Source organism: Vibrio sp. L85, assembly GCF_963871815.1.
In the GTDB taxonomy this organism is placed as follows: domain Bacteria; phylum Pseudomonadota; class Gammaproteobacteria; order Enterobacterales; family Vibrionaceae; genus Vibrio; species Vibrio harveyi.
This window is the reverse complement of record NZ_CAWMYL010000022.1, coordinates 1-115343: the sequence shown is the minus strand read 5'-3', so window position 1 is coordinate 115343 and position 115343 is coordinate 1. Positions and strand designations below refer to the sequence as shown.

Below are 115343 nucleotides of genomic sequence, written 5' to 3'. Positions count from 1 at the left end.
TACGATTTCTTTTACGCAGTATTTCAAACGCTGCTCTTCATTGTAGCGGTTAATGGTGTCCATCTGCTCTTGGGTTAATGCTTCAGACATAGTCGTCTCCTATTTCCCATAGAAAAATGCCCACCGAAGGGCGGGCATCTAAAGTATAAACTGGTAACAATGAAATTACGCAAGCTCAGTTTGAAGCCAAGGCCAACCTTGCTTCTTACGGCTTAGCGTGTTTTCCATCATTAGCATGCCATCTTTCTCATGCTTAACAAGCTTCTCAGCCCACTCACCTTTGTATAGAAGACGAGTTTGAGCAGTAGTGATGTCTGTTAGCATCACTGCCGCGAATGCTAGGTTGTCGTTTGCACAACGCGCCTCTAGATCAGCTTCTAGCGCATCGATCATGCCATCCACTTGCTCAAGAGTTGCAAGCTCAACCTGACCTACAACTACGTCACGACCGTTGAATGGGTAACCTTTCAGGTCTTTTTCAACAAGCTCAGCAGCAGATAGACCTTCGATGTTTGTCTTAGCAATTAGAAGATCTTTAGTGAATGCGTCAACATCTTGCACATCTGCGATTGCCGCTAGTTCAGCAACAGCGTCTTTGTCTTTTTGAGTACAAGTTGGAGAAGCAAAACCAACAGTGTCAGATAGAATAGCTGACATCATTAGCTTAGCGATTTGAGGTGTGATCTCGTGACCTTCAATTTTGAACATGTTGAATAGTACTGTGTTAGTACAACCAACAGGCCAGATCCATGCTTCCATTGGGTTTACTGTCATCACATCACCTAGACGGTGGTGGTCAACGATACCCGCGATTTCAGCTTCAGCGATGTCGTCTGGTGCTTGCGCTAGATCTGAGTAATCTACTAGCCAAACTGTTTCACCCGCAACTGAAGTACGTAGCTCAGGAACTTCTGCGCCAGCTACTTCTAAGATGTGCTGAGTTTCACGGTTAATTTCGCCCTGACGAATTGGCATTGCTTCAACACCACGCGCCTTTAGAAGTTCAGTTGCAACTAGTGCACTACAAATACTGTCACTGTCTGGGTTCTTATGACCTACAACTAGAATCATGTCTCTTCCTATTCAAGTCAATTTGATGGCTTCCTAACGGGGTGAATTACGTAACGAATTGCACCAAGGAAGCGAGTTTGCTCACAAAGGCGGTTACTTTACCTGAAATTTTGCTTTTGTCCTAATTTCAAAACGTAAAAAAGACTCAATAAATTCACCCAACAAGCACAACACAGGATTCATTCAATAGAGGTCGTTTATACCCAAGTGACTTCAGGATGCAGGATTCAGAGCGTTGTCATTGATTCGAGAGTAAGGAAAACAACGCAGTGTAATAGCCAGCTCTTTCCAAGTTGTTTGACGCAGCCATTTGTTTGACTAAAAAAGCGAGTCAAAGACACGCTCCCAAAGGGCGCTCTTTGCAAATATAAGGGCCTTGGCTTGTATACTTTGTTGCCGATTCTTGATTTAGACCCACAAAACCTTTAAATCGCCGCCGCGTCTACAAACCAAGTCAGTCTCGCTGAACCTAGCATCTCGAGGTTACTTGGGTATAGTAGTGACAACGAAAAAAGCCCAAGCAATTCAATACTTGGGCTTTGATGAAAAGTCTGGTTTAAAACTGTTCTATCGTGTCGCCAGATTTAAACTTCACTTTCCTATTTTTATAACTGGTGTAGCAGAAGACAATAATAAACTTCAGCGTCATGATGAGAATGATGGTAGGCGCTGGTGCACTGTCAATGAAAAAGCTCAAGTACACACCAAGAAAAGCACTCAGCAGTGACATACATAAGGCAAGCAACACCATGCTGTGGAAACGGCGCGTTAGTAAGAATGCAGTTGCCCCGGGAGCAATCAGCATCGCGATAACTAAGATCATCCCAACAGCCTTAAGTGCAGCGACAATGGCTAACGATAGTAACGAAAGCAAACCATAATGGAGAAACTTAACAGGCAGACCAATTGCTTGCGCGTGTTGGTAATCAAATACGAAAACTAACAAATCTTTTCCTTTGAACACCGCAAACAGCACAACAAGTAAAGCGACGATTGCGGCTTCAATGATGTCCGCCCAACTCACACCTAGTGCATCACCAAACAAGATATGATCTAGGTGGACGCCTACTTCGATTTTTGTCATCAATACGAGACCAAGCGCGAACATGGCAGAAAAAACTACGCCCATAATGGTGTCTTCTTTGATACGGCTATTTTCTTTTAAGTAGCCTGTTGAAAGCGCACAAAATATACCCGCAGCAAACGCGCCAACGGTGTAAGGGATAGCAAGGATATAGGCAATCACCACACCAGGAAGAATCGAGTGCGCGATGGCGTCCCCCATCAACGACCAACCTTTCAATACAAGGAAGCAAGACAATAAAGCCGTTGGAATTGAAACAAGCAAAACAATCAAGAATGCTTGCTGCATGAATGTGAAGGTAAAAGGCATAAGGAGTGTATCAAGCATTTTTGTGCTCCTTATTCATCATAGGCAACGAAGACGCTGATTCACGATTCTTTTTTGCGATTTGTTGTTTGCTTTTGCGTCTAATCGCAATTTGACCATGCTTAGGTGCGAAAACAAATGCCATCAAGAAACAAGCTGTTTGCAGTAAAACGATGATCCCGCCAGTCGCGCCATCAATGTAGTAACTGACATAGGCACCAACGAATGAACTTAGAGACCCAATTGCAACAGCGTAGACAATCACGCGTGAAAATCGGTCAGTCATTAAATACGCTGTAGCCCCTGGAATAACGACCATCGCAATAACCAAAAAAGCACCAACGGTTTGCAACGCTGCGACAGTACATGCACTTAGAAGCGTAAAAAACAACACTTTCAATCGGGTCGGGTTCAGTCCGACACTCTTGGCATGGTTCTCATCGAAAAAGACCACCATTAGGTCTTTCCATTTGACGAGCATAACGGCAAGCGAAATACCACCAATAATAACTAACTGGAATGTATCGGTCGGCGTGATGGCGAGCACATTACCTAATACAATAGTTTGAATATTCACCGCGGCAGGGAAAAGAGAAACTAAAAATAACCCCAGACCAAAAAAAGACGTAAATATCAAACCAATGATGGCATCTTCTTTTAATTTGCTTCTTTGGCTCAAGAACAACATTCCAGCGGCAGCAAGACCACCAGACAAAAACGCGCCAAAGGCAAAAGGTAAGCCGAGCATATATGCACCAGCAACCCCAGGAACGATCGAGTGAGAAAGTGCATCACCAATGAGTGACCAGCCTTTCAACATTAGGTAAGTCGACAAAAAGCCGCAGACACCGCCAATCAATGCACTCACCCACATGGCATTCACCATGTAGCCATAGTGAAAAGGTTCGAGTAAATAATCCATAAAAATGAACTCCTTACTTGTCTGGACGCGAAACCGGAACAGCTTGCTGCTCACCATACATAACAACTGGCCGTTCGTGGTCAGACAATACTGTCAACTTACGCTCATCATCATCTTCATGAAGATCTTTACCGCCAAGGATGAAGTGTCGAAGGACGCCACCAAACGCAAGTTCGAGGTTTTCAGGAGTGAAGATTTCGCTAGTCATCCCGGAAGCAAGCACAGTTCGATTGATCAATACGGTGCGGTCACAAAAATCTGGCACACTACCTAAATTGTGCGTGGATACCAGCATGACTTTGCCCTCATCACGTAAGTCACGCAGCAACGCCATGATTTGTTCTTCCGTTTGAACGTCGACACCAGTAAAAGGTTCATCCAACAAAATAACGTCACTCTCTTGCGCCAATGCGCGCGCAAGAAAAACACGTTTCTTTTGTCCGCCAGAAAGTTCACCTATTTGGCGTTTTCTAAACGCGGTCATGTTCACGCGATCAAGTGCAGCCGTCACCATGTCATGATCGGTTTGCTTTGGAATGCGGAGTAATCCCATATGACCATAGCGCCCCATCATGACAACATCTTCAACCAGAACAGGAAAGTTCCAATCGATTTCTTCGCTTTGCGGTACGTACGCGACAACATTCTGTTTTAGAGCTTTTTTTGCCGGCATACCAAGGATCTCAACCGATCCTTGGCTAACCGGTACAAACCCCATAATGGATTTGAATAACGTCGACTTACCGCTGCCATTCACACCAACAAGAGCCGTAATTGATCCTTTTGGAAGAGAAAAACTTGCATCATATAGCGCGGTATGACCGTTGCGATAAGTGACACTAATGTCTGATACTTTAATTCCTGCCATTACTGTTCTAGACCCTCTGCGATTGTGTTTGAAGTCACTTTCAGTAAGTCTAAGAAGGTTGGCACTGGACCGTTTTTACTGCTCAATGAATCCACGTACAAGACACCTGCATATTTAGCCCCTGTTTCACGCGCAACCTGCTGTGCTGGCTTTGCCGATACCGTGCTTTCACTGAATACCGCAGAGATCTGATTTGCACGAACTTCATCAATAACGCGTTTAACTTGTTGTGGCGTACCTTGCGAGTCTGCATTGATTGGCCATAGGTAGAGTTCTTTAAGACCGAAGTCTCGAGCCAAATAGCTGAATGCCCCTTCACTTGTTACCAACCAACGTTTGTCTTCTGGGATTTGAGCCACTTTTTCACGAATAGGCTGAACCATATCCATGATCTGCTTTTTGTATGCTTCAGCATTCTTTTGGTAAGTCTTTGCATTAACACTGTCGTATTTCACTAGTGCATCACGAATATTATCGACGTATATCAGAGCATCACTTGGAGACATCCAAGCATGGGGATTAGGTTTGCCACTGTAAGGACCTTGAGCGATGCTCATCGGCTGCACACCCTCGGTCACAATCACACTTGGCACATCATGAAGATTTTTGAAGAACTTTTTGAACCACAGTTCTAGGTTCAAACCATTGTACAGAATAAGATCCGCGCCTTGAGCGCGTCGAATATCACCAGGGGTCGCTTGATAGTTGTGAATCTCAGCGTCAGGCTTAGTAATCGACTCAACAACAGCCGCATCACCAGCTACGTTTTGAGCCATATCCGCAATAATGGTGAAAGTTGTCACTACTTTAAATTTCTCGGCTGCCATTGCTGCCGTGCTTAATCCAAGTGACATCATAGACAAAAGTACAACCGCAGGTTTGGCAAAAGAACCAATTTTTAATCTCATCCCTGTTTTCTCCAGAAGGCAAATAGTTACTTTGAAAAGATAGAAGGATTCTACCTTTCATTAGCATTACTGTAAATGATAATAGTTATCATTTACAGTAATTTTAGCCTTTATTTCTGAAAAGGACGAGATTGGCTCACTTTTCCAATTACATTGCTGTCACGACAGCCTTAGCATTTAACCCTTTATCTAAGCTGACTAGCAATAACTGACATGGCTCTTGATTGAGTTTCTCCCCGGTCCAGTAATCATACCAATCTGTTGGTTGGTCTGCGGTAAGCGTAAATTCTGTCGCATCATCGTTCGCGTAGTTGAACAAACAGTGCAGATCATTCTTAGATGTTAGTGGCAGAAAAGCATGGTTCAAACCTAATGCGGTAAACTTAGCCGATTCTTGATTACGGCGTTGACGCAGCATCAGTTTCGCTAGCGTCTTACTCGCAAATGGGGTGATTTCTGGTAGAGGGTCACCGGAAAGCAGTAGACCGCCACACGCTAGCAGCACGTTACGATGGAATTGATAATCTTCACGCGAGGCTGCTTGGTTAGGTAATGAAGTGAACGTTGCGCAATCTGGGTCGATTTGCCATAACTTGCGATGCTGCCAACTGCGGAAGAAGGTCTCTTTAGCAATTTGCTCAAAGCGATGGCTATGGCGCTCTACATCGTCAGACACACGCATGGCATCGACTAAGCCCAGAGAAGGCCACATTGGTGCGTTACAACCCAATAGCCATGCATCTCCTGCCCCTTTAGCGATCGCTTCCATACCCATACGGTAGGCTTCTACACCGGTTACGCCCGATTGACTGCGCTTACCTTTTAAAGTGCCCCAATAGTTTGCGTCTAATTTGAATAGCTCAACACCCCACTCTTCGCGCATGACAGATACGACGTGAGTTAAGTGATCTTGGACTTCAGGGTTTGAAGTATCGAGAATGTACCAAGGTGTACAACGCCAACCACCATAGGTGACATCTTCAGCTTTCAGAAGCTCTCCGTCTTCGTGACGCACAAACCAATCGGGATGCTTTTTGAAGATTTCTGATTCTGGCTGGGCAATGAATGGTGCCATCCAAATGGCTGGTTTTTTGCCTTTTGCACGAATGTTATGAATCAGCTCTTTTACACCACCAGAGAACTTATCTGAAGGCGTTAGCCAATCTCCCATAAATGCTTGGTAGCCATCATCTAGCAGTACCCATTCGAGCTCAGCTAGGTTGTCTTGCATACATTCCACGTTTTCCAAAACGTTGCCTTCGGTCACGTCCGCGTAGTAGGCATACCAAGAGCACCAACCAACCGGAGCGTCTTGCATTACTCCGTTACGTGCAGGGTGATGTTCTGCAATCATCTCACTGTATTCTTGATACAGCTCAGATAACGAACTCCCACGTAACACAACAACCGATTCAAGATGGTTATGTTCCCAGTCTGCAACTTGCGTCCTTTCACCATCGATTGCTGCTGAAAGTACCCAATGTTCACCATGTTGCTTCACCTCAAAGTAACCAGCAAAGCGACGGCAAGTAGTGAAACCAAATAAGGTGTAACCTGCAGAGTCTTCTACGACTAAATAGTTGTAGTAACGCTTTGGTGCGCTCTCAGGGTAAATACGGTAGGAATTGTTGTTATCGGGGCAGCGACCAATGTCGATAGGTTGAGAAATGGTACCGCTGGTCTGTGCCAACATTTGGAAGCCATCACCGATAACGGTTGCGCCTTGCTCATAGAGAAAAGGCATTTGAAACAAGACTTCACGGTCAGTAAAGGTTTTATTGTGTATCCCGGCAAAAGAAAAGTGAATTTGGTTGCCGACGATTTCGAATTGAAGATCGTTATCACTTACTGAGATCTCAGTGTGATTGGCCAATTGAATGGTCTGAGCCATAGAAAATCTACTCACTTGATTATTATTGTTTAGTTTGGCTCATTATCCTCCGCTTCTGCTGCTCAATTCGTTATCGACGTCACGAATCTGTTGCTCTTGAGCAAGCCCAAACTCGGTATTGAGAGAATGCTCACTGAAATTTGGTCAAAAAAATACCAGCCCGAAGGCTGGTATTTTATTTAAAGCTTAGCGCTCTGATTAAGCAACTTCGATTGGACCACCGAATGAAGTAACTGGTGGAACTTTACCAGTGAACTTCTCGAAGTTTACGATACATGTATTCGCAGAAGTCGCCTGTGCTAGCTCAGAAGAACCGATATCTTGAGTTAGAGTGTTAGGGTCACCGTAAGTACAGATTGCACCTACTTTCTCGTTTAGAGGACCGTACCACGCACCTTCTTCGATACGGATAACACCACGTGGGTAGCTGTCAGTAAGTACAGCACCAGCAAGAAGCTGACCACGATCGTTAAATACGCGTACCAAGTCACCGTCTTTGATGCCTTTCGCTTTTGCATCAGCCGGGTTGATGTATACAGGCTCACGACCTTGAACAGCGTAAGTTGCACGGAAGTCTTCAGATTCACACATCTGAGAGTGCAGGCGCTTGTCTGGGTGGCAAGACTGTAGCCAGTACGGGTGTTTGTCAGAGCCAGGACCACCGTGTGAACGTTCTGATTTCTCGAACCACATAGGGTGTTCTTGACAGTGTTCGTAACCGTAACGACCGATCTTACGAGAAGTGATCTCGATGAAACCAGAAGGTGTACCCAGTGGGTTGATTTCTGGATCTTGACGGAAGTCAGCGTGACGAACCCAAGGCTTACCTTGACCGAAGTCTAGTACGCTCTTCTCCCAGAACTCTTCAAATTCTGGCATTTCGAACTTACCGTCGTTCGCTTTCTTACAATCGTTGTACAGGCTGCGGATCCATTCCATCTCGCTCATGCCACGAGTGTACTCGTCGCGACGACCAAAGCGTTGAGTCAGTTCGCTCATGATTTGGAAGTCTGGCTTAGATTGGAACAATGGGTCCACTAGACGATGCATAGCAATCAGACCTTTGTTCGAGTAAGAACCGTACACGTCGATGTCGTTACGTTCCCACTGAGTACATGCTGGAAGCACGATATCAGAGAAACGACACGTTGCAGTCCAAGCGAACTCAACCGTTACTACTGTTTGTAGCTTCTGGAACGCTTGCTTCATGCGGTTACGATCTTGGTGGTGGTGCCATGGGTTACAACCCGAGATCACCATCATCTTGAAGTCTGGAAGTTTAACTTTACCACCGTTGTAGTTGATCTCTTTGCCTGGTTCTAGCAGACAGTCGATCCAACGAGCAACAGGGATAGTACGGCTGTAACCGTTAAAGTCGTTGTTGTCCCACTTCGGCTTCATACCAGTATCTAGGTTACGAGGGAAACCACCAGGACCCGCGAAACCAGTTGAAGGTACACCGATACTTGAGTAGTGGTGACCGTAAGAGATACCACCGCCAGGCAGACCAATTTGACCAACCATTGCTGCAACTACTGCTGCTGCCCAGTATGGTTGCTCACCGTGCTCTTGACGTTGGATACACCAACCCATAAGGATTTGTGTACGACCGTTCACTAGCATGCGTGCGAATTCACGAATCTTGTCCGCTTTCACGCCACAGATAGGAGCAGCCCACTCAGGTGTCTTAACAACTTTATCTTTCGTTTCACCTTGAACGTACTTGATGAAGTCTTCGAAACCTAGACAGTAAGTTTCAATAAACTTCTTGTCGTATAGGTCTTCGTTGTACAGTACGTGCGCAACAGCAAGCATGAATGCTACGTCTGTTAGCGGGTTAATGTATAGGTGATCGTTCTCTAGGTAACGTTGAGTCTTGTTCTTAACTGGGTCTACAGAAAGAACATTGATCTCGCCTTTCGCTACTTTTTCCTTCAACTGCGCTAGGTAGTTGAAAGATTCGTGCGTTTCACAGTTCCAACCTACTTGCAGGTTTTTCACTGGGTCATTTGCCCAAAGAATGATGTTGTCTGAGTTCTCTAGAATTTCAGACCAAGACGTACCTTGTGCATAAACTTCTGTTGAGCCAAGTACGTAAGGCATGATGGTTTGACCTGCACCAGTCGAGTAGTCACCTACTTTAGTGATGAAGTTACCGTGCATACCTACAGCACGTTGCATGTGTGCCGTACAGTTGTTGAACGCACCAGTTTGGTTCCAACCAGTTTGACCTGCGTGTAGAGCCCATGGACCGTATTCTTTCTGAACACGTTCTAGCTCACGGTAGAACAGATCTAGAGCTTCATCCCAAGTTACACGGATGAAACGGTTGTTACCGCGCGTCTCAGCGCTGTATTTGTGCTTCTTCAGCCAATCTAGACGAACCATTGGGTAACGAACACGTGATGGGCTGTAGATGATGCCCTTGATGCCGTTCAACATTTCTGTTGGGTTCTGGTCTAGTTCTAGCGGTTTGATCTCTTGAACTTTACCCGCGTAGATGTGGGCGCGGAACGCGCCCCAGTGTGAACCTGTTACTTTCCAAGTACCAGTAGTCTCAGCTGCGTTTGCAGATGCTGAAGCCAATAAGCTTGGACCGATAACTGACGCTGCACTTGTGGTTGCTACACCTTTAAGAAAACTTCTTCGTGTAATAGCCATTTAATTTACTCCAATCCGACGCTTATTAGTGGTGACCTTCAGCATAATCTGAAGAGTGCTTCTGTAGGTACTTCAAGATCAGTGCTTCACTGTCTGTATCTAGGTTAACGAACGCTAGCATACCGTCGAACATACCTGGCCATGTGTTCGCATCGAAGTGCGCTTCAGCAGGTTGTGTGTGACATACAGAACAGTTAGTTTTGTAAGCTTCTTTTGATTTTTCCCATACAGGGTTGATGTCGTTCAGCATAGATTCTTTCTTGATCCATACTTTCGCAGCTACTTTCTCCCAAGGAAGACCTGTTAGCTCATCAACTTTCTTCTCACCAGCAGTCACAACGTTAGCGTCTGTTGATGCTTCTTTTAGTAGTGATGCTACTGCGATGTTCTTACCGAAGTCTTCTTGAATTACACGACCGAAGCCTTTCGCTTTACGCCAGCCATCGATTTCAACTTCAACGTAGTCGCCTTTCTCTTCAAGAACTTTAACAGTCGATGCTGGGTTTAGAAGACCTGCTTCTTTAGCACCTTTATCGTCGAAGTAGATTGGTAGATGACGAACACTTACAAGTTGTTGACCTACACCGTAGTCAGTGTTTGAAGTCATACCTTCAAGGTCACCAACGATACCACCAATGCTGTCCATACCAGCTGGCAGGTTGTGTGCGATACCTTTGTGACAGTCAACACAGCTTTGGTCTTTCTCAGCTGCTTGTTTCATTTGGATACGAGCCGTTGGAGACATTTGCTCGAAGTCCATAGAATCGTAGTTGTGACAGTTTTTACACTCTAGAGATTTGTTTGCAGAGAAACGATCCCATTCGTGTTTAGCAAGTTCGATACGGCGCTCTTCGAAAACACCCGGTTCGTCGTAGTTGCCAAATACTTGTGCAAATACTTCTTTAGATGCTTGCATTTTACGAGCGATCTTATCTGTCCAGTTGTGTGGAACGTGACAGTCAGGACATGTAGCACGAACACCAGAGTGGTTTTTCCAGTGAACCGTGTCTTGCAGTTCAACGTATACGTTGTCACGCATAGTGTGACAGCTAATACAGAATTCTTCTGTGTTGGTTGCTTCTAGTGCGGTGTTAAAACCACCCCAGAAAATAACACCAGCGATGAAACCGCCCATAGTCAGCACGCCAAGGCTGATATGAACTGCCGGGCGCGTCATCGTACGCCACAGTTTAATGATTAATGATTTCATTATTTGCTCTCTTAAAATCTTTTCAAAAGTGTGGTTGTGAGCTCACTGGCTTACATGCCGTGTGCGCCTGGAGGACCAAAGAAGAACACTTGTAGTGCCCAAACGATAAATCCGTAGCCACCTACGAAAGCCACACTCAGAATTGGGAAGAGAACAACTGCAATGAAGAGGAAAGACTTCCACTCCAGGGAGCGTTTTTCACCACTCTCAATTTTGTTAACATCACTCATACATTTGCCTATTTTGTATCTAGTGTTATTGAAAAGCCTGCGTTACCAAGCTTAAGTTTTTTACAATCTCTATTGGAAAATGTTAGACCATACTAATAGTAAGGTTCAATCAAATCTGACGCTCCAGCCCTTGTTATCCAACACTTTTTTGAGCTCATCCAGAGATGTGTTTGATTGATATTCTTTGTGAAAGAATATTAATAGATGTGAAAAAATAAGTCTTTTGCAAACATGTTAAGAATACAACATGAGATTAACTTTGTTTACATTTTTATGGATTTTTTCGTGCTACTAAATCGCTATTTTTTCGACTAAAGACAATGCTTTGTGATCTTTATGTTAAGAAAACTTCACGAAGTCTTAGCGATCATTTTGTCGATGAGATTGCGAAAAAACAGAGCTTAGCAATTCATAAACCTATGCCACTTCGTTAGAATCAAAGCATTGATTTTGGGAGAAGGTTTATGAATCAAGTTGTCGATATAAATTGGTTTGAGCTTGCACTTTTTAGTTTGATTCTTATTGTTCCACTCACCATCAATGCTCGCTATAAATTAGGAATTGCGAAAGATACAGCGATGAGTGTTGTGCGCATGACAGTGCAACTCATTTTGGTTGGTGTGTATCTGGAATACCTTTTTAAGCTAAATAGCTTACTCGTAAATTTACTGTGGTTATCCATTATGGTTGTCGTCGGAGCAAGCTCAATTGTGGGCAAAGCTAATCTTCCGAAGAAACCACTCATGCTCCCACTGATTACTGGCTTGTCTTGCAGTCTAGTCCCTCTTCTTGCCGCTATCACTTTAGGTCTCGTAAAGCCAGAACCATTCTACAATGCCCAATACATGATTCCGTTAGCAGGCATGCTGTTAGGCAATAGCTTAAGCAGCAATATTGTCGCGTTGCAGAACTTATTCACCGCTTTCGAACAACGCAAGTCAGAGTACGAGGCAGCCATCTCATTGGGAGCCGCTCCTAGGTATGCCTCCTTCCCTTTTCTTCAAGAAGCCCTTCGCAAATCCCTTGCGCCAATTCTTGCTTCTATGGCGACAACAGGCTTGGTGACGCTCCCTGGTATGATGACAGGTCAGATCTTAGGTGGTGCTAGCCCGATGGTCGCCATCAAGTATCAATTGGTTATTATGCTGGCGATTTTTGTCATGCTCAGTGTGTCTGTAGCGATCACTTTAGAGATGACACTAAGTTGTGTACAAACCAAAGAAGGACGTATTAAAGTGAAGTTTATCAACAAGGAAAAAACATAAAACCGGTCACTTCGTCATCACATAAGCGTCTCATTTTATGAATTTTTCTCGATCAAAAAAGATACTCACGATCTTTGAGACAGGTTATCCACAGAAAATGTGGATAAACCCCGAAAACCCATAAGCAACCAGAAACATAAGCGCAACTTTGAGACCACTGTACACTGCGAAATTTAATGGTCACTGATTGGTCATTGAACCGTCATCTTACTCTTCTAAAGTGCAATTAAACGACATAGGGAGAGCACCATGGATAGGTTAGCCGTACGAGAAAACTTCGATGAGTTGCAGTCAGATTCGCCCGTTGATTGGCTGACTCAGGAACCGGTAGAAATGACGTCTCATTGGATTCCAAACGAATATGGCATCAACGAAGAACTGGTTTAAACATCGGTTGAGCGAAGTTTAGATAAAAGAAAGGCAAGCCATTTAGCTTGCCTTTTTTAAAAGTTATTTCAGATGCTTGTCTTCATCACGTAGATAAATCATCCAATACCACATGCCAACGAAGACACCACCACCGATGATATTACCGATTGTCACAGGGATTAGGTTGTTCACTAAGAATCCCATCATGTTTAGATCCGCGTAATCTGCAATGTTTGCACCTGTCATTTGCCAAAACGATTCAGGTGCGAAGTATTTAATACCGATCGCCATTGGTACTTGGAACATGTTAGCGATACAGTGCTCAAAGCCAGCAGAAACGAACATAGCTACCGGCAAGATCATTACGGCGATTTTATCAGTCAATGTGCGACCACTGAACGTCATCCAAACTGCGATACATACCAAAACGTTACACATGATGCCCAGCGCGACAGCTTGGAAAAAGCCATGATGCAGTTTGTGCTGCGAAATAGCCATCGCATTCAAGCCCACTTGACCACCGTCGAACATGTACTGTTTGGTGATCAGCATACACACAACAAGCAAAACCGCACCAACCATGTTACCGAAGTACACAACCAGCCAGTTTTTCATTAAGGCTTTCCATGAAATCTTGCCGCTTGCACGTGCCACCAGCGTAAGAACTGAGCTAGTAAAAAGCTCGCCGCCGGTTACTACCACTAAGATCAGACCAAGACTGAATGCCAAACCACCAATAAGACGTGTAATGCCCCATGGAAGATCACCAGCACCTGTGGTTACGGTTGTATAAAAAATAAAAGCGATACCAATGTGAAGACCTGCTGAAATTGCCAACAGGAAAGATTTCATTGGAGCTTTAGTTGCTTTGCCAACACCTACTTCGGCGGCACGTTCAGCAGCCTGAGGTGGTAATAATGAGTCAAACTGATTGAAGTTCATGGAAGTGTAACATTTAGAAACAATTAACGAGGCGCGGATAATCGCTCCATTTCCAGACTTTTTCAAGGGCTATTTTTCATGTTTACCAAATTTGTTGTTGTTGAGAGAGTAATCGATAAAATTCAACTATGAGTTATTGTCCTAACCATTATTAATATTTGGGTCAAATGTTTACCGTAGAATAAAATTTCCGCGTTATATCAGAGCTATAGCGCTACACTTAACATTTCTAAGGGTTTTCTATTGCTCAACCTTAGTTTTCAGACTAGCTTGGATAAAAAAGTACGAAGGAATTACCTATGAAATATTCAGCTGACCATATCGCCGAACTGAACCTACTTCTTCAATTCGATTTAAGCAGCGCAGCAACAGGCATCAAAGTCCACAAAGAAGCTTCTGAAGAAATGCAGGCAGCCGTTGCTCGTCTGTACGAAAAACAACTATGTACACAACCTGATGGCGGTTATCTAACTGACGAAGGTATCGAAGTTGCAGAACACGCAGATAAAATTCTCCGAGTCCTTTCTGCTGAATAACGATATTTAAATAAACCAGTATCGGAATTAAAAAAGCCACCGCAATGGTGGCTTTTTTGATAATTAAATTTATCTAGACTCACTATATTAAGCAATGAGCTTTCTCATTTTTCCAAATGGTTGAATTTTATCATACGCCCAGTTAAAGCCCGTTGCATAAAATAAGAAGAAAATTAAGAAGCCCGCTTCTAACGCTAATGCCTGTAGCAGAGTGATTTCCAAAAACCACGCGATCACCGGAATAGACAAGAAGATTAATCCACCTTCAAACCCCAAAGTGTGACCAATTCGCATCGCTAGACTGCGCTCTTCGCGGTTTGGACCAAACCACTTGTCAAAGTACAAGTTATAAATGTAGTTCCAAACTACGGTGTAAAGACTCAGACCAATACCCACCACAGCTAAGTCACTGGATCCCTTCCCTGTTATTAAAGAAGCAGCAGGAATAATGATCGCCAATGCAATCATTTCAAATAGTACAGCGTGAAAGATACGTTCGTTACGAGTCATGATGTTTTACCTAAATAGTTCTACTCAATGACTGGCATTTTATCTATCATTAAGATAAGTAAAAGTTAGGTACCATCGGTTAAAACGATATGTTTACTATTGAACAACTACAAGCTTTCGTCACTACATCAGAAGCTGGTTCTTTCTCCGCAGCAGCCCGTAAGCTTGGACGAGCACAATCGGTGATCAGTCAGCACATCATGAACATGGAACTTGATTGCGGCGTGGACCTTTTTGATCGAACTGGTCGTTATCCAAAACTGACGGAGAAAGGTCATGAGTTAATGCCTTACGCACTTGCAACGCTTAGCCAACTTGACCGACTGAATAATAAAGCGTCTCAGCTTTTTTCCAGCCCTGCAACCAAGCTTGTCCTTGCTGTTGACGAGGGGATTCCGCTCACCCGCCTCCCGATTGCATTGAAAAATTTAGAAAAAAAGTTCCCAAGTCTACAGGTGGAGTGCTTGACCGCATCCAGCCCTGACATTATTGAACTAATTAAATCAGAACGTGCGACAACGGGCATCATCTTAAGTGACTTACAAATGCCTAAGAATGTTGATTTATCTAACCTAGGGCATATTGGTTTTGATGTGTTTGTCTCATCACAACACCCTTTAGCAATACAGCCAATCCGAAACATCGACGAGCTGAAGCAACATCGTCAACTGGTAATCCGTTCAAAGAATGAAGACGTGAGCGGTCTTAATCAGGCGTTTAGCCCGGATATCTGGTACGCTGATGATTACTACATATTATTAGAACTGGCGAACAAGGGATTTGGCTGGTGCTTTCTTCCTGAACATTTGGTGTCTTACGCACCAAATACCTTAGTGAAACTTGGCGAAGAATTCACAAAACTGGCATGGCAAGTCAACATTGATTTGATACAACATCAGAAATGGCATTCCGATCCCCTGCATCAACAAGCCAGATTAGAGTTACAAACCCTGTTTGAGTAGTCATCAGGGCATACCGTAGGAACATACAGATGGCAAATATATTGATCGTGGGCGCAGGCTGGCTAGGAGCGCCACTTGCACAAACTTTAGCTGACCAAGGACACCATGTTACGGTTACCCGTCGTAGCCAATCTAGGCTAGATGAACTTCCAATCACTTCCGTACGAACGGCGCAACTTGACCTTAGCGAACCAAGAGCTCAACAAAAAATTGTCGAACTGATCAAACAAAAACAAATAGAACGCATTGTCGGATCGTTTCCTCCAGGTTTTCGCAAAGGAAACGGACAAGAATACGCACAGCAATGGCAACGTTTAGTTGAAGCCGCAAAAGTAAGTGGTGTGGAAAAGCTTTTGATGGTCAGTTCAACGACGGTCTATCCAAATTTGCCCGTCGATATGAGAGAGGAAGACGCCACATTCGCTTTAGCGCAAGACAATCCGCATTTCTCTGATAATGCACGTATTATGCTGCAAGCCGAGCAATACGTGATGGACTCCGGTATTGACTACGCTATCGTTCGCTGTAGTGGTTTGATTGGTGCCGACCGACACCCGTCTCGCTTTGCGTTGCGATTAAAACAGGTCAGTCGCAAAGCGCCAGCGAATATGGTGCATCAAAACGATGCTGTTGCGGCAACGGCTTTCGCGCTCAATCAAATTGAAAATGAGGTAGTTAATGCGACCACGCCAAATACCGTCAGCAAAGCTGAGTTTTATCAAGCTGCCATTACGCAAAGTGATTTAGACATTGCCCTTCCGCCAGTCACCGAAACCGCCGATAAGCGAATCCTTGCAGACAAACTTATCTCGCTTGGTTACCAGTTCCAATTCACCTCAACGCTGGACGCACTATGAAACTCTATCAACACATTGAAACCTTGTGGGAGTACATGCAACTCAAGCATAAGCTAAAGCCTGCTGACTGCCTATTTGTAATGTGCAGTAATGACTTACGCGTAGCCGAACACGCCGCTAAGCTTTACCATCAAAAATTTGCGCCACTCATTGTATTTTCTGGTGGCGAAGGGCGTTTTACGGATGGTTTATTTGAGAGAAGTGAAGCTGAGACTTTTGCAGATATCGCCAAGCTTGCAGGTGTACCGAGCGAAGCAATATTGCTCGAAACAAAGTCGAGTAACAGTGGCGAGAACGTTTGCTTCACTGAGCTGTTATTGAAAGAAAAAGGGATTAGCTGTGACTCTCTGATTTTGGTTCAAAAGCCATTTATGGAAAGACGCGCCATTGCAACCTTTGAAAAACAGTGGCAATCGCCTTATTCACAGCTTCAAGTCACGTCCACAGCGCACCCTTTCTTTGAATATATCAACGAAGAAATGCCACTAATGATGGTGCTTGAAGCGCTCATGGAAGATTTTTCTCGTGTGAAAACCTACCCAGAGAAAGGCTTTCAAACAAAACAAGAGATTCCTGCCCACGTTGAGTCTTCTTATCAAGCACTTCAAGAAAAGTTTGAGTTTGGTCTCGCGTAATCCTTCACTTACGGACCAACAGCTAGACAGTAAAAAGCCACCGAATTCGGTGGCTTTTTCTTATCTAACTCTTATCTAGACTGGCTTACTTACCAAGTGCTTCTTTATAATGCTGGCGACAAACGGATACGTAACGATCGTTACCACCGATTGCGACTTGATCACCTTCTTTGATTGCAACACCGTGCTCATCAGTACGGATAACCATGTTTGCCTTGCGACCACAGTGACAAATCGTTTTGAGTTCCACCAACTTGTCTGCCCAAGATAGCAGGTACTTGCTGCCTTCAAAAAGTTCGCCTAGAAAATCGGTACGAAGACCATAGCAGAGTACAGGAATATGCAGCTTATCAACCACTTCTGTTAGTTGGTAAACCTGTTCTTTCGACAAAAACTGACACTCATCAATTAGGATACAGTGACGTTTTTCAACTTCATGCAGTGCCGCGATCTCTTGGTAAAGGTTGGTATCTGGACGGAACAAATGCGCGTCTGATTGCAAACCAATACGAGAGCTCACTTTACCTACGCCGTAGCGATCATCTAACGCTGCTGTGAAAATCACAGGCGTCATGCCACGTTCTTGGTAGTTAAATGAAGATTGAAGAAGAGTTGTCGATTTACCCGCGTTCATTGCCGAGTAATAGAAATACATCTGAGCCACAGAGCACTACCTTCGTTAAAGTTTAGAATTTATAAAAGCTTGTAAAGAAAAGGGCTGAATCATCAGCCCTTTTAAAAGATTCAATTACTTACGTCGCCACGTTGTGCCTTCTGGACCATCTTCCAGAACAATGCCCATTTCCGTCAGCTTGTCACGAGCCATATCTGCGTTAGCCCAATCTTTTGCTGCACGAGAATCGTTACGTAGCTTAATTAGTGCTTCGATTTCAGCCACTTCATCGTCGTCGCCTGCATCACCTTTTAAGAATGCTTCTGGATCTTGGTGAAGAATACCGATCACGTCAGCCAGTTCACGCATTAGCGCACCTAGCTCGCTCGCTTTCTCTAGGTTTTCTGTCTTCAGACGGTTTACTTCACGCGCCATGTCAAACAGTACTGAGTAAGCTTCTGGTGTGTTGAAGTCATCGTTCATCGCTGCTGTAAAGCGAGTTACGTATTCTTCACCACCCGCTGGCGCAGCATTTAGATCCAGACCACGTAGAGATGTGTATAGACGCTCAAGAGACGCGCGTGCTTGGTTTAGGTTATCTTCGCTGTAGTTTAGCTGGCTACGGTAGTGACCAGACATTAGGAAGTAACGAACGGTCTCAGCATCGTAGTGACCTAGAACATCGCGGATAGTAAAGAAGTTACCTAGAGACTTTGACATCTTCTCACGGTCTACCATTACCATGCCGCTGTGCATCCATGTGTTCACGTACTGAGTGTCGTGTGCACAGCATGATTGCGCGATTTCGTTCTCGTGGTGTGGGAACTGAAGATCAGAACCGCCGCCATGAATGTCGAAGTGGTTGCCTAGGATTGACGAGTTCATAGCAGAACACTCAATGTGCCAACCTGGACGACCTGGACCCCATGGTGATTCCCATGTTGGCTCTCCCGGTTTAGACATCTTCCAAAGTACGAAGTCTAGCGGGCTACGTTTTGCTGTTTCGATATCGACACGAGCACCAGCTTGAAGCTGGTCAAGATCTTGCTTAGACAGTTTTCCGTATTCGTTGAACTTGCCCACTTCGAACATTACGTCGCCGTTGTCTGCAACGTAAGCAAAACCACGCTCGATTAGCTTTTCAACCAATTCGATGATTTCAGCAATGAACTGAGTCGCACGAGGCTCAACGTCAGGACGTTTCATGTTTAGTGCATCAAAGTCAGCGTGCATTTCACCGATCAAACGTTCAGTAAGTGAATCACAAGACTCGCCGTTTTCTGCCGCGCGTTTGATGATTTTGTCGTCTATATCAGTGATGTTGCGTACAAACGTTAGATCGTAACCAAGGTAACGTAGGTAACGAGAAACAACATCAAAAGAAACGAAAGTACGACCGTGACCAATATGACAGAGATCGTAGATGGTAACTCCACAGACATACATGCCAACTTTGCCGGCTGTAATTGGTTTGAATTCCTCTTTCTGTCTTGTGAGTGTGTTATATATCTTTAACATGATCTCTATCTATGATTGTGAATGAATAACAAGAACGCCGAGTATAACAACTCAGACCTTATTAGGTAATAGCAATTAACCGATAAAACGATAATCGGCTAAACTTCAAGCACAAAACTATGAATTTGTTCTTCCTGAGTTTTTAAAGCGTAATAACTTAGGCTAGAATCGCAGTTTCAATACAACACAGTAAAGGAAAGTAGCATGATCACCCTTCACACTAATTTTGGTGACATCAAGATTCAACTAAACGAAGAGAAAGCGCCAGAGACAAGCGCAAACTTCCTTCAGTACTGCCGCGACGGTTTCTACGACAACACTCTTTTCCACCGTGTTATTGACGGCTTCATGATCCAAGGTGGTGGTATGGAGTCTGGTCTAAGTGAAAAAGCTACACGTGCACCTATCAAAAACGAAGCAAACAACGGTCTTAGCAACAAAGTGGGTACACTTGCTATGGCTCGTACTATGGAGCCGCATTCAGCAAGCTCTCAGTTCTTCATCAACGTAAACAACAACACGTTCCTAGATTTTCGTAGCGAAAGCCTAGATGGTTGGGGTTACTGTGTATTCGGTGAAGTAATCGAAGGCATGGACATCGTAAACAAGATCAAAGGCGTTAGCACTGGTTCTTACGGCATGCACCAAGACGTACCTCTAGAAGATGTAATGATCACTGGTACTACAATCGAAGAGTAATTCTTTAGAATTGCCACTAAGAGATAAGTTTGTGGGGAGGCTTCGCCTCCCCTTATTTCTATGACGACATTATTTATATCTGATCTTCATCTTACCCCATCACGTCCGGACATCACGGAGTGCTTTGTCACGTTCATGCGTACAGAGGCGATCCATGCAGATACTTTGTATGTGCTCGGTGATTTGTTCGAGTTTTGGATTGGTGACGATGATGACACCCCTTTCGCAGACCAGATCCGCGCTGAATTTAAAGCGCTGACGGATTCTGGTGTCCCTGTTTTCTTCATCCAAGGCAACCGAGACTTCCTCCTAGGTAAACGCTTTTGCAAAGAAACCGGTATGACGTTGCTCGACGACGTTTGTACGATTGACCTCTATGGTCAAAAAGCCGTTATCTTACATGGCGATACACTTTGCATTGATGATGTGAAATACCAAGAGTTTCGTAAAACCGTTCATAAACCATGGCTTCAATGGTTGTTTAATCGAATTCCTTGGTTCGTTAAGAAAAGAATTGTCACCAAGGTTCAATCAGACATTCGAGATGATAAAAAAACCAAGTCTCTCGATATCATGGATGTAAACCAAGGCGAAGTTGAACGTGTTATGTCTCAAAACTGCGTCAACTTGATGATTCACGGTCATACACATCGTCCAAATACACATTTTTTTGAACTTAATGGTGCTAAAAACACCCGCATCGTTTTAGGTGATTGGTATACCCAAGGCTCAGTTTTACAAGTAAATTCTGACGGTTTTGACTTACAAACACGACCGTTTGACACAGAATTGAAGTAAAGCTTGTCGAGCGTGTAGAAGATTGACGCGTAAAGCATAGAAATTTTACAAAAAATCGCTATCATCGTAATACTAAGTTAAACAGAACAAAGTACCGCATTGAAGTATTCATACGTAGCTCGTCAACCGATACTAGACAGAGAAAAGCGTACCATTGGGTACGAGCTTCTCTTTCGTGACGGTCCGAAAAACACCTTTCCAGAAGTAGAACCAGAAATGGCGACTAGCCGACTTTTGTCTGATCACTTCTTGACGACTCACTACAGCACACTAGGTGATAAACTCGGCTTTGTTAATTTTCCATACCAAAGTTTAGTCAACCTAGTTCCTACTCTATTTCCTAATGAGTCGTTAGTTGTAGAGGTGCTGGAAGATTGCGAACCGACAGATGAGCTACTTCATGCGATTAAACATCTGCACGCATCTGGTTATCGTGTCGCATTAGATGACTTCGTTCCGACCAAGGCTTGGAAGCGCTTCTTACCATACGTCGCTATCATTAAGTTTGATATCCGTTTGGTGCCTATAGATAAAGCTGCAATCTATATTCGTTCTCTCGGACATTTTGGTATCGACTTCTTAGCAGAAAAAGTCGAAACCTATGAAGAGTTTGAGCAAGCGATGGATGCTGGGTTTAACTACTTCCAAGGATACTTTTTCAGTAAGCCAGAGATGATTCAGAAAAAACGCCTCAACCCAGCGTTTTTGACGGTTATACAACTGTGCAAAGAAATTGCAGATAAACCTATCGATTTCAATGAGGTAGAACGTCTGTTTTCTATTGATGTGACTTTGTCTTATAAGCTGTTGACTTACGTAAACTCAGGTTACACGCTCACAACTAAGATTAAGTCTTTCCGTCAAGCTCTGGTTTACCTTGGTGAAGAGCGCTTAAGACGCTTTATTTCTCTTGTGGCGATTGCCTCTGTGCACGAGGATAAACCTGACTCTCTCTATTCGTTAGCGATTCAACGCGCACGTATGTGTGAGATTTTGTTGAGCCAGATGAAAACCAAGTATGATCCGGGGCAAGCATTCCTGACAGGTATGTTTTCACTGCTGGACTCACTACTCGATCAGCCACTATCCGATGTAATCAGCGACATTCCAGTCGATGAGGAAATCAAACAAGCACTCACCAGTCGAAAAGGTGTATTAGGCTACCTACTTTCAATGATCATTGCTTACGAGAAAGCCGATTGGGAAACGACGGAAAAGTACTGTAACGCGCTCAAACTGAATGAACCACAATTAGCGAAGGCGTTCAGTCAATCCACTGCGTGGGCCCAAGAACTGCTGTCTCAAACGCCCTAAATCGCTATAATGCCTCAAAAGAATACCTCCAGCCTCACTGATATGCCCAAGTAACCTCGCGATGCTACGTTCAGCGAGAATAAGTTGGGTGTAAAAGGTTGTTTGTTTTACCGCTTAATTAATCGAGATTTCATTTTATGGCTTCTTCTTGTCCTTGCGGGTCTAACCGCACCTACTCACAGTGTTGTGAAATCGCCCACAATAACCATGCTGACGTCATCACTCCAGAGCAGTTGATGCGTTCTCGCTATAGTGCACATGTGTTGGGTCTAGTGGATTACGTGGTAAAAACATATCACCCAAGCTGTAACGCAGAAGAACAACGTGAAGGCATTGCCCAGTCCATCGATAGCGATTGGTGCAAGCTTGAGGTAGTAAAAGCCGAAGCGAGTAGAAACGAGAATGAAGGTTTTGTTGAGTTCAATGCGTACTTTAATGAAGACGGCAAACGCTACTGCATGACAGAGCGTTCTCGCTTTGTAAAAGAAGACGGGCTTTGGTACTACATTGACGGCACATTTCCTGAAGAAGAACCAGAAGAAGAACCAGAACAAGATCCACGCTTAAGCCAGCCAGTAAGTAGCCTAAAAGTAGGTCGCAATGACCCGTGTATCTGTGGAAGTGGTAAGAAATTTAAGAAGTGTTGTGGGTAAAGCATCCATACCTAGCTTATTAAACTCGATTTAATTGGATTCTTGACATCGCTTAGGCTTGTCGAAATGACGTGAATATATGTACCTGTTTGAAGTAGATAACTCTACTGCAAGCACCATTAGAAAATATACTGTCATTCTGAACAGCGAGGGACGAGCGTGATTCAGAATCCAATCGCCACTCGCACTGTCGCCGAGGTTTACCCCGAACCAAGAACACTAAATTAAAAAAGCCCCTAGACTCCCGAGTCATAGGGGCTTTCATTTATCTATAGCAGGCTTATTTATGACGCTCTTTCAGTTTATTCACCACGTCATTCATCGATAGACCTTGGTCCTGAAGCAATACCAGCAAGTGGTAAATCAAGTCTGCTGATTCACACACTAACTCCGCCTTATCGCCCGACGTCGCCGCAAGCGCGACTTCAACGCCTTCTTCGCCCACTTTTTGCGAAATACGCTTGGTGCCACGGGCATAAAGACTGGCAGTATAAGAGGAATCTGGGTCGGCACTCTTGCGGGCAGCCAATAGCTGCTCAAGTTGATGAAGCCACACCATTTGTGACTCCTCTTGAGGGTCCACATCCCAGCAAGTTGTGTTACCCAAGTGACACGTAGGACCAATGGGATTCACTTTCACCAGTAGCGTATCATTGTCGCAATCGAGTTGAATGTTCACCAATTGCAATACGTTGCCAGAGGTCTCACCTTTCGTCCAAAGACGTTGCTTGGTACGAGAGAAAAACGTCACTTGACCTGTTTCGCCCGTTTTTGCCAACGCATCTTGGTTCATGTAACCCATCATCAGCACTTGGCTTGATTGGAAATCTTGTACGATGGCAGGTACCAGACCATCCACCTTTTCCCAGTTGATTCGCTCAGCTAGCGAACTTACTTCGGCGGCTTTCACACTCATAGTCGTACCTCAATGCCTTGTTGTTTCAAATACTGCTTTAGTTCACCAATATTGATGACTTGCTTGTGGAATACCGATGCGGCAAGCGCACCATCCACATTTGCTTTTTGGTAGGCTTCTGCGAAATGCTCCATGGCACCTGCACCGCCCGATGCAATCAATGGCACGTTACACACTTCACGCACCATATTAAGTTGTTCAATATCGTAGCCGTTACGCACGCCGTCTTGGTTCATCATGTTCAGTACGATTTCACCAGCGCCGCGTTTTTGTACTTCTCGTACCCAATCACGCGTTTCCCATTGGGTCGCTTTGGTGCGTTCTTCATCACCAGTAAACTGGTAAACCTGATACTTGCCCGTCTCTTTGTCGTAGTATGAATCGATACCAACGACGATACATTGCACACCAAACTTATCAGCAAGGTCAGTAATCAACTGAGGGTTTGCCAAAGCAGGAGAGTTAATCGATACCTTATCTGCACCAAACTCAAGAATGCGCGCCGCGTCTTCTGCTGATTTAATACCACCAGCCACACAGAACGGGATATCAATCACTTCTGCAACGCGAGCGACCCAACTTTTATCGACGACACGACCATCACTTGAAGCAGTAATATCGTAGAACACAAGCTCGTCAGCGCCTTCTTCAGCATAACGCTGCGCCAGAGGAACGATGTCACCAATAATTTCGTGGTTGCGAAACTGGACGCCCTTCACCACTTGTCCATCACGAACATCAAGACATGGAATTATTCGCTTTGCCAACATGCAAACGCCTCCTCTGCTGTGAACTTACCATCTAACAATGCACGACCAACAATCACGCCAGCCACACCACTGCCTTTTAGTGCTTCGATATCCGCTAATGAACCGATGCCACCTGAAGATTGGAACTGCACTTGCGGGTACTGTTTACACAAGTCGACGTAAAGCTCAACGTTTGAACCTTCTAGCGTACCGTCACGAGAAATGTCCGTGCAAAGCACATGCTGTAGACCTACCGTCAGATAATCGTTGATCAATGCTTCGATAGTCACGCCTGAATCTTCTTGCCAACCAGAGATCGCTACCTTACGCGTGCCGTCTTGATCGATGTTGATGTCTAGCGCGAGAACAATTTTCTCTGCACCGTATTTTTCCATCCAACCTTTCACAAGCTCTGGCTGTTTTACCGCTGTAGAACCAACGACAACACGCTGAGCACCCGCTTCTAGCAGGTCAACCACGTCTTGCTCTGTACGCACACCGCCACCGATTTGGATGTTTGCTGGTGTGCTTGCTAGTAGTTTTGCAATCAAATCTAACTGGCGTGCTGTCGTGTCTTTCGCGCCAGTTAAATCCACTAAGTGTAGCCAGTTAGCACCCGCTTGGTGGTACAAATTAAACTGCTTTGCTGGGTCGACTTTGTACTCGGTAACTTGACCGTAATCACCTTGATAAAGGCGAACCACCTGTCCTTCAATTAAATCAAGAGCTGGAATAATCACACTAAATCCCTTTTATAATTCTAAGAAGTTTTGAATAAGCTTCGCGCCTGCTTTTGAAGAACGCTCAGGGTGGAACTGCACACCGTAGTAGTTGCCACTTTGTACTGCTGCTGTGAACGGGTTGCCGTATTCACACTCGGCAATCGTGTAATCCCCGACAGGCATTGCAAAGCTGTGTACAAAGTAGAAGTACTCACCTTCTTCAATGCCTTTGAACAGTGGGTTACCTGCTTTTGCAGACACTGTATTCCACCCCATATGCGGCAGCGGTAAATCGCCGGTTTGTAGCAACTTCACTTCGCCATCACAAAGTCCAAGACACTCAACCAACTCATCTGCTTTCTGCCCTTTCTCTTGAGACACTTTGCCCAATAGTTGCATGCCTAAACAGATACCTAGCAAAGGCTTTTCTACCTGTTTTACCAAGCTGATAAGATCGCGCTCTTCTAGGTTCTTCATCGCTTCACTGGCAGTCCCCACTCCCGGTAGAAATAACTTGTCAGCTGCCAATACAACTTGTGGATCTTTTGAAATAGTTACGTCATAACCTAGGCGTTCGATGGCAAACTTCACCGAAGAAACGTTGGCACAGCCAGTATCGATAATGACAACTTTCTGTTCTGTCACTGTTTTTCTCCTTGCTAACGTGAGCCTTAAAGCACGCCTTTACTACTTGGTAGCTCAGTGCCTTCTACTTTGATTGCTTGACGTAAAGTACGACCAAACGCTTTAAACAAGCTTTCAATGATGTGGTGGTCATTATTGCCCGCAGAAGACAGGTGCAGCGTACACGCTAGGGTGTCAGTCAGAGAACGGAAGAAGTGAACCACCATCTCTGTTGAAAGATCCCCCACTTGCTCACGGCTAAACTGCGCGTCGAACTTAAGGTAGGGACGACCTGATAGGTCTAGCGCACATTGTGCTAAACACTCATCCATTGGCAGGCTGAAACCAAAGCGACCAATACCACGCTTGTCACCCAGCGCTTCTTTCAACGCCTGACCCAAGGCAAGAGCGGTATCTTCTACTGTGTGGTGATCATCAATGTGAAGGTCTCCTTCCACTTTGCACACCATTTGGAATCCACCGTGCGTCGCAATTTGATCCAACATGTGGTCGAAGAAACCAAGACCCGTTGAGATGTCATTACCGCCTTGCTCATCAAGATTAACCGCAACTTTGATATCCGTTTCTTTCGTGGTACGAATCACTTCAGCAACACGAGCTTTCACCGTCAGATCTTTCAGGATCTGTTTCCAACCCATGGTTTCTGGGTTGTATTGAATACCACGAATTGCCATATTTTCTGCAAGTTGAAGATCGGTTTGACGATCACCAATCACAACAGAGTTTTGAAAATCAACTTTGCCACCTTGTAGATACTCTTTTACCAAGCCCAATTTAGGCTTACGGCAAGAGCAGTTATCTTCATCAAAGTGAGGACAAATCAGCACGTCATCAAACTTCACACCTTGAGACTCAAAGATCTCCATCATCATGTTGTGTGGTGCGTCGAAATCTTCTTGTGGGTAGCTGTCGGTACCTAGACCATCTTGGTTCGTTACCATCACTAGGCGGTATCCGGCATCCTGCAACGACAACAGGCTTGGGATAACAAATGGCTCTAGTTTAAGCTTATCTAAACGGTCTACTTGAAAATCAACCGGCGGCTCAACAATTAAGGTGCCATCACGGTCGATAAAAAGGATTTTTTGTTGTTTGCTCACTCGAACTTCCTTATTGCTATATCTTTTTGGCGCTCCCGCTATTGAGCGAGAGCGATAAATACTTTTTCTACTTATGAGTAGTAGTTTCTGATAAATCCGAGTGTTTTTTCGCACTCGTCGCGGTTACCCACACTGATACGTACACAGTTCTCGATTGGTGAGTTACGTAAAATAATGCCCGTATCCCAAGCGGCTTTGAAAAGATCATCGCCATCTGGGAACTTCACCAATAGGTAATTCCCCCATCCTTCAAAGACTTCCAATCCCGGAATCATTGACAAACCAACTTGTAAGTAAGCTCGGTTTGCATTCAAGTCGAGAACTTGGAACTTCGCTCGCGCTAGACCTGCTTCAGACAGCGCTTGAGTAGCAATTTCTGCCACTGGAACCGGTACTGGATATGGTGCGATAACTTTAAGAAGTACATTAATCAGCTCTTCGTTCGCAAGCGTAAATCCACAACGCAGACCAGCAAGCGCGAAAGCTTTCGACAGAGTACGCAGAATTGCTAGGTTCGGATATTGCGCCAGCAAATCTACCGTTGACGCTTCTGGACAAAAATCAATGTACGCTTCATCCATTACAACGATTGCTCGGTCTTTTGTCATCTCAAGCAGAGACACAATGTCTTCACGCTTAACCAAGTTACCTGTTGGGTTGTTTGGCGAACATACGAAAACCAGTTTCACGTTATCCAGATTGGCTTCGATGCCTGCAAGGTCTAGTTGCCAATCTGACGTCAGTGGTACGGTTTTGCGCTCAACACCGACGGTTTCGGCACTGATAGCGTACATACCGTAAGTCGGTGGACAGTAAAGAATCGCATCTTCACCCGGCTCACAGAAAGCACGAATCAGTAGCTCAATGCCTTCATCTGCACCGCGAGAAGTCAGCGTTTGTTCTGGTTTCACACCCGCATACGCCGCGTAAGCGGAAATTAGTTCTTTCGGTTGGCATTCGCTGTAACGATTAAGACGAGCAAAGTCTGTTTTGTATTCATTGTTAAATGGTGATTCGTTGGCATTTAGCCATACGTCACCAGTACCGCCAATTCGGCGAGCCGATAAATAAGGGGTAAGTTTTTGGACTTGTTTACGCGCTAGCTTTTCCATCTCAATATCCTCTTACTTCGCTGCCAATTTTTCTACACGGATAGTCACCGCACGTTTGTGTGCATCTAAGCCTTCTGCTTCAGCCATAGTGACTACTGTAGGGGCAAGGTTCTTTAGACCATCAGCAGATAGCTCTTGAATCGTCATACGCTTAGAGAAGTCCGCCAAGCCTAAGCTTGAATAAGTACGTGTGTAACCGTAAGTAGGAAGAACGTGGTTAGTACCCGATGCGTAGTCACCTGCTGATTCAGGCGACCAATCACCAAGAAAAATAGAGCCTGCGTTGTCTAATAGAGGCAGAAGCTCGCGTGGGTTCTTCGTCTGAACAATTAAGTGCTCAGGACCGTAGTAATTTGAGATTGAAACCGATTGAGTCAGAGACTCAGCAATAATAATCAAACTTGAAGCTAATGCTTGCTCGGCAATGTCCGCACGAGACAACTCTTTAAGCTGACGTTGAACAGCATCCGTCACTTGATCTGCAAGCACAGGAGAAGGAGTCACAAGAACCACTTGAGAGTCAGGACCGTGCTCTGCTTGGCTTAACAAATCCGCTGCAATGAAATCTGGGTCTGCCGTTTCATCAGCAATCACTAGCACTTCTGATGGACCCGCTGGCATATCAATCGCTGCACCACGGAAATCATTACTTACCTGACGTTTTGCTTCTGTCACGTAAGCGTTACCTGGACCAAAGATCTTATCAACTTTAGATACGGTTTCTGTTCCGTAAGCCATTGCTGCGACGGCTTGACCACCGCCGACATTGTACACTTCATCAATGCCACACAGTTTTGCTACATAAAGGATCTCGTCAGCAATTGGGGGTGGAGAACAAAGCACCACTTTACGACAGCCTGCAATTTTTGCAGGAACCCCAAGCATCAAAACAGTCGATGGCAATGGCGCACTGCCACCGGGAATGTACAAACCCACTTTTTGAATTGGGCGCGTTACCTGTTCACAAACTACACCCGGTTGAGTTTCTACTTTGATTGGCTGCGGCTTCTGCGCTTTGTGAAACTTAGCAATGTTTTCATACGCTTGCTCCAGTGCGTTCTTCATTTTTTCAGAAAGACGCGCTGATGCCTCATCGATTTCTTGAGCTGATACACGGATAGATTCCGGCTGCACTCGGTCAAACCTCTCAGTTAGCTCCAATAATGCAGCATCGCCTTCTTTGCGAACTTTTGCGATTACTTCAGAAACCGCGGCAGTGATATTCGCACCTTCTGTAATTGCAGGACGTTCTAGGATTGAGTCTTGCTGCGTTTCACTTAGCGATTGCCATACGACTGTTCTCATTGCGATTACTCCATCATTTTTTCAATTGGTAGTACTAGAATTGAGCTGGCACCCAGTTCTTTTAGCTGTTCCATGGTTTCCCAGAACAGGTTTTCAGTACTTACCAAGTGAACCGCAACTTTTTGCTTGTCAGCAGATAGAGGTAATACCGTTGGGTCTTCAGCACCAGGAAGTAGAGCTTTGATTTGGTCTAGCTTCTCTGCAGGTGCGTGTAACATGATGTACTTAGACTCTTTCGCTTGCTGTACGCCTTGCATTCGGGTAAGAAGTTTTTCGATTAGCGCCACTTTGTCTGCATCGAATTCGCCAGTACGTTGAATCAGTGTCGCTTTTGATTTGAAGATAATTTCAGCTTCTTTAAGACCGTTCGCTTCCAGTGTTGCACCTGTAGAGACCAAGTCAGCGATGGCATCAGCAAGACCAGCGCGAGGAGCAACTTCTACTGAGCCTGTCAACATACATGTTGAGAATGGAACACCCGCTTCATCCATATAAGCTTTTAACAGTTGCGGGTAAGTTGTAGCGATACGTTTTCCAGCTAAGTCTTGAGGACCGTTGTACTCTTCGTCTTTATCAATCGCGATAGATAAACGGCAACCACCGAAATCAAGTCGACGAAGTTGAACAAATTCAGACGGTTCACCCAGTGCTTTGCGATCAAGACGAACTTCTTCTAATTCGTTTTCACCAATAAAGCCCAAGTCAACCACGCCATCCATAATTAGACCTGGAATATCGTCGTCACGAACCAAAAGCAAATCAATTGGCATATTTTCAGAATGAACAACTAAACGCTCACCCATTACATTGAACTTCACGCCACATTTTTTAAGTAGAGCTTGGCTCTCTTTGCTTAGACGACCTTTTTTCTGAATTGCAATTCTTAAGCGTTGTGTTTGCATTGCTTTATCCCTGTGCCAGATTCGGTAATTAAAATATTTTATAAACCAGTAAAACTAAAAAAACCCTCGAGAGATGTTGGTCTCCCGAGGGTTTGAAATCTGTTTTCACTTTGATTTTCACCTCCGGGAGTTTCCTATCTCCCGGGTATGCGTGCATCTCCCGAAAGACTAGGCTGGGTGATGATGGTGATGAATGTTCATTACAAAATTACGCATACTTATTTAAGGCTCGATTGTGTTGCTTCGTTAACAACCACACTAACTAAGCTGCTAACTTTTTTCAACCTTTAATTTTAAAAAAATACGAATTGTATAATACAAATAAAAAAGGAGGCCGAAGCCCCCTGTTATTTTAACATTTAATTCAACGACTTATGCACTCTGACAAGATGCCATTTTTGACTTCGAAAGCCATGACAAAATCGCACAAACGATAATGAATGTAATCGATGCTGCGATGAAAGAGAACGCAATTGAAGCCGTCATACCAAGAGCAATAAAGCCCACGCATGAAACAAGCGCGACTGATAATGCATAAGGTAACTGAGTTGATACGTGATCGATATGGTTACAACGTGCACCAGTCGATGACAAGATAGTCGTATCTGAGATTGGAGAACAGTGGTCACCGAATACCGCACCAGCAAGAACCGCACTTAGCATTGGTAGCATAAGCGCTACATCTGTTGCGCCAGCCATATCGCCCGCGATTGGTAGCATGATACCGAACGTACCCCATGAAGTACCTGTCGAGAACGCCATTAGACCAGACAGCAAGAATAGGATAACTGGCAGCCAGTGTGGGTTGATGTTGCCTTGTGCCATTGTAGATAGGTAAGAACCTGTCTTCATGTCACCGATAACAGAACCTATAGTCCAAGCAAACACTAAGATTAGGATTGCACCAAACATTGATTTAGCACCAATCCAAAGCGTACGTGCAATCTCAACCATTGGTAAACCTTGCTTCAGCACCGTAAATAGCGCGACAGCAAGACCAAGTAAGCTACCGTAAATTAGAGAAGTACCAACATCAGTATTCTCAAACGCACCTAACAAAGCAAATTCTTTGCCATCTGCTGCTAGTGCTTGACCACCGGTGTAAAGCATTGAAGCAATCGTTGCCACAATAAGCGTAACGATTGGAAGAACTAGGTCAGAAACCTTACCCTTCTCACTTTCACGGATATCTAGCTCTTCATTTAGCTCATGCGCTTCTTGAGTATCATTTTCTTTATCTTTATCGAAACCACGGCCTTGAGACGCCGCGATTTCGTGATCACGCATCTTACCAATATCCAAACCAAACCACGCCACTGCGAATACCATTAGCAGAGCAAACACAGCGTAGAAGTTCATTGGGATAAGGCGAACATAAGCGCCTAGTGCAGAATATTCTGTGATGCCATGTGACACCAAGATACCACCGATAATAGTAATGATGTATGCACCCCAGCTTGATGCTGGCATGATCACACACATAGGTGCTGCTGTGGAGTCTAAGATGTACGCTAGCTTAGCGCGAGAGACGTAAAAGCGGTCAGTTACTGGACGAGAGATCGCACCAACAGCAAGACTGTTAAAGTAATCGTCGACAAAAATGAATACGCCAAGGAAAGCTGCAAGAAGTTTAGAGCCACGTTTACTTTTTACGCGTGTTTGCGCCCATTCAGCGAAAGCACGAGTACCACCAGAAAGTGTTAACAACGCTGTTGTCATACCTAAAAGAATAAGGAAGCCAACAATACTCATGTTCCAAGTATTGATACCACCGTCTTCAATAAAGACAGAAGAAACTTGAGAACTAACATAACCTACCGTATTACCGATAGACCAATCGTTAAGAAGTACCGCACCCAGTACGATACCAACACCAAGAGAAACTAAAACACGTCGAGTTAGAATCGCCAGCGTCAGCGCGACAATAGGCGGTAATAACGAAACAGGAGAATGTGCAAAATCTATTAAATTCATGATCTTCAAAAACCAAAGTTTGGCTAGAGATCTACTGCAGACAAGTCACGTAGCATACGGTACGTGCTCATGTTGAACTTAGCGACAGGGAAGCGAACACTTCACCCAACCCTACAGTAGCGCTCCATAGTTTAATGTAAATATACTATGGCAGTGTTGTTCCTTTCAGAGACAACCCCAGCAAGTGGTTTCGATAGCCCCACTTACTTCGGCAATCTTCGCCTTCCACTATTATTCATTGGCATCACCCCAATAATAGCTACTCTTCGAGACTGCACCTCTACGGCAATAACAAACAATTAACCGTTAATCGTACAAATTAACAACAATTTATCTGCAATATTGCATCAGGTGGTTGTCATTGTACCTATGAAGCCTCCCATTGCAACACATCAAACTAAATTAAATGAATAAATAATCGCGATTTCGATTTATAAATGAAATGTGACCAAATCATACATTGCGCAACTGCAATCACTTCAACCTTGTCCATTATGAAACTTTATTACTACTATTAAATACGCCATAGTTTTACGTGCAACAATAAATGAATGAAATATGACAGTGATAGCATTTGCCATCTAATCCTTTTCTGTCAGAAAAAGGGAAATTTAATTCAAGCTATAAATAAACATGATAGCGATCGAGAAAAAGACCGTATCTATTAAGTAAAAATTGTCTGAAGTGGCTAATTAAATTTCAAATTGATTAATTAATATTGTTAGAACCCGAAAAAACTAAAGAAATTTAATCTAAATCATGAATTAGCATTTGCACATATCAGAAAGATAAAGTTAAATATAAGGACTCTATGTTTATTTCTAGATTCACATTTAATTTATCTTATCGATAAGCGATGTAGAATCTTTTAACCTATTAATAGGAATCGTCATGTCAGAGCTGACTAAAACACTTCTAAATATCCGTAGCCTTCGTGCATTTTCTCGTGAGCTGACTCTAGAACAATTGGAAGAAGCTCTAGATAAACTAACTATCGTTGTTCAAGAGCGTCAAGAAGCAGAAGAAGCAGACCGCGCAGCACAAGCTGAGCAAGAAGCTAAACTGGCTGCTATCGCTGAGCAAATCGCTCAAGACGGTATCGATGTTGAAGCGCTAATTAGTGCACTTGCTGGTGAAACAAAAACTAAAGCAAAAACTAAACGTGCTCCTCGCCCTGCTAAATACAAATACACTGACGTAAGCGGTGAAGAGAAAACTTGGACAGGTCAAGGTCGTACACCTTCTGCAATCCAAGAGCAACTAGATGCAGGTAAATCTCTAGATGATTTCCTAATCTAAGAATAGATTTATGAAATTTTAAAAAGGTTCCCTATGGGAGCCTTTTTTATTTTTCTGTAAATAGATACAAAAATGGCGCATTTTGAATGCGCCATTTTTTGCGTATGTGAGAAGTTGGTTAATTCAACAGAATCTATTAACGTTCCCAGTATGCTTCTTCTAAACTATCTTCGCGCTCAGGAAGACCACGAGAAAGACGTGGTGAATGCTGCACTAACACTTCGTAACTCGCGCGGTTTGCGTATTTACAAACTTGAGAGAACGAAGAGTAAGTTAAATACTCATTGCTGTGCTTGCTAGAGTTAGGCACATTTTCTTTGTGGTATTTATTTGCAGCCATATCGTGAAGTACTGCTGACAATGCTGCATCACCTGCGCCATTAGTATTTTTAATTTTTTCTGGGCCACCCATGTATGGGGAGATATGTGAATATACTTTGATTGCATTTTCACATGAGTCTTTCTTTGCAGGTCGGCTAAATTCAAAACGGTTGAATTCGGCAATAGAACCAGGAAGCAGCGGCAACGACGTTTCACGCTTCGCGCTTTCTTCTGTATAACCCGCCATAAATAGACCAACAGGACCTGCTGTACATAACACAAGGTCAGCCCACTCAAGCGTCTTATCCGACGCCGCTAGCGGATCAGATTCGCCCGTTAGCGCTTCCGCTTCGTCTTCATTCATTGCAACAACGGATACATTGTCACGAATAAATTCTTGCCAGAATGTTGGGTCATCTTGAATAACAAATTTAGTTCCTAGTGTTAGTACCACAGGAACATCATGTTTCTTCGCGTATTCAATTGCACGCATCGTTGCTTCCGGCATTGGGTCGCCTTCTTTACAACGAACTAGGTAAGCAGTCAGTACTAACGCAGACGCGCTCTTGAAGATTTTCTCAGGGATGTTGTCTGGGTGAAGTTGGTTCATTTGACCTTCACTGATTGCGAAAGTACGTTCACCATCTTCTGTAATCAGAGCGAAACAGCGACCGATGGCACCTTCAACACCTTGTAGGTAGTTCAGGTCCATACGGCTAGAAGTGTTACATAGGTAGCGGTAACCGTAGCTTCCAATTTTGATGTCCTGACTCATTACACCCAAAAGCGTTGAACGGTCATCCGCTAACACAGAATAGTTGTGTAGCGTGTTACCAATTGTGCCACCAGCATACTCATTGGTAATTAAGCATTCTTCTTTTAGCTGTTGGTATAGCGCTTCTGCAGTCGCGTCATCAATTACCAACGAGTGTCCTTTACTCAAACCGTACTTTTCAATCACATCCGTTGTAACTTTCGCTTCAATATCAACCAGCGTTTGGTCAATGCCGATGATGTGAGTGCGCGTCATCTTTTTGCTTTCTTGTGCTTGGCTCACCAATGGGTCACGAGCATGAACAGGAAAATAGTGCTTCGATTTGCGTTGTCCAGGAAATTTCATATTGTTAGTCTGAGTAAGGGGATGAAAAGGAGAACGGATTCTATACCGCCGTCATTAAAGCAGCAATAAAGGCAATTATAGCAAACGTTTGCAGTCCGCTTTTTTCTTTCAATCGCCCTATTCGCCTTCCATGAAACCAAGATCTGGCAGTTGTTCGAGGTGTTCACTGTAACGCTTAAGGTCGAACTCCCCACCGTTCTTCATTACGTCAAAAATCTCAATAGACATAGCACACGCCATCATCGCCACCGCATCTTCACGTGGTGTGCCTGTCATCATTAGACGCATCAGCGTTTCTTTCACCTTAAGTGGATTACCATCTTCAAGTTGATTTTCAACAATTTCAATCAACTCAGCTTCTTGCATAAATTGGTTTTCTTCAGTCATTTGATTTTTCCTCTTGGATTTTTGCCAACTATGCCATATATAACCCTTCTATACTTATCGAATTTAATACTCACGTTCGCATTTGGATAAATTTAAGCCAAAATCGAAGTGTGATTTCGATCTCGGATCTGTCACCGGTCAGTGGATTCTGGTAGAATCTGCGTCCCGTTAATTTTAGTGGTGTTTAGTAATGTCTGATAACAGCCAAAAGAAAGTCATCGTCGGTATGTCCGGCGGCGTTGATTCATCTGTTTCTGCGTATCTTCTAAAGCAACAAGGCTACCAAGTAGAAGGCCTGTTCATGAAGAACTGGGAAGAAGATGACAACGAAGAATATTGTACAGCAGCAGAAGATCTTGCTGATGCGCAGGCAGTATGTGACAAGCTAGGCATCCACCTACACACTATCAACTTTGCTGCTGAATACTGGGATAATGTATTTGAATACTTCCTTGCGGAATACAAAGCAGGTCGTACACCAAACCCAGACATTCTTTGTAACAAAGAAATCAAATTCAAAGCATTTCTAGAATTTGCGGATGAAGTGCTTGATGCAGATTACATCGCAATGGGTCACTATGTGCGTCGTTCTTTCCCAGAAGACGCTTTACCTGGTGAAGAACAGGAAAAACCACAAATGCTACGTGGTCTAGATGGCAACAAAGACCAGAGCTACTTCCTATACACATTAAGCCACGAGCAGATTGCACGTAGCCTATTCCCTGTTGGTGATTTAGAGAAGCCAGAAGTGCGCCGTATCGCAGAAGAGCAAGACCTGATCACAGCGAAGAAGAAAGATTCTACCGGTATCTGTTTCATCGGTGAACGTAAGTTTACGGAATTCCTAGGTCGTTACCTTCCTGCTCAACCGGGTAATATCGAAACGCCAGAAGGCGAAGTGATCGGTCAGCATCAAGGTTTGATGTACCACACATTAGGTCAACGCAAAGGTCTTCATATCGGTGGTCGTAAAGGCGGTGGCGGTAACGAAGACCCATGGTTTGTTGGTGAGAAAGATCTAGAACGTAACGTTTTGATTGCGGTTCAAGGTAAAGACCACCCAATGCTGAAATCAGAAGGTCTACTTGCATCACAACTTCACTGGGTAGATCGTGAGCCAATTCGCGATGTTATGAAGTGCACAGTGAAAACTCGTTACCGTCAGGAAGATATTCCTTGTACAATCATCCCTATCGATGATGAAAACATTAAAGTGATCTTTGACGAGCCACAAATTGCTGTAACGCCAGGTCAATCAGCCGTGTTCTATAAAGATGACGTGTGCCTTGGTGGCGGCATCATCGAGCAACGCATTAAATATTCTCAAGCTTAGGAGTCGTTACGTGGCGAATACACTTTATGACCGTACTATCGCTTTTGCAGGTATCTGCCAAGCTGTTGCTTTGGTTCAACAGGTAGCGAGAGACGGACATTGTGATCAAGATGCCTTTGAAACGTCAATTAACGCCATTTTGAATACTAGCCCAGCCAACACCATCGGTGTTTTCGGTCGCGAAGCCGACCTTAAGCTGGGTCTTGAATGCTTGGTGAAAGGGATTGATAGCACCCCATCTGGAAGTGAAGTCACTCGCTACATCATCAGCCTAATGGCATTAGAGCGCAAGCTATCGAGTCGTAACGATGCAATGTCACAACTTGGTGACCGCATTCAAATGGCTCAGCGTCAAACGGAACATTTTGAATTGCTAGATGATCAAATGATCAGCAACCTAGCGAGCATTTACTTGGATGTAGTCAGCCCTATTGGTCCTCGTATTCAAGTAACTGGTACTCCATCTATACTGCAACAAACCGCTAACCAGCACAAAGTTCGTGCGTTGTTGTTATCGGGTATTCGTAGCGCAGTACTCTGGCGTCAAGTTGGCGGTAAACGTCGCCACCTGATCTTCGGACGCAAGAAGATGGTAGAGCAAGCACAAATCCTTCTTGCTCGAATGTAATAAGGTATCAAGTAAGCAGCTCGCGTTTATCGCGAGCTCATTTTTTTCGATCAAAACAAATCTCGCGCAAACGTTTGCGCAATATTCGTGACAATTGCCACAGTTATTGGTATAAAGCTCACGAAATTTAGAAACCCAATTCAGGAGAACATCATGGAACTGTCAGCATTGACTGCTGTTTCACCAGTAGACGGCCGTTACGGAAGCAAGACAATTGCGTTACGCGAAATTTTCAGTGAATACGGTCTACTAAAGTACCGTACTATCGTTGAAATCCGCTGGCTACAAAAGCTTGCTGCTACTGCTGAAATTGCAGAAGTGCCAGCGTTTAGCGCAGAAGCAAACCAATTCCTAGACGACCTTGCTGCAAACTTCTCTGAAGAAGATGCACGCCGAATCAAAGAGATCGAGCGTACAACTAACCACGACGTTAAAGCGGTTGAGTACTTCCTAAAAGAGAAAGTAGCAGACGTTCCTGAACTGCACGCAGTAAACGAGTTCTTCCACTTTGCATGTACTTCTGAAGACATCAACAACACTTCACACGCTCTTATGCTTAAAGAAGCGCGTGAGAACGTGATTCTTCCAGAAATCCGTAACCTAATCGACGCTATCAAAGCGCTAGCAGTGGAATACCGCGACATTCCTCTTCTATCTCGTACACACGGTCAGCCAGCTTCTCCATCAACAATGGGTAAAGAAATGGCAAACGTGGCGTACCGTATGGAGCGTCAATTCAAGCAAATCGAAAACGTTGAGATCCTAGCGAAAATCAACGGTGCAGTAGGTAACTACAACGCACACCTTTCTGCTTACCCAGAGCTAGATTGGCACAAGTTCTCTGAAGAGTTCATCACAGAGTCTCTAGGCGTAACTTGGAACCCTTACACAACTCAGATCGAACCGCACGATTACATCGCTGAACTGTTCGACGCTATCGCTCGTTTCAACACTATCCTGATTGACTTCGACCGTGACGTTTGGGGTTACATCGCACTAGGTCACTTCAAGCAAAAAACCATTGCTGGTGAGATTGGCTCTTCAACAATGCCTCACAAAGTTAACCCAATCGACTTTGAAAACTCAGAAGGTAACCTAGGTCTTGCGAACGCTGTATTCGGTCACCTAGCACAGAAACTACCTATCTCTCGTTGGCAACGTGACCTAACTGACTCAACAGTTCTACGTAACCTTGGTGTTGGTGTTGGCTACGCAATTATCGCTTACACTTCTACGCTTAAAGGCATCAGCAAGCTAGAAGTAAACCGCGAAGCACTTCTTGCTGAACTAGACAAGAACTGGGAAGTACTTGCAGAACCAGTACAAACAGTAATGCGTCGTTACGGCATCGAGAAGCCTTACGAGAAACTAAAAGAACTGACTCGTGGTAAGCGTGTAGATGGTGAAGCAATGCGTAACTTCATCGACGGTCTTGAGCTTCCTGAGCACGAGAAAGCGCGACTTAAAGAGATGACACCAGCGAACTACATCGGTCAAGCAATTGAGTTGACAGACAAGCTGTAAGAGAATCGAATGATAAAGAGGGTTGACGTGAAAGCGTCAACCCTTTCTTTATTTTAGGGGGAACGAACTACACCCTATGCAGTGCAGTGATTCGGAATAATGGATAAGGCTCTATTCATGAAGCGAAGCGTTCTCGAAGACCAGCATTACCAGCAATTTTATTGCCTCTGAAAAAACAGAGTAATCGTCCCTACTTCGATCCCAAACTTCTTGATCTTAGTGAGATTAAACACGTGCATTTCGTCTTGGCGGTAGAGCCAGTCATCAAATGAAACCGTGATAGTTGAATCATCCATTTTTAGCTCAAAACCGTACTGCCATTGCAGAGCGTTTCCTACCTCTTTGCCCGTAGCGACACCAATAATATCATCCGCTTTCCCCTGATAAGTACCGTCGGCAAGTTTGGTAATGACCCAGATTCGCTGGTCAAGTTCACCATCGTCAAAGACAAAGTCTTCCACCAGCGTTAACTCATTGCCTTCAACCGTTCCGACAATATCGACTTCAAAGCGGCGAGTTTGCTTCTCGGTGTAATCTTGAACCATCCCCCACGCTTTGACATCGCCTTCAAAGTAGCCAAATAGATCAAAAGCCGGTGAGGACGCCTGGTAATTATCTATGTCAGCCGAACATGCGCCGAGTAACGTTGCAGCAGCGACAACCGATGCTTTGATCATTCGTTTTATTATTTTCACTGCCTCACCTGCCCAATCAGTTGTTTACGAAGTTTGGGGAATTCCGTCTGTGGTGATAACCAAATTGAAAGAAAGGCATCATTGAGGCGCTCATCATTCACATAACCAACCGTCTGGTAAGGTTTACTGCCTGCTTGACGATAAATCAGTTGACCATTTTTACCATCAGTAAGGTAGGTAAGCTCATCGCCTTTCTTGATGTCAGGAAACATAGTGTTCAATTCAGAAATCCACTGCTGGCGATAAGCCTGAGTAAAACCCAGCTTTTGCCATTGTTCGTCGGTCACATCAAGTAGCTGGTCTCTACTGATATCGCGCTGATAGTTAATCTCGAGTGCAAATGGATGGGGAGAAATATCACCGGACACCATATATATGCCCTCAGGCGCTTTTAAGCGAGATTTATAGATATCAAACACGAACCAAGTGAGCTGCGCTTCGCCGACAGTTTGCCATTGCTGCCAATCGCTATTTGTTACTCCGTTTGTACTCGTCACACTTTGCGCTTGCAAAGGCACCGCACAGAATAAGGAGGCGACTATTACACTGCTAGTCAGTTTCCGTTTCCAATTTATCTTCCAACTTTTCATTTCCGTACACCTTGAGTATCAATAGCATCATCAAACACCATTCAACGAACAAAATCGCTAGTGTCGCGCTAACGCTGAAACCAAACTCGACAGCCTCAAGCTTATAACCGGCAAAGTAGCTGGCTGTGCCTCCGAGACCACCTACTATTGATACGTAAATTTTGGGGAAACGGTACAAAATTGACTTAAGTTGATAAGCGTACCAAGAGAACAGAACCCACAAACAGGTGAGCCATAAGGGTAACCACGTGGTCGGAAATATAAAGACAGAAAATTGCTTATTGAGTGTGTCTAGCACCAAACCCACAAAGACAACCATTGCGATACGTTTGAGAGCAAAGGGCTCCACTCTCCAACAATGTACTATCGTCAGCAATGTAAGTATTAAGGTCAGCGACTGCCACTGATAGGTTCCAAGTACAGCTAAAAACCAGCATAGTTGGAACCAAGTTGACGCTAAAAACACTTTCATGACGAACTACGGACGCTGAAACGTCATATGAACCGCACTGATCGTGCGAGCTAGAAACCCACCTTCACAGTAACTTAGATAGTATCGCCACATACGTACAAAGCGATCATCGTAACCAAACGCACGCACGTCATGCTCTGATTGATTAAAGCGGTGGTGCCATTCGTTAAGCGTCTTGGCGTAATCCAACCCAATATCAAACAAGTCTCGCGTCACCAGGTCACTGTGTTTAGTTGTTGCTTGAGTGAGTGACGTTACCGAAGGTAAAAAACCGCCGGGGAAAATGTACTTCTGAATGAAGTCGACATTGTTGCTGTAGTAATCGTAACGCTGATCGGCAATAGTAATCGCTTGGATAGCCATCAAACCACCCGACTTTAGCAGGGACTCACACTTCTTGATATAAGAAGGTAAAAATTGCTTACCCACGGCTTCTATCATCTCAATAGAAACAAGCTTGTCATAAGACCCCGTTAAGTTTCGGTAATCTTCTTTGAGCAAGGTGATTTTGTCGGTCAAACCACGCTCATTTATCTTCTGTTCTGCGTAGGCATGCTGTTCTTCAGAAATGGTTGTCGTGGTCACTCGACAGCCATACTGCTCAGCCATATAAATCGCCATTGCGCCCCAACCGGTACCAATTTCAATGACATGGTCGCTAGGTTTAAGCTCAAGCTGTTGACACAGGCGTTCCATCTTATTGATTTGCGCCTGCTCTAATGAGTCATCCACTTGGTTGTACAGGGCCGACGAGTACAGCATATTCGTATCAAGAAATGCTTCATACAAATTGTTGCCTAAATCGTAATGAGCGTGAATGTTTTTGCGCGAATTTTCTTGCGAATTGCGATTGGTCCAATGACTGACCTTATATAACAGCCTCGTTATCCAGCTGCCCTGCTCTTCAAGCTTATCCAGCGCTCGCATGTTAAGCGCCATTAGCTTCATCAATGCTGTCAGATCTGGACTATCCCACCACCCATCCATATACGCTTCACCCGCAGCGATACTGCCGCCCTGTAGAATTCGGGAGTAGAACCCCGGATGCTTAACTTCAATAGTTGCAGCAACGGGTTCTCCGTTATGCTCACCATTGGGCGTCGAAAAACGTTCGCTACGCTCAGTCGTTTCTGTCTTGAAACTCTCAATGACCGTTAAGCATCCAATCTCCATCTTTTGCAGACACTGAAAAAGAACTCCACGGGCCGCTCTTTGCGTTGTTGTTAATTCACGCGGCATTGCGATAGAAGTTGTATTTAACATGCAGAGTTCTCCTTATGCTTATTATTTTTCTTGTCTTCACCCACATGGTTAGCTTCGCCCTTACTGGATTGAGCGTATTTTGGATGTGAGTAAAAAGGTGCGCCTTTAATCCACAATTTCAGCGCGTGCCAATAAATACCAACCATTACTTTTACCGTTTGAATCGGCGTAACAATCAAGCATTTCAACAAGGTATTACTTGAAAAGGGCTTGGCTTTCATAGCCATAGTCGCATCAAAATGTTTTTCGTCTTTATGGCATTCCAAATGAATATTCAGCTTGTCTGTTAAAGGTTTTATTTTCCATCGGTACAGTTGGTCGATTGGATTGAAAGGAGAAACATGAAATGCTTTGTTCTGCTCCCACCCAAACTCTTCATCTTGCTCGTCCGCTGCTACCGCATAATAATGACGTTCATTCCAAGGTGTGTTGCTCACCTCTGCGAGAAGGTACTTCCATTCCCCTTCTTTGTTATAAACGTAGTAGAAATTGACCGGACTGAAATAGAGTCCTAGATAACGTAAGTGACAAACCGCTATCACTTTACCGGTCAAACGAACACCAGCTAGCGCTTCCAGTTTGTCTTGAACCGCAGATTTTACGCACCCTTTTCCACCAATATAATCACTGCGCTTAAAACGTGCCCAATGCCACCATCGCGAACCAAAGCCCCATACTTTTTTCTCTAACGCTTCGAGCTCGTCCACGTCGATGGCTGGCATAAATAGTGAGTAATTCAACTCATGCTTTATAGGCGTAAAGCGACGGTGACGGACGTTGCCTATAAATAATCTGCTGTTCATCTGACTATCCATATCATGCCGCGCCTTTTTCAAAAGGAACCACATTTTGCTCGCGGTACTTTTCTTCTAGCCCTTGAACAACATCGAGTGCGCTACGGACACCATCTTCATGGAAACCGTTGTACCAATAAGCACCGCAGAACCATGTGCCTTGTATACCTTGAACTTCGTCTTTACGTTGCTGCGCAGCGATAGACTCCATCGTAAATACAGGGTGATGATAAGTGAATGAGCGTAGGATTTTGCTTGGATCGATTTGTTCCGTACTGTTCAAAGTGACACAGAAAGTATGCTCAGACTGGACATGCTGAAGGATATTCATGTTGTAAGTAAGCGAAGGAAGTCGTTGCTGCTCATCTTCACTGCCTTCTAGCAGATAATTCCATGACGCCCACGCTGCCTTACGTTTTGGGAGTAAACGGGTGTCTGTATGCAGTACAACCTCGTTTGCTTGATAGGTCATATCCCCTAGAATTTCCTGCTCGGTTTGGCTGATATCTCCTAGCATTCTCATTGCTTGATCACTGTGACAAGCGAAGATAACGTCATCAAACCAATGTGTTTCTCCATGAACCTGAACACCTACGCCATTTTCAGTTCGGACAACTTTCTCTACAGGGCTGTTTAGACGAATATCATTGGCATAGCCTTTCGTTAGAGGCGTGATGTAAGAGCGAGAGCCACCTTTAACCACGTACCATTGTGGGCGATTTGTAATATCCAACAAACCGTGGTTGAGGAAGAAGCGTAAGAAAAACATAAGCGGGAATGCACGCATATCCGCTAGTGTCGACGACCAAATTGCAGCGCCCATCGGCAAGATGTAGTTGTCGGTAAAGAAAGCACTGAATTTGTGCTCATCCAGAAACGCTCCCAACGTCTGGTTATTAGTTAACTGTTCATTGGCAAAGCTTTTAGCCAGTTTGTTGAAGCGAAGGATTTCAAAAATAAAACGATAGAACTTTGGATTTGCCCAATTTCGTTTTTGAGCAAACAATGTCGATACAGTGTGTCCGTTGTACTCCAATCCATTACCATCATTTCTGACGCTGAAGCTCATCTGAGTAGGAATGCCTTCAACGCCAATTTCATCCATCATTTCTATGAAGTTTGGGTATGTGCGATCGTTGTATACGATAAACCCAGTGTCGATTGCATACTCTTTACCATCAAGACTGACATCAACAGTCGCCGTATGACCACCAACGTAATCATTCGCTTCAAACAACGTCACGTCATGTTCTTTATGTAAGTAATAGCCACATGTGAGACCAGATATCCCTGTACCTACGATGGCGATTTTTTTTCTTCCTGCCGTATTCATGATTCTTCCTTCTTATGATGCGAGTTTTGAGGTAAGCCGAGCTTGCCAGCTATACGGAAGCAACGAGATAAAACGCAGAACACCGGTGAATCTCGCCGGGAAATAAATATGGCTTTTGTTGGCATCCAACTGTTTTCGAATCGCAGCTGAAGCCTGATTGACAGAAACAATCATCGGCATGTCAAACGTGTTTTTGTCAGTAAGTGGCGTTTCGACAAAGCCAGGGAACACCGTCACCACTTTGATACCTTTCTTCTTCAAATCGACGGCTAGCGTACGTGCAAAGTAACTGACGGCTGCTTTTGAAGCGCCGTAGGCTTCAGCACGAGGCAATGCGACCTCTGACGCGATTGACCCGACAATTACGACGCGATGCCCACGTTCAAATTGCCCCTGACACGCTTCGACACAATTGGCTACACCAACGACGTTAACGTTCATAACACGCGCCATGAGTTGCGCATCAACAATGCCATCATCCATGTATTCACAGTCACCGGCATTGAAAATCCAAGTTTCAGGGATAAACGGCAGTTGAGAGAGAGCTTGAATTGTTTCGTCGTACTGAGTCACGTCGAAGCGTAAAGTCGACATGTTGGTTGAACCTTTTTCTAGCTCAGCCAATACAGCTTCGTTACGACCACATGCAATCACTTTCCAACCTTCATTGGCATAATCCAACGCGAGCTGTTTGCCAATGCCTGAAGTTGCCCCGGTGATAAGTACTGAGCCACTCATTGTCCTAACCTCTGTTTAATGGTTTTGACGACAGAACCTAGGAGCGGTAGGTTCTCGTAGAGCATTTCGCCCAAATCAAAATAATCACGATGGTAAATGACTTGCCCTTCACAAAACTTAAGGTGGGATACACCATTTACAGATATCGGCGCACCCTTTTGAAGCTTAGGATGTTGTAAATCCATCGTCCAAGTGAGAAACCCAGTTTCTCCGACTTGTTGATGGTCATGGATAACGAAGTCACAGCGAATGACATTGGTGTATAAGGACTGAAAGTAATCGGAAAGTGCAGGCCACCCTTCTAATCGATGGGCTGCATCTTCAAACACCACATCTCGGTGGTAAACCCCTTCAAGCAAATGCAAGTTTGCTTTACTCAACTTCTGATATATGTTGCCAACTGACTGAATGTCCATTCCTTTGCTCCTATACCACATCAAAAGTTGTACAAAAATATCATATGTACAAGATAGACCAATCATGAAAAGTTGTACAAAAATATTTTTGTATAACTTTGTTTCTGAACAGTGATACGTGATGAAGTACAGCAGAGATCAACAGACACAAAAAAAGGCTTGGTTAAAAAACCAAGCCTTTTCAAAATTTTAACTAGCAGTAAGTTGAACTGTTAGCTTACAACGTGATTAGTATTGTTGGCTACGTAGCGCTGCAATACGTTTATCTAACGGTGGGTGGCTCATTAGAAGTTCTGTCATCGAGCGCTTACCGTTAATACCAAATGCCATCATAGTGCCATCTAGTTGAGATTCGTGGCTCATCTTCAAGCGCTCTAGTGCTGCGATCATCTTCTCTTTACCGACTAATTGAGCAGCCCCTGCGTCTGCGTGGAATTCACGATGGCGGCTGTACCACATGGTTAAGAAACTTGCTAGGAACCCGAATACCAGTTCAAGTACCATAGATACACCAAAGTAAACCATCATGTTGGTACCTTGACCTTCCTCATCATCGTTAGAAGCAACAATATTTGCGATAAAGCGAGATAGGAAGATAACAAACGTATTCACCACGCCTTGCATTAGCGTCATCGTTACCATGTCACCATTAGCGATGTGGCTAACTTCGTGCGCCAATACCGCTTCTGCTTCATCACGGGTCATGTTGTGTAGCAGACCGGTAGAAACTGCAACCAATGAATCGTCGCGTTTTGCACCCGTTGCGAATGCGTTGATGTCCGCAGAATCATAAATTGCAACAGTTGGCATACCAATGCCAGCTTGCTGAGCTTGACGTCCAACCGTTTCAAGAAGCCAATGCTCTGTTTCGTTACGAGGACTTTCGATGACCATGCCACCCACAGAACGCAGTGCCATGCCCTTAGACATCATTAACGAAATAAATGCGCCACCAAAACCAAATACAGCAGCCATCACAAGTAGACCAGATAGACTGCCTGGTTGCATTCCAGTTACAGCGTAAACAATATTCAGAACAACACTAAGCACTAGCACAACAGCTAGGTTAGTTGCTAGGAATAACATAATTCGCTTCATTACTTTTCTCCGAGGAAGCTTATCGTTTTTTAAAACAGATGTTTTTTAAACGGATTATTATATGGAACAGGTTTTTATAAGTAACAGAACGCTTGAAAAGCTGATTCCGCTTAGTTTCGTGCTCCGTTGCGTTATAGATATAGTCTATCCGCGATAAAAACAAGGTTAAGCAATAAATTGCAACATTTGTTTTCGAGACTGAAACAATGACAACGCTCTGAATCCTGCATCTTGAAGTCACTTGGGTATACACACCTTTTTACACTCTTAAATCAGCACTTTAGACCGAGTATAGACTTTGGTCTTATTGTGCGACTATCTGTACGTGCTAGATTCGGGTTAAATGAACGAAACGGGGTTAGCTTTTAGGACAATTAAGCAGCTCCAAACTTCCATGTCTTGAGGGAAAAATCATGGTAGAAACTAACGACTATCAAATGGCTATCGATCTACTTTGTTGTCATCTGGGTATCTCAGAGGATGAGGCAAAGCAACAACTAGGTATTTCAACCGATGCTCAAATGTCAAAGCGCGTTGCAGAAACACAACAGGCGTTGATGGGGCTTAGCCAAGAGAAATAAACTGAACGTCGAATCTTACGATTAGACACAAAGGTTTACACGAAAAAAGGGCTGCATTTCGCAGCCCTTTTGGTTTTAACTAAAACCTTATTACTTATACGTTCAGCAACGGCTCAACGTTGATGTATTTGCCTAACTCTTTACGTTTAGCACTTGGAATGTACGGGATCTCACCGAGTTTTGGCGCGTCTAGACGTTCTTCCAACATATCGATGATTTCTGCATAATGCTCTGTGCCCGGATTCACGCGATTTGCCACCCAGCCGACTAGATTTAAACCATCAGCTTTGATGATTTCAGCGGTGAGCAATGCATGGCTCAAACAACCCAGCTTAATACCTACAACCAATACGACAGGTAACTGCTCTTGCTGTACCCAAGTCGACAAGCTGTCTGTATCAGACACAGGCACACGCCAGCCACCAGCACCTTCCACTAGAACAATGTCAGATTGCTCTTTGTGTTGAGCCAATTTCTCGCTCAGTACTTCGTATTTAATTTCTACATGTTCATGTTTAGCGGCGATGTGAGGAGAAGCAGGTAATTCCAAAGCGTATGGGTTTACATCGTCGTATGCGATATCGAGTGTCGCCGCTTTCTGCAGATGCAATGCATCCGAGTTACGCCAACCTTCCGCCGTCTTGTCGCTTCCTGCTGCCACTGGCTTGTAACCAATGGTGTTAAGCCCTTTTGCACCAAGTGCTTGCAAAATAGCTTTAGACGCTACCGTTTTTCCTACATCAGTATCCGTACCAGCAATAAAAAATGCATCAATCATTTAACTATGACTCCAAAACAAACCTGATAACTTGCAGGTAGAAGACCTTGATCGTTTCTAAATGCTTGGTACGCGCGCTCAACCTGCAACAAAGTGCGACGGCTCGTCAGACCATGTGAGCGCCCGCTTACGTGATTTGCACCAATGCCTTTGAGATCACGCATGACAGAAAACGCTGAATCGTACCAAACTGTGATGGGGGTCAAGTCTAGATGATGGTTGTGGCACCAAGATTGCGCTAACGCAATTTTTACCTGATTGTGGGTAATAAAGTTATTCACGTGTTGATATGTATCAATTTTTGACCAAGCCTCACGCAACTCATAAAGCGAGCCATCGACTAGCGTAGAGAAACACCCGCTTCCCCCAACTTTTAAGACACGACGTATTTCTCTTAATGGGTAACTCAAATCTGTACACCATTGTAAAGCCAAACTAGAAAACACGTAGTCGAAGCTTTCATCATCAAAAGGCAAGTTTTCAGCATCAGCCAACTGATAATGCATGTATTCAGAACCACAACGTTGCTTTGCTTTATCTAACATGGCTTGAGAAATATCACCGCACACTACTTCTGCGCCCCGCTGCTGAAGAAGCTGAGAAAAGTAGCCAGTGCCACATCCTAAATCTAATACACGCTTGCCGGTTAAATTTGTAGGGAGCTTATTAAGTAACCGATGCCCAACGTCGCGTTGAAACGCTGCATGTTTATCGTATGTTTCTGCAGCTTTACCAAATGAAGAGGCAATCGCATCCTTATCTTGGTGAAAGCTCTCTAATGCGACCATTTGTGCTAAAGCGGAAGTTGCATTATCCATTACAGCGCTCCTAATGCTTGCTTCAATGCCATTGAAAGCGTTTTAACTTGTTCATTAGTGTGATTAGCAGTAAGCGTAATTCGAAGACGAGACGTCCCTTTCGGTACCGTCGGAGGACGAATAGCCGTCACCCAAATACCGTTCTGACGACAAGCACCTGCAACTTGCAAAGCCAAATCAGATTCACCAATCAAAAACGGCTTAATCGATGTTTGAGTCTCAACAAAACCGTCAAGATCACTGAGATTGTCTCTATACACTTTCCCCAACTCTGTCAGTTTTTCACGCCGCCACGACTGCTCTTGAATCATCGAGACAGCATGCGTCAGCGCATAGGCTTGTGCTGGAGGTATCGCCGTAGAATACACATGGTGACGAGCAAATTGAGTTAAAAAATCCCCCGTTGCGCGATCACATAAAATGGCTGCACCAGACATTCCAAATGCTTTGCCGAAGGTCACGATCAATATCTCGGGCTTAACCGCCGCCAATTCACATGAGCCACCGCCAGATTCCCCGAGAACACCGATACCATGAGCGTCGTCTACAGCAAGCCATGCATCATGATTACTGGTGACATCAGCGATATCAGCAAGTGGGGCACAGTCACCGTCCATGCTGAACACCCCTTCGGTAACCACAAGATTGTTATCTTCAGCGCTTATGAGTGATGAAAGGTGCTCGATATCGTTATGTTTGAAGCGCTTCATTTTAGCTGGTGACAACACACCAGCCTCCATCAAAGAGGCATGGTTCAAACGGTCTTGGAGCAATACGTCTGATTTTTCTAGCAGAGTAAACAGCAGCGCTTGGTTAGCACTGAAACCAGAGCCAAATAGGATTGCCCTCTCGTAGCCCAGCCATTCAGTTAGCGCCGCCTCTAAATTGCCATGCGCCGTACTAAACCCCGTAACCATTGGAGAAGCACCGCTGCCACTGCCATATACGCTCAAGCCTTGCTGCCAAGCACGAACAAGTGCTTGGTCATTTGCCAAGCCCAAATAATCATTACTTGAGAAATTGATGTAACGTCTGCCTTCGTGCTCCAAAATTGATTGGTTACCAGCAAACACCACATTCATGGAACGACTCAGCCCTCGCGTTTTACGTTCAGCAAGAGCGGATTCGATACGAGATTTAAACGCTGGCATCGTAGAAAAGATCGTCTTTTGTCGGGCGAGCAGCAACGCGCTCTACGACGCGATCGAGTAGCTCGTTTTCTTCGATTTCATCAGGTTTTTGAGACACCTCTTGGCTGTTAATGCCAAGCTTCTTAAACAACATCATGTCTTTGTCTTCAGAAGGGTTTGGTGTAGTTAGAAGCTTGCAGCCATAAAAAACAGAGTTAGCGCCGGCCATAAAGCAAAGCGTTTGCATTTGTTCGTTCATGTTTTCACGACCAGCCGATAAACGGACTGCGGATTGAGGCATCATGATTCTGGCAATGGCGATCAAACGAATAAAATCGAACGGTTCAACGTCATCAACTTCTTCGAGTGGTGTGCCCTTTACCTTTACTAGCATGTTGATTGGTACACTTTCAGGATGCACTGGCAAGTTAGCCAATTCAACCAACAAACCTGCTCGGTCATGTGCACTTTCACCCATACCAATGATACCGCCAGAACAAATTTTCATACCTGCATCACGAACGTGAGAAAGCGTGTCTAAGCGGTCTTGGTAAGTACGTGTGGTAATGATGTTGCCATAGAACTCAGGTGAGGTATCGAGGTTATGGTTGTAGTAATCCAGACCTGCAGTAGCCAATTGCTTAGCTTGATCTGGCGTTAACATACCTAACGTCATACAGGTTTCTAACCCCATGTCTTTCACACCTTTGATCATATCGGTCAAATGTGGCATGTCGCGCTCTTTCGGGTTTTTCCACGCAGCCCCCATACAGAAGCGGGTCGAGCCAGCGTTTTTCGCTTTTTGTGCAGCGTCGAGCACACGCTCAACTTCCATCAAACGTTCTTTTTCAATGTCTGTGGTGTAGCGAGCACTCTGAGGACAGTACTTACAATCTTCTGGACAAGCACCTGTCTTAATCGACAAAAGCGTGCTTACTTGAACATGGTTGGTTTGTTGATATTGACGATGAACAAGCTGCGCTTCGAATAGGAGATCCATGAATGGTTTTTCCATGAGATCGCGCACTTCAGCATGCGTCCAGTTATGACGAACTTCCACGTGTATTCCTTTAATCACTTTTTTTGTTGTGTTGACAGTCTACTGAGTCTCGATAAACTGTCAACACAACATAAAACAACAAAGTTTACATTTGGTTGCTTTTTAAACTTAATTATTATTGGAATAGCACATGGATCTCGCCTTCGACCGCCTGCATATCTGGCATCCTTATACTTCGACGTTGACACCTCTGACCTGCTACCCAGTTGCATCAGCAAATGGCGTGCGTATTAAATTGGAAGATGGCACTGAGCTTATAGACGGGATGTCTTCTTGGTGGTCGACAATCCACGGTTATAATCATCCGCACTTAAATCAAGCGGCTCACCAGCAAATCGAGCAGGTCTCTCATGTGATGTTTGGCGGGATTACCCATCAACCAGCAATCAATTTGTGTAAGAAACTGCTGTCCCTCGCACCAAGTAACCTTGAACATGTCTTTCTTGCTGATTCTGGCTCCGTTGCCGTAGAAGTGAGCTTGAAGATGGCACTGCAATATTGGCATGCCAGGGGCGAACGCCGACCAAAGTTTCTCACTTTACGACACGGTTATCACGGCGATACTTTTGCGGCAATGTCGGTCACCGATCCTGACAACTCAATGCATTCTCTCTACAAAGGCTTTTTGCCTGAACATATCTTTGCGGAGTCACCAACTTGTGGTTATTGGGATGAATGGAAGTCAGAAGACCTTACTGACTTCGAGCACAAGATAGAGACGCACCATCAAGAACTTGCTGCGGTGATCCTTGAACCTATTGTTCAAGGCGCAGGTGGAATGCGCATCTACCATCCAGAATTTCTCAGAGGTGTGCGTAAGCTTTGCGACAAATACGGCTTGTTATTGATTGCAGATGAGATCGCAACTGGGTTTGGACGCACTGGCAAATTGTTTGCCTGCGAACATGCAGATATTCAACCAGACATTCTGTGTGTCGGTAAAGCGCTCACTGGAGGTTACATGACCCTCTCAGCAACCCTAGCTAGCAAACACGTCGCAGATACCGTTTGTGGCGGTGATGCTGGGTGTTTTATGCACGGCCCAACCTTTATGGGCAACCCGCTCGCCTGTGCTGTTGCCACCGCAAGTTTGGAGTTGGTTGAGCAAGGTAATTGGCAGCAACAAACCCAACAAATTGAAACGCTGTTTTCCGAGCTGCTGCCAAAACTTGAAACATACGACTTGGTGAAAAGCACCCGTTGGCTAGGTGCTATTGGCGTTGTGGAAACGCATCGCCCAGTAAATATGGAAACCATCCAAGCTCTCTTTGTTGAGCACGGTGTTTGGATTCGTCCATTTGGCAAACTGATTTATATGATGCCACCGTTTATCAGCAAACCAGACGAAATTGAAAAGTTGGTTAATGCGATTGATACTGCTTTGCAACGCGAAGATTGCTTCGCTTAATTCGTTCTCGGTTAACGTAGGACACTGTGACAAAGAGACAAATAAGAACGGTTTGAATTGCTACTCAAACCGTTTTCTTGTCATTGACTCAAGGAAAGCTATCGAAGTTGACTGTCTTTACTCGCTCGTCGATTGAACAGTGCTTGGCGTTGCGACACCAATTCGATCGTTGACTGGCATTCGATACAAAGACGAACGCCTTTCATTGCTGTTCGACGCGCTTCTGGAATTTCATCTCCGCACTCATCACAATAGTGGGCGCTTTCTCCCTGCTTAATATTGCCTCGAACACGGGAAATTTCATCGTCGATGGTATGTTGAATCTGTTGGCTGACACTATCGTCATTTGCCCACCCTACTGCCATAAGCCCTCCTCGTTACTTGAATGAGAAAATCTACTTACCGTGGTAAGGTGGATGATTATATCGATTACAAATAACAAGATAATCAGGGTAAATTCGAAAACACTATTACGCTTTGGTAATAATCTTGTACTGAATTAATTAGTCGGACGTCTTTTCGAAAAGTGATGTCAGGTTACTCGTACTTCCTTCCTCACACTCAAAATACTGAGTTTGACCTGACTGCCTTAAAGTAATACTGAGTACTTTCTCCACCTCATTAAACTCCTCGCTAAAGTACTCACTGATTAATATGTCACGTTCACCAATACTAAATTCTAATGACTTCTCATCTACTAACGCTCGATGATAATGGTCTAATTTAAAGTCCTTTATAACTAATGATCTTTCAATACTGCTCCCCCCTAAGCTAAGCTAAGCTCCGACAGTAGAACCTGACTGTTTATGTTTTCTATTGATATTTCTAGACGGTTAGGATGTGAAGCATCACACTTAAATAGCGCAGTATTAGTGTGGCTGGAAGCACAAGCAGATGAACTAAAAATAAGTCCAAGCAAAGAAATGTTACGCAGCATTTTTAATCGAAGCATATTTTTTGTAAGCCTTTTCTAATTTGACGTCGTATTGATTTTTCTGATACTCAGAACCATTGTAACCATGAGCAAAGGCAGCCCAATTTTTATCTCTTATATGCTCACCTAAGCCAGACTTTTGGATAAACGTAACAAAAGCCTCAAGTTGTTTCTTCTCCGACTCGAATACAGCTTTAACAAAGGATTCAGCGGTAACATGACCAGCTAACTTGAAATTAAAGCCCATAATTTGGAAACGTCCCCAAGATGCGGAACGGATTGCTGCATTTGAATTCAGTTCAATCGCTTTATTTAAACGTACGTATTCTGAGATACCACCGGCATAAAGACTTCGATTCCAATGCCGACTTGAAATACTTGGATGACTGTTATCGTAGGCTCTTGAAGTGAGTCTCGAAAATATATGAGCCTCAAACAAAATCTTTGGCTTACCATTGCTAAAGTAGGCTTCTCCTCGGCTCTCAACTTCCGCTACAGCTTTAATAGCAGCGACTTCGCATCCAAGAGTTTCAGCTACTTTGCGATAATCCAAGTCCGTCAACGCATCTCTTGAGCCAACCAAAGGTAACGTATATGCCACCGCAGTCTCAGGTGTTCGTTTTAAATAATCATTCAGCTTACGATGGCTTCTTCCATTCACATCTATCCTTCCATCTGGACGAGCCATCCCAACAAGGTTTTTCTGAAAAGCTTTAATTGCGCCGACAGTTTTGGAGTTTTCCGGTCTAGAGCCTAGTTTCCCATCCACTTTAAGTTCCTTTACTCCCTTTAAAGAACCAAGCAATTGGTTAATAGACCTTTGTACCGTACGAATGTCACCATCCACATTTTTACCACCCAAGCCAACAGAGCCGCTTATTCTTATTGAAGCCATGAAAGTACCTCCTCTTTATCTTTTGGAGGAGCTTGTCACGCTCAATGAAGCTTAGAAAAATGTCATTAGGGGCTGGTTTTAATAATTTGGGCTAACTATGCAATACCTCATCCTACATTTACATAACAACGTATTTTCACTCGACGCAGATAACAAAAAACCCAGCACTAAGGCTGGGTTTTGGTGTTCTAATGGTCAATGAATTAACCGATGTGCGTTGCGCCCGCCATGTACTTCTGAAGTACTGTAGGGATTGCAATGCGACCGTCTGCTTCTTGGTTGTTTTCTAGGATAGCAACCATGGTACGACCAACCGCTAGACCAGAACCATTTAGCGTGTGTACAAGCTCAGGTTTCTTCTCGCCTTTACGACGGAAACGCGCTTGCATACGACGAGCTTGGAAGTCCCACATGTTAGAACATGAAGAGATTTCACGGTAAGTTTCTTGAGCAGGAACCCACACTTCTAGGTCGTAAGTTTTACGAGCGCCGAAGCCCATGTCACCTGTACACAGAACCACTTTACGGTAAGGAAGTTCAAGAAGCTGTAGAACTTTCTCAGCATGACCGGTTAGCTCTTCTAGCGCGTTCATTGAATCTTCTGGTTTAGTGATTTGTACTAGCTCAACTTTGTCGAACTGGTGCATACGAATCAGACCACGAGTATCACGACCGTAAGAACCAGCTTCAGAACGGAAACATGGTGTGTGAGCCGTCATCTTAAGTGGTAGATCCGCTTCGTCAGAAATCGTGTCACGAACTAGGTTCGTTACTGGCACTTCTGCAGTAGGGATTAGAGACAGTTTACGTGGCTCTTCGTCGTTTACTTTTTCTACTAGCGGCTCAGTGTGGAAAAGATCTTTACCAAATTTAGGAAGCTGACCGGTACCGAATAGGCTGTCAGAGTTTACTAGGTAAGGTACGTACATTTCAGTGTAGCCGTGTTCTTCTGTGTGAAGATCCAGCATGAACTGAGCGATTGCACGGTGTAGACGAGCAAATTGACCTTTCATCACGATGAAACGTGCGCCAGTGATCTTAACTGCACTTGCGAAGTCTAGACCGTCACCCATTTCGCCTAGGTCAACGTGATCTTTCAGTTCGAAGTCGTAAGATTTTGGCTCACCCCAACGAGAGATTTCTACGTTATCGTTCTCATCTTTGCCATCTGGCACTTCATCTGCTGGGATATTTGGCACAGAAAGCGTGAATTCGTCTAGTTGAGCCATTACTTGCTCAAGTTCAACTTTCTTGGCATCAAGATCGCTACCTAGAGTACCGATTTGTTTCTTGATCTCTTCTGCGCCTTCTTTGTCACCAGCCGCCATTTTTTGGCCGATTTGTTTGGAGATGGAGTTACGCGTGGATTGTAAATTTTCAACTTCTACTTGAATGGACTTACGTTGTTCTTCAAGTTTACGAATAGTCTCTACGTCTAGCTTAAAGCCACGACGCGCCAGTTTAGCAGCTGTTTCATCCAGCTCTGTACGAAGTAATTTAGAATCCAGCATTGTTAATCCTATGCTTTTTGTTGTGAAATCACGCGCACTTTCCAAGGCGTACGCGTTAAAAAAATTTACGCAATAAATGTATCCAAAAACGCCTACTTTTCATAGCGCTTTTGTGGGCTATTTGCGTCTAAAGTAGCCAAGTAATCTAACTTTTCGCCGATTTTGGTCTCTAGACCACGATTTGTCGGCTGATAGTACTTACGATCACCCATCTCAGGCGGCAAATATTGTTCACCTGCGGCATAGGCTCCTGGCTCATCGTGAGCATAACGATATTCTGCACCGTAACCCATGTCTTTCATCAAACTCGTTGGCGCATTTCGAAGGTGATGCGGCACTTCATATTCAGGTAAGTTATGAGCATCTGTGAGCGCTTGCTTCCACGCCACATAGACGGCATTACTTTTTGGTGCGCACGCTAAGTAAACGATCGCCTGTGCAATCGCACGTTCACCTTCTGCCGGACCAACACGGGTAAAACAGTCCCAAGCAGATAAGGCTACTTGCATTGCGCGAGGATCTGCGTTGCCTACGTCTTCAGAGGCAATAGCCAGCAGGCGGCGTGCGATGTACAAAGGGTCACAACCCGCAGCCATCATACGCGCAGCCCAATAGAGCGCAGCATCAGGGTTTGAGCCACGAATGGATTTGTGGACCGCAGAGATTAAGTCGTACCAAATGTCGCCTTTGTTATCAAAGCGAGAGACCTTTTCCCCTGCTACTTCCGCAAGTAACTTCAGAGTGATCTCTTTTTCGCCCTGCGCATTATCCTCAGCCATATCATAGAGCAGCTCAAGGTAATTGAGGGACATGCGAGCATCACCGTTTACCAGTTCTGCTAAGCGATCTAATACGTTATCGGCGAAATGTGCTGGTGTATTCCCCAACCCACGCTCTTTATCGCTAATGGCTTGGTTCAACGCTAATGAAATTTCTTCTTTATCTAAAGAAGTCAGCTTGTACACACGTGCACGTGACAGCAATGCGTTGTTTAGCTCAAACGATGGATTTTCTGTGGTCGCGCCGATAAAAGTAACGGTTCCATCTTCAATATGAGGTAAAAACGCGTCCTGTTGAGATTTATTGAAGCGGTGCACCTCATCCACAAACAAGATGGTACGGCGACCCGCCATTTTATTCTCACGCGCTTTCTCGATTGCAGCACGGATTTCTTTCACACCAGACGTCACCGCAGACACACGCTCTACTTCTGCGTTGGCATAGTTTGCAGCCACTTCCGCTAATGTCGTTTTGCCAGTGCCTGGTGGTCCCCACAAGATCATCGAGTGAATATGACCCGCCTCTAACGCGCGACGTAAAGGCTTACCAGGACCTAAAATGTGCTGCTGTCCGATGTATTGTTCGATCGTTTCCGGTCTCATACGAGCAGCAAGGGGACGAAAATCTTCGTCCCCCGAGAAATCTAATGTGTAATTGCTCACTACCAATTAATTCCTTTGATCATCCACTTCCACGCCATCTGGGATTGTGAAGGTGAATCTGTCTGCTTTTGGTTTGCCAAGCTTCACGTTGCTAAAGCTGAACAGCCCCTTCTGACCATCTTGCTCAACTACGTTAAAGCCTTTCACCACACCTTTTGCATCAATATTAATCTGGAATTGACCTTGTGTGGAGTCTACTGCGGTAGGAATGAGGGTGAACTCGTCACCTTTTTGAGAAATCTTGTAGTTATCCCAATCACTTGCGCGATTACGCGTTAGCAAAACAAATGGCGTTTGCTCTGTTGCTTGCTCTTGCCAGTAGATGCTGACTTGTTCAATGAATGGGCTGTAGTACCACAGTGTTTTACCATCAGAGACCAGCAAGTTTTCGTCAGGGAATGTCGTGCTCCAGCGGAACAGGCTTGGACGAGCAATTTCAACCGTACCTTCCCCTTCCATGACTGTTTCACCTTCTGGGCTGATTACTTGCTGTGAGAAATCCGCACTGAAGCCATCATTCATAGACAGGCGTTTGTTTAATTCATCTTTAGGAGACGCGGCATGTGCAGTAGAGAAGAGAGAAAAGCTTAAAACAAGCGCAGAGAAAAGTTTCGCTGAAAATAGTTTTTTCATTCAGATACCTATTGTTAGAACCACTCACCTCAGTTGGACTGAGGTGAGTAACACAAGTTCATTAATCTTTTGGTGGCGCAGGAGCCAGTACTTCACGGTTACCGTTATGACCCGGAGCACTTACGATGCCTTGCGCTTCAAGCTGCTCAACAATTCGAGCCGCTCGGTTGTAACCAATCTTGAATCGACGTTGTACGCCAGAAACCGACCCACGACGAGATTGAACCACATGCTCTACGACTTGATCGAACAATGGGTCCACTTCTTCATCCGATTCCATCTGTTCACCCGGAAGCAGACTTTCTGGACCTTGGTCACCACTGATGATTTCGTCGATGTAATTAGGCTTACCACGCGCTTTCCAGTTGTTCACAACAGCGTGAACATCATCATCCGACGCAAACGCACCGTGAACACGGATTGTATGGCTTGAACCCGGAGGTAGGTAAAGCATGTCACCCATACCGAGTAGTGATTCTGCACCGCCTTGGTCAAGAATCGTGCGCGAGTCAGTCTTAGTAGATACTGTAAATGCCACACGCGTTGGAATGTTCGCTTTAATCAGACCGGTAATAACGTCAACCGATGGGCGCTGCGTCGCAAGGATCAAGTGAATACCAGCCGCACGCGCTTTCTGTGCCAAACGAGCAATCAGTTCTTCAACCTTCTTACCTACCACCATCATTAGGTCGGCAAATTCGTCGACAACCACAACGATGTAAGGCAGTTTCTCTAGCAACGGTGGCTCAGTGTCCATGCTGTCGCCTTCTTGCCAGAATGGGTCATGAATTGGATGACCCGCTTCTGCTGCCATCTTCAACTTCTCGTTGAAGCCTTTGACATTACGGACGCCCAATGCCGACATTAGTTTATAACGACGTTCCATCTCGCCTACACACCAACGTAGCGCGTTAGACGCGTCTTTCATGTCCGTTACAACTTCAGAAAGAAGATGAGGGATACCTTCGTAGATTGAAAGTTCCAACATTTTCGGGTCGATCATGATGAAACGCAGATCTTCAGGCGATGCTTTATACAGCATACTCAAGATCATGACGTTCACACCCACCGACTTACCAGAACCAGTCGTACCCGCAACTAACACGTGAGGCATCTTCGCAATATCAGCAATAACCGCTTCACCAGCAATATCTTGACCAAGAACGACTGTTGTCGGCGAGGTTGCTTGTTCAAATTGAGGACTGTTGATTACATCAGACAGGAACACGGTTTGGCGGCTCATATTAGGCAACTCTAGACCCACATACGGTTTGCCAGGAATAACTTCGACAACACGTACTGCCATTGCTGACAATGCACGAGCCAAGTCCATAGACAAACCTGAAATACGGCTCACTTTTACGCCTGGAGCCAAATCAAGCTCGAATCGAGTAATAACAGGACCTGGGTAAATACCGACTACATCAGCTTTAATCTTGTAATCTGCAAGTTTGGTTTCAACCAAACGAGCCACCTCCTCCAAAGCGTCACGGTCGATAAAGTTGTCGCGTTTCTCTGGGTGGTAAAGCAATTCTAGCGTTGGCAATGGCTCTGCTGGTACTGGCAAGTTTTGCTCTTGCTGTACCAAGAATGGGTTTTGCTGGGCAGCCACTTTCGCTTGAGCGCTCGAAACCAAGTTTTGGAACGCAGCTACGTCTTGGTCACCTTCTTGAACCTCTTCTACCTCGACATCTTGAGGCGCTGGTGCTGCCGACTGCGACTGAGGCGCGGCTTGGTGCTGCATAGGTTGTTCTGGTATAGCTTGCGGTTGTACAGGCTGAGAAACAGGTTGTTGCGGCTCAACATGTGTAGGCTGAGCTTGCTGTACAGGTTGCTGCGCTTGGTAATCATCTTCTTCATCCAAGACATCAAAGTTCGAAATCGTTGGCTCGATGTGCTGGCTTGGCTCTGTTTGTTCTGCAATGTTATCCAAAGCTGCTGCGTTAATTACAGGCTCTTCGTGTAAAGATTGCTCTGTAGTTGGCTGTTCGATTGGCGCGTGAACCAATGCTTGTTCTTGAACAACTTGGGTCTGTTGAGCCTGATCTGCTTCAAACTGAGCATACTCATCGTAGCTTGGCTCATTCTCGACCTGTTCAAAGACAGTTGGTTCAGGTGCCACAAACGGTTCTTGTAGCGCTTGTTGATGATCAACTTGCTGTGGAGCTGGTTCTTGAGCAACGGACTGTGGCGCTTCAGGCTGAGCCACAATAGGTGCAACCACTGGCTCTTGGGCTTGTGATACTTGAACCTGTGGTGTTTCATCAGCCCAGTCGTCAGCTTGTTGCGCTGCCGCTTCTAGCTCCTCAATGGTGACATTCAGTTGCTTAGTACGCTCAACCGTCGGATCCACGTTGTCTGTGTTCACTGCTCGAACAGGTTCAACTGATTGAGATTGAGCTTGCTCTTGAGCCTGATGCTGAACTTGAGATTGTAGTGGCGCTGCATTCACAACCGCTGGTTGAGGCGTTGGCTGCGCTATAGGTTGTGTCGCAAACTGCTGTTTCGATTGTTCCGCTGCAGATTGAGGCATGTAGATCGGGTATTCATGTGCAGGCGCCTCTTCTTTCGGCTCTTCTACATCATAAGCCGTAAGGTGTGGCAGAGGTTCATCTTCAAGATCATCTTGACCGCGCTTACTCACGACTCGGTCCTCAGCGAACTCGTCTAATTGAGGCTCTAGCGTTTCTTGCTCAGTACCACGAGCTTTATTAGTAACAGCAGCAACTAAGCCAAGCGCACGGTCACCTAACCATTCGACAATCTTCAGCCAAGAAATACCGGTAAACAGAGTAAAGCCGGCTCCCCATAGGAAAAGAAGCACAAGCGTTGTACCCAACACATTGAGTGTAGGTAAGGATAGACTGGTTAGTACGTCACCAACGACACCACCAGATGAGAAATACCAAATGTCGTCAAAGTTAATATCAGCAAGACCACAACTGGTAAGAATGAGGATAACTAACCCAAGTAGACGAGTCCCCCACAACATAAGGTCGATAGGATCGTCTTCAGAACGCTTACGGCAAATCACCCATGCTCCTGCTGTCAACAGGAATGGCAGTGGGTACGCAAGGGAACCAAAGGTAAAGAATAGCGTGTCGGCTAACCAAGCGCCGAACAAGCCACCAGCGTTATTGATCTCTCCCCCCCAAGCAGTTTGGGACCAAGACGGATCAGCTGGGCTAAAGGTAAATAATGCAACGGCCAACAATACCGAGCTAAGAACGCCAACGATAAAGCAGCACTCTTTTAAGCGTTGGAAGCCATTTAGACGTGAAGACTGAGGCTCTTCACTGGTTTTGATAATGGTTTCGACTTTCTTTGCGTTCTCTTTGAACATAAATCAACTTGAATATGGAAATGAATTAGGAATAAGCAAAACATTCCGAGCGGCACAAAGCCGCTCGGTAAATTGATTTAACCATATCAAAGAGAAAAACCCAATTACTCTATGGAGAAAGCGGAAGCATTTACCGCTTTCTTTGCAAGAATTTAACGAGTTTTAATCACAAGCTGGTTAGTTTGCTTCACTTCTTCCATAACGACGTACGTACGAGTGTCATTTACGCCAGGAAGACGTAGTAACGTATCGCCTAGTAGTCGACGGTAAGCACCCATATCAGATACACGGGTCTTTAGAAGATAGTCGAAATCACCTGATACAAGATGACACTCTTGGATGTCGTCTAGTTTTTGAACAGCTGCGTTAAACTGCTCGAACACATCTGGTGCACCACGGTTCAACGTAATTTCTACGAATACCAATAGTGATGCATCGAGAAACTGCGGGTTTAATAGCGCAGTGTACCCTGTGATGTAACCTTGACGCTCTAAGCGACGCACACGCTCCAAACACGGCGTTGGAGAAAGTCCTACACGTTTTGAAAGTTCAACGTTCGAAATACGACCGTCTTTCTGCAGTTCATTAAGAATGTTGCGGTCGATACGGTCTAGTTCCTTGGACGGCTTCTTATAGTTGTCTGCCATTTTTTATTCCACCTTATTACTTCCTTGCAAAAAAATATACTACAACTTTTTAATATTTGGTGCCAAATATTACAAATCAACATCTATACTAGATATTAATTCGACAATAACACCCTACAAACAGTTAATACAACCATTTTAGAAAGAGGATACAGGATGATCATTGGCGTACCTAAGGAAATCAAGAACCACGAATACCGTGTGGGTATGATCCCAGCTAGCGTGAGAGAGCTAATCTCACATGGTCACCAAGTTTTGGTTGAGACCAATGCAGGTGCCGGCATTGGTTTTTCAGACGATGATTACATCGCTGTAGGCGCATCCATTCTTCCTACTGCTACAGACGTGTTTGCGAAAGCAGATATGATTGTAAAAGTAAAAGAACCCCAAGCTGTCGAGAGAGCAATGCTCCGCGAAGGGCAGATTTTATTTACTTATTTACACCTAGCACCAGATTTTCCACAAACTGAAGAGCTAATCAAGAGCAAAGCTGTCTGTATAGCGTATGAGACTGTAACAGATAATATGGGTCGTTTGCCACTGTTAGCACCAATGTCAGAAGTGGCAGGTCGGATGTCTATTCAAGCAGGTGCGCAAACGTTGGAAAAATCGCACGGCGGTCGCGGTCTACTACTAGGTGGCGTACCTGGTGTTGAGCCTGCGAAAGTTGTTGTCGTTGGCGGCGGTGTAGTTGGCGCGAACGCAGCTCGTATGGCTGTTGGTCTTCGTGCAGACGTAACTATCCTAGACCGTAACGTAGATACTCTACGTAAACTAGACGAAGAATTCCAAGGTCGCGCTAAAGTGGTTTATTCTACTGAAGACGCTATCGAGAAGCATGTTCTAGAAGCAGACCTAGTGATCGGCGCGGTTCTAATCCCTGGTGCAGCAGCACCGAAACTGGTAACAAAAGAGCACATCGCTAAGATGAAGCCAGGTGCGGCGGTTGTTGACGTAGCCATCGACCAAGGTGGTTGTTTCGAAACTTCTCACGCAACAACACACGCAGACCCAACTTACATCGTTGACGAAGTTGTTCACTACTGTGTAGCAAACATGCCAGGTGCAGTTGCTCGTACTTCAACATTCGCACTGAATAACGCAACGCTTCCATACATCGTGAAGCTAGCAAACAAAGGCTACCGTGAAGCGCTTCTTGAAGACAAAGGTTTCCTTGAAGGTCTAAACGTTATCCACGGTAAAGTGACTTGCAAAGAAGTTGCTGAGAGCTTTGACCTAGAATACGTTGAACCAGCGCAAGCTATCGCAATGTTCAACTAATGACAAAATAACGCACAAATTGTCACGTTTTGTTTACAAAAGCCCACATTAAAGTGGGCTTTTTTGCATAGAGCATTTAATTATAAAAAATAACTAAACCTTATAAGCGCAAATTAAAATGTTTCGAGGTGTGACTGATTTAGCGCAAAACTCTGCCAATCTAACACGATAACCACGTTCTTCAAGATAAAGTGCTTTGTCCAAAGCAAGCCAAATCTCCAACGGTCGTTGAAACATCAACTGAACCAAGCTCAAACGCTCCATTTGCCAAAAGCGCTTCTCGCCTAACTTTTCGAAATGTTCGAATTCGATTTGGTCAGAGAGATCGATGCCTTTCTGGTCCGCTGCCCAGCGACACAAAGATTCAAATCCTTCACTTAATTGCGACTTACGCACACTTGGAACTGGTTGGTACTCTTCCATGCCCAACGCTTGTCGTGTGATCAAATCAAACCCAAGACGAAACACCATTTCCTGCTGACGATGACGTCGCACACGTTCTCCGCCCGTTACTGTTTGTTGTAACGGAATACGCAGTTCTTGCTTAGACAATGAGAGAGAAGAAGCCCTGCCCTGCGTCGACATCGGCTGATACTGCTCAGACTGAATCAGATGGTAACAACAAGGTGAGATTGTCATCGCAGCAATCCCATTCTCGCTTCCATACTGCATTAAGCGAACATGGAGATCACCACAGGCATGAAGTGCTACCGCGTGTTGCGTCGGTTTAAACACCGCTCTCGCTTTGCTATCGAACGCATCACCTTGAATAAACGTCATCTTCCAATGGTGTTCATTCGCCGCTTGTTGCCCCGAATCACACAGCGCTTGCTGGTATTCAAAACTAGTAACAGGTTGATCGGTTTGCGTTGTCAGGATTCGTCCCAAATACCCTTTACCTGAACACCACTCAAGCCATTCTTCACCGTGATGATGCTGAATCGCCGCTTCGCCCATCGAGCTAATTTGCTCTAACTTACGACCGGGGATGCCGTTATCTAAACCACGGACAAGTTCCAAACCCTTTAAATCTAGTGGCTCTAAAAAAGTAAGTTCTGCGAGTTGTTCAAGTTCAGGCAAAAACGGACTGAGTGCTTTTAGCGCAAGTTCTGGTTCCGCTTTATATTCTTCGATTTGAGAGGGACTAAGAGACGCTAACCATTGGCACAACTGAGGGTGTTGCTCTTGCCAAGGTAACGATACGTGAACGCTGCTTTTAAATGGCTCGAATCGCCACAAAGATTGGTTTTCGATTAAGCAGTCATTAATAAATTGAAATTGCGTTTTCATAGCTCCCCCTACAACGAGCGCATTGTAGAGGGAATCGAAACATCAATGAAGTGTTATCTAACCGGAAGCTCGATGTCTTTAAACATCTCTTCAATTTCCGAGTTCGATTTCAGAGAAATCGCTTGTTCAACTACCGGACGAGTCAAGTGCGGTGCAAAACGCTCCATAAAGTCGAACATGTAAGAACGTAGGAAGGTACCGCGACGGAAACCGATGCTTGTCGTACTCGCACCAAACAAGTGGCTTGCGTCAATCGCAACCAAATCGCTGTCTTGGTCTTCATCAACCGCCATACTTGCAATCACACCGACTCCAATGCCCATACGAACGTAAGTTTTAATCACGTCAGCATCTGTCGCAGTGAACACAACGCGCGGCGTCAAACCTTCGCGGTTAAATGCCGTATCCAGTTCAGAGCGACCAGTAAAGCCGAACACGTAAGTCACCAATGGGTAAGCTGCTAAATCGTGAATGGTTACCGTGTCTTTCTTCGCCAATGGATGTTCTTTTGGTACCACGATCGAACGATTCCAGTGGTAACAAGGCAGCATAATGGCATCTTGGTAAAGGTGAAGAGCTTCTGTCGCAATCGCGAAATTGGCCGTACCTTTCGCAATCGCTTCAGACATTTGCGAAGGCGTACCTTGGTGCATGTGCAACGACACTTTCGGGTAACGTGCCGTAAAGCCTTTGATCACGTCAGGAAGTGCGTAACGTGCTTGGGTGTGAGTGGTAGAAATGTTCAACGTACCCATTTCAGGGTGAGTATGTTCACCAGCAACCGCCTTAATGCTTTCAACTCGCGCCAGAATCTCTTGAGAAATTCGCACGATTTCTTCACCAGCGGGTGTCACCTGCGTTAAGTGTTTACCACTTCGTTCAAAGATCTGAATACCCAATTCATCTTCCAGCAAACGAACTTGCTTACTGATACCAGGCTGAGAGGTATATAGGCTCTCTGCCGTCGCAGAAACATTCAGATTATGGTTCACAACCTCAACAATGTACTTCAGTTGTTGCAGCTTCATCGTAATCCCTTACTCATTGATTGAGATAATAACGTCATACTTATCTTGTCTACTCGCCCGAGTAGATATAATGATTAGTTATAACGTGTTAGCAACTAAATGAACAGTAATTTCTAACTTATAGCTCAAACTCATAGCGAATCGAACACCTTGATTAAATATGCATAGAGTTGAATTTTAAAAATTCGCTTTTTCTTACAGCTCACCGCATTCCATGCTTATTTACGTCGGAAAACGTGTTTGGGGCAAAATAATCAAACAAATAGGGTGCCGAGAAAGATAAGATTCATGTATTCTTGAACGCTAGCCATACAAAAGTAAAAAAGCAGACGCAAAGATATGAATACTGGTTTAATAATCGCTTTGGTAGTCATCCTACTGGTACTGATCCTTGGCTATAACATCATGTTGCAGTACAAGGTCAAAGTAGAGACAGCGAAAAGACAAGAGTCTGCTCGCTACGTGGCACTGATTGACGGTACAGAAGAGCTGATTGGACACGCTCATCATATTCCTTTCAGCAAGGACTTACTGTTATGTCTTAATAATCGCATTCTTGATGCGCTTGAAAGCATGCGTGACCTCGATCCGAAGAACAAACAACTTGTTCAGCGCGTCGAGAACATGAAACAGCAGATCGCCCAACTGAATGAGAGCAATCAAAGCGGCGAAAGCACGACGTTTAAAATGCCAAGCAGCGACAAGCAAGCTATCTTGATGCTGAAACTGGTAAAACGCCTGCGTGACACCGTTCGTAACGAGCACAACAAAGGTCGGCTCGACACACAAACTTATGTGACTGAAAACGCGCGTCTGGAAACCATGCAGATTCGTATTAACATCGAAAACGTCATTAAGCGTGCAAACGATTCGATTGCTCGTGGTCAGCCTGGTACCGCTCTGCAATTGCTTCGTAAAGGTATTGATGCTCTGAGCACAAAAAATGATGCTTACTCAGTTCAAGCAAAACAAAAGCTTGAAGAAATGCTTGGTGATCTTGATAAGAAACGCCAGGACAAGAACGACGCAGAAATGCAGCAAATTGCCGATAAAGAGCGTGACAGTGATATGGATGCGCTCTTCGGTGAAAAGAAAAAGTGGTAAACTCTCCACAAGCTTTCCGCCCTATCCGATTAAAGGCTGCGTTTGCAGCCTTTTTTGTGTCTTATTACTCTGAAAATGACACAAGCTGAATAACCCAAATTTGAATGTAAAGTACTAAAAATTAAAATGATGAATCTCGACGCCTATCAGGATCTTCTTGCTCCAATTAACCAATTCTTGCAGTGCAGCACCCCAGATGAGTGGGTTGAGGAAGCAAAGAAGCCAGAAAACCTTCAAACCATTTTATTAGACCATCTACTGTGCGAGCTGAAAGCGGGTCAGTCTGCGATGTTCTTGATCCGTAAATACGCCGTAGACAAAGCAAGTTCACACGCCCTGCTCGACTGGTTTAAACCCTACGAAGATTTCGCTTACCGTAAAACGGGGTCATTAGAGACACTAAAAGGTAAGAGCAATATTTCTAAAGCCATCATCGCTAAGTCTGATTCACCATACAGTCAGGATCTGATCGATAAGATGGTTCTGCTGATCAAAGAAGAGTTGCACCACTTCTACCAAGTGCTCGAAATCATGGAAAGCCGTGGCATTGAGTACCAGAACATTCCAGCAAGCCGCTACGCAAAAACCTTAATTTCACACATGAAAACGCATGAACCAGAAACCTTGATTGATAAGCTCATCATCGGTGCTTACATCGAAGCGCGTTCGTGTGAGCGTTTCGCTAAACTGGCTCCGCATATGGATGAAGATATTGCCAAGTTTTATGTTTCTCTGCTGCGTTCAGAGGCGCGTCATTATCAGGATTATTTGATTCTGGCAGAACAAATCGCGGGTAAAGATATTAGCGAGCGCGTGGCAGAGTTTGGTCGTATCGAAGCCGAGCTGATTTCAACTCCAGACGACGATTTTAAGTTTCACAGTGGTGTGCCTGTACTAGCAGCTTAAGTTGCGAACCTGAAGTAAATAGCAAAAAGCCGGACATCACATCCGGCTTTTCTGTATCTGGTTCGGCACTTGCTGTAACTCAGTGTTCCATAGACATTCCTGACTGCGCCCTTTCGTCGCTTTTGGAAATGACATTATGTTGCGTTAGCAATTCTAACGTCGTCATCCTCAAGAGTGAGGGACGAGCGAGTTGGGGAGCTCTTTTACTCGCCAACTAAGAACGTGCGTTCAGCTCCATACGTTGTAAATTCGCATCAATGGTTTGATCGCCTTTCAGCCTTTCCCACAGCTGCCCTAACAAATCTAAGCTTCGCTCACTTGGGTAACGTTGTGTCGATTCCAACAACTGCCATTCCCCGCTTTGGCTCTTCTCGGCGAAAACAAACTCAAAGGAAAGATTGTTAGACATACCTAATCGTAAATCAGTCACAATCAATGCATCATTCTCTACACGATAGTTAAGGTAGTTGTGTGAAAACGCCTGAAGCCCTTTTAACGTATCCGGTTTGTCCTCTAGTGGCCAACTGCCTAGAGGATGTGAGACAAAATCAATGCGTTCGCTATTGTCGAAAACTGATGCCAAACCTTCCCAATATTTACCATCATCCATCACGACCACACGCCAAAGCAGAGTATTAAATGGTGTCGGTGTAATCAGCACCTGTTGATTTGGTAGGCTCTGCGTCATTAAGTTTTGCTCCACTCGGGAAGCAATGATCTGCTGTGAAGCGTAACCCCACCCCAGATAAAGTGTCGAGATCAGCACAACCGTTTGGCACCACTGTCCACCACGCGATTTAGAAAACAGAGCGACACCAATTGCGACCAGTAGAGGTAAGGTGTAAAGCGGATCAATGATGAAGACGTTCCGTAGCTCAAAATAGCCCTCAAAAGGCCATATTAACTGGGTGCCGTAGGTTGTCATCGCATCCAATAAAGTGTGCGTAACCAAAACACTCACAGTCAGAAAAAATACTCGAGACAACGTCCAGAATGTGTCTGGTCTCCATCGACAGTACAGCCAAGAAATCAGCAACGCGAAAGGAGGTAAAACAAGTAAAGAGTGAGAGAATCCACGGTGCTTAATCGTATTTTGGACTGCATCACCATAATCAAGGATCACATCTAGGTCAGGCAAGGTTCCGAGCGCTGCGCCCGTTAATAACACTTTCGCATTGCAGCGTTTGCCGGCTATTGCACCTGCAACCGTTGCCCCTAATGCTGCTTGAGTAATTGAGTCCATACTGGCTATCTAAACCTATTCATGACAAAGATTGATTAAGCCGAAAACTAAAACGCATTCCGATAGGAGTCAAACAACTCGCCTTATTTCACTCTCTTATTTACTTACTTTTACACAATATACCCAAGTGACTTCAAGATGCAGGATTCAGAGCGTTGTCATTGATTCTCTGTTTTTACCGAAAGCAAGCAAGGAAAACAACGTAGCGTAATAGCCCGCTCTTTCCAAGTTGTTTGACGCAGCAATCGGGTCAATGACACGCTCCCAAAGGGCGAGTTGACTGGGCTTGTATACTTTGTTGTCGATTCTTGATTTAGACCCGCTAGACCTTTAAATCGCCGCCTCGTCTACAAACCCAGTCATTCTCGCTGAACCGAGCATCTCGAGGTTACTTGGGTATAGAAGTCGATCAAATGTCGAGACAGGATTGAGCATCACCTTAGGCTAGTTCGGCACCTCAGTGCTGGTAATCTTCTTTAACAGCGTTTCTCTTCGAAGCTCCAAGATCTCATCAATGAGTTTTTCTTTCGCATCGATACCGAAATGCTGTGCATAGTTTTTCACTTTCTCAATTTCGTCTGGCTTGAGACGGTAGACCTCTTTCTTTAAAAGAACTTCTGCTTCGCTTTTGATACAGCCTTGGTGTTGAAGCAACTTAATGATGATTTCATCCGTTGGGTTTACAGCTTTTACCATGATTCTCTAATCTTCAGGTTGAGTGTTGAGCCATTTAGCTCGCTCATTTAAGTCGCACAACTTATAGCCCAAACATGACAACTTTATTGCAGCATCACGTCATAAAATAGCAAAACATGATTTACCGCACATTGGTTTAAATGATTGTTTTTAATCATCATAACTAGACAATCGATATAGCTAGACAAGCAATGTCAGCCGCTCGTAGAGGACATAAAGAGATATCGATAGTAAGAGAAGCAGACAAAATAAACGTACATCGCAGAACCACTTACCTACTCTGCCGAAGAAATATAGAAGCTCAGAATCTTGATACGAAAAAGCCGGACAACTACGTCCGGCTTTGGCTTAATTTAAAGTGACTAGATCGCTAAATCGCCGCCGCGTCTACAAACCAAGTCATTCTCACTGAACCTAGCATCTCAAGGTTACTTGGGTATAGTTCAGTAAAAATATACCAGCATCTCGACATCATCCCCTTGCTGCTTAGCATTTAATGAGAAATGCAAGTAACCAGCTTCGGTAACTGGAATTTGCAGATATTCATTGCTGCCCCAGTAGTTTGATGCATATTCGTGCTGTTCTACTGTCGGCCAGTACGCTCGGCTAGCGTAGAGGTCAACATTGCCATTTTCGTCATTGTTATTTTTATCACTTAACCATACGCGAACTTCTTTTACGCCTTGCGGAACATATACCGCAGCGTAACGTTGTTGATGCACAGTTAAGGTCTTTGCCTGACCAGATTCCAACACTACAGGCGCTAAATCATCTTGTTCTTGTGTTGGGGGTGTTTCTGCTTCTGTCTCTAGCGTCGCAACCAGAGTCACAGCATTAAATTCAGTACGACCAGCAATGGTGATGTAGTATCGACCAGGTTTAATGTAGCCAGAAGGTTCGGTCTCAAAAGTGACGACCTCATTACTACCATCTGCGTACTGGCTGAATTCAAAATCGTAGTAATGCGCTTCTTTCTCAAAGCTCATGTAAAGGTCTGCATCACCTTGATTCTCACCTTGCAACGCGACTTCAAAGTGTGTGCTCTTCTCTGGAACGTCAACATAGAACAATTGCTCACTGTATGCTTCCCCACTAATTACCACGCTTTGGTTGGTCGCTAGCGCCGTGACTTGATCAGAAGGGTCTGTCGGCTCGTCTGGCTTGGTATCTGGATTTGGGTCTGGCTGCTCTGGTTGGTTAGCAACAGAATCTAACCAGCGGTCAAACTCGCCGTTGTATTGCTGACCGAATACCTGCACTTGCAGCGCCCATTGCTTAAACTCACCAGCACGCGAAAGCGCCAGCAGAGTGTCCACTTCCTGAGGATGCTCTTCCAACATAAAACGCACAGCTAGGTAACCCCAGCGATAAATACGGTTGGAATCATGAGAGTAAGTGGTTGCAAACACATCCGACAAACTCATCTTTCCATTGTCAATCAAACCAATCGCTGCGTCATAGCCTTGTTTGTAATGCATGTATTCAGCGAAACCTTCTAACCACCAAACAACATAGCCATGTGCCAAGTTATCGCTAAACGAACCGTATTGGTTGAATCTTGCATCCAGATAATGGGTGTACTCATGCTCTAGATTGAGAATAGAAAGCTCATCACCATTGGCGTAACGATAAGCGACAAAGCGCGCCACATTGCCGGCTTCTGATGGGTTACCTTCTAGGTACTGTCCACCATTATCAGTTGTGTTGCCAAATAAGAAAGATGAATAATCTACGTAGCTGCCATTATTAGCAAACACCGCCACTTCTACCCGTTCGTTATGGTCATCTGCCACTGGCTGATTCCCGGTATTCGCAACTTGGTGAAAGTCCGCTTCTTTGGCAGAAAGTACGTCACATGCTTCTATCGCCTGAGCTTGGGTCAGATCTTGTGAGCGAATAATTGCAGGACCATCACACTCATGACGATTCGGTAAAACACGCGCAGCTAAATCATGTTTTGCTTGGTCTAAATCGAGACCATTCAACCCTTCCGGCGCGTAATAGCTCATCATCTCAACTGCCGCTAACCAAAGTTTGTCGTGTTTGCTACCCAACGGGTTTTGCACCATCATTTGCTGCATTACACGTAGTGCTTTTTCTTTAGTCGCTTTATCCGGACTTGCTAGCAAACGACCAGTTTCACGTACCGCGTTGTACACGAGGAAGCTAGCATCAGTATCAAGCGCCCAAGCGTTATCACGAGCAAAGGCAGCTAAGGTATCGATGTGCTGTGTGTGACTTGCCATGTAACGATAAAAATCATCCTTCGACGCATGACCTGCCATGGCTCGGAATAGATTGTTCAGCCCAGCCACCCACTGCGTATCTTTTGCCGTCTCGCGATTAAAGTGACGAAGAGCAGTGAGCTGAGCATCCATGGTCAACGGTAATTGTCTTACGTTATCGACCATTAAGGTCAAACTCTTCATCGCCCCCACTTGTTCGCGACCTTGATCAAGCGCGTGTGGGTTAGCAAGAAACGCATTTATTGACTGCGCAAAGCGTTGGCTCAGAGCTTGAGAGAAATTCGGTTGCTGCGCGTTATAGCGCACATAGTAAGCAGCACGCACAAATTCACCTAAGTTTTCTAACTTACGCGCTTGCTCGGCGTCACCTCGGTAACGAGTAATTTCTTGATTTAATACAGTTTGAATGCGACTCAAGCTCGCTTCGGTGTAAATATCATTTAACGAGTCAGCAGGAGCAGAAAACCAAGAGCTGTAACAGTGATAGTCGGCAGCAGACACTGCGGAAGCGAGGTCAACCGCGTGCTGAAGATCAGCAACATCACATTGTTCTTGGGCAAATGAGAAACTGGGAACACTGGCAAGCATGCAAGCTAGCGCCAAGCGATGACGTGGGAATAGACGGGTATGAGACATAACAACACTCATTAATTAGTTATATGTTTGAGCGGTGATTTATATTCTCCTTGCACAATTAAGTGCAATTGATGGCATAATTTTTTATGAAGTTAGTTCAGAAATATTTAAACGAAAACGTTTTACAAAATATTGATAAACTTATGAATTCAAATAAAAAAGCTCAGCAAGAATCCTCACTGAGCTTTTTTACAGGTCGCAATCAGATTTTAAACTTTAAAATAAGCCACTTCTTGTTTGAGCTTATTAGAAAGTGCGTTCAGATTCTGGCTTGCGACGTCATTGTTTTTCATCGAGTCAATCGATTCTTTCGACATGCTGGAAATCTGATCCATCGCCACGACAAGCTCACTCACAACTTGAACTTGCTCTTCTGTGGCAGTCACAATATCACGCACTCGATCAAGGGAGTCCTGCGCTTGTTTCTCAATGCTAACCAATAAATGCGTCGCCTCTTCTGTGTTCCTTTGACAACTTTCCACTTGTGGTTGCGTGCTTTCCATCGCGTTCACACTTGCGACCGTCTGGGCTTGAACCTCTTTCAGCATCTTCTCAATCTGAGTAGTGGCTTCCCCCGTACGCTTAGCGAGGTTTCTTACCTCATCAGCAACGACTGCAAAACCGCGTCCAGATTCACCCGCTCGCGCAGCTTCAATTGCAGCATTAAGTGCCAACAAGTTAGTTTGCTCAGAGATGTCACTGATCATATTCACGATGCCACCAATTTCACGCGTTTTTGTCTCAAGTGCCTTCACCTGCCCTACTGTGCCATTTACGGCTGCAGTAACGGATAACATTTGTTCTGCCACAGCAGCAATGCGTTCGCGACCATCACGAGCATTCTCTGATGTGTTAACTGAGTTTTGCTCCGATAAATTTACGATCTTGGCTATCTCATCGATGCTCGCATGCATGGTTTCTAATCTGATCGCCATTTGATCCGTAAGAGACGCTTGCTGTTGAGCGGTATCAAATACCGAGCGAGAACCACGAGAGACTTCTTCGACTTGCTCTGCTAATTGCTCAGAAGCGCCACGAATATTGCTGACAATCGAACTGAGCTTTTCTGACATCAAAGACAGAGAATGCAAAATGCTGCCTTGTGCGCTGTCGCTATGATCTTGGGTTAACTCACCTTCTGCCATTGTTTGAATCGCGCGTTGTGCCTCAAATGGCTCGCCACCTAGAGAGCGTCGGAAGCTACGCTCAATAACAAAACCAACTAAGATTGAAATCAGCAAAGCAATTCCACTTAGAGCAAGCATTAAGCTTTGGAAGCCACTTGCTTGTTCTCGCGCTACCGGCGTCAATTTCTGGTTCAACGTTTCTTGGTAATCAATAAACTCGTTGATCACCTTTAGCCACATCGCAAAGTTAGGGCGGACTTGCTCCAAAAGTAAATCCGTGACCGGTTTGCCGTTTTCTTTTTTAGCGATAACTTCTTGAACGAGAGGAAGTGTTTTCGCTTGGATGTCATCGATACGTTGCAATATCTCGCGTTCTTTAGCAGTAAAAGGAACATCACTTGCCATCATGCTTTGCATCTGTTGTTCAGACTCGCGATAAAACGCTTCCAGACGTTTGATTTCCTCTTCAAAGGCGCGCATTTCTTCCACATTTCGCGCCATTGCAACATCTCTAATTGCAATCGCACGGTCATGAACACTACCTCGATAGTTAATGGCATAGCGCTGCTTCACAGAGTTGACATCCGTAACCTCAGATAAGGTCATATCAATAAAGTTAACTTTCTGAATTCCGACAACCGTAAGTATCGCCATAAGCGCCACTAATGTACCGAAGCCAAGCGCCAAACGGGTTCTCACTTTTAACTGAGCAAGGGACTGCATTTCGTTCTCCTGATAGCAAACGAGATAAGTGAGGCAACTTCGCTGGTTACCTCTCATTTTAATTTTGTGCGAAAGAGAACAGACCTTGTTGTTCTGACAAAAATTCCAAACTAAATGAGAATTCATCACAGGCATGTTCTATACGCTATCCCGATCACATATTTGAGTTTGAATAAGCAGTGGAATCAGAAGGTTAAGTTCAATACTTTATTATGCGAAACAGAATGGTTTGCGGGATTATTACAACCTAACCTGTCACCGTCTAATCGGTTGCATCAATAAAAGCGATAGGTACCATCGAACAATAAAGATAAGAAATAATTGTTGTTTAACAAGTGCTTAATAAATGTCTGATTCGGTCTCCTCATATTTTCCAATTTCCACTTGGAATCTGGATCACAACTCATCAACAAATTCGGTCAAAAGATAATCTGTCATCCATATTTAACGTGCTAGTCATATTTATAAATAAGAATTATTGCTCTAACACAACTTATGGATAAACAAGATGAAATTTACGCAGTGGAGTCTTTTGCTAAGCGGTTTAGTGGCATTACCAAGCTTGGCAGATACGGACGTATACCTCACTAATAACTCGGACCAACCGTTAACCATTCAAGTGAAGCACGAAGGCAGCGATTTACTGAAATACGGAGAGGAATGGCAGCAACATGTGCAAGTGCTTGGTCCTTGGGAAACCAAATCCGTACTCAGCTTTAACCGCTGGGAAGGTGTTAAGTCTGGTCAGAATTATCGCTTCGAGACTGTGGTGTCTAACCCGCAAGGTGAAAGCGTTACGCTTAACCAAGTCATGGAAGGTCATTGGTACAACTCGACCATTGAGTACGGTTTATCTGCAGCAGATGTGGATTTAACGCTGAAAGATGATCGTAATATTCACCGTTCTAGCACTAGTGCCTTTGGGTCTCGCCCTTCTGAATTGGCTTTTAAATCCGCAAGCACTGCGCGCTATGACGATTTGTACTACACCATTACTCCAAACAAAATCGATGAAGTCGTCGATACTGATGAACAAAATCTCAAGTTGATGACTTATAACATTTGGGCGCTGCCTGCGATTGCTTCACATATTGGTGATCGTTTTGAACTCATTCCCGATTATGTCAAAGGTTATGACGTGTTAGCACTGCAAGAAGTGTTTGCCAGTGGTCGCGATGCTTTCTTACGCGAACTCGCCAAAGAATATCCTTACCAAACTAAGATGCTGGATAAAGATGGCTTCAACATTTACGACGGTGGCGTGATCATTGTGAGCCGTTACCCTATCGTTAATCAGGCTCAATACGTCTTCCCAGATTGCTCCGGAACAGATTGCTTCGCAGACAAAGGAGTGAATTACGCAGAGATCATTAAAGGTGGTCAGGCATATCACGTATTCGCTACGCATACAGCCTCTTTCGATACTGATACTGCACGCGAATACCGACAGCGTCAGTTCAAGCAAATGCGCACAATGGCGCAATCTCTCAATATTCCGAGTAATGAAACGGTGGTTTACAGCGGCGATCTCAATGTGAACAAATTGAAGTTCCCTGGCGATTACCAGCAAATGGTCGCCAACCTAAGCGCGATAGAACCGCAATACTCTGGTTATACCGCTTCGACGTTTGATCCTCGCATCAACAACTTTGCCGGAGAAGCCCTATCCGGGGGTGAAAATGTGGAATATCTAGATTATGTAATGGTGAGTAATGAATATGGCGTGAAGTCGTTTAACGATAACCGTGTCGACATTCCACGCTCAACAGCGGAGAGTTTGTGGAAGCATTACAATCTGTCAGATCACTTCCCTGTTAGCGCTGTGATCAAACCATGAAGCGTATTGCGTTAGTTACTGTGTCCGCCGTTGTGGCGGGCACCATTTGGTTCTCAAGCAAAGGCGAAAAGAGCGAGAGCTTTCTGCCGTTTTCTTCCGCATTGGAGAGTGCGACGAATCCCCAAGTCGCTGCATCTACGTCTTCCACAACCAATCAAACTGCAAACAAAACAATCGTACCAAAAGCGAAGGATACCCCCTCTCCACTCAAAGCAATTGCAGGGCGGTTAAGTGATGCCAAAGGCAGAGTATTAAAGGATGAGATAGAAGCGTTTTGGCACTCATGTATGTCCGACCATAACTGTGAATCCAAGCTTGCTGAGTTAGAGAGCTACATGGCAGAAGAACGTTTTGCTCTGCTGGCGAATTACCACCAGCTCAATAGCTTATGGCAACAAAGTGTTGGTAATTTAATGTTTGATGAGCATCAGCCTCTTGCCTCTCGCATCGCACTTCTCAAGGCAGAAGCGAGGAAGATATGGGGGGAACTAGCAGACGTAATTTTTGCCGATGAGTTTGCACTCTATGACTTCAGCTTGCAGGCAAAGCAGTTGGATTCGACTTCACCTCAAGACTATGTGCAAACCTTTGAGAAGTTAGTCCAAGATTGGCAAGGCAATCAAGAAGCACTGGGATTGGTCAGCGAACAAGCGAAATATGAACGCGCTGTTGAACTGATACCGAAAGACATGAGTCATGCAGAGCGCAAGGCTTTGGTTGAGAAGCTTCAACAAACTTACCTTTCTGAACAAGAGAGTGAGGAGATACACGCTCGTGAACTACAGGTCGCGCAGCAAAAACGGCAAGTGCGCGATTATCAGAGCGAGTTGCAACAGCTTGAATCTAAATTAGCAACGCAAAGAGCCACCAGTCACACGGGTTTGTCGGACTCGGATTGGCAACGTTATTATCAACAAGCGGTAGCCGATTTTCGCCGTGAGTTCTTCGCGGGTTAATCGCTCACTTGTTTATTAAGAAGTAAGGATAACCAAGAGATTCCCTACTCGCTCAAAACTTAAACTAGGTCATTCCAGCAAGCCTAGGCGCGACTAGGAATCTGGTTCCCGCGAATGCTTGATACAAGAAGGTCGCTCACTTAAAGCGACCTTTTGTTATTCATTCTGTTGGTACAACTCAAGAGTTACAGCACGCGCAAGCACTCTTCTGGTGGCAAACTTAGAAGCGTGTTCGCAAAATTAATCTTCTCATCACGCCATTTCAGTGCTGCTTCTCGGCTGTCTTGCGAGTGACGATCTGCTTCAAAATAGCTTTTCCTTGGTAAACCATTTGCTGGTGTCATCACCATAGATTGTTCATTCAAACGAATCGTAAATAAGAACTGACCACGTTGCCCTGTCTGCGCCGCTGGGTGATGCAACGTCGTATCGCAACAATAACGCTTATCACGTAACGCACGACACGTGTACTCAAATGCATCTTGTGCACCACGCCCCGGAAAAGCGGTATACACACTGATGCCATCACGTTGCAAAGACTGATCACCCGCCGCTAATTGCACTGCATACTGGATCATTCTAAAGCCCAGTACCACACCACCAATGCTATTTAATCCACTAAATTGAATCGCCCCTTCTAAACTCAGACGAAGTTTATCTTCACCTTCATAGAGAAAGAGATCAGGCGCCGCCCAATCACTTTTTGGAATAAGCAGTTGAGTAATATCCGTGTGTTCCATGTTGGTCTCCGCAACAGTATTTGTATTTGAGACCATTAAAATAATGTAATGAGAATTATTATCAATAAAATTCAACAAAAAATGAGAGAAGAAAAAGACACAACGCCATGAAAAACGTTGTGCCTTTAATGAAATAATCTGTCATCGTATCCCAAATTGAATTCGTTTAGCGAGGTAGGTATTCGATGGTCGTCTCAGAACAGATTCAAGCCAAACACTCCTTTCACATCAAACAACACTTGCTCGGTTTTCTCACGGGAAAGCTGACTGCCTTGTTTTAGGATGCCGATAAGCTGTGCTTTATCATCAAGGAACATGGCGCGTTTTTCTCGAATAGGACGAAGCATCTCTTGCAGACACTCTTCCAATACTTTCTTGGTTGTTCCATCGCCTAATCCACCACGGCGGTAAAGCATTTTGAGTTCTTCTACATAATCTTTGTCGGTATGAAACGCATCAAGGTATGTGAATACAATATTTCCTTCAACCTGACCTGGGTCTTCAATGCGTAGGTGGTTTGGGTCGGTGTACATCGATTTCACTGCCGCAGAGATTTCTTTCTCTGTTGCTCCAAGGTTGATTGCATTGCCCATGCTTTTTGACATCTTGTTTTTACCGTCAGTGCTTGGCAAGCGTGGTGCGTCACTGAGCAATGGACGACACTCTTTCAAGATGGCTTTTCCGCCAAGGTGATTTATCTTTCTAACGATCTCATTGGTCTGTTCTAGCATCGGTAATTGGTCATCTCCGACAGGCACGAGAGTCGCGTGAAAACCTGTGATGTCCGCGGCTTGAGAAATTGGGTACGTCAGAAACCCAGCCGGAATGGAACGCTCAAACCCTTTGCTTTGAATTTCATTTTTCACCGTCGGGTTACGCTCCAAGCGTGCGATAGAAACCAAGTTACTGTAGTACATTGTCAACTCGGCAAGAGCCGGGACTTGAGACTGCAAACAAATGGTAGTTTGGGTTGGGTCAATCCCGACGGCAAGGTAATCCGCGACCACATTTAAAATGTTAGACGAGACCTTAGAGGGATTATGCGCGTTATCGGTTAAGCCCTGCATGTCAGCAACCAAAATGGTTTGCTCATGTTGAGTTTGTAGAGCAACACGTTGTTGTAGTGAACCAACGTAATGACCCAGATGCAAAGGACCTGTAGCTCGATCACCAGTTAAAATGATTTCGCGTTCTTGAGTATCGTGTGGGGTGTTCATAACTTATCTCCAAAGAAAAATAGATCGCTACTGGAGATAAAAAAAGACATGACATTCTCAGCTACCGTCCAGCAGCGTAAGAATGTAAAGATTCCGCGCCGCTCTAATTAGAGCGCCACCAGAAGAAGTTTGATGAAGGAGTAAATGTCGTTTTCATGTTTTTAAAACTAACAAGGAGCAGAGCTGAAAACAACCCTACTCCTTGCACAATTTGATTTTTCAATTTTGGTGGCTTTGCCATACACGCATCAAATTTGAATATACATAGCGATAACGAGCGCCGCGCCAAATACACTCCCTGACACAAACGCGAGTAATACCGCTTTGTTCTGTTTACTTCTCATCCTTTGTTTCTCGACTCTCAATTTACGTGAGCTATCGCTCGGCTCAGTACTCGTAATCAATGGGACAGTAATCAATCCTTTTCGGTGAGCCAATACTGCGAATAACCCTCAGCTCACTCTGTTGCACACAGCGTTACGATTTTTGGCACAAACTTAAACCACTTAGCCCTAGAAATGTGATGACCTTAGAACAAGTTCAATGAAATCCGACATGGATTACAAAGGTACGTATTTTGAAAAATCACGTTTAGATACTTCTTTTAGGATGCTTTTATTTAGATGTTTAATGGATAAGAATTTGAGTTATTTAGCATCAAATACTGTTTATCAAAAGAAGAATGACACCGATCATCTTTTGACCAAAACCTTGAAAAATATAACCAAACCATGAGGGCGATATAGCTAACCAATAACTAAACTTTCAGGACACTAACCCCAGTTAGGGAGCAAAAGATGAGCGACAACAACAATCACTCCAAATGTCCTGTCATGCATGGAGCGAATACCAACCAACAAGCCACAGAGTTCAATTGGTGGCCGAAAACCCTCAACCTCGATATCCTACATCAACACGATCACAAAACTGACCCAATGGGCGCAGACTTCAACTACGCTGATGCCTTTAACTCTCTTGACTTAGAGGAAGTCAAAAAAGACCTGAAAGATCTGATGACCGATAGCCAAGATTGGTGGCCAGCGGATTGGGGTCATTATGGTGGTTTGATGATTCGGATGGCGTGGCACTCTGCAGGTACGTATCGAATTGCCGATGGTCGTGGTGGTGCAAGTCGAGGTAATCAGCGTTTTGCTCCCCTCAACAGTTGGCCAGATAACGGTAACCTCGACAAAGCCCGTCGCCTTTTATGGCCGGTCAAAAGAAAATACGGTAACAAGCTATCCTGGGCGGATTTAATGATTCTTGCTGGCAACATGGCTTATGAGTCAATGGGCTTCAAGACGTTCGGTTTTGCCGGCGGTCGAGAAGACATTTGGCATCCAGAAAAAGACATTTATTGGGGCGCAGAAAAAGAGTGGCTGCAACCAAGTGGCGGTGAAAACAACCGATACTCTGGCGAACGTGATCTCGAGAATCCGCTTGCAGCAGTGATGATGGGCCTGATTTACGTAAACCCAGAAGGGGTCGACGGTAAACCCGATCCCATCAAAACCGCACACGACATGCGTGTAACATTTGCCCGTATGGCAATGAACGATGAAGAAACCGTTGCATTAACAGCCGGTGGTCACACTGTTGGTAAAGCACACGGCAACGGCGACGCTTCGTTACTTGGTCCTGAACCTGAAGGCGCTGAAATTGAAGACCAAGGTTTCGGTTGGCTAAATAAAACTTCTCGTGGCATAGGACGTGATACCGTCACTAGTGGCATCGAAGGCGCATGGACAACCAACCCAACCAAGTGGGATAACGGCTACTTCCATTTGTTGTTCACCTACGACTGGTGGGTAACGAAGAGCCCAGCAGGCGCAGAGCAATGGGAACCAATCAACATCAAAGAAGAAGACATGCCTGTGGATGTTGAAGACCCAAGCATCCGCCGCAATCCGATGATGACCGATGCGGATATGGCACTGAAGTTTGACCCAGAGTACCGCAAAATCGCCGAGCGTTTCCGCGACGACCCTAAGTACTTTGAGGATTGCTTCGCTCGAGCTTGGTTTAAACTGACTCACCGCGATTTAGGACCTAAATCTCGTTATCTCGGCCCTGATGTGCCAGCCGAGGATTTGATTTGGCAAGATCCGGTACCACCGGTGTCTTATCACTTATCTGAAGACAATATCGATGCACTCAAGATGGCGATTCTTAACAGCGAGCTAAGTATCGCAGAATTAGTCTCAACCGCATGGGACAGCGCGCGAACATTCCGTGGTTCAGACCGCCGAGGCGGAGCAAACGGTGCGCGTATCCGCCTTGCACCGCAAAAGATTGGGTAGGTAACGAACCGGAAAGATTGCAGAAAGTGCTCAACACGCTCGATTCAATTCGCACCACCCACAACTCCCCTATCAGCATGGCGGATTTGATTGTGCTTGCTGGCGGAGTGGGTATTGAGAAAGCAGCATCGAATGCGGGCATGAATATTTCTGTGCCATTTAGCCAAGGTCGTGGTGACTCAACCGATGCAATGACTGACGCCGAATCCTTCGATGTACTCGAGCCGATCCATGATGGATTCCGTAACTGGCTAAAATCAGATTACGTTGTGACGGCAGAAGAACTATTGCTTGAAAGAAGCCAATTGATGCAACTAACCGCAGTCGAAATGACCGTATTAGTTGGTGGCATGCGCGTGCTTGGTACCAACTACGGCGGCGCTGCGCATGGTGTGTTCACTGATAATGTCGGCGCGTTAACGAATGACTTCTTCGTAAACCTCACTGATATGAGCTACACCTGGCATCCAACCAGTGATAACGAATACGAAATCCGCGAGCGAGCTTCTGGTCAAACAAGATGGACAGCATCACGTGTTGACTTGGTGTTCGGTTCAAACTCCGTGCTCCGCTCTTATGCCGAGGTTTACGCACAAGACGACAACAAAGAGAAGTTTGTGCACGATTTTGTTGCTGCGTGGGTAAAAGTAATGAACAACGACCGCTTTGACCTTTAATCGCCTAACTTAATCAAGCTTTAACCATTGAGAGAAGAGTCAAACATTATGGCTCTTCTCTTTCTTACCTTTCTTTTATTTCTGGTTTCTCTATCCATACTTCCTCGTTCTCTCCTCTCTTTGGCTTAGATTCTTTTACTGAAGATTAACCGCCCGATATTGTCATACAATTAACCATATTCAGAAGGCAAACGTATCTCAATCAAATACCCATTTTTTGCTTATACCTTCTCGTTTTCGTGACCTCATTCCGAAGACATAAAAATCACTCAAAGCCAATAAAAATCGTACCAATAGGCTAACCAACCTCTCATTTTTATCAAAAACCAGTGGCAAATCGCCTTTCGTCTCATTTTCCGATTGCAAATTCAAAATGAGGAATTAAGATAAAAGCATATAATCATACAATACGATATTTGGAGTTTGATATGACAAAACCTGTCATTGGTTTCATCGGCCTTGGTCTGATGGGTGGAAACATGGTTGAGAACCTTCAAAACCGTGGTTACGAACTAAACGTAATGGATCTGAATAAAGACGCTGTAGCAGCATGTGTTGCTCGCGGCGCAAAAGAAGCAAGCTCACCTAAAGCACTGGCTGAAGCAAGTGACATCGTGATGCTATGTCTAACAACATCTGAAGTTGTTGAGAAAATCGTTTATGGTGAAGAAGGTATCCTAGCGGGTATTAAAGAAGGCGCGACACTGATTGACTTCGGTACGTCTATCCCTGCTTCTACTCGTAAGATCGGTGCAGATCTTGCAGCTAAAGGCGCAGGTATGATCGATGCGCCTCTAGGTCGTACGCCTGCTCACGCAAAAGATGGTCTTTTGAACATCATGGCTGCAGGTGACATCGAAACATTCAACAAGGTGAAGCCTGTACTGGACGATCAAGGTGAAAACGTATTCCACCTTGGTGCGCTAGGTTCTGGTCATGTGACTAAGCTAGTAAACAACTTCATGGGTATGACAACAGTAGCGACCATGTCTCAGGCATTTGCGGTTGCTAAACGTGCTGGCGTTGATGGTCAACAACTATTCGACATCATGTCTGCTGGTCCTTCAAACTCACCATTCATGCAGTTCTGTAAGTTCTACGCTGTAGATGGCGAAGAGAAGCTTGGTTTCTCTATTGCAAACGCAAACAAAGACCTTGGTTACTTCTTAGAGATGGTAAAAGACCTAGGCACTGAGTCTCTTATCGCAGAAGGGACTTCTAAGAGTCTACAAGCTGCAGTGGACCAAGGTCTTGGTCAAAACGACGTACCAGTGATCTTTGATTACTTCGCAGAGCTAGAAGGTTAATACCTTACTCAACTGCGCTTCCAAAGCCTTGCTAACCCCGTAGCAAGGCTTTTTTTGTGCTTTCTTTTCTCCTCTTAAATCACTCCTTCTCCCTCTTTGAGATCCCCCCCACGTTCAAACTGTATATGTACTCAAGCAGCTTCAAGATGCAGGATTCAGAATGTTGCCATCGATTCCCTTTTTACCAAAAGTAAGCAAGGAGAATAACGCCGTGCGATAGCAAGGTTTGTCCAAGTGGTTTGACACCGCCATTGGTTTAATAAAAAACCGAGTTCATGACACGCTCCCAACGGATATTCTTGGCAAATGGTAAGTGGATTGGCTTGTATACTTTGTTGGCGATTATTGATTGAACTCTACGAAACCTTTAAATCACCGCCACGTCTACAAACCAAGTCATTCTCACTAAATCAAGCATCACAAGGTTACTTGGGTATTGACATGACATTATGTTTGTACATTATTCCGCGGATATTTTCTTTTTACAGTTAAAGAGTGACCGATTATCTTGAGACTGGCTTCTGAGTACTAGTTGAAGAATTCCAATTTAATGGGAAGCTTTGCCCTTCGTTACAAACCATCGGTGAACTACCCAGAACAACCATTATCACCGCAGAACATGACCCACGGCGTGATGATGATCGATGACTACAGCTCAAGGCGTGGGAGCATACTGCAAGCGTTATCTGGGTGTTATTCATGGCTTTTTGTCATTCTCTGGGCTGAATGGTTTAGCAACGCGCTCTACTGCAACGTTTTCAAAGCAGCGCAAACATCCGTCATGGCACACTTTCAGAATCGTTCACTGCAAGTTAATTGGAATGAGAAAGATCGTTTGTGGCTCAATTAATGACACCATAAACAAAAAAATCCCACGGTATTGACCGTGGGATTTTTCATAAAGAGTTTGTTAATTGCGGTTAGCTTTTCGCGTTAGCTAACTTTGGGCTTTTAGGTCCTCGCGCCGCGTTCACCAATAGAACACCAACCGAGAGAACAATCGCACCACACAAGATGAACAGCAGTCGACCTGTTGGCTCATTTGGAATCAGAGCCATCGCCAGGATACCGAAGCCTGCTACGCTAATAAGCTTACCAAGCATGCCACGCTGTTTTGTATCTAGGTTTTGTTGCTCTTCACTATCAGCTACAAGCGGTGTGTTCCAGTTCTCGAACAATTGGTCCACTTCTTTTTCACGCTCAGGCGTCAAGCCTTTGTAGAAGCGTGTTGTTAGTAAGAAGAAACCACCAGTGAAGACAACGTGCGCCGCTAGGCTCAAGCCAACTTTAAGGTCAGCCCACTCACGTGCTGTTAGAGCTTGTTCTAGTCCGAATAGGTGCTCAACATCTTGTGCTTGTAGAGAGATACCGAAGATGTAAGAAACAAAGCCACCTACAACGAGTGTTGCCCAACCAGCCCAGTCTGGAGTCTTACGAATCCACATACCAAGTAACACAGGAATCAGCATTGGGAAACCAATCAACGCACCTACGTTTAGTACGATATCGAACAAGCTCAGGTGACGTAATGAGTTAATAAACAAACCAATACCGATGATGATGAAGCCCATCATAATGGTCGTCACTTTACTCACGATAACCAGCTCTTTCTGTGACGCTTGCGGGCGTACAATAGGGCTGTAGAAGTTCATCACAAAGATACCTGCGTTACGGTTTAGACCAGAGTCCATTGAAGACATGGTCGCCGCAAACATTGCTGACATCAGAAGACCCACCATACCCGCCGGCATTACGTTTTGTACGAACGCTAGGTAAGCTGCATCACCACCTACTGAGCCGTACTGCTCTGCGAAGTCAGGCATAAATGCCGCTACGTACCAAGGAGGTAGGAACCAAATGATAGGACCAACAATCATCAACACACATGCAAGACCTGCAGCTTTACGCGCATTCTCACTGTCTTTTGCACATAGGTAGCGGTAAGCGTTGATGCTGTTGTTCATTACACCGAACTGCTTAACAAAGATGAACACCACCCAAAGGACAAAGATACTGATGTAGTTCAGGTTATTACCCAGCATGAAGTCGCCGTGGAAATTCGACACGATGTTACCAATACCGCCGCCGTGGAAGTAAGCCGCCACCGCACAAGTAATGGTTACCGCCATGATAACCAGCATCTGCATGAAGTCAGAAGCAACAACCGCCCAAGAGCCGCCCGTTACCGCCATCAACATCAGAACCAAACCAGTTACGATAATGGTCGCTTCCATCGGAATATTGAATACCGCAGCCACAAAGATTGCGAGACCATTCAACCAGATACCAGCTGAGATCAAGCTGTCTGGCATGCCAGCCCAAGTGAAGAACTGCTCTGACGTTTTACCAAAACGCTGACGAATTGCTTCGATTGCCGTTACTACACGTAGCTGGCGGAACTTTGGAGCAAAGTAGAGATAGTTCAAGAAGTAGCCAAATGCGTTGGCTAAGAATAGGATTACAACAACGAAACCGTCGTTGAACGCGCGTCCTGCGGCACCTGTAAACGTCCATGCTGAAAATTGCGTCATGAAGGCGGTAGCACCTACCATCCACCATAACATCTTACCGCCCCCTCGGAAGTAGTCACTGGTCGACGTCGTGAACTTACGGAACATCCAACCAATGGCAACTAGGAAGAAGAAGTAGGCAAGAACAACAAAAGTATCAATAGTCATTTTTTCAGCCTTTCGAGTTTGATCATTTTCTACTGCCTAGATTACTCCGTTCATATTTTTATTTGTACTACAATAAGCTTTAATTGTGATCTAAAGCATAAGTTATTCGACGAAGAAAACACACTAAAAGCCTTTATTTTCTTGGCACTTTGGGATTTAAAGGAATAATCACCACGTAAGCCATTGCATTATATTGTAATACAAATAATATATTAGAAATCTATTAAAGTATGGAATATTTTTCTTTCTTGTGCTTTGTCTGAAGATCAAAAATGCGTGGCATTTATTTGTAGGAAACGTAATGAGATGTTTCAGATGAACTGGATCGCAAGCGCGATTATAGATGAATACAAAAATTGAGATTCCCGACTCGCTCCTTCGTCGCTCTCGAGAATGACGCTGAGGAGGTTCTACGCATTACCACTCCCAGATCTCAAACCTCATGCTTCTTCTCTCGGCTTTACCCCTACTCCTTACCGTCATTTCCTAGAAGGAGGACGACTGAGTAGGAAATCTCTTTTCTGATTCCTTTATCTCGCCTCTTTCAAACAAAAAAAAGCGAGCACTAAGGCTCGCTTTACATTCTTTTCGCTAATTTTATCGGGGCGCTACTGCACTTATGCTACGTGAGCGACTGCGTCACGAACCAATGTACCTAGTTCATCCCACTTGCCTTCATCGATAAGTTTGGTTGGAACCATCCAAGTACCGCCACATGCCAGCACTGAAGGAATAGACAAGTACTCATCTACGTTACCTAGGCTCACACCACCTGTTGGCATGAATTTTACTGGGTAAACTGCCGTTAGTGCTTTAAGCATACCAACACCGCCAGATGGCTCAGCAGGGAAGAACTTAAGTGTACGCAGCCCCATTTCCATCGCTTGCTCAACAAGGCTTGGATTGTTTACGCCAGGTACAATAGCTACGCCCTTGTCTAGGCAGTATTGAACCGTACGAGGGTTAAAGCCTGGGCTAACAATAAAGTCCACACCGGCTTCAATCGCTTGGTCAACTTGTTCATTAGTTAAGATTGTACCCGCACCAATCAACATTTCTGGGAACTCAGCACGCATAGCACGAATCGCTTCTGCAGCACACTCTGTGCGGAACGTGATTTCAGCGCAAGGCATACCGTTTTCAACCAAAGTGCGACCTAAAGGAATCGCATCTTCTGCTTTGTTGATGGCAATAACAGGAATTACTTTTAGGTTTGCTAATTGTTCGTTTAATGTCGTCATAAGAGTGTACTCATCGTCGTTAACTTGAGTTCAATAAATCACTGCGGAGCGCCGATTATTCAACACTCCGCAAAAGAATTACAAAGGAAGATCGGGCATCACTTCACGTGGAATGATGGCACCTTTGTGCTGAATAACCTCACCAGCCATACAATGACCAGAGTAAGCCGATTCAGCCGCGTTACCACCAGTCAAACGCTTCGCCAAAAAGCCTGCACTGAAAGAGTCACCTGCTGCCGTCGTATCAATCACGCTATCGACTTTGTTTGGTGCCACGTATTGCGCTTCACCATTCGCCACAACTAAACAATCTTTGCTGCCACGTTTAATGATGATTTCATCCACGCCCAGTGCAGAGGTTCTCTCAATGCACTGTTCTAGATGCTCGTCACCATACAGCATTTGCTCATCTTCAAATGTGAGTAGAGCAATATCGGTAAACTTAAGAATCTTAAGGTACCAAGACATGGCATTCTCTCGGCTTTCCCACAATTTAGGACGATAGTTATTATCGAAAATAACCTTGCCGCCTTGCGCTTTAAAGCGTTCGAGGAATACAAACAACTGCGTCTTACCTTCTTCAGTAAGAATCGCTAATGTAATGCCACTCAGGTAAACCGCATCATAAGAATAAAGCGTGTCGACTAGTGCCGAAGATTCGTTCTGTTCAAACAAAAACTTTGCTGCTGCTTCATTACGCCAATAGTGGAAGTAACGCTCGCCTGTCTCATCCGTTTCGATGTAGTAAATACCCGGCTGTTTACCATTAACAGTCAACACTAAGCTGGTATCAATGCCCTCTTCTTGCCATGCTGAAAGCATTTCTTGGCTAAAAGGATCATTACCCAGGGCAGTTACATAGCTAGTTTTGATATCGTGAGCTTTCGTCAAACGGGATAAGTAAAGAGCGGTATTCAACGTGTCACCACCGAATGACTGACGCAACTGACCTTCCTTTTTCTGTAGCTCAACCATACATTCGCCAATGATCGCGATATTTAATGATTTCATACTGTCACCTTAGCAACTGAGGTTGCGCTATACGTTACTTTAAGAAGTCTTCACGAGCTGGGTTGAAGATATCCAGAAGAATGCTGTCTTGCTCTAGTGCAACCGCACCATGCATCATGTGCTTACGAGCAAAGTACGCATCACCCTCTTTCAGTACTTTCTTTTCGCCTTCGATTTCTGCTTCAAAGCTGCCACGTACTACGTAACCGATTTGATCGTGAATCTCATGCGTATGTGGAGCACCAATCGCACCTTTGTCAAAACATAGGTGAACAGCCATCAGATCATCTGTGTAAGCAACAATTTTACGTTTGATACCGCCGCCTAGCTCTTCCCACGGGTTCTCATCTAATACAAAGAAAGAATTCATCGTCATACTCCTAAAAAGTCTCTATTAAAGCGAACCCTACGGCACTTCATTCTTAACCATGCTTTTATTAAAAGGTTCTCTTAAAAAAGCGTCGTATTGATAAAAGTGAAACGCAAAGCGAAAGGGTCTGCTGTCGAATTGGTAACGAGCATATCCGATCCACTTTAATTGTCATACAATATATCTAAAAATATGTGACATCCATCAAATGGAGAGACCTAAAGCATTCCACTTAACGATTAATAACGTAGAAATATCAGCCACACAAAGGATTTCCACAGCATTTAAAATCAATAAGTTAACTAAAATCACGTGATTTCACTCTCCCTTTTTGCCACAAAAACTACACCCAAACTTAATATTGTATTACTTTATAGGAAATTTAAGAAAACAACACACTTCATCTGAGGGTGGTAAAGAAATGACTACACAACCGATTTTGTTGACTGAAGCAGAAGTCGAACTACTAAGAAAGGAAGTCGGAAAGCCGAGCTTGATGGGCAAATCCATTGAAGCGAATCGCAAGGAACTTGAAGCCTTCATGCGTCTGCCTCTAGACGTACCAGGTCACGGCGAAGCGGGTGGCTACGAGCACAACCGCCACAAACAAAACTATACCTACATGAACTTAGCGGGTCGTTTGTTCTTGATCACTCAAGAAGAAAAGTACGCGCAGTTCGTTAAAGATCTTCTCGCTATTTACGCAGAGAAGTACCTCACCTTTGATTTCCACGTACAGAAAAACACTAACCCTACAGGTCGTCTTTTCCACCAGATCCTTAATGAACACTGTTGGTTAATGTTTACTAGTCTTGCCTACTCTTGCGTGGCATCAGTGATGACAGAAGAAGAGCGCACTGTGGTTGTTGAGCGCATTTTCGAACCAATGCTAGACATGTTCACCGTGAAATACGCGCACGATTTCGACCGTATTCACAACCACGGAATCTGGGCAGTGGCGGCTGTTGGTATTTGTGGTCTAGCTATTGGCAAACCTGAATATCTAGAGATGTCTGTGTATGGTCAAGATCGTGATGATACTGGCGGCTTCCTAGCGCAAATCTCACAACTGTTCGCACCTTCTGGTTACTACATGGAAGGTCCGTACTACCATCGTTATGCGATTCGTCCAACTTGTGTATTCGCAGAAGTGGTACACCGTCACATGCCTGAAGTAGACATCTACAACTACAAAGACAAAGTGATTGGCAACACAGTACAGGCGATGCTGGCAACAGCTTACCCGAATGGTGAGTTCCCTGCCCTAAACGACGCATCTCGTACCATGAGCATTACCGATATGGGTGTTCAAGTTGCAGTGAGCGTTTACAGCAAGCACTACGGCTTGGATGACAACATTCTAGGCATGGCGAAGATTCAAAACGCCGTTTGGATGCACCCATGCGGTCTAGAGCTTTCTCAAGCTTACGATAAAGCAATCGCAGACCGTGAAATCGGTATACCTTTCTGGCCAAGTGTGGAACTTAACGAAGGTCCAACTGGCAACAACGGTGCACAAGGCTTTATCCGTATGCAGGATAAAACCGGTGATGTGTCACAGCTTGTGATGAACTACGGTCAACACGGCATGGGACATGGTAACTTCGATACGCTTGGCATTACCTTCTTCAACCGTGGTCAAGAAGTGCTGCGTGAATACGGCTTCTGTCGCTGGGTAAACGTTGAGCCTAAATTCGGCGGTCGTTACCTAGACGAAAACAAATCGTACGCACGTCAAACTATCGCGCATAACGCGGTAACGATTGATGAGCAATGTCAGAATGGTTTCGATGTAGACCGCGCTGATTCAGTGCACGGTTTGCCTCACTTCTTCAAAGTGGAAGGCACTGAAATCAACGGTATGAGCGCGTTTGCGAACGACCACTACCCGAACACAGACATGCAGCGCAGTGTGTTCATGCTTAACCTAGATGAGCTTGAAGCACCGCTATTGCTAGACCTTTACCGCATCGAAGGTGAAGGCGAGCATCAGTACGACTACTCTCATCAATACGATGGTCAAATCGTACGTACTAACTTCGATTACCAAAGCTTTGGTGAACTGAACACGCTTGGCGATGACTTCGGTTACCAACACCTTTGGAAAGTAGCAAGCGGTAAAGTGCAAGATATGGCGCTAGTTAGCTGGCTACAAAACAGCACCTACTACACTTGGTTAGGCACAAGCAGCAGCGCGAAACAGAACGGCGATAATGAAGTGATCTTCACTCGCACTGGCGCCAATGACCCAAGCTTTAACCTACGTAGCGAACCGGCATTCATTCTGCGCAGCAAGGGCGAATCGACGCTATTTGCTTCTGTGCTAGAAACACACGGCTACTTCAATGAAGAGTTTGAGCAATCGGTGAATGCACGTGGTCAGGTGAAAGATATCCGCGTCGTGGGTTACAACGCCGTTGGCAGCATCGTAGAAATCACGACTGAAAAATCACTGGTTACTGTGATGATCAGCAATGTTCTAGGCGCTGACGACCAAACCCCACACCAAGTAGAAATGAACGGTAAAACCTACAGCTGGAATGGCTTCTACTCTCTAGAAGTGAACGCATTCGGGCAGGAGAAATAATAATGAGCTACCAAACCCAGTCTTACCAACCGCTATTAATGAACTTTGAAGAAGCGGCAGAACTAAGCAAAGCACTTGGCACGGATAGCCTATTAGGAAATGCACTAGCACGTGACATCAAACAAACTGACGCTTACATGGCAGAGGTAGGTATTGAAGTTCCAGGTCACGGCGAAGGCGGCGGTTACGAGCATAACCGTCACAAGCAAAACTACATCCACATCGATCTAGCGGGCCGCCTATTCCTTATCACTGGCGAACAGAAATACCGCGATTACATCGTGGACATGCTAACGGCTTACGCGAAGGTTTATCCGACGCTAGAGAGCAACACCAGCCGTGACTCTAACCCTCCGGGTAAGATCTTCCACCAAACTCTGAACGAGAACATGTGGATGCTATACGCGTCTTGTGCGTACAGCTGCATTTACCATACCTTGGAAGAAGAGCAAAAATCACTGATTGAGAACGACCTGTTCAAGCAAATGATTGAGCTGTTCGTGGTAACTTACGGTCACGACTTCGACATCGTACACAACCACGGTCTATGGGCAGTAGCAGCTGTGGGTATTTGTGGTTACGCAATTAACGATCAAGATGCGGTAGACAAAGCGCTTTACGGCTTGAAACTGGACAAGGTCAGCGGCGGCTTCCTAGCTCAGTTAGACCAGTTGTTCTCGCCAGACGGCTACTACATGGAAGGTCCTTATTACCACCGTTTCTCGCTACGTCCAATCTACCTATTCGCAGAAGCGATTGAGCGTCGTCAGCCTGAGCTTGGTATTTACGAATTTAACGACTCGGTCATCAAGACCACGTCTTATGCCGTATTTAAGACGGCATTCCCAGATGGTACTTTGCCAGCGTTGAACGATTCATCGAAGACGATTTCGATCAATGATGAAGGCGTAATCATGGCTACGTCAGTATGTTTCCACCGTTACGAGCAGTCTGAAACGCTACTTGGTATGGCAGACCACCAGCAAGACGTTTGGGTTCATATCTCAGGTAAAACATTGTCTGACGCAGTTGCAGCCGCAGATAACATCAAACCGTTCAACTGGGGTAGCCTCTTCGTGACTGATGGTCCAGAAGGTGAAAAAGGTGGCGTAAGTATTCTTCGTCACCGTGACGAGCAAGACGATGACACGATGGCGCTTATCTGGTTTGGTCAGCACGGCTCCGATCACCAGTACCATTCAGCGTTAGACCACGGTCACTACGATGGTTTACACCTGAGCGTGTTTAACCGCGGTCATGAAGTGCTGCACGATTACGGCTTCGGTCGCTGGGTAAACGTTGAGCCTAAATTTGGCGGTCGTTACATCCCAGAGAACAAGTCTTACTGTAAGCAGACGGTCGCACACAACACAGTAACGGTTGACCAAAAGACACAAAACAACTTCGACACAGCGCTAGCAGAAACCAAGTTCGGTTCTAAGCACTTCTTCAAAGCTGATGACGAAAAACTGCAAGGCATGAGCGGTCGCATCTCTGGTTATTACAACGGCGTAGACATGCAGCGCAGCATCATTCTTGCTGAGTTGCCAGAATTCGAAAAACCGCTTGTGATTGATGTTTACCGCATCGAAGCAGATCAAGAACACCAATACGACCTGCCAGTGCACTACTCTGGTCAAATCATCCGTACGGATTTTGAATACGATGTAGAAAGCACGCTGCGTCCAATGGGCGAAGACAACGGCTACCAGCACCTATGGAACATCGGTTCTGGTCAAGTCGAAGGCAGTTCACTGGTAAACTGGTTGCACGACAACAGCTACTACTCGCTAATCACAAGCGCAACTAACGGCAGCAAAGTGTTCTTCACCCGCACAGGCGCAAATGATCCAGACTTCAACTTGAAGAGCGAACCAGCACTTATCCTACGTCAATCAGGTCAGAACCACGTGTTTGCCTCAGTGCTAGAAACACACGGTTACTTCAACGAGTCTATCGAAGCATCGGTTGGCGCTCGTGGCCTAGTTGAGTCAGTAACCGTCGTTGGCAACAACGAAGTGGGTACTGTGATTCGTCTGCAAACCACAACAGGCAACGCTTATCTGTTCGCTATTTGCAACTTAGATGAAGACAAGCAAAACGCTGCACATCGCGTTGAATTCGACGGTGTGGCTTACACTTGGGAAGGCGCATTCGCACAAATTTAATCTTTAGATAGCCACTAAAAATTAATGTAAAAAATCGGGAACTAATTCAAAGCCGGACGTCATGTTCGGCTTTTTTTCGTTCAATTCAAATCACTAAGTCTCTCTCAGTTTTATCAAAACAAATCGTTTGTACGTGTTTTATTGAAGGCACAAAAAGCACCTAACCACAGGACTCTGCTGATTAGGGATGGTTGAAATTAATCATTAGCTATCAGGTTACTTGCGGTTTAGCTTTAACTTAGAGAACAAAACTCCACCAACTTGACCAATGTTTCGGGCTTTTCAAAGCGAGGGCTTCTTGCTCTCTCTTGAATCTGACCTATCACTCAAAACGCCCCTTTCACTAAGTACCTTAGCCGCAGAAATCGGTGCTGAAAGCCCCTCTCATCGGTTGTCTCCCTTCCATAGTGAGCAAGCAACTGGCATAAAAAAGCCCTCGTCGTTGAGGGCTTTTAATCGGATGACAACTTACTTATTAATCATACATAAGCTTTTCTGCTTTCTTTAAATCAAACTCATTAAGGGATTTACGCGCCAAATGCCTAAATGGTAGCGCTTTTACTATCTCCTCAAATGGCATGACGGCGAACGCCCAGAAAAAAGAAAGGTCCCAATGCAGAATGATCAACGCACATAACGGGATAGACACTATCCACTGACCAGTGAAGTTAATCTTGAATACTTCCGTTGTCTTACCTAATGCACGTAAAACATGCCCATGCACCGTGTTATAGCCACGCACAATTGGCAACAAAATGTACAGCGGGGCAATAGAAGCAAGTGCAACGTATGTAGTCGGGTCCAAATCTGGATACAAATCTGGAAGAACGAAACTCAACGCAAGAAAGAAGGCAGCGGACACAAATGAGATCATCACTGCCATATCGATGCTGATATCAACGTTCTTACGTAACTCATCCATTTGTCGTGACCCGATAGCTTGACTGATCGTAATCGCCGACGAGTGTGCCCAAGCGGTGATGAACTGTGTACCTGCTTTAATCCAAGGCATCACAATGGTCATAGCTACGTAGGCGTTCAAGGTAAGCTGCGAGTACAGCAACATGTAAATGGTCGCACCGGTTTGCAGCATGGTCACGTTTGCTGCAACAGGGAAAATCTCTTTAAAGTGATTGAGTGTGTTTCTCTTCAGTGAAGCATCCAGATTTTTAGTCGACAAGACAATGGAGTCATCTAACTTGATACAGAGAGTCAAATACGACAGTCGAATGGTGATCGCGATTAAGCTGCCTGCCGCTGCACCTTGCACACCAATCCCCTCAAAGCCTGCTAATCCGTGAATCAGCACGTAGGACATTGCCATGTTCACTGGCAACTCAATCAAGTAACCTTTAAACGGCACTTTGGTTCGACCAAGTGCATTAAATAAAGCGATCATCACTTGAGTAATTGCGTTGAAAATAATGATGAACTTAGCAACAGCAAGGTAGCGTTCGGTCTCTGCATAAAGGGCGACATTATCGGTTAACTTACTGATCAGCGCTTTGTCGAAGGCGGTAATTAATATCCAAAACAAAACCGCGACCAAAACGTTGATAATTAAGCCCGCCCAAAAGCCTTTGTTGAGCGACAAATGTTGCCCAGATCCGACCGCACGGCTAAGTACCAACTGTGAACCGTTCGCCAACGCCATTTGTATACCTAAAACAAAGGAGACGATGGTGGTAGCAATACCCATGGCAGCAAGAGAAACTTCACCGAGCGGTGATACTAGGAAGGTGTCGATCATTAACATCGACTGCATTAACAGTGCATTCAAGGCCAGAGGCCAAGCGAGGGACAGATTTTTTCTTATATAGGGTTGGGAAGACATGCTAGACCTTTCAAAGTTGTCACAGAGAACCGCTAACACAACAAGCGGTTGTCATTAAAACCTTGGCTCTGCCCCCCTTTTCATATTCATGGAGCAAAGCCAAACATATGTTGATTCATCAACCGTTAACGACCTGGGACAGTTTTTGGTTTTCGTCATTCAGCAAAGTGTTCGACGCTAACCGAGCTTGATCACCATTGCCCGCCATGATGGCGTCATAAATTTCACGATGCTCTTCAATGCAGAATCGACCACCTTCAGCTGAATGATCGATAAACAGCTTAAAGATGGTCGAGAGAATATTGCCAAACGGAATATAGAATTGGTTACCCGTGGACAAGAAAATTGTCTGGTGAAACAGGTGGTCGTTGACCGTCCAATCGTCATAGTCATAGCGACTGGCTGCCATGGTCATACGCTGAAAAATGACCGACAATTCCTTTCTTTGCTCTGCCGTTGCGTTACTTGCAGCCAAGGCACATGCCTCAGGCTCAATCGCTTTACGTAGCCCCAAAAACTGAGCCAGAAACGGCTCGGTATCTTCTAAATCTTGAATCCATTCCAAGAGTTGTGGATCGAGAAAATGCCAATTATTACGCGCACGAACTGTTGTCCCTACTTTTGGCTTAGACTCGATCAACCCTTTTGCTGAAAGCAGTTTGGTTGATTCGCGCAATGCCGTACGACTCACCCCAAATGCGTCACAGAGTTCCATTTCATTCGGTAGCCTTTCATTTTGATTTAGCTCACCTGACAGTATTTTGCGGGCGATTTGTCTGGCAACTTGCACATGAATCTTGCGGTGTGAATCTTCCACAAGAGAAAATTTTGCCATTTGACGCTCCTTATAATTATGTTTCCAGTGCTTCGGCACTCAATAAATGATCAAAAAAAGCCAGACGAAGCTGGCTTTTTGAGGTCAGTGTATTCGTCTGAAACGAAATGGGTCAGCGCTTATGGCGCCATTTGACCACCATTTACATCCAGAACTTGACCAGTGATGTAACCCGCACATGCATGTGAAGCGAAGAAAGCAAATGTTGGTGCAACTTCGTCGATTCGACCAAAGCGTCCCATTGGAATGCCATTTGCGATCGCCGCTTTCAACTCATCAGACTTACCATCGTGGAATGCTGTGTCGATTGTGCCCGGTGAAACGATGTTGAAACGGATATTGTCTTTAGTGAACTCTTTCACCCAGTTACGGTGAATGTCATGCAACCACGCTTTTGATGCTGCGTAGATACCTGCACCAACACCACCACCTTCGCGAGCAGCGATAGAACCAGTACTAATCACACAAGCAGTTTCACCAGATTCTGCAGCCGACGTACGTAGGTGTGGGATTGAATATTTGGTTGTCATTAACGCTGAACGTGCGTTCAGATCCATTACACGGTTGTAAAACTCATCATCAATGTTTTCTAGGTTTTCACGACCGCCAAGACCACCAGCGTTGTTGATTAGCACGTCCATGCCACCGAAATGATCAGTGAACTCCTTAACCAGTTTTTCGCAATCAGCGGTCACCATAAGATTCGCTTGGAAAAACTTCACATCACCACCAAGTGCGGTAAGCTCGGTTACCGCAGCATCGGCATCCGGGCCAGCTTGATGACTGTTGATGCCGATTTTTGCGCCGTATTTTGCAAACACACGTGCAGCCGCTAAGCCCATACCTGCTGTAGAGCCAGTGATAAGTACGCGTTTACCTTTCAAATCGTTAAACATTACGGTTTACCTATGTTAGTTATTCGTGCTGAACGAATAAATCATACAATAAGATCTTTCTCCTGCAAGCGTATTTACTATCAATTGAGTGAGAACTGGCAAAATTCGTCAATTTTGAACCGCAATTGTGCTTCTGGTCACAGTGTGCTGGATTTTTGAGCTATTATTTGTATGAATAATTTAACAAGTTGATAGCGTTCAAAACGATTGAGAGAATAGGCTGAAGTCAACGCAAACATTGATTGTGCCTGCTGCAAAGAAAGGTTCTGTGACCCCTCTTATATTACGTTAACATCCGCTTGGTACAGGGGGGTAGGAGTGCTATAGTACGGCTTAAATAATACATATTTAGCAATTAAGTGAAGATTATGTCTGGCGAATTTCATTCTATCTCAGGCTCGAAGCGAAGCCTTCATGTGCAAGTTGCACGTGAAATCGCTCGTGGCATTTTGTCTGGTAAGCTCCCTCAAGGTTCTATCCTACCCGGTGAAATGGTTCTTTGTGAGCAATTTGGCATTAGCCGCACCGCATTACGTGAAGCAGTAAAATTGCTGACGTCTAAGGGTCTGTTAGAGTCTCGTCCTAAAGTTGGTACGCGTGTTATCAACCGCGCTTACTGGAACTTTTTGGATCCTCAATTAATTGAATGGATGGACGGACTTGCTGACACTGACCAATTCTGTAGTCAGTTCCTAGGTTTACGCCGAGCTATCGAACCGGAAGCCTGTGCACTCGCAGCTATCCACGCGACAGCAGAGCAACGAATTGAATTATCGGAAACTTTCCAACAAATGGTTGAAGTGGCAGAAGCCGAAGAATTTGACCAAGCACGTTGGATGGAAGTCGATACCCGTTTCCACAGCCTAATCTTCAATGCGACAGGTAACGATTTCTACCTCCCGTTTGGCAATATTCTGACGACCATGTTCGTGAACTTCATTGCCCACTCTTCGGAAGAAGGTAGCACGTGTATCAAAGAACACCGCCAAATTTACGATGCAATCATGGCAGGTAACCCGGATAAGGCTCGCCAAGCTTCGGCAAACCACCTACTCGATTCAAAGCACCGCCTGACCGCAGTCAACTAAAGCACTTTCTAGATCTGACATTAAAAAGCACGCCCTAGCGCGTGCTTTTTTGTCTACTCTTTCCTTCTTATCCTCTCAGAATCCCTTCTGACCTTCACAAAAATTTTCCTAATCAATGACACTTTGCATGATTTTAGATATATAATAATACAAATAAAATTATCTAATGTGCCGTGTTATGACTGAATCTCTGCTGCCAAACATCTTGCAATTTATTGGGCAAATCGACCCATTCGACAAAATTCCAAAACCGGCTTTGCGTGAACTCGCATCGCACGTGCAGATTACTTACCTTGGCAAAGGTGAAGTCATTGACCAATGCGTGACTGGGCAAGAGAAATCACTCTATATCATCCGCACAGGCTCCATGGAACAAAGAAAGTCTGATGGTGTGCTGCGCGCGAAACTGGGTCCTGAAGACATTTTCGGTTTTACTTTTCTTGGTAGCCAAATAGACAGCAATAAGGGCTATCGAGCCATCGCTATCGAGAACTCGCTGGTGTACGTAATTCCTAATTCTGCTCTCAAAAAATTGTTTGAAGCGCACCCTGAATGTGCGGAGCATTTTGCTTCACAGGCACAGGTTCGTTTGAAATCAGCACTGGATGTCGTTTGGTCCAACAAAGAGAAAGGTTTGTTCATTCGCCGAGTTGGTGAAGTCGCCAGTGGTCGCGTTGCTGTAGTGACAGCCGACCAGTCGATTCAAACCGTTGCCAACGAAATGCTAACTAAGTGCTCACCTTGTGCCGTGGTTTATGAGAATGACAAAATCGTCGGTTTAATTACCGACCGCGATATGACCAAGCGTGTTATCGCGCAAGGGGTAAGTACCGACAGCCCTATTTCAGAGGTCATGACGCACGATCCACAGACCATCAAACCGGATGACCTGGTTTTACACGCTGCATCTATGATGATGCAACACAATATCCGCAATCTACCGCTGGTCGAGAGCAATAAGGTCGTAGGTGTTCTTACTACGACGCACCTTGTACAAAATCACCGCGTACAAGCGATCTTCTTAATCGAAAAAATCAAATATGCGGGCAGCGTAAAATCACTGTCGAGCTTTACCCCAGAGCGCCAAGCTATCTTTGAAGCTCTGGTTGATGGACACGTTTCACCGGAAGTCATCGGTAAAGTGATGACGATGATCATGGACGCTTACACGCGCCGCTTGATTCAAATCGCGATTGATAAACTTGGCCCTCCACCATGTAAGTTCTCATGGATTGTGGCAGGTTCGCACGCTCGTAACGAAGTCCACATGCTGTCGGATCAAGACAGTGCGATTGTCCTTGCTGACCACGCGACGGAGAATGACCGAATTTACTTCAAGCATCTTGCTATGATCGTCAGTAACGGCCTTGCGAGTTGTGATTATCCTTTGTGTCCTGGCAAATTTATGGCCGCAACGCCAAAGTGGTGCCAACCTTTAAGTGTCTGGAAGAAGTACTACAAGAAATGGGTTGCCAACCCAGAGTACGAACGTTTACTGAACATCAGTGTGTTCTTGGAAATTCGTACCCTTTATGGCAATAAAGATTACGAAAGTATCTTGCGAGATGAACTGCACACCAACATTCGCAGTAACCGTGAATTCCTTTCCATGCTGGTGAATGATGCGGTAAACACGAACCCTCCGCTTGGCATCTTCAACAGTTTGGTCTTGGAGAAATCCGGCGAGAATAAGAAGACGCTAGACGTGAAAAAGTACGCCATCAACCTAATCATTGATTTGGCGCGCATTTACGGTTTAGCAGTTGAGTGTGATTTAACTGCGACCGACGAGCGCTTCAAAGCCGCCAATGAAGCGGGTGTATTGAGTGAAGATGCGTACAAGAACATCCTGAACGCGTACCAGTTCATCTTATCGTTCCGTTTTGGTCATCAGTTAGAGGCGCTTAAACGCGGTGAAGAACCAAATAACCACATCGACCCAAACACGTTCGGTAGCTTTGAACGCCAACACCTGAAAGACGCCTTCCGTATTATTGCAGATTTGCAAGAAGCCGCGAAAGTGCGCTTTGGGAGCCGTTAATGAAGCGGATCTTAGACCACTTTCATCCTTGCTCACGCCTGAATCGAAAGCGTGAGCAATACGCGAAGCAAACAACAATGCCAGAGCACATCAAAGCGTTGGTTCAAACGCCATATTTGGACGCCACGCAATTCGCTCAGGATGCCAGCTATATTGTATTGGATTTGGAAACGACAGGATTAGACAGCGAAGAAGATTTGATTTTATCAATCGGCTGGGTCGACATTGTTCATGGCAAAGTAGATCTTGCCACCAGTCAGCACATGTACATTAATAGCGATTCGCAAATCAAGCCAGAAACTGCCGTGATCAACCATATTACGCCGCAAATGCTGTCTGAAGGCGTTTCTATCCATGATGCAATGCGTGCATTCTTCTGCGCAGCCAAAGGCAAGATTTTAGTCGCTCACGCTTGTGTCGTCGAAACTCAGTTCATCAATCAGTATCTTCAGCGCGTGTTTAAACTCTGCGAGCCGCCCTTGGTTTGGCTCGACACCATGTGCATTGAAAAGCACTTACAAAAAGCGATCAATCCTCGTGACGAAATTGATGTCACCCTGTCAGGCACTCGCGCTCGTTATGGCTTGCCTGAGTACAACGGACATAATGCGTTAGCGGACGCGGTCGCGACAGCAGAGTTGTTGTTGGCACAAAAAACTCGAATTACACCTCAAGGAAAAACTACCATCGGTACCCTTTATCGATTGAGTCTCTAGCTCACGATACATTCGAATATGAAAAAATCTGACGTATCTAGCGCCAGCTTCCTTTTGGTGGCGGCGTACTTGGTTGCGTCTCTTTCGAACGTGTCACTCAAAATGCTCAATGGCGAAGTCCCCACTTTTTAATATGTCTTTATTCGCCAGTAAATCCGACAAGTTACCAATCAAAGTGGATTAAACATCGATCATGCGGACGTTTTTAGGTTCATGTTGATATGCTTTTGTACTGTAATCATGCGAAAGCCATACAAAAATAGCCCGCTTCGGGGCGGGCTATTGGAAAGACTCTAAATTTGTATTCGCTTGGATTAGAAGCTGTACGTGACACCAACACGGCTACGTAGCTGGCGCGATGAGCTGTCATCACAAGAGCTGTTACACTGAACGTTACCGAACTCAACGTATGGACGCCAATCCCAACCTTTCTCTTTGTAACCCACTTTTAGGTTGTAATCCCACTCGTATTTACCGTCACGGTTGCCAAGCTTCCACTCATCACTGAAGAAATCTTCTTTGTAGTTCGCTTCAAAGCCAAATTGCCATGCGTTCCAGTTGTAATCGATATTACCTGTGATCTTGCCTGCGTTTAGTGAGTCATGTTGCTGACCATCTAAGCCCGTTGAAGTTTTACCCGATGCGTAGTTGCGGAATTCGTGGCGGTAGCGAAGCTTCGTTGTGATACCAGAATCGAATTTGTATTGAACGCGAACCTGAGGTTTGTATGTCACGGCTTCGTCACCAAACGTAATTGGCATCGAAGTAGTAATACGCCAGTGGTCATCCAATTTGAAGTGGTAACCATATTCAAACTCACTGTCACCGCGCTGAAGTTCACTTAGGTTGCCTGTGTGCTTCATTTCAACGCCGTAGTAATGATTGCCAGTGCTACCACTGATCTTAATACGACCTGCCCATTGTTCTGAATCGTGTTTGTATTCTTCACGGAAGTCTAGTGATGCGGCTGAAATACTGCCTGCAAAAAGGGTGGTCGCGATCGCTAAAGCAATTTGTTTTTTAGATGTCATAGTAGTGTTCCACTGTAGATAAATAGTTTTTCAAAGTGGCGACGCATTACACGCCGCCCTTCTACGGTTTTATTGTTTTGGGTAAAGCAATTCGATATCGCGCTGAGCCCAAACTTCTGCCAAATTCTTCTTCACTGTGAATCGGCTAAAGTCGGTTTCTGTTGCCAGTTTCACCCATTCAGGTTTCTCCATCGCCACACCTGCTTTTAGGTAAATTGGTGTCATGCGTTCTACTCGGCGTGGATTGTCTTTTGCGGTGTATGGCCAGTCAGACGCTGGGTCTTGATAAGTCGCCATTAGCTGAATGCCTTGTGCTAACGAGCCACCTTTCTTGTTTTGGTAGTGCCAGAGGTCGATGCCCACTTTGTCACCGATTTGAGCGATGCCGACCAATGGATCTAAGCTGAAGTAGTGGTAGTGGTAAGCACGAGTGCGTTCGATTTCATGAGGTTGAGAACCGTCTTTTTCAAACTGAGTGTCTACACGCATCTTGCCCTTTTGAACCATCTGTTTTGCTAGAGGCTCATTACCTAAGAAGTAAGCAATACTCGCGACTTGGAAGTCATACCAAGTGCCGTGGTTGTTCGCCGCTGCCGCTTCGCCTTTCGGACCACCTGATAAGTCATCAACAATCAACCAATCTAAGTACTCGCCGTACCATTGTGTGATTTGCTGTTCGTCTTTATCCGTCCAAGCTGGAGAAAGCGATAGGATGGCAATGGAATCTAGCATGCGATCTGCCAGCGTACGTGTATCAATGATGCCGCCACGACGTCCTTCTGCTCGTCCAGGAACACCCTGCCCATAATTCACGTTCGGGTTCATCTTGGTTTCGTCATTCATAAACCAAGTGCGAACATACTCAATACCTTGGTTTGCGTATTTCTCGTCTTGACTGAAGTAATAAGCCAATGCAAGTGCACGAACAGAGCGCGTGAAATGACCTATGCGTTTAGAATCTGTTTCCGCCGTTTTCGAAGCAGGGTTAGTTTTGCCATCATGGCGGACCCAAGGAAGACCATCTTCTTTGGATTCATCTGGCCACCAGTAAGGGCTGATACTCATGTAATCGTTTTTGCTACCGCTTGGTGGAGTCATGCCTTTCGCGGTAACCGTGAACGGGCCATCTTTCATTGCCAGTTCTGCTTCTTCAATCAGACGATCGTACGCGTCTTTCATTGAATCGCTCGCTTTATCTGACTGTAAAACAGCGCGATTTTGTTCAAGCGTTGCTTCATCAAGAAACACAAAGTCTGCAGCAAGAGTGTTAGCACTGAAAAGAATGGTGCTGAGGCAGGTTGCTAGATGTAGAGGTCGTAGGGATTTCATTATTATCGGCCTTTTATCTTGAGTTAAAATACTACAAATATAGTACCTAGTCGATGTTGAGTGATCTGTGAATTAGATCTAATTGTATGATTTATCCACCTTATAAAGCTTTATTACAACTTCCACTTAATTAAATAAACTATTGATATTAAATACATTAAGACTATTTCACTGTTTTTAATTGTCTTAATATTTAGGGAAAAAGTGTGCTCTGCCGCATATTTTTACACCAACTTAGTTTACCTTTATTTGTAATACAATATAATCATTTGGAGATTTTGAGACACAGAACATAAAGTTACTGTTGACGTGTGCTTTTCGCCATGATCTTTCCTACATAGAGTCAAATTACAGGTTAAGCATCCTTGGTTTTTAGAGGTGAAATGAAGAGGGCTCGACGCAACAGAAGCGAAGATCACTTGTGTAAGGCTGAGACATAAGTAGATAGAAAGGTGAGCAAGCAGCAGAAATAGCCAATAGAGGCAAAGCAAAGCGAGCAGGATGGATTCACCCGGTGAAAATTTCAACATTGAAGAATACTGTTTTGTCATCCCTACTCACTTTTGCTCAAGTTTTAATGGTCCTGAGCAGCTTGTTGTTACTCCCTACCGTTGTCGTTCTCATTGGACTTAAGTGGGTGTAGAGATTGTTCTTTTTGTCGCCACGCCCCATCTCGACCGGCGACCAGCGACCAGTTTAGGCTTGCTATTGACGGACAATAAGCCAATGAGAACGCTTTACTCGTCAGTAATCATTAATTAAGTGGAGAAAGTTAAGCGGAGATCGTTAATACCAATCGGCATAAGTAAAGCGCCGAGATCGATCAGACGAGGATGATGACTTGTGTCGATTGGTATAGTTGCTCCCATATCATAACAACACTTTACAGAGCCTAGCTTTGTTGAACTTTGCAATGATTGTCGAAGATCTTACAGCGTAACGTGCTTAGCAGCGATGAGAGATATACCCCTCGAGTATCTTTCAGCTACATCCAGAACCGCGTTTCACTGTTCTATTGCAATCCAACAGAGCTATTGGCTCAGACGGTATCAATACCGTTTTTCGCCCACGCATTACAGGCATGTCGTGGGCGTTTTTTTATCTGAAATAGTCATACAAATCTAATAATACTTCCTACCTTCTTACACCGTTATACCCTTTGATATCTAAACCTAGAAATCCTACTGAACGTACCTCGTACACATCCAATTTATTGATAGATTAATGTGATGTTGTAGTGGTTTTCCTTTCCCTTTTTGAGTGCAATGTCAATATTCGATCACTTGTATGATTATTGAAACAACCCATTCCGGATCATTCGTCACGCTTTTGAGTTATTGTACTACAAATAAACAGACTGATAGTTAGTATTACCTCAAGACATTAAATAACTATCAAAAGGTCTAAAGATGGAACTCAATACCCTTATTGTAGGCATCTACTTTCTATTCTTAATTGCAATAGGTTGGATGTTCAGAACGTTTACCAGTACCACCAGTGACTACTTCCGAGGCGGCGGCAGCATGCTTTGGTGGATGGTAGGTGCAACCGCATTTATGACGCAGTTCAGTGCATGGACGTTTACTGGTGCAGCTGGTAAAGCCTATGCTGATGGCTTTGCGGTGGCCGTCATCTTCTTAGCTAACGCATTCGGTTACCTAATGAACTACCTCTACTTTGCGCCTAAGTTCCGTCAGCTACGCGTCGTGACGGTTATAGAGGCAATTCGTATGCGTTTCGGTAAGTTCAACGAGCAAGTGTTTACTTGGTCTGGCATGCCAAACAGCGTAATCTCAGCAGGTATCTGGTTGAATGGTCTGGCAATCATCGCATCGGGCATATTCGGCTTCGATATGACCACCACAATCATAGTGACAGGCCTTGTTGTACTTGTAATGTCGGTAACGGGCGGCTCTTGGGCGGTTATCGCTTCTGACTTCATGCAGATGGTCATCATTATGGCAGTAACGGTAACCTGTGCGGTTGTGGCGATCGTTCAAGGCGGTGGCGTTACAGAGATCATCAATAATTTCCCTGTAGAAGAAGGCGCATCATTTGTTTCAGGTAACAACCTGAATTACCTAAGCATCTTCGGTATTTGGGCATTCTTTATCTTCTTTAAGCAGTTCAGTATCACCAACAACATGCTGAACTCTTACCGCTACCTTGCAGCAAAAGACTCTAAGAACGCGAAAAAAGCAGCTCTATTGGCTTGTTTATTAATGACAATGGGTCCACTCATTTGGTTCATGCCTTCTTGGTTCATTGCAGGTCAAGGTATTGACCTAGCAGCACAATACCCAGATGCAGGTTCTAAAGCTGGTGACTTCGCGTACCTTTACTTCGTACAAGAGTACATGCCAGCAGGTATGGTGGGTCTACTGATTGCCGCCATGTTCGCAGCGACCATGTCTTCTATGGACTCTGGTCTAAACCGCAACTCAGGCATCTTCGTTAAGAACTTCTACGAGCCAATCCTTCGCCCTCAAGCAACAGAAAAAGAGCTGGTGGTGGTATCTAAGCTGACCTCGACGTTCTTTGGTGTCGCCATCATCTTGGTTGCTCTGTTCATCAACTCACTGAAGGGGCTGAGCCTGTTCGACACCATGATGTATGTGGGCGCGTTAATCGGCTTCCCAATGACCATCCCTGCGTTCTGCGGCTTCTTTATTAAGAAAACGCCAGACTGGGCTGGCTGGGGCACGCTAGTCATGGGTGGTATCGTTTCTTACTTTGTTGGCTTCGTCATCACAGCAGACATGGTTCAAAACTGGTTTAACCTAGAGCCGTTAACAGGTCGCGAATGGTCTGACTTGAAAGTTGCTATCGGTCTGATCGCTCACCTAGTCTTCACCGCTGGCTTCTTCATGATGTCGACATTGTTCTACAAGCCGCTTTCAGAAGAACGTCAAAAGAACGTAGACAAATTCTTCGAAAACCTAGCGACACCACTTGTATCTGAGTCTACAGAACAGAAGAAACTGGATAACAAACAACGCCGCATGCTTGGCTCACTGATTGCAGTCGCAGGTGTTGGCGTGATGACCATGTTCGTTCTGCCTAACCCAATGTGGGGACGCCTAATCTTCGTCTTCTGTGGTGTGATTGTTCTTGCTGTTGGTCTACTGCTTGTAAAAGCGGTTGACGACAAAGTAGAGCAAGCTTCAGAAACGGTTACAGAAAGCTAGATTCCTCCCTTCTCTAATTAAGCGGTCGTCTTCCGACCGCTTTCTACTTAAAAAAGATCATGACTATGAAAAAAACAATGCTTGCTGGCGTGGTTGCCGCGTCCATTTCTGCCCTAACCCTAGTAGGTTGTAACACTTCACCTTCTCAAACCACGGAAGCCGCGGCTCCCGCTGTTGTTGAAACCGCAGTGAATGACATCACTCGCGATTACTTGCTTGCTACGGATCGCTTAAACACAGTAGATGGCAGCGCACTTCAAGCGCAATCCGCAGACACCGTGCAAGCATTGAAACAACAAATGGAGAATGCCGCAGACGGTACAACAATTACGATTCCTGCGGGTAAATACGCGGATCTTGATATCGTCACGGTAAAAGCCAACGACATTACCATCAAGGCGGAGCAACCTGGCAGCGTTTGGCTCACGGGTTTGGCTCAGCTTCGTCTTGAAGGTAACAACATCACTGTCGACGGTTTGGTGTTTACCAAAGGCGGTCCTGCTGAACGTTTCGGTGGTGTGCGTATGATGGGTAACAACAACACTTTACAAAACTCTACGTTCTACTACTTCAACCACGCTTACGAATACCAACCGGACGAACGTCGCTCGGAATACCCGAAATACTTGTGGGTTTCACTTTGGGGTAAAGATGGCAAGGTGATCAATAACCGTTTTGAAGGTAAGCAAAAGCGCGGCACTTTGATTGGTGTACAAAAAGATGACACACCAGATAACCACCTTATTGCTAACAACATTTTCTTGGACCAAAAGCCAAATCAGTTCAATGAATTCGACATCAAAGATGCGATTCGTTACAACGGTAACAGCTGGGAAGCAATTCGAATCGGCGATTCAAAATCGTCTCAATGGGCGTCAAACTCTAAGTTCACCAATAACCTGCTGATTGATATGGATGGTGAACGCGAGCTGATTTCGATTAAGTCAGGTGGCAATGAAATCTCTGGCAATACTATCTTTGAAAGTGCGTCTCTGATTTCTCTTCGTCACGGTAAAGCGAACGTAGTGAAAGACAACGTGATTCTAGGTAACGAAAAACTACTTACTGGCGGTATGCGTATTTACGATGAAGACCACGTGATAGAGAACAACTACATCACTGGCACGCGTGGTCGTGATGGCAAAATTGAAGGCAATGCGGATCTACGTGGCGGCATCGTAATCAATACGGGCATCATTGATGTGGCAAACGGCGAGAAGCTCGACCAAGCAGTGAAAGGCAAAGAGCTCAACAAACAATGGACACCAAAGAACATCACCATTCGTAACAACACCCTTGTAGATACGGAATGGGGCATTGTCTACGGCAACCAAACGCACCGTGTGAGCCTGTTCAACAACAGTGAAGTGAAGAACATTTTCGCTGGCGTGGACGTTCACTTCGATAGCAACGTGGTTGACAACCATCAGCAAAAGCAATTCGTCAGTGTACGTGCGACAGAAGAGTTACCGTTGGTCAATCCTACCTACAACAACGAAGTGTACGTCGGCACGGTGACTAACGCAGAACAAATCGCTTCTTACTCAGTAGAACTGCCGAAGAGCGAGCAAGCAAAAGGCTTTACCCAATACCAAGGCGTTGGTGCGGATACGAGCAAGCTGTCTGTAGTAACGGCAGAAACAGCTGGTCCTGATTACCTCCTTGCAAATACCCAAAAGTAATTCTGCTTTAGAGTTTGCTTCCAGTCTGGTGATACAAGCCAGACTGGTTTCCCTCTCCTTTCACCAGTAACCCCACAATAACTGAAGAAAATTTCACCACCCTACTGTCTCCCAAGATTGAGTTGTGGTTTAATTGTATGACAATTATAAAACTCTTTTCTTTTGCTGCGGATACACTCATGGATGCTGTTTTACATCAGTTGCAATTCTCGTTATCGATCACTGGTCCCATCTGCTTAATGCTGGTTTTGGGCGTTGTCTTCAAACGCATAGGACTTATCAACGACAACTTTATCGAAATCGGCTCTAAACTGGTGTTTCAGGTCACGCTGCCTGCGATGTTGTTCTTAAGTATCGTCGTCTCCGAGCACGATTTCTCCGCGGCTAGCGGCTTCGTCAATTACGGTATTGTTGCCAGCATCGCGTTTTTCATTTTCACCTATGTTTCCGTCAAGCTGTTCTTCAAATCGTCACCCGATCAAGGCGTTTTAATCCAAGGTGGCTTTCGCGCCAATACGGGCATCATCGGCATTGCGTATGTGGCGAATGCTTACGGTTCACAAGGTGTGGCGCTGGCTGCACTTTATGTTGCGGTAACCACCTTTATCTATAACGTACAAGCGGTAATTTGTTTGTCTCCAACAGGCGCAACGTCTGGATCTCAAGCCGCCAAAATGATGGTGAGAACCTTAACGCGCAACCCGCTGATCATCGCGATCGTCTCTGGCATGGTGTTCTACCTTCTGTCGATTCCTGTTCCAGATGTAGCGATTGATGCTGGTAACTACCTATCGAAGATGACGCTTCCCCTCGCCCTCTTGTGTACCGGTGGCTCACTCGATTTAAGTTTGATGAAGAAAGAGAAAGGGCCGTCTTGGTTTGCCAGCAGCTACAAACTGGTCGTCGCCCCTATCGTGATTACCACAGGTGCATATTTAGTTGGCTTTCGAGGGATTGAGCTTGGCATTTTGTTCTTTATGAACGCTTCTCCCGTTGCGGCGGCAAGTTATGTCATGGCACGCTCTATGGGAGGTAATTCTGTCTTAGCGGCAAACATCATCGCTTTAACGACCGTACTCTCAACAATTACCTGTACATTGGGTATCGTCATTCTTAAGAGTTACAACCTAATTTAATCGGGACATAACCCCAAGTAGGAGAGTTCGGCATACGCTTCCCAGCAATTAACCGATATAATGCGCTAAAAAATAAGGATTTCTATAATGAAACTCATCGCATTATGTTTGGGCGTGTGTTTAAGTGTGGTCAGCCTAACGGCAAATGCAGCTTCAACGACTTATGTTCGCTATCAACACCTCGGGAAAATCAGTTACGGCAAGTTAGTAGAAGACTCAATCTATCCTCTTAAAGGGGATATTTTCTCCGATTCATCACTCTCACCTCGTCAAGTTTCCGTTGATGATGTCAGTCTGCTGCTTCCGACTAAGCCAGAAAAAGTATTCATCGTTCAAGCGAAAAAACAAGCAGATAAGGCGAAGAAAAGTGATTATCAGTTTTTCTTTAAACTGCCTTCAGCGTTAATTTCTACCGGCGCTCCAATCCAAGTACCATCTGATGCCGATAACATCGAGTATTCAAGCTCCCTCGTGGTCGTGATAGGAAAGCAAAGTAAGAACATCGATACCAAGCAAGCATCAGCCGTTATATTTGGACTCACCGTTGGGGGCGATCTTACGGAAACAAACTGGCTGCAGCATGATGCCCATTCGCTAAGAGCAAAAAGCGCAGACGGTTTTGCCCCAATTGCGAATGAGATCGTTCGCGGACTCGATTTCACCCAGATTCATGTTTCTTCGCAAATCAACGGTAAAGCCATTAACAATGACGCCTTTGCTGAAATGACCTATTCTCCAGCAGAAATCGTGAGTGAACTCAGTCAGTATTTCACACTCAAACCGGGCGATTTAATTTACATCGACTTACCAACTCACACTGTTGAAGTGAAAGATAACGATGTCGTTTCTGTTTCACTCAATGGCATCGTTAAAGTTGAAAACAAAATTATGTTTTAACCAATACAAAAAAGCCGAACAGCAGTCACTGTTCGGCTTTTTATTTTGCGCGACATGAATCCTCTTACTGATTCGGCACGCCATTAAGAAACTCTTGAAAGCTCGGCGCTCGTACTCGGCTCAGTACCCTTCTCATGTCTTCCATCAAGCTGTCATCAGACCAATCAACACGAATATCGATCGGCGCATGAGTATAACTTTCTATACGAAGAGAGGCAGAATAGGTACCGCGCCTATCCCCTCCCGCTTCCAATGCGGCTTCTAGTGCAGAAATAAGCACTTCCGCTAGCGTTGCCTCATAGTTATCACGATATTGCGGTTTGCCCCCGGCTCTCACTTGCTCGGCATTGATCACAGTCTGAGCTAGGAACGAATCTGCAAACGCCTCAATAACCGCATCACTTTCAAGCATGTTTCCGGCAACCGCCAAATCTTGAAGTGCTAGGGAGCCGACGTACGCGATGTTCTCTTCGCCGTTTATAAACGCGGTATGGCCATGTTTGTCCATTACCATACATTGGCGCTTGGCGAATTCCGCATCACCTTCTTTCAAACGGTCAATCACCTCATGACAAGACAGTCCTTGAGATAACCATCGCTTGGCATTGTCTGCATACCAAGGATTGGTAAACAAACCTTGAGTTGCACAGGCGCCAACTCCACGCCAACTGTGGTTCACATAACCACCAACGGCAACGCCGCCAGTGGCTGTGATGGAAGCCGATAATCCCGTTTCAGGATTAACATGAATAAGTGAAATCGTCATAGATTCTCGATATAAAAGACGTTAGTAGCCGACCATTTGTCCAATAAACAGCGCCAACCAACACAAGGCGTAAACAAATACCATGAATGGCATAATTGCCTTTAGCCACTGCTCATAAGAGACGCGACCCAGCGCCAACATGGCTAGCGTACCACCAGAAGTCGGTACAATAAGGTTGGTAAGACCATCACCTACTTGGAATGCAGTGATCATAAGCTGACGGCTCATGCCAGTAAGATCTGCAACAGGAATTAGGATCGGCATGGTCACCATCGCTTGACCAGAACCCGATGGCACAAATAGGTTGATCACACCTTGCACCACACTTGCGACAATCGCAGAGATAGCAATCGGCATATCTTGGATAAGTGAGCTTAGCGCGTTAACGATGGTATCGATGATTTGCGCTTGGTCGAGAATGATTTGAATCGACGCCGCAACACCAATCACCAATGCACCTGCGGTTACGCCCGATGCACCTTCCATCATTTGCTTCACGATGCCATTCGCACTTAAACCGTTCACCGCACCGATCACAATTGCCATTAATAAGAACAGACCTGCGATCTCGTTGATGTACCAACCGTTAGCAAATACGCCGTAAAGCATCACACCAAGACCAGCTAGGAATACGCCTAGCGTCAGTTTGTCTTTCTTCTCTAGGTGGTATTCCGATAAATCTTTGCTTAAGCCTTCTGCTGAATCTGGCTCTTTAAACTCCATCTTCGCCACACGAGTACAGATGTAATAAGACAGCAATGCAAGAGAGGAAATTACCATCGCTGCACGCAACCAAGCGCCCGAGAAAGTAGGCAGTTCAGCAATACCTTGAGCCACACCTACGGTATAAGGGTTGATTGGTGACAGTGCAAAGCCTACACCGATACCGCCCACTGCCATTACCGTACCGACAAGGCTGGAGTAACCAACCGCAGCAGAAATCAGAACCGCAACCGGAACGAGTGCGATGTTGTTCTCAAAGCCTACCGCCACGCCAAAGAAACCGTAGATAAAGGTGCCGATTGTGATGATAAGATTACGGTTCTTCACGCCAGCTTTGTTTACCGCCACACCAATCGCGTTCTCAAGCGCACCAGTGCGTTGCAAGATGTGGAACAAACCACCAGCAATGAATACGATGAACAAGTAAGGTGCCGCGCTGATCAAACCTTTCGGAATCGCGACAAAAATGTCAAAGAAATGCACCGCAGGCACATCACTCAGATAAGCAAATGAGTTTGGGACAACGGTAGTACGACCGTCCACCACAACACGTGAGAACTCCCCGGCAGGCACAACAAAAGTCAGTAGATACGTTGCCACCAAAATCATAAAGATCAGGACCATTGGGTCCGGCATACTCTTGTACCAAGCCTTCTTCTCTGTTGTCTCCATCTTTTTTGTCATATCCATAACAAAATCTCTCCTTAGTATAGGAATGAAAACCCATTGGTATGAGCCTTCACGTTCACAAGCTAAAACCAAGTCTTGGTTTTGAAAGTAAAAAAGAGGATGAATCCCCACCCTCTCTTGTGTTATTTCGCTTTTAGTGGTGTTTCATCAGCATGCAGAAATGGTTCAGAACCTCGACTGCTGCTACTAGGTCTTGTTGTAAAATCGCTTCATCAGGATGATGGCTAACCCCGCCCGTACAACGCATAAACAACATCGCAATATCCGTCAGCTCACACACAGCCAGACCATCATGACCCGCGCCACTGAACAGATGTTTGGTGTCAATATTGGATAGCGCGATAGCTTGAGTAAGTGCCGAAGAAAGTGAATCAGAACAGGTGACAGCAGCTTGCTCATAAGTTTGTTCGTGGTGATACGCGAGGTTGTATTGCGCCATCAAGGTTTGAATGTTCTCCAGCATTTCTTTTCGTGCGGCAATGCGAGAGGCATCATTTGGGGAGCGCAGTTCGATAGTGATGTCCGTCTGCTGAGGAATCACATTCACACCATTTGGGAAGTTGGCGATTTTACCTACGACGCCCACTAGGTCGTCTTCACGTTTGCACAGTTGGTCAAACATATGAATGACCTGAGCTGCCCCAACTAGCGCATCTTGACGCATGTCCATTGGCACGGTGCCTGCGTGTCCGGCTTTGCCAACAATCGACAAAGTATGACGCTCAATCCCAGTGATGGCAGTAACCACACCGACTGGCAAGTTCGCTTGTTCAAGCTGTGGTCCTTGCTCAATATGCAGTTCCACAAAGCCCAACACCTTTTCTTTGCTGTAAGCGTCTTTTTCGATCTGATCTGGATGGCAACCAAACGACGTTAACGCTTCACGCATGGTCACGCCGTGGGCATCTCGCGCATCCAGCACACTTGGGTCAAACGTCCCAGATATCGCTTTTGAGCCAAGCAGTGTCGATTGGAATCGAGTGCCCTCTTCATCGCTAAAGGCAATCACATCAATATTGAATGGGAATTCGAATTTCTGTTGATGAAAATAGTGAATCAACGCAACCGGTAGAATCACACCCAAGATGCCATCGTATTTACCACCATTTGGCACCGTGTCTTGGTGAGAGCCAAAAATCAGCGTCTGGGCATTTGGATTTGGGCTGTGATAGCGACCAATAAGATTTGCAGCATTGTCCATGCGCACTTCCATACCAGACAGCAGCATCCACTCACGTAGTTTTTCATTCGCTTTTGCGTGCTCTTCACTGGCACATAAGCGAGTAACACCTTCGCTATCTGGGTCTTGGGTTTGACTACATTGAGCAATATCTTCCAACCACTCCCACGCTAGGCTGGCAGTTTCTACAAATTTTTTCATCTTGAATCGCTCTTTTTCTAACCATGTTCATTTTTAATTTATCATGATAAATATCAAATGAAAGACATTTATCATGATAAATAGACTTTTTTGTGAGAGTGATTCGATCGATAATCGGATGGTTTCATAATCAACAACCCGTACTTTTTCCAAAAAAAGAAACGTAGAAAACAGGTGACATCCTTTGAATTTCCTTCAGAATTCAATAGGGTCTGTTAACCTTTCGTGCTGATTTTTGCAGCGAATTGTTGGGTGTTTATACAAGGCAGAGACTTTGATGTGTAGTTAGCCTACATGAGAAGTCGATAACGAAGTAGAAATGGCCAACAAACGCTGCCCAAAGGGTTCGGGCTAGGCGCCCCCGCAAAATCGTTTTATGCTTTGTTAAGGAGTATTTGCTTAGAGTGACTAGGCGGCACACTCCGTGCGTCGCCTAAAACGACTTTATCTCGAACAAAATTTAACCACGAAAGATCAACAGACCCTAGATACCGCGAGAAAAACCAGCGAGGATAATGTGACAAGCAGCGCAAAAGGACGTAGAACTCAACAATTAGCCGAATCGATCAAAGCATGGATTGTCGATCAAGCTTTACAACCCGGCGATCGTCTCCCAAGCGAAATTGACGTGATGGAAACTTTTGATGCGTCAAAAAGCACAGTACGTGAAAGCATGCGTATCTTAGAGGCTCAAGGTATTCTCTCGACCAAGACTGGTCCAAAAGGCGGTGTGTTTGTTAGCGAAATGAGTGAGAACAAAGCTCAGGCACTACTGAGTAACTACCTGTTCTTCAAAGACGTTTCAATTTCTGATCTGTACCAGATCCGCTTATCTCTGGAACCAGAGATCGCAGCATCATTGGCGGGCACATTGACCGATGAGCAACTTGCTCGTCTCGATCAACAGATCGATAAGTACCAGACGCCACCGGAAGATGTGTATCAAGAGCGCGAACACCACATTGCATCGATTGAGTTTCACAGCCTCTTAGCGAGCTATTCTGGCAACGAGCTGCTGAAGTTTGTGGTTCGCTTTACTGCGCAAATGCTTACCGAGCTAACGATTTATCGCAAACTGTATGAACCGGGCAACCACAAGCTGTGGCAAACGGGTGTGCAAAGCCAACGTGCACTGGTTGAAGCATTGCGTAAAAGTGACGCATCAAAAGCCAAGCAAGTGATGGAACAACACATGCTGACCGCGCATCAATTGATGAAGAAACAAGAAGCTGAAGTGGCGAACCGGTTTCTCACAGAAAGCTAATTGGCCCGCCATCGTTTGAAATGCTGAATTAAGCGTGATTGGCTAAGGTCATTTTACGCACCAAACGGAAGAATTCATCGGATTCTTCTTCCGTCAGGCAAGAGAAGAAATCTTGCTTGAGGTTAGTCATGATGCGGTGCACTTTGCGTACCGCCTCTACCCCTTCTTTTGTGAGTGTCAGAATCTTTAATCTCTGATTGGTTTCGCTCTTAGAGACTTGCACAAAGCCACGCTTTTCTAAGTTGTCCACCATGCGTTTTGCGACACTTCGCTCTGTTAGTACCGCATCCGCCAATTCTTGCTGACTCATCGGTTGAAACTCTTCCAACGCTGCCAAGGCACTCGCCATTTCCAACGTCATCAAGTTCTGACGCGATAACTCTGCTTGTGCACGATTACGGAATGTTCGGTGCATCACACCACACACAAACATTGGGCTTTGATCCAACACGGATATCGGAGAAATCTTCTGATCTTTCATATTGCCTGTTCTACTTTCGGCTTTGTTTTCAATTGGATAGTCTGGTGCTTGCAAGAGATTCCCGACTGCGCTCCTTCGTCGCTTTCGGGAATGACGAGAAACACAACCGAGAGAGCAACATCCCGTCATTCCGACGAGCCTAGGCGAGATCAGGAATCTAATTGCCGCGAGCTCTTGGCTCAATATTTCTCATCAAGCCACAGCACTCGGTGAGCAGATTCTGAATCATGCTCGTCCCTCGCTGTTCAGAATGACGAGAAACATAACCGAGAGAGCAACATCCCGTCATTCCGACGAGCCTAGGCGAGCTCAGGAATCTAACTGCCACACGCTCTCACTCAATATTTCACATCAAGCCACAGCTCTCAGTGAGCAGATTATGAACCACGCTCGTCCCTCGCTGTTCAGAATGACGAGAAACATAACCGAGAGAGCAACACCCCCCTCATTCCGACGAGCCTAAGCGAGATCAGGAATCTAACTCCCACACGCTCTTGGCTCAATATTTCTCATCAAGCCACAGCTCTCAGTGAGCAGATTATGAACCACGCTCGTCCC

99 protein-coding genes, 2 pseudogenes, 1 riboswitch and 1 other annotated feature (1 of these 103 running past the window's edge) are annotated in these 115343 nt (G+C 45.0%); of the genes and pseudogenes, 35 read left to right on the top strand and 66 right to left on the bottom strand.

The genetic code is table 11. The features are described 5' to 3' along the window. The 10 genes from AACR11_RS05225 to torE form a co-directional block, all read right to left on the bottom strand. On the bottom strand, window positions 1-90 hold the 5' end (the start) of the coding sequence (locus tag AACR11_RS05225; protein WP_005437260.1) for a DUF2750 domain-containing protein. The gene continues 300 nt to the left of window position 1, outside the view; the window shows 90 of its 390 coding nt (coding positions 1-90); the start codon lies at window positions 88-90; its stop codon lies off the left edge, out of view. 75 nt (window positions 91-165) lie between these two features. Next, the gene (locus AACR11_RS05220; RefSeq protein ID WP_005450712.1) at window positions 166-1071 is read right to left on the bottom strand and encodes a manganese-dependent inorganic pyrophosphatase; all 906 of its coding nucleotides are present in this window, start codon (window positions 1069-1071) and stop codon (window positions 166-168) included. Window positions 1072-1627: 556 nt separating this feature from the next. After that, window positions 1628-2482: a metal ABC transporter permease gene (locus tag AACR11_RS05215; protein WP_029789467.1), complete on the bottom strand. Its 855-nt coding sequence runs from the start codon at window positions 2480-2482 to the stop codon at window positions 1628-1630. After that, on the bottom strand, window positions 2475-3383 hold the full coding sequence (locus AACR11_RS05210) for a metal ABC transporter permease (protein ID WP_017188193.1): 909 nt from the start codon (window positions 3381-3383) through the stop codon (window positions 2475-2477). Before AACR11_RS05210 ends, AACR11_RS05215 begins: the two co-directional genes overlap by 8 nt. A 13-nt stretch (window positions 3384-3396) precedes the next feature. Beyond that, window positions 3397-4251, bottom strand: coding sequence for a manganese/iron ABC transporter ATP-binding protein (locus AACR11_RS05205; RefSeq protein WP_005450718.1), 855 nt, complete (start codon window positions 4249-4251; stop codon window positions 3397-3399). Further along, window positions 4251-5159 (bottom strand): metal ABC transporter substrate-binding protein, encoded by a 909-nt coding sequence (locus AACR11_RS05200; protein ID WP_005450720.1) that lies wholly within the window; start codon window positions 5157-5159, stop codon window positions 4251-4253. The genes AACR11_RS05205 and AACR11_RS05200 overlap by 1 nt, the downstream gene beginning before the upstream one ends. A gap of 148 nt (window positions 5160-5307) precedes the next feature. Next, entirely contained in the window at window positions 5308-7050 is a 1743-nt protein-coding gene (locus AACR11_RS05195) for a glycoside hydrolase family 36 protein (RefSeq protein WP_009699912.1), read from the bottom strand. Between the two features lie 198 nt (window positions 7051-7248). Beyond that, entirely contained in the window at window positions 7249-9711 is a 2463-nt protein-coding gene (torA, locus tag AACR11_RS05190; RefSeq protein ID WP_029789468.1) for a trimethylamine-N-oxide reductase TorA, read from the bottom strand. A 25-nt stretch (window positions 9712-9736) separates the two neighbouring features. After that, window positions 9737-10921: a pentaheme c-type cytochrome TorC gene (torC, locus tag AACR11_RS05185; RefSeq protein WP_005450726.1), complete on the bottom strand. Its 1185-nt coding sequence runs from the start codon at window positions 10919-10921 to the stop codon at window positions 9737-9739. A gap of 50 nt (window positions 10922-10971) precedes the next feature. After that, window positions 10972-11151 carry a trimethylamine N-oxide reductase system protein TorE gene (gene torE / locus AACR11_RS05180; protein ID WP_005450728.1) on the bottom strand — a complete coding sequence of 60 codons (180 nt, stop codon included), beginning with the start codon at window positions 11149-11151 and terminating at the stop codon, window positions 10972-10974. 464 nt (window positions 11152-11615) lie between these two features. Between torE and AACR11_RS05175 the strand changes: the two genes are divergently transcribed. Together AACR11_RS05175 and AACR11_RS05170 are read left to right on the top strand one after the other, a co-directional pair. Then, entirely contained in the window at window positions 11616-12416 is an 801-nt protein-coding gene (locus tag AACR11_RS05175) for an ABC transporter permease (protein WP_029789470.1), read from the top strand. Between the two features lie 249 nt (window positions 12417-12665). Continuing rightward, on the top strand, window positions 12666-12803 hold the full coding sequence (locus tag AACR11_RS05170) for a hypothetical protein (protein ID WP_005450732.1): 138 nt from the start codon (window positions 12666-12668) through the stop codon (window positions 12801-12803). Window positions 12804-12866: 63 nt separating this feature from the next. On the opposite strand, the gene focA is transcribed toward AACR11_RS05170, so the two are convergent. After that, window positions 12867-13727, bottom strand: a complete 861-nt coding sequence (focA, locus tag AACR11_RS05165; protein WP_005450735.1) for a formate transporter FocA — start codon at window positions 13725-13727, stop codon at window positions 12867-12869. A gap of 299 nt (window positions 13728-14026) precedes the next feature. On the opposite strand from focA, the gene AACR11_RS05160 reads away from it, so the two are divergent. Next, the gene (locus AACR11_RS05160) at window positions 14027-14263 is read left to right on the top strand and encodes a TIGR02647 family protein (RefSeq protein ID WP_005430269.1); all 237 of its coding nucleotides are present in this window, start codon (window positions 14027-14029) and stop codon (window positions 14261-14263) included. Between the two features lie 87 nt (window positions 14264-14350). Here AACR11_RS05160 and AACR11_RS05155 read toward each other — a convergent pair whose 3' ends face one another. Then, a complete protein-coding gene (locus tag AACR11_RS05155) occupies window positions 14351-14773 on the bottom strand; it encodes a PACE efflux transporter (RefSeq protein WP_005450737.1) in 423 nt (140 codons plus the stop codon). 89 nt (window positions 14774-14862) lie between these two features. On the opposite strand from AACR11_RS05155, the gene AACR11_RS05150 reads away from it, so the two are divergent. From AACR11_RS05150 to AACR11_RS05140, 3 genes are read left to right on the top strand one after another with little or no spacing between them, the layout of a single operon-like run. Continuing rightward, the gene (locus AACR11_RS05150; protein WP_029789471.1) at window positions 14863-15735 is read left to right on the top strand and encodes a LysR family transcriptional regulator; all 873 of its coding nucleotides are present in this window, start codon (window positions 14863-14865) and stop codon (window positions 15733-15735) included. Window positions 15736-15764: 29 nt separating this feature from the next. After that, the gene (locus AACR11_RS05145) at window positions 15765-16592 is read left to right on the top strand and encodes an NAD(P)H-binding protein (protein ID WP_029789473.1); all 828 of its coding nucleotides are present in this window, start codon (window positions 15765-15767) and stop codon (window positions 16590-16592) included. Continuing rightward, window positions 16589-17227: a YdcF family protein gene (locus AACR11_RS05140; protein ID WP_029789474.1), complete on the top strand. Its 639-nt coding sequence runs from the start codon at window positions 16589-16591 to the stop codon at window positions 17225-17227. The genes AACR11_RS05145 and AACR11_RS05140 overlap by 4 nt, the downstream gene beginning before the upstream one ends. A gap of 85 nt (window positions 17228-17312) precedes the next feature. Here AACR11_RS05140 and AACR11_RS05135 read toward each other — a convergent pair whose 3' ends face one another. Then, window positions 17313-17891: a thymidine kinase gene (locus AACR11_RS05135; RefSeq protein ID WP_005450744.1), complete on the bottom strand. Its 579-nt coding sequence runs from the start codon at window positions 17889-17891 to the stop codon at window positions 17313-17315. Window positions 17892-17975: 84 nt separating this feature from the next. Next, the gene (gene cysS / locus AACR11_RS05130) at window positions 17976-19358 is read right to left on the bottom strand and encodes a cysteine--tRNA ligase (protein WP_005437232.1); all 1383 of its coding nucleotides are present in this window, start codon (window positions 19356-19358) and stop codon (window positions 17976-17978) included. Between the two features lie 204 nt (window positions 19359-19562). On the opposite strand from cysS, the gene AACR11_RS05125 reads away from it, so the two are divergent. From AACR11_RS05125 to AACR11_RS05110, 4 genes are all read left to right on the top strand, one after another. After that, window positions 19563-20057 (top strand): peptidylprolyl isomerase, encoded by a 495-nt coding sequence (locus tag AACR11_RS05125; protein WP_029789475.1) that lies wholly within the window; start codon window positions 19563-19565, stop codon window positions 20055-20057. Window positions 20058-20117: 60 nt separating this feature from the next. Next, window positions 20118-20855 carry a UDP-2,3-diacylglucosamine diphosphatase gene (gene lpxH, locus AACR11_RS05120; protein WP_026138395.1) on the top strand — a complete coding sequence of 246 codons (738 nt, stop codon included), beginning with the start codon at window positions 20118-20120 and terminating at the stop codon, window positions 20853-20855. A 99-nt stretch (window positions 20856-20954) separates the two neighbouring features. Continuing rightward, the gene (locus AACR11_RS05115; RefSeq protein ID WP_009698175.1) at window positions 20955-22169 is read left to right on the top strand and encodes an EAL and HDOD domain-containing protein; all 1215 of its coding nucleotides are present in this window, start codon (window positions 20955-20957) and stop codon (window positions 22167-22169) included. Window positions 22170-22306: 137 nt separating this feature from the next. Then, the gene (locus AACR11_RS05110) at window positions 22307-22822 is read left to right on the top strand and encodes a YchJ family protein (RefSeq protein WP_033001391.1); all 516 of its coding nucleotides are present in this window, start codon (window positions 22307-22309) and stop codon (window positions 22820-22822) included. Between the two features lie 280 nt (window positions 22823-23102). Here the strand turns inward: AACR11_RS05110 and hisIE are convergent, their stop codons facing one another. The 9 genes from hisIE to tet(35) form a co-directional block, all read right to left on the bottom strand. Next, the gene (gene hisIE, locus AACR11_RS05105; protein WP_005450749.1) at window positions 23103-23738 is read right to left on the bottom strand and encodes a bifunctional phosphoribosyl-AMP cyclohydrolase/phosphoribosyl-ATP diphosphatase HisIE; all 636 of its coding nucleotides are present in this window, start codon (window positions 23736-23738) and stop codon (window positions 23103-23105) included. Continuing rightward, on the bottom strand, window positions 23735-24508 hold the full coding sequence (gene hisF, locus AACR11_RS05100; protein WP_029789477.1) for an imidazole glycerol phosphate synthase subunit HisF: 774 nt from the start codon (window positions 24506-24508) through the stop codon (window positions 23735-23737). Before hisF ends, hisIE begins: the two co-directional genes overlap by 4 nt. Beyond that, window positions 24490-25227 carry a 1-(5-phosphoribosyl)-5-[(5-phosphoribosylamino)methylideneamino]imidazole-4-carboxamide isomerase gene (gene hisA / locus AACR11_RS05095; protein WP_005450756.1) on the bottom strand — a complete coding sequence of 246 codons (738 nt, stop codon included), beginning with the start codon at window positions 25225-25227 and terminating at the stop codon, window positions 24490-24492. Before hisA ends, hisF begins: the two co-directional genes overlap by 19 nt. 12 nt (window positions 25228-25239) lie before the next feature. Beyond that, the gene (gene hisH / locus AACR11_RS05090; protein WP_005450758.1) at window positions 25240-25854 is read right to left on the bottom strand and encodes an imidazole glycerol phosphate synthase subunit HisH; all 615 of its coding nucleotides are present in this window, start codon (window positions 25852-25854) and stop codon (window positions 25240-25242) included. Window positions 25855-25880: 26 nt separating this feature from the next. Beyond that, window positions 25881-26954: a bifunctional histidinol-phosphatase/imidazoleglycerol-phosphate dehydratase HisB gene (gene hisB, locus AACR11_RS05085; protein ID WP_005450760.1), complete on the bottom strand. Its 1074-nt coding sequence runs from the start codon at window positions 26952-26954 to the stop codon at window positions 25881-25883. Between the two features lie 71 nt (window positions 26955-27025). Then, complete coding sequence (gene hisC / locus AACR11_RS05080; protein WP_029789478.1) at window positions 27026-28066, bottom strand: histidinol-phosphate transaminase; 1041 nt, start codon at window positions 28064-28066, stop codon at window positions 27026-27028. Window positions 28067-28078: 12 nt separating this feature from the next. Then, window positions 28079-29371 carry a histidinol dehydrogenase gene (gene hisD, locus AACR11_RS05075; protein WP_079325586.1) on the bottom strand — a complete coding sequence of 431 codons (1293 nt, stop codon included), beginning with the start codon at window positions 29369-29371 and terminating at the stop codon, window positions 28079-28081. Window positions 29372-29376: 5 nt separating this feature from the next. Then, window positions 29377-30273 (bottom strand): ATP phosphoribosyltransferase, encoded by an 897-nt coding sequence (hisG, locus tag AACR11_RS05070; RefSeq protein ID WP_005450765.1) that lies wholly within the window; start codon window positions 30271-30273, stop codon window positions 29377-29379. A gap of 55 nt (window positions 30274-30328) precedes the next feature. Further along, window positions 30329-30466, bottom strand: a sequence feature (His leader region). Window positions 30467-30645: 179 nt separating this feature from the next. Next, window positions 30646-32247, bottom strand: coding sequence for a tetracycline efflux Na+/H+ antiporter family transporter Tet(35) (gene tet(35) / locus AACR11_RS05065; RefSeq protein ID WP_029789480.1), 1602 nt, complete (start codon window positions 32245-32247; stop codon window positions 30646-30648). A 109-nt stretch (window positions 32248-32356) separates the two neighbouring features. Continuing rightward, a riboswitch (Lysine riboswitch) is annotated at window positions 32357-32538 on the bottom strand. A gap of 600 nt (window positions 32539-33138) precedes the next feature. Here tet(35) and AACR11_RS05060 point away from each other — a divergent pair. Next, window positions 33139-33546, top strand: coding sequence for an H-NS family histone-like protein (locus AACR11_RS05060; RefSeq protein ID WP_005450770.1), 408 nt, complete (start codon window positions 33139-33141; stop codon window positions 33544-33546). A gap of 136 nt (window positions 33547-33682) precedes the next feature. Here AACR11_RS05060 and AACR11_RS05055 read toward each other — a convergent pair whose 3' ends face one another. Next, a complete protein-coding gene (locus AACR11_RS05055) occupies window positions 33683-34987 on the bottom strand; it encodes an inosine/guanosine kinase (RefSeq protein ID WP_005450773.1) in 1305 nt (434 codons plus the stop codon). 117 nt (window positions 34988-35104) lie between these two features. Beyond that, on the bottom strand, window positions 35105-35374 hold the full coding sequence (locus AACR11_RS05050) for a hypothetical protein (RefSeq protein WP_005450775.1): 270 nt from the start codon (window positions 35372-35374) through the stop codon (window positions 35105-35107). Window positions 35375-35564: 190 nt separating this feature from the next. Here AACR11_RS05050 and mnmA point away from each other — a divergent pair, with 190 nt between their 5' ends. The 3 genes from mnmA to purB all read left to right on the top strand — a co-directional run bounded on the left by mnmA (window position 35565) and on the right by purB (window position 38859). After that, window positions 35565-36707: a tRNA 2-thiouridine(34) synthase MnmA gene (gene mnmA / locus AACR11_RS05045; protein WP_005450776.1), complete on the top strand. Its 1143-nt coding sequence runs from the start codon at window positions 35565-35567 to the stop codon at window positions 36705-36707. A 10-nt stretch (window positions 36708-36717) separates the two neighbouring features. Beyond that, complete coding sequence (gene hflD, locus AACR11_RS05040; RefSeq protein ID WP_029789482.1) at window positions 36718-37335, top strand: high frequency lysogenization protein HflD; 618 nt, start codon at window positions 36718-36720, stop codon at window positions 37333-37335. Window positions 37336-37488: 153 nt separating this feature from the next. Beyond that, the gene (purB, locus tag AACR11_RS05035) at window positions 37489-38859 is read left to right on the top strand and encodes an adenylosuccinate lyase (RefSeq protein WP_005378198.1); all 1371 of its coding nucleotides are present in this window, start codon (window positions 37489-37491) and stop codon (window positions 38857-38859) included. A gap of 158 nt (window positions 38860-39017) precedes the next feature. Here purB and AACR11_RS05030 read toward each other — a convergent pair whose 3' ends face one another. The 9 genes from AACR11_RS05030 to htpX form a co-directional block, all read right to left on the bottom strand. Continuing rightward, window positions 39018-39536, bottom strand: coding sequence for a DUF3833 domain-containing protein (locus AACR11_RS05030; RefSeq protein ID WP_029789483.1), 519 nt, complete (start codon window positions 39534-39536; stop codon window positions 39018-39020). 14 nt (window positions 39537-39550) lie between these two features. Next, window positions 39551-40144 (bottom strand): chalcone isomerase family protein, encoded by a 594-nt coding sequence (locus AACR11_RS05025; RefSeq protein ID WP_017188200.1) that lies wholly within the window; start codon window positions 40142-40144, stop codon window positions 39551-39553. Further along, complete coding sequence (locus AACR11_RS05020) at window positions 40104-40616, bottom strand: DUF2878 domain-containing protein (RefSeq protein ID WP_029789484.1); 513 nt, start codon at window positions 40614-40616, stop codon at window positions 40104-40106. Before AACR11_RS05020 ends, AACR11_RS05025 begins: the two co-directional genes overlap by 41 nt. Window positions 40617-40622: 6 nt before the next feature. Next, a complete protein-coding gene (locus AACR11_RS05015; RefSeq protein ID WP_029789485.1) occupies window positions 40623-41879 on the bottom strand; it encodes an SAM-dependent methyltransferase in 1257 nt (418 codons plus the stop codon). Next, window positions 41873-42694: a DUF1365 domain-containing protein gene (locus AACR11_RS05010; RefSeq protein ID WP_029789486.1), complete on the bottom strand. Its 822-nt coding sequence runs from the start codon at window positions 42692-42694 to the stop codon at window positions 41873-41875. Before AACR11_RS05010 ends, AACR11_RS05015 begins: the two co-directional genes overlap by 7 nt. Window position 42695: 1 nt before the next feature. Further along, the gene (locus tag AACR11_RS05005) at window positions 42696-44006 is read right to left on the bottom strand and encodes an NAD(P)/FAD-dependent oxidoreductase (protein ID WP_029789487.1); all 1311 of its coding nucleotides are present in this window, start codon (window positions 44004-44006) and stop codon (window positions 42696-42698) included. A 12-nt stretch (window positions 44007-44018) separates the two neighbouring features. After that, entirely contained in the window at window positions 44019-44744 is a 726-nt protein-coding gene (locus tag AACR11_RS05000) for an SDR family oxidoreductase (protein ID WP_017819149.1), read from the bottom strand. Next, the gene (locus AACR11_RS04995) at window positions 44741-45160 is read right to left on the bottom strand and encodes a nuclear transport factor 2 family protein (RefSeq protein WP_005450787.1); all 420 of its coding nucleotides are present in this window, start codon (window positions 45158-45160) and stop codon (window positions 44741-44743) included. The genes AACR11_RS05000 and AACR11_RS04995 overlap by 4 nt, the downstream gene beginning before the upstream one ends. Window positions 45161-45388: 228 nt before the next feature. Further along, complete coding sequence (gene htpX, locus AACR11_RS04990; protein WP_005450788.1) at window positions 45389-46258, bottom strand: protease HtpX; 870 nt, start codon at window positions 46256-46258, stop codon at window positions 45389-45391. Between the two features lie 413 nt (window positions 46259-46671). On the opposite strand from htpX, the gene AACR11_RS04985 reads away from it, so the two are divergent. After that, complete coding sequence (locus tag AACR11_RS04985; RefSeq protein WP_005450789.1) at window positions 46672-46839, top strand: hypothetical protein; 168 nt, start codon at window positions 46672-46674, stop codon at window positions 46837-46839. Window positions 46840-46933: 94 nt separating this feature from the next. Here the strand turns inward: AACR11_RS04985 and bioD are convergent, their stop codons facing one another. Genes bioD through bioB form a run of 4 tightly spaced genes read right to left on the bottom strand, consistent with a single transcriptional unit; the run spans window position 46934 to window position 50625 of the window. Continuing rightward, the gene (gene bioD, locus AACR11_RS04980) at window positions 46934-47617 is read right to left on the bottom strand and encodes a dethiobiotin synthase (protein ID WP_009698190.1); all 684 of its coding nucleotides are present in this window, start codon (window positions 47615-47617) and stop codon (window positions 46934-46936) included. Next, window positions 47614-48435 carry a malonyl-ACP O-methyltransferase BioC gene (gene bioC / locus AACR11_RS04975; protein WP_005450793.1) on the bottom strand — a complete coding sequence of 274 codons (822 nt, stop codon included), beginning with the start codon at window positions 48433-48435 and terminating at the stop codon, window positions 47614-47616. Before bioC ends, bioD begins: the two co-directional genes overlap by 4 nt. Beyond that, the gene (gene bioF, locus AACR11_RS04970; RefSeq protein WP_079325584.1) at window positions 48435-49586 is read right to left on the bottom strand and encodes an 8-amino-7-oxononanoate synthase; all 1152 of its coding nucleotides are present in this window, start codon (window positions 49584-49586) and stop codon (window positions 48435-48437) included. The genes bioC and bioF overlap by 1 nt, the downstream gene beginning before the upstream one ends. Continuing rightward, on the bottom strand, window positions 49573-50625 hold the full coding sequence (gene bioB, locus AACR11_RS04965) for a biotin synthase BioB (RefSeq protein WP_005450797.1): 1053 nt from the start codon (window positions 50623-50625) through the stop codon (window positions 49573-49575). Before bioB ends, bioF begins: the two co-directional genes overlap by 14 nt. A 130-nt stretch (window positions 50626-50755) precedes the next feature. On the opposite strand from bioB, the gene bioA reads away from it, so the two are divergent. Next, window positions 50756-52033 carry an adenosylmethionine--8-amino-7-oxononanoate transaminase gene (gene bioA, locus AACR11_RS04960; RefSeq protein WP_029789118.1) on the top strand — a complete coding sequence of 426 codons (1278 nt, stop codon included), beginning with the start codon at window positions 50756-50758 and terminating at the stop codon, window positions 52031-52033. A gap of 98 nt (window positions 52034-52131) precedes the next feature. Here the strand turns inward: bioA and AACR11_RS04955 are convergent, their stop codons facing one another. From AACR11_RS04955 to lrp, 7 genes are all read right to left on the bottom strand, one after another. Next, window positions 52132-52398, bottom strand: coding sequence for a DksA/TraR family C4-type zinc finger protein (locus AACR11_RS04955; RefSeq protein ID WP_005450802.1), 267 nt, complete (start codon window positions 52396-52398; stop codon window positions 52132-52134). Window positions 52399-52959: 561 nt separating this feature from the next. Continuing rightward, window positions 52960-53862: an N-acetylmuramidase domain-containing protein gene (locus AACR11_RS04945; RefSeq protein ID WP_029789116.1), complete on the bottom strand. Its 903-nt coding sequence runs from the start codon at window positions 53860-53862 to the stop codon at window positions 52960-52962. A gap of 203 nt (window positions 53863-54065) precedes the next feature. After that, window positions 54066-55373, bottom strand: coding sequence for a serine--tRNA ligase (gene serS, locus AACR11_RS04940; protein WP_005450806.1), 1308 nt, complete (start codon window positions 55371-55373; stop codon window positions 54066-54068). A 92-nt stretch (window positions 55374-55465) separates the two neighbouring features. Next, complete coding sequence (locus AACR11_RS04935; RefSeq protein ID WP_029789115.1) at window positions 55466-56821, bottom strand: replication-associated recombination protein A; 1356 nt, start codon at window positions 56819-56821, stop codon at window positions 55466-55468. Continuing rightward, entirely contained in the window at window positions 56822-57448 is a 627-nt protein-coding gene (gene lolA / locus AACR11_RS04930; RefSeq protein WP_009699192.1) for an outer membrane lipoprotein chaperone LolA, read from the bottom strand. Between the two features lie 61 nt (window positions 57449-57509). Beyond that, window positions 57510-60791 carry a DNA translocase FtsK gene (locus AACR11_RS04925; RefSeq protein ID WP_029789114.1) on the bottom strand — a complete coding sequence of 1094 codons (3282 nt, stop codon included), beginning with the start codon at window positions 60789-60791 and terminating at the stop codon, window positions 57510-57512. A gap of 152 nt (window positions 60792-60943) precedes the next feature. Continuing rightward, window positions 60944-61438 (bottom strand): leucine-responsive transcriptional regulator Lrp, encoded by a 495-nt coding sequence (gene lrp, locus AACR11_RS04920; protein WP_005437169.1) that lies wholly within the window; start codon window positions 61436-61438, stop codon window positions 60944-60946. Window positions 61439-61594: 156 nt separating this feature from the next. Here lrp and ald point away from each other — a divergent pair, with 156 nt between their 5' ends. Next, window positions 61595-62719, top strand: a complete 1125-nt coding sequence (gene ald / locus AACR11_RS04915) for an alanine dehydrogenase (RefSeq protein WP_005450810.1) — start codon at window positions 61595-61597, stop codon at window positions 62717-62719. A gap of 93 nt (window positions 62720-62812) precedes the next feature. On the opposite strand, the gene AACR11_RS04910 is transcribed toward ald, so the two are convergent. Together AACR11_RS04910 and cysB are read right to left on the bottom strand one after the other, a co-directional pair. Beyond that, entirely contained in the window at window positions 62813-64009 is a 1197-nt protein-coding gene (locus AACR11_RS04910; protein WP_017188210.1) for a methyltransferase, read from the bottom strand. A 53-nt stretch (window positions 64010-64062) separates the two neighbouring features. Further along, window positions 64063-65037: an HTH-type transcriptional regulator CysB gene (cysB, locus tag AACR11_RS04905; protein ID WP_005450814.1), complete on the bottom strand. Its 975-nt coding sequence runs from the start codon at window positions 65035-65037 to the stop codon at window positions 64063-64065. A gap of 339 nt (window positions 65038-65376) precedes the next feature. Between cysB and AACR11_RS04900 the strand changes: the two genes are divergently transcribed. Both AACR11_RS04900 and miaE read left to right on the top strand, forming a co-directional pair. Then, window positions 65377-66141 carry a hypothetical protein gene (locus AACR11_RS04900; protein WP_005450816.1) on the top strand — a complete coding sequence of 255 codons (765 nt, stop codon included), beginning with the start codon at window positions 65377-65379 and terminating at the stop codon, window positions 66139-66141. 126 nt (window positions 66142-66267) lie between these two features. Next, the gene (miaE, locus tag AACR11_RS04895; RefSeq protein ID WP_009698199.1) at window positions 66268-67047 is read left to right on the top strand and encodes a tRNA isopentenyl-2-thiomethyl-A-37 hydroxylase MiaE; all 780 of its coding nucleotides are present in this window, start codon (window positions 66268-66270) and stop codon (window positions 67045-67047) included. A gap of 214 nt (window positions 67048-67261) precedes the next feature. Here the strand turns inward: miaE and AACR11_RS04890 are convergent, their stop codons facing one another. The 4 genes from AACR11_RS04890 to AACR11_RS04875 form a co-directional block, all read right to left on the bottom strand. Further along, window positions 67262-68290 (bottom strand): metal-dependent hydrolase, encoded by a 1029-nt coding sequence (locus AACR11_RS04890; protein WP_079325582.1) that lies wholly within the window; start codon window positions 68288-68290, stop codon window positions 67262-67264. Window positions 68291-68734: 444 nt separating this feature from the next. Next, a complete protein-coding gene (locus AACR11_RS04885; RefSeq protein ID WP_029789111.1) occupies window positions 68735-68986 on the bottom strand; it encodes a hypothetical protein in 252 nt (83 codons plus the stop codon). Between the two features lie 443 nt (window positions 68987-69429). After that, window positions 69430-71868 carry a M9 family metallopeptidase gene (locus tag AACR11_RS04880; RefSeq protein WP_029789110.1) on the bottom strand — a complete coding sequence of 813 codons (2439 nt, stop codon included), beginning with the start codon at window positions 71866-71868 and terminating at the stop codon, window positions 69430-69432. Window positions 71869-72077: 209 nt separating this feature from the next. Next, complete coding sequence (locus AACR11_RS04875) at window positions 72078-73718, bottom strand: methyl-accepting chemotaxis protein (protein ID WP_005450826.1); 1641 nt, start codon at window positions 73716-73718, stop codon at window positions 72078-72080. Between the two features lie 508 nt (window positions 73719-74226). Here AACR11_RS04875 and AACR11_RS04870 point away from each other — a divergent pair. Continuing rightward, window positions 74227-75555, top strand: a complete 1329-nt coding sequence (locus tag AACR11_RS04870; protein WP_029789109.1) for a sphingomyelin phosphodiesterase — start codon at window positions 74227-74229, stop codon at window positions 75553-75555. After that, entirely contained in the window at window positions 75552-76511 is a 960-nt protein-coding gene (locus AACR11_RS04865; protein WP_029789107.1) for a hypothetical protein, read from the top strand. Before AACR11_RS04870 ends, AACR11_RS04865 begins: the two co-directional genes overlap by 4 nt. Window positions 76512-76696: 185 nt before the next feature. Here AACR11_RS04865 and AACR11_RS04860 read toward each other — a convergent pair whose 3' ends face one another. Both AACR11_RS04860 and trpS read right to left on the bottom strand, forming a co-directional pair. Continuing rightward, entirely contained in the window at window positions 76697-77251 is a 555-nt protein-coding gene (locus tag AACR11_RS04860) for a hypothetical protein (RefSeq protein ID WP_009699822.1), read from the bottom strand. Between the two features lie 194 nt (window positions 77252-77445). Beyond that, a complete protein-coding gene (gene trpS, locus AACR11_RS04855; protein WP_029789106.1) occupies window positions 77446-78468 on the bottom strand; it encodes a tryptophan--tRNA ligase in 1023 nt (340 codons plus the stop codon). Window positions 78469-79265: 797 nt separating this feature from the next. On the opposite strand from trpS, the pseudogene katG reads away from it, so the two are divergent. From katG to AACR11_RS04840, 3 genes and pseudogenes are all read left to right on the top strand, one after another. After that, window positions 79266-81445 (top strand): annotated as a pseudogene (katG, locus tag AACR11_RS04850) (catalase/peroxidase HPI). Between the two features lie 428 nt (window positions 81446-81873). Beyond that, on the top strand, window positions 81874-82752 hold the full coding sequence (locus tag AACR11_RS04845) for an NAD(P)-dependent oxidoreductase (RefSeq protein ID WP_017819133.1): 879 nt from the start codon (window positions 81874-81876) through the stop codon (window positions 82750-82752). 550 nt (window positions 82753-83302) lie between these two features. Then, entirely contained in the window at window positions 83303-83602 is a 300-nt protein-coding gene (locus AACR11_RS04840; protein WP_029789104.1) for a hypothetical protein, read from the top strand. 70 nt (window positions 83603-83672) lie between these two features. Here AACR11_RS04840 and AACR11_RS04835 read toward each other — a convergent pair whose 3' ends face one another. From AACR11_RS04835 to AACR11_RS04820, 4 genes are all read right to left on the bottom strand, one after another. Continuing rightward, the gene (locus tag AACR11_RS04835) at window positions 83673-85430 is read right to left on the bottom strand and encodes a sodium:solute symporter family transporter (protein WP_005450846.1); all 1758 of its coding nucleotides are present in this window, start codon (window positions 85428-85430) and stop codon (window positions 83673-83675) included. A gap of 617 nt (window positions 85431-86047) precedes the next feature. Then, window positions 86048-86671 (bottom strand): bifunctional 4-hydroxy-2-oxoglutarate aldolase/2-dehydro-3-deoxy-phosphogluconate aldolase, encoded by a 624-nt coding sequence (locus tag AACR11_RS04830; protein WP_005388506.1) that lies wholly within the window; start codon window positions 86669-86671, stop codon window positions 86048-86050. 78 nt (window positions 86672-86749) lie between these two features. Then, window positions 86750-87682 (bottom strand): sugar kinase, encoded by a 933-nt coding sequence (locus AACR11_RS04825; protein WP_079325578.1) that lies wholly within the window; start codon window positions 87680-87682, stop codon window positions 86750-86752. Between the two features lie 34 nt (window positions 87683-87716). Then, window positions 87717-88052 (bottom strand): cupin domain-containing protein, encoded by a 336-nt coding sequence (locus AACR11_RS04820; RefSeq protein WP_005450851.1) that lies wholly within the window; start codon window positions 88050-88052, stop codon window positions 87717-87719. Between the two features lie 421 nt (window positions 88053-88473). On the opposite strand from AACR11_RS04820, the gene AACR11_RS04815 reads away from it, so the two are divergent. Together AACR11_RS04815 and AACR11_RS04810 are read left to right on the top strand one after the other, a co-directional pair. After that, window positions 88474-90639 (top strand): heparinase II/III domain-containing protein, encoded by a 2166-nt coding sequence (locus AACR11_RS04815; protein ID WP_079325576.1) that lies wholly within the window; start codon window positions 88474-88476, stop codon window positions 90637-90639. Window positions 90640-90641: 2 nt separating this feature from the next. Further along, complete coding sequence (locus AACR11_RS04810) at window positions 90642-92807, top strand: heparinase II/III domain-containing protein (protein WP_029789100.1); 2166 nt, start codon at window positions 90642-90644, stop codon at window positions 92805-92807. Between the two features lie 475 nt (window positions 92808-93282). Here the strand turns inward: AACR11_RS04810 and AACR11_RS04805 are convergent, their stop codons facing one another. The 3 genes from AACR11_RS04805 to AACR11_RS04795 all read right to left on the bottom strand — a co-directional run bounded on the left by AACR11_RS04805 (window position 93283) and on the right by AACR11_RS04795 (window position 96372). Further along, complete coding sequence (locus AACR11_RS04805; RefSeq protein ID WP_029789099.1) at window positions 93283-94572, bottom strand: MATE family efflux transporter; 1290 nt, start codon at window positions 94570-94572, stop codon at window positions 93283-93285. A 187-nt stretch (window positions 94573-94759) separates the two neighbouring features. Continuing rightward, the gene (locus tag AACR11_RS04800; RefSeq protein ID WP_029789098.1) at window positions 94760-95476 is read right to left on the bottom strand and encodes a FadR/GntR family transcriptional regulator; all 717 of its coding nucleotides are present in this window, start codon (window positions 95474-95476) and stop codon (window positions 94760-94762) included. 119 nt (window positions 95477-95595) lie between these two features. Continuing rightward, window positions 95596-96372: an SDR family NAD(P)-dependent oxidoreductase gene (locus AACR11_RS04795; protein WP_005450856.1), complete on the bottom strand. Its 777-nt coding sequence runs from the start codon at window positions 96370-96372 to the stop codon at window positions 95596-95598. 368 nt (window positions 96373-96740) lie between these two features. Between AACR11_RS04795 and AACR11_RS04790 the strand changes: the two genes are divergently transcribed. The 4 genes and pseudogenes from AACR11_RS04790 to AACR11_RS04775 form a co-directional block, all read left to right on the top strand. Continuing rightward, the gene (locus tag AACR11_RS04790) at window positions 96741-97460 is read left to right on the top strand and encodes a FadR/GntR family transcriptional regulator (RefSeq protein WP_005450857.1); all 720 of its coding nucleotides are present in this window, start codon (window positions 96741-96743) and stop codon (window positions 97458-97460) included. A 178-nt stretch (window positions 97461-97638) separates the two neighbouring features. Further along, a complete protein-coding gene (locus AACR11_RS04785) occupies window positions 97639-99501 on the top strand; it encodes a putative nucleotidyltransferase substrate binding domain-containing protein (RefSeq protein ID WP_029789097.1) in 1863 nt (620 codons plus the stop codon). Next, window positions 99501-100217 carry a 3'-5' exonuclease gene (locus AACR11_RS04780; RefSeq protein WP_029789096.1) on the top strand — a complete coding sequence of 239 codons (717 nt, stop codon included), beginning with the start codon at window positions 99501-99503 and terminating at the stop codon, window positions 100215-100217. Before AACR11_RS04785 ends, AACR11_RS04780 begins: the two co-directional genes overlap by 1 nt. A gap of 18 nt (window positions 100218-100235) precedes the next feature. Further along, window positions 100236-100346: pseudogene (locus AACR11_RS04775) on the top strand (DMT family transporter); the annotation flags it as partial. A 185-nt stretch (window positions 100347-100531) separates the two neighbouring features. On the opposite strand, the gene AACR11_RS04770 reads toward AACR11_RS04775, so the two are convergent. Together AACR11_RS04770 and AACR11_RS04765 are read right to left on the bottom strand one after the other, a co-directional pair. After that, entirely contained in the window at window positions 100532-101248 is a 717-nt protein-coding gene (locus AACR11_RS04770) for an oligogalacturonate-specific porin KdgM family protein (RefSeq protein ID WP_029789095.1), read from the bottom strand. A gap of 69 nt (window positions 101249-101317) precedes the next feature. Continuing rightward, a complete protein-coding gene (locus AACR11_RS04765) occupies window positions 101318-102577 on the bottom strand; it encodes an alginate lyase family protein (protein ID WP_079325572.1) in 1260 nt (419 codons plus the stop codon). Window positions 102578-103986: 1409 nt separating this feature from the next. On the opposite strand from AACR11_RS04765, the gene AACR11_RS04760 reads away from it, so the two are divergent. From AACR11_RS04760 to AACR11_RS04745, 4 genes are all read left to right on the top strand, one after another. Further along, on the top strand, window positions 103987-105765 hold the full coding sequence (locus AACR11_RS04760) for a sodium:solute symporter family protein (RefSeq protein ID WP_005450862.1): 1779 nt from the start codon (window positions 103987-103989) through the stop codon (window positions 105763-105765). 65 nt (window positions 105766-105830) lie between these two features. Further along, complete coding sequence (locus tag AACR11_RS04755; RefSeq protein ID WP_005450863.1) at window positions 105831-107447, top strand: polysaccharide lyase 6 family protein; 1617 nt, start codon at window positions 105831-105833, stop codon at window positions 107445-107447. Window positions 107448-107626: 179 nt separating this feature from the next. Further along, window positions 107627-108583, top strand: a complete 957-nt coding sequence (locus tag AACR11_RS04750; protein WP_029789092.1) for an AEC family transporter — start codon at window positions 107627-107629, stop codon at window positions 108581-108583. 87 nt (window positions 108584-108670) lie between these two features. Continuing rightward, the gene (locus AACR11_RS04745; protein ID WP_033001309.1) at window positions 108671-109480 is read left to right on the top strand and encodes a fumarylacetoacetate hydrolase family protein; all 810 of its coding nucleotides are present in this window, start codon (window positions 108671-108673) and stop codon (window positions 109478-109480) included. A gap of 64 nt (window positions 109481-109544) precedes the next feature. Here AACR11_RS04745 and AACR11_RS04740 read toward each other — a convergent pair whose 3' ends face one another. The 3 genes from AACR11_RS04740 to AACR11_RS04730 form a co-directional block, all read right to left on the bottom strand. Continuing rightward, on the bottom strand, window positions 109545-110246 hold the full coding sequence (locus AACR11_RS04740) for a DUF1028 domain-containing protein (RefSeq protein ID WP_029789090.1): 702 nt from the start codon (window positions 110244-110246) through the stop codon (window positions 109545-109547). Between the two features lie 21 nt (window positions 110247-110267). Further along, a complete protein-coding gene (locus AACR11_RS04735; RefSeq protein ID WP_009698222.1) occupies window positions 110268-111659 on the bottom strand; it encodes a YfcC family protein in 1392 nt (463 codons plus the stop codon). A gap of 133 nt (window positions 111660-111792) precedes the next feature. After that, a complete protein-coding gene (locus tag AACR11_RS04730; protein ID WP_029789089.1) occupies window positions 111793-113040 on the bottom strand; it encodes an allantoate amidohydrolase in 1248 nt (415 codons plus the stop codon). Between the two features lie 517 nt (window positions 113041-113557). Between AACR11_RS04730 and AACR11_RS04725 the strand changes: the two genes are divergently transcribed. Continuing rightward, window positions 113558-114304 carry a FadR/GntR family transcriptional regulator gene (locus AACR11_RS04725; protein WP_029789087.1) on the top strand — a complete coding sequence of 249 codons (747 nt, stop codon included), beginning with the start codon at window positions 113558-113560 and terminating at the stop codon, window positions 114302-114304. A gap of 28 nt (window positions 114305-114332) precedes the next feature. Here the strand turns inward: AACR11_RS04725 and AACR11_RS04720 are convergent, their stop codons facing one another. Continuing rightward, window positions 114333-114785 (bottom strand): MarR family winged helix-turn-helix transcriptional regulator, encoded by a 453-nt coding sequence (locus AACR11_RS04720; protein WP_005446725.1) that lies wholly within the window; start codon window positions 114783-114785, stop codon window positions 114333-114335. Between the last annotated feature and the right edge of the window lie 558 nt (window positions 114786-115343).

Excerpts from the sequence above, each read along its gene's own strand:
- AACR11_RS05220 (WP_005450712.1), bottom strand. The coding sequence starts at position 1,071 with ATGATTCTAGTTGTAGGTCATAAGAACCCAGACAGTGACAGTATTTGT.
- AACR11_RS05215 (WP_029789467.1), bottom strand. The coding sequence starts at position 2,482 with ATGCTTGATACACTCCTTATGCCTTTTACCTTCACATTCATGCAGCAA.
- AACR11_RS05210 (WP_017188193.1), bottom strand. The coding sequence starts at position 3,383 with ATGGATTATTTACTCGAACCTTTTCACTATGGCTACATGGTGAATGCC.
- AACR11_RS05205 (WP_005450718.1), bottom strand. The coding sequence starts at position 4,251 with ATGGCAGGAATTAAAGTATCAGACATTAGTGTCACTTATCGCAACGGT.
- AACR11_RS05200 (WP_005450720.1), bottom strand. The coding sequence starts at position 5,159 with ATGAGATTAAAAATTGGTTCTTTTGCCAAACCTGCGGTTGTACTTTTG.
- AACR11_RS05195 (WP_009699912.1), bottom strand. The coding sequence starts at position 7,050 with ATGGCTCAGACCATTCAATTGGCCAATCACACTGAGATCTCAGTAAGT.
- torA (WP_029789468.1), bottom strand. The coding sequence starts at position 9,711 with ATGGCTATTACACGAAGAAGTTTTCTTAAAGGTGTAGCAACCACAAGT.
- torC (WP_005450726.1), bottom strand. The coding sequence starts at position 10,921 with ATGAAATCATTAATCATTAAACTGTGGCGTACGATGACGCGCCCGGCA.
- torE (WP_005450728.1), bottom strand. The coding sequence starts at position 11,151 with ATGAGTGATGTTAACAAAATTGAGAGTGGTGAAAAACGCTCCCTGGAG.
- AACR11_RS05175 (WP_029789470.1), top strand. The coding sequence starts at position 11,616 with ATGAATCAAGTTGTCGATATAAATTGGTTTGAGCTTGCACTTTTTAGT.
- AACR11_RS05170 (WP_005450732.1), top strand. The coding sequence starts at position 12,666 with ATGGATAGGTTAGCCGTACGAGAAAACTTCGATGAGTTGCAGTCAGAT.
- focA (WP_005450735.1), bottom strand. The coding sequence starts at position 13,727 with ATGAACTTCAATCAGTTTGACTCATTATTACCACCTCAGGCTGCTGAA.
- AACR11_RS05160 (WP_005430269.1), top strand. The coding sequence starts at position 14,027 with ATGAAATATTCAGCTGACCATATCGCCGAACTGAACCTACTTCTTCAA.
- AACR11_RS05155 (WP_005450737.1), bottom strand. The coding sequence starts at position 14,773 with ATGACTCGTAACGAACGTATCTTTCACGCTGTACTATTTGAAATGATT.
- AACR11_RS05150 (WP_029789471.1), top strand. The coding sequence starts at position 14,863 with ATGTTTACTATTGAACAACTACAAGCTTTCGTCACTACATCAGAAGCT.
- AACR11_RS05145 (WP_029789473.1), top strand. The coding sequence starts at position 15,765 with ATGGCAAATATATTGATCGTGGGCGCAGGCTGGCTAGGAGCGCCACTT.
- AACR11_RS05140 (WP_029789474.1), top strand. The coding sequence starts at position 16,589 with ATGAAACTCTATCAACACATTGAAACCTTGTGGGAGTACATGCAACTC.
- cysS (WP_005437232.1), bottom strand. The coding sequence starts at position 19,358 with ATGTTAAAGATATATAACACACTCACAAGACAGAAAGAGGAATTCAAA.
- AACR11_RS05125 (WP_029789475.1), top strand. The coding sequence starts at position 19,563 with ATGATCACCCTTCACACTAATTTTGGTGACATCAAGATTCAACTAAAC.
- lpxH (WP_026138395.1), top strand. The coding sequence starts at position 20,118 with ATGACGACATTATTTATATCTGATCTTCATCTTACCCCATCACGTCCG.
- AACR11_RS05110 (WP_033001391.1), top strand. The coding sequence starts at position 22,307 with ATGGCTTCTTCTTGTCCTTGCGGGTCTAACCGCACCTACTCACAGTGT.
- hisIE (WP_005450749.1), bottom strand. The coding sequence starts at position 23,738 with ATGAGTGTGAAAGCCGCCGAAGTAAGTTCGCTAGCTGAGCGAATCAAC.
- hisF (WP_029789477.1), bottom strand. The coding sequence starts at position 24,508 with ATGTTGGCAAAGCGAATAATTCCATGTCTTGATGTTCGTGATGGACAA.
- hisC (WP_029789478.1), bottom strand. The coding sequence starts at position 28,066 with ATGGAAAAGCTAGCGCGTAAACAAGTCCAAAAACTTACCCCTTATTTA.
- hisD (WP_079325586.1), bottom strand. The coding sequence starts at position 29,371 with ATGAGAACAGTCGTATGGCAATCGCTAAGTGAAACGCAGCAAGACTCA.
- hisG (WP_005450765.1), bottom strand. The coding sequence starts at position 30,273 with ATGCAAACACAACGCTTAAGAATTGCAATTCAGAAAAAAGGTCGTCTA.
- AACR11_RS05060 (WP_005450770.1), top strand. The coding sequence starts at position 33,139 with ATGTCAGAGCTGACTAAAACACTTCTAAATATCCGTAGCCTTCGTGCA.
- AACR11_RS05055 (WP_005450773.1), bottom strand. The coding sequence starts at position 34,987 with ATGAAATTTCCTGGACAACGCAAATCGAAGCACTATTTTCCTGTTCAT.
- AACR11_RS05050 (WP_005450775.1), bottom strand. The coding sequence starts at position 35,374 with ATGACTGAAGAAAACCAATTTATGCAAGAAGCTGAGTTGATTGAAATT.
- mnmA (WP_005450776.1), top strand. The coding sequence starts at position 35,565 with ATGTCTGATAACAGCCAAAAGAAAGTCATCGTCGGTATGTCCGGCGGC.
- purB (WP_005378198.1), top strand. The coding sequence starts at position 37,489 with ATGGAACTGTCAGCATTGACTGCTGTTTCACCAGTAGACGGCCGTTAC.
- AACR11_RS05030 (WP_029789483.1), bottom strand. The coding sequence starts at position 39,536 with ATGATCAAAGCATCGGTTGTCGCTGCTGCAACGTTACTCGGCGCATGT.
- AACR11_RS05025 (WP_017188200.1), bottom strand. The coding sequence starts at position 40,144 with ATGAAAAGTTGGAAGATAAATTGGAAACGGAAACTGACTAGCAGTGTA.
- AACR11_RS05020 (WP_029789484.1), bottom strand. The coding sequence starts at position 40,616 with ATGAAAGTGTTTTTAGCGTCAACTTGGTTCCAACTATGCTGGTTTTTA.
- AACR11_RS05015 (WP_029789485.1), bottom strand. The coding sequence starts at position 41,879 with ATGTTAAATACAACTTCTATCGCAATGCCGCGTGAATTAACAACAACG.
- AACR11_RS05010 (WP_029789486.1), bottom strand. The coding sequence starts at position 42,694 with ATGGATAGTCAGATGAACAGCAGATTATTTATAGGCAACGTCCGTCAC.
- AACR11_RS05005 (WP_029789487.1), bottom strand. The coding sequence starts at position 44,006 with ATGAATACGGCAGGAAGAAAAAAAATCGCCATCGTAGGTACAGGGATA.
- AACR11_RS05000 (WP_017819149.1), bottom strand. The coding sequence starts at position 44,744 with ATGAGTGGCTCAGTACTTATCACCGGGGCAACTTCAGGCATTGGCAAA.
- AACR11_RS04995 (WP_005450787.1), bottom strand. The coding sequence starts at position 45,160 with ATGGACATTCAGTCAGTTGGCAACATATATCAGAAGTTGAGTAAAGCA.
- htpX (WP_005450788.1), bottom strand. The coding sequence starts at position 46,258 with ATGAAGCGAATTATGTTATTCCTAGCAACTAACCTAGCTGTTGTGCTA.
- AACR11_RS04985 (WP_005450789.1), top strand. The coding sequence starts at position 46,672 with ATGGTAGAAACTAACGACTATCAAATGGCTATCGATCTACTTTGTTGT.
- bioD (WP_009698190.1), bottom strand. The coding sequence starts at position 47,617 with ATGATTGATGCATTTTTTATTGCTGGTACGGATACTGATGTAGGAAAA.
- bioC (WP_005450793.1), bottom strand. The coding sequence starts at position 48,435 with ATGGATAATGCAACTTCCGCTTTAGCACAAATGGTCGCATTAGAGAGC.
- bioF (WP_079325584.1), bottom strand. The coding sequence starts at position 49,586 with ATGCCAGCGTTTAAATCTCGTATCGAATCCGCTCTTGCTGAACGTAAA.
- bioA (WP_029789118.1), top strand. The coding sequence starts at position 50,756 with ATGGATCTCGCCTTCGACCGCCTGCATATCTGGCATCCTTATACTTCG.
- AACR11_RS04955 (WP_005450802.1), bottom strand. The coding sequence starts at position 52,398 with ATGGCAGTAGGGTGGGCAAATGACGATAGTGTCAGCCAACAGATTCAA.
- AACR11_RS04945 (WP_029789116.1), bottom strand. The coding sequence starts at position 53,862 with ATGGCTTCAATAAGAATAAGCGGCTCTGTTGGCTTGGGTGGTAAAAAT.
- serS (WP_005450806.1), bottom strand. The coding sequence starts at position 55,373 with ATGCTGGATTCTAAATTACTTCGTACAGAGCTGGATGAAACAGCTGCT.
- lolA (WP_009699192.1), bottom strand. The coding sequence starts at position 57,448 with ATGAAAAAACTATTTTCAGCGAAACTTTTCTCTGCGCTTGTTTTAAGC.
- AACR11_RS04925 (WP_029789114.1), bottom strand. The coding sequence starts at position 60,791 with ATGTTCAAAGAGAACGCAAAGAAAGTCGAAACCATTATCAAAACCAGT.
- lrp (WP_005437169.1), bottom strand. The coding sequence starts at position 61,438 with ATGGCAGACAACTATAAGAAGCCGTCCAAGGAACTAGACCGTATCGAC.
- ald (WP_005450810.1), top strand. The coding sequence starts at position 61,595 with ATGATCATTGGCGTACCTAAGGAAATCAAGAACCACGAATACCGTGTG.
- AACR11_RS04910 (WP_017188210.1), bottom strand. The coding sequence starts at position 64,009 with ATGAAAACGCAATTTCAATTTATTAATGACTGCTTAATCGAAAACCAA.
- cysB (WP_005450814.1), bottom strand. The coding sequence starts at position 65,037 with ATGAAGCTGCAACAACTGAAGTACATTGTTGAGGTTGTGAACCATAAT.
- AACR11_RS04900 (WP_005450816.1), top strand. The coding sequence starts at position 65,377 with ATGAATACTGGTTTAATAATCGCTTTGGTAGTCATCCTACTGGTACTG.
- miaE (WP_009698199.1), top strand. The coding sequence starts at position 66,268 with ATGATGAATCTCGACGCCTATCAGGATCTTCTTGCTCCAATTAACCAA.
- AACR11_RS04890 (WP_079325582.1), bottom strand. The coding sequence starts at position 68,290 with ATGGACTCAATTACTCAAGCAGCATTAGGGGCAACGGTTGCAGGTGCA.
- AACR11_RS04885 (WP_029789111.1), bottom strand. The coding sequence starts at position 68,986 with ATGGTAAAAGCTGTAAACCCAACGGATGAAATCATCATTAAGTTGCTT.
- AACR11_RS04880 (WP_029789110.1), bottom strand. The coding sequence starts at position 71,868 with ATGTCTCATACCCGTCTATTCCCACGTCATCGCTTGGCGCTAGCTTGC.
- AACR11_RS04875 (WP_005450826.1), bottom strand. The coding sequence starts at position 73,718 with ATGCAGTCCCTTGCTCAGTTAAAAGTGAGAACCCGTTTGGCGCTTGGC.
- AACR11_RS04870 (WP_029789109.1), top strand. The coding sequence starts at position 74,227 with ATGAAATTTACGCAGTGGAGTCTTTTGCTAAGCGGTTTAGTGGCATTA.
- AACR11_RS04865 (WP_029789107.1), top strand. The coding sequence starts at position 75,552 with ATGAAGCGTATTGCGTTAGTTACTGTGTCCGCCGTTGTGGCGGGCACC.
- AACR11_RS04860 (WP_009699822.1), bottom strand. The coding sequence starts at position 77,251 with ATGGAACACACGGATATTACTCAACTGCTTATTCCAAAAAGTGATTGG.
- trpS (WP_029789106.1), bottom strand. The coding sequence starts at position 78,468 with ATGAACACCCCACACGATACTCAAGAACGCGAAATCATTTTAACTGGT.
- AACR11_RS04845 (WP_017819133.1), top strand. The coding sequence starts at position 81,874 with ATGACAAAACCTGTCATTGGTTTCATCGGCCTTGGTCTGATGGGTGGA.
- AACR11_RS04840 (WP_029789104.1), top strand. The coding sequence starts at position 83,303 with ATGGGAAGCTTTGCCCTTCGTTACAAACCATCGGTGAACTACCCAGAA.
- AACR11_RS04835 (WP_005450846.1), bottom strand. The coding sequence starts at position 85,430 with ATGACTATTGATACTTTTGTTGTTCTTGCCTACTTCTTCTTCCTAGTT.
- AACR11_RS04830 (WP_005388506.1), bottom strand. The coding sequence starts at position 86,671 with ATGACGACATTAAACGAACAATTAGCAAACCTAAAAGTAATTCCTGTT.
- AACR11_RS04825 (WP_079325578.1), bottom strand. The coding sequence starts at position 87,682 with ATGAAATCATTAAATATCGCGATCATTGGCGAATGTATGGTTGAGCTA.
- AACR11_RS04820 (WP_005450851.1), bottom strand. The coding sequence starts at position 88,052 with ATGAATTCTTTCTTTGTATTAGATGAGAACCCGTGGGAAGAGCTAGGC.
- AACR11_RS04815 (WP_079325576.1), top strand. The coding sequence starts at position 88,474 with ATGACTACACAACCGATTTTGTTGACTGAAGCAGAAGTCGAACTACTA.
- AACR11_RS04810 (WP_029789100.1), top strand. The coding sequence starts at position 90,642 with ATGAGCTACCAAACCCAGTCTTACCAACCGCTATTAATGAACTTTGAA.
- AACR11_RS04805 (WP_029789099.1), bottom strand. The coding sequence starts at position 94,572 with ATGCAGTCGATGTTAATGATCGACACCTTCCTAGTATCACCGCTCGGT.
- AACR11_RS04800 (WP_029789098.1), bottom strand. The coding sequence starts at position 95,476 with ATGGCAAAATTTTCTCTTGTGGAAGATTCACACCGCAAGATTCATGTG.
- AACR11_RS04795 (WP_005450856.1), bottom strand. The coding sequence starts at position 96,372 with ATGTTTAACGATTTGAAAGGTAAACGCGTACTTATCACTGGCTCTACA.
- AACR11_RS04790 (WP_005450857.1), top strand. The coding sequence starts at position 96,741 with ATGTCTGGCGAATTTCATTCTATCTCAGGCTCGAAGCGAAGCCTTCAT.
- AACR11_RS04785 (WP_029789097.1), top strand. The coding sequence starts at position 97,639 with ATGACTGAATCTCTGCTGCCAAACATCTTGCAATTTATTGGGCAAATC.
- AACR11_RS04780 (WP_029789096.1), top strand. The coding sequence starts at position 99,501 with ATGAAGCGGATCTTAGACCACTTTCATCCTTGCTCACGCCTGAATCGA.
- AACR11_RS04770 (WP_029789095.1), bottom strand. The coding sequence starts at position 101,248 with ATGACATCTAAAAAACAAATTGCTTTAGCGATCGCGACCACCCTTTTT.
- AACR11_RS04765 (WP_079325572.1), bottom strand. The coding sequence starts at position 102,577 with ATGAAATCCCTACGACCTCTACATCTAGCAACCTGCCTCAGCACCATT.
- AACR11_RS04760 (WP_005450862.1), top strand. The coding sequence starts at position 103,987 with ATGGAACTCAATACCCTTATTGTAGGCATCTACTTTCTATTCTTAATT.
- AACR11_RS04755 (WP_005450863.1), top strand. The coding sequence starts at position 105,831 with ATGAAAAAAACAATGCTTGCTGGCGTGGTTGCCGCGTCCATTTCTGCC.
- AACR11_RS04750 (WP_029789092.1), top strand. The coding sequence starts at position 107,627 with ATGGATGCTGTTTTACATCAGTTGCAATTCTCGTTATCGATCACTGGT.
- AACR11_RS04745 (WP_033001309.1), top strand. The coding sequence starts at position 108,671 with ATGAAACTCATCGCATTATGTTTGGGCGTGTGTTTAAGTGTGGTCAGC.
- AACR11_RS04740 (WP_029789090.1), bottom strand. The coding sequence starts at position 110,246 with ATGACGATTTCACTTATTCATGTTAATCCTGAAACGGGATTATCGGCT.
- AACR11_RS04735 (WP_009698222.1), bottom strand. The coding sequence starts at position 111,659 with ATGGATATGACAAAAAAGATGGAGACAACAGAGAAGAAGGCTTGGTAC.
- AACR11_RS04730 (WP_029789089.1), bottom strand. The coding sequence starts at position 113,040 with ATGAAAAAATTTGTAGAAACTGCCAGCCTAGCGTGGGAGTGGTTGGAA.
- AACR11_RS04720 (WP_005446725.1), bottom strand. The coding sequence starts at position 114,785 with ATGAAAGATCAGAAGATTTCTCCGATATCCGTGTTGGATCAAAGCCCA.